Source organism: Plantactinospora sp. B24E8 (assembly GCF_039871735.1).
Classification (GTDB): domain Bacteria; phylum Actinomycetota; class Actinomycetes; order Mycobacteriales; family Micromonosporaceae; genus Plantactinospora.
Genome location: NZ_JBDPMH010000004.1, coordinates 230,687 through 345,535, shown reverse-complemented (window position 1 = coordinate 345,535; position 114,849 = coordinate 230,687). Strand labels below are relative to the sequence as shown.

Here is a 114,849-nt window from a genome sequence, read left to right as displayed (position 1 = left end):
CAAGGAGAAGCCGCAGGAGGGCACCGTCCTCGCTGTCGGCCCGGGCCGCGTCGACGACAAGGGCAACCGGATCCCGGTTGACGTCAAGGTCGGCGACACGGTCATCTACTCGAAGTACGGCGGCACCGAGGTCAAGTACGCCGGCGAGGAGTACCTGGTGCTCTCCGCCCGCGACGTCCTCGCCGTCATCGAGAAGTGATCTGACCGATCCAGTGACGCTGCCCCGGACCGGCCCCGCCGGGCCGGGGCAGCGCTGCGTGAAGGGACTTTGTTAACAGATGGCGAAGATCCTGAGCTTCTCGGACGACGCCCGGCACCTGCTCGAGCACGGTGTCAACACGCTCGCGGACACGGTCAAGGTCACTCTCGGCCCGCGCGGGCGCAACGTCGTCCTGGACAAGAAGTTCGGTGCTCCGACGATCACCAACGACGGCGTGACCATCGCCAAGGAGATCGAACTCAGCAACCCGTACGAGAACCTCGGCGCGCAGCTGGTCAAGGAGGTGGCGACGAAGACCAACGACGTCGCCGGCGACGGGACCACCACCGCGACCGTGCTCGCCCAGGCGCTGGTCCGGGAGGGCCTGCGCAACGTCGCGGCCGGTGCCGGCCCGGCCTCGCTCAAGCGGGGCATCGACGCGGCCGCCGCGAAGGTCTCCGAGGCGCTGCTGGAGAAGGCGGTCGAGGTCGGCGGCCGGGAGTCGGTGGCGAACGTCGCCACCATCTCCGCCCAGGACGCCACCATCGGCAACCTGATCGCCGAGGCGATGGAGAAGGTCGGCCGGGACGGTGTGATCACCGTCGAGGAGGGCTCCACCCTCGCCACCGAGCTGGAGGTCACCGAAGGCCTGCAGTTCGACAAGGGCTTCATCTCGCCGAACTTCGTCACCGACACGGAGGCGCAGGAGGCGGTCCTCGACGAGCCGTACATCCTGATCACCACCCAGAAGATCTCCTCGATCGAAGAGCTGCTGCCGCTGCTGGAGAAGGTCGTCCAGACCGGCAAGCCGCTGCTGATCGTCGCCGAGGACGTCGAGGGCCAGGCGCTCTCCACCCTGGTGGTCAACTCGATCCGCAAGACCCTGAAGGTCTGCGCGGTGAAGGCGCCCGGCTTCGGTGACCGCCGCAAGGCGATGCTGCAGGACATGGCGATCCTCACCGGTGGCGAGGTGGTCGCCCCCGAGCTCGGCTACAAGCTCGAGTCGGTCGGCCTCGAGGTGCTGGGCAGCGCCCGGCGGATCGTGGTCGACAAGGACAACACCACCGTGGTCGACGGCCGTGGCCGGGACACCGAGGTCACCGACCGGATCACCCAGATCCGCAAGGAGATCGAGGCCTCGGACTCCGACTGGGACCGGGAGAAGCTGCAGGAGCGGCTGGCCAAGCTCTCCGGCGGGATCGCCGTGATCAAGGCCGGTGGGGCGACCGAGGTCGAGATGAAGGAGCGCAAGCACCGCATCGAGGACGCGATCTCCGCCACCAAGGCCGCGGTCGAGGAGGGCACCGTGCCCGGCGGCGGCGCCGCGCTGACCCAGATCGTCTCGGTGCTCGACGGTGACCTGGGCCTGACCGGCGACGAGAAGGTCGGGGTGTCGATCGTCCGCAAGGCGCTCGTCGAGCCGCTGCGGTGGATCGCGCAGAACGCCGGACACGACGGCTACGTGGTCGTGCAGAAGGTCGCCGAGAGCGGCTGGGGCACCGGCCTGGACGCCGCCAACGGTGAGTACGTCGACCTGGTCAAGTCCGGCATCATCGACCCGGTCAAGGTGACCCGCAACGCGGTCACCAACGCCGCCTCGATCGCCGGCCTGCTGCTCACCACCGAGAGCCTGGTGGTGGAGAAGCCGGAAAAGGCCGAGCCGGCCGCCGACGGCCACGGGCACGGTCACGGCCACGGCCACCAGCACGGCCCCGGCTTCTGACCTGACGCCCCCGCGGCCCGGCGACCCCCGACGGGGTTGACGACGTCGCGGACCGGCACCGCCGGACAACCGACAAGATCCGCGTGCTCAGGGGTACGGCCCCGGAGCGCCGCCACCCCGGCGGCGTTCCCCGGGACCGCCCTGGCCACGCGGATCTGTCGTCTGTCGGTCACCTCCCGCCCGTGGGGCGGTTGTTCCTCGTGGTGCCCGTCGGCCGGTTGTTCCTCGTGGTGCCCGTCGGCCAGTTGTTACGGAACACTTATCGCCGTTGCGGCCCGCTACCAGGCGGATCGGTCGGCCGGCGACACTGGTGCGGTGAGCACCACCTCGGGGCAGGACCCCGACAGCACCGAGCCGTCGCCTCAGCAGCCGGCAGGCTCCGGGCCGCCGGCGTCGGGACGACCGTCGTCCGGATCGCGGCCATCCGGGGCGGGATGGTTCGCCGCCCTGGCCGGGGTGACCAGCGCCGCCGTGGCGGTCGGCAGCGCCGAGGCGGTGGCGGTACTGACCGGCCCGCGTTCCGCGCCGCTGGTCGCGGTCGGCGGCGCCGTGGTCGACCTCGCCCCCGCACCCCTCAAACAGTTCGCCACCGACGTCTTCTACGTCTACGACAAGATCGCCCTGCTGATCGGCACCGCCGTGCTCCTCGGCGGGTTCGCGGCACTGATCGGGCTGGTCGCGATCCGCTCCCTGCGGCTCGGGTACGCCGGCGTCGGGGCCTTCGCCGTACTCGGTGCGGTGGCGGCGCTGACCCGACCCGGCGCCGGCCCGGCCGCCGTACTGCCCGCACTGATCGGCGCCGCCCTGGCCGCCGGACTGCTCCGACTCCTCCTCGCCGGCCCGCTCGGCGCCCCGCTGCTCCGGACCCCGAACGGCGAGACTCCGCCGGGCCGGGCTCCGACCGACCGGCCTGCCGCGGCCGGCGTGGACCGGGAGGGGCGGCGGCGGTTCCTGACCGGCGTCGGATACGCCCTCGGGGCGGCGGCGGTCGCCGGCTTCGGCGGGCGTTGGGCCGCCACCCGGCGCGGGGTCACCGAGGCCCGCTCGGCGGTACGACTGCCCGCCCCGGCCAGCCCGGCCCCGCCGGTGCCGCCCGGCGCCGAACTGGGCGTGCCGCAACTGTCGTCGTACGTCACGCCGAACCGGGACTTCTACCGGATCGACACCGCGCTGGCCGTACCGCAGGTGGATCCGGAACGGTGGCGGCTGCGGATCCACGGTCGGGTCCGCAACCCGATCACGCTCAGCTACGCCGACCTGCTCGCCCGCCCGATGATCGAACGGCACATCACCCTGGCCTGCGTCTCGAACGAGGTCGGCGGCGACCTGATCGGCAACGCCCGCTGGCTCGGCGTACCGCTCGGTCCGCTGCTCGCCGAGGCGGGACCGCTGGACGGCGCGGACCAGGTGGTGGGGCGCTCCGTCGACGGCTGGACCTGCGGCAGTCCGACCTCGGTGCTCACCGACGGCCGGGACGCGATGCTGGCGGTCGGCATGAACGGCGAGCCGCTGCCGATCGAGCACGGCTTCCCGGTCCGGGTCGTGGTGCCCGGCCTGTACGGCTACGTCTCCGCCTGCAAGTGGGTGGTGGAACTGGAGCTGACCAGCTTCGCCGACTTCGACGCGTACTGGGTGCCCCGGGGCTGGTCGGCGCAGGGACCGATCAAGACCCAGTCCCGGATCGACACCCCCCGTGGCGGCCGGCCGGTGACCGCCGGCCCGGTCACCGTCGCCGGGGTCGCCTGGGCGCAGCACACCGGCATCCAGCGGGTGGAGGTACGGGTCGACGACGGGGACTGGCAGCCGGCGACGCTGGCCACCACGGTCTCCACCGACACCTGGGTGCAGTGGTCGTGGCGCTGGACCGCGACCCCGGGCGACCACACCCTCCAGGTACGGGCCACCGACGCCACCGGCGCGGTGCAGACCGGGCAGCGGCGTCCGGTCGACCCCGACGGGGCCACCGGCTGGCACACCGTCCAGGTGACGGTCCGCTGACCTGATCAGCGGATACGGAAGGGCCCCTTCCACGTCACCGGCTGTCGTCCGGCGACGGGAAGGGGCCCGTCCTGGTGTGCTCAGCGGCCGCCCGGCTGGGTCACGCCGTTCACCGTCAGGGTGTACGGCGCGAACTGCCCGACCTGCTCGGTCGGCTCGTCGTACGAGACGATCGCGACGACCTGCGGGAAGAGCAGCAGCGGGGCCAGTTCGAGCAGGCCCAGCTTGACGCCGTTCTTGGTGCTGTAGTCACGCTGCAGCACGATCGAGTGCTTCGCGTCGATGCCGATCAGCCGCAGGTTCCAGCCCGCCACCGTGGTCGGCTTGACCTCGGTGATCGAGTCGAACGGGGTGAGGCTGGCGCCGTCGCTGAGCGTGGTGCCGCCGACGGCGATGTCGTCGATCTTCCAGCCGCCCTCGTTGACGCCGCCGTCGCTGACGTACTGGAAGCCGAGCAGGATCGACGTGCCGGCGTACGCCGAGAGGTCGAACCGGTGCGTCTCGAACCCGTTGGTGGTGCCGTTGAGGGCGGGACCACGCGGCCCGTCGACGGTCCGGTCACCGGGGATCGCGGTGTACGTGGTGCCGCCGTCGGTGGAGACGATCACGTAGCCGTAGTCGTAGCCCGCCTCGGCGCCGTACTTGGCGGCGAAGGTCAGGGTCGGGTCGGCGGTCGGCACGGTCACCTTCACGACCGCGCTGGCGTCGGTGTTGTTCTCGTTGCCGGAGAAGAGCACCGGGTTGCCGGGCCGGTCCGGGTCGTCGCTGGTGACGGTCCAGGCCAGCGGTACGGGCGGCAGCGTCCTGTCGCCGGTGAACTTCAGCGACCGCAGGTCGGAGCCCTTCAGCACCTGGCCCTTGGCGTCGAACAGCGGCAGGTAGTCGGCGCCGTTCGGGGCCGCGCCGGGGGTGGCGTAGGCGGCCGGGTTGGCCAGGTTCACCGTCGAGTTGAGGCTCGCCGAGGTGACCTTCTTCTTGCTGGTGCCGAGGGTGATCCCGAGCCGGCTGTTGCCGACGATCCGGTCGGTCAGCACCATCGTCTGGTAGTCGTGCAGGAACTCGTCGATGTGCTTCTCGCCCTTGGGCTTGAGCAGCGCGGCCACACTGGCCAGGCCCTGCCGCTCACCGTCGCGGTGCAGCTGGGTGAGGATGTCGGCGCCGAACCGGTCCTTCAGGTAGAGCATGAACTCGTACGCGTTGCCGTAGTCGGCCAGCACCGCGGTCGGGTTCGGCGACTCGCCCCACAGGGTCAGCGAGTTCTCCGGCCCGCCGCAGTCCCGCGGGTTCGGGTTGTACGGCGTCTTCACCGTGCCGAAGCCCTGGAAGCAGGCGAGGTGGCCGTCGTAGCCGTACTCCTCGACCGTCTTGGTGCCGTCGACGTAGCCGACCAGCGTCTGGGCGTAGTCGGAGAGGCCCTCGTTGATCCAGGCGGTCTCGGCCGGGTCGGTGTAGTACTGCAGCAGGTGCTGCCACTCGTGGGCGAAGGTGCCCTCGTAGCTGTGCGGCCGGGCGGGGCGGCTGGTGCACGGGTCGCTCGTCGGCTCGTCGGCCGGCGCGGCACCGGTGCGGTGCGCCCAGTCGAACGCGTCGATCGTCATGATGTTGCGGTCGAAGTACTCGTTCAGCTGGCTGGAGAAGAAGCCGGCGATGTACGAGCTGGCGGCGGGGAAGTCGTAGAAGTTGTCGTCCCGCACGTTGTCGACCAGGGTGACGGTCCGGTCGCCGTACCCGGTGAAGTCGCCGGCGATCAGGGCGTTGGTGCCGTCCCGGTCCGGCGGCGTGCTGAAGGCCGCGGTCTCCTTCGGGTACATGTTCGTGTCGAACTCGGTGACCAGCGACGTGACCTGGGCGTCGGTGACCTCGGTGGTGCCCGGGACGGCGTTGCGGCAGTCGCCCTCGGGGAAGGCGAGGTCCTCCGCGACCCAGACCTCGATCTTCTGGCCGATCGCCCGGAGCGTGTAGTTCTTCAGGTACAGCGAGCCGTCGGTGTCGTCGCGGGCCGGCCACGAGCGGACCGTGCCGACCGGCGGGGTCTCGACGGCGACGCTGGCCCGGCGGGCGTTGCGCTGCGGGGCGTACGCCCGCTGGTCGAGCGTCTTGCCGTCGAAGGTGAACTTGTCGCTGGTCAGCCCCATCCGCGGTTCGCCGGGGGAGGCCGGCCGGACGGTCGCCGCCGGGGTGGGCGCCGCACCGGCCGACGTCGGTACGGCGATCAGGGCGAGACCGGGTACGAGGGTCATCGCACCGGTCGCCGCCAGGACGCGTTGTCGTGTCGTCAAGGGTGTTCCTCCTGGCCATGACCCGGTTCGCGTACCGGGTCGGACAAGTTGATCTTATGGCCAGTTGATCACCATGGCGTTACGACGAAAGGTGCGGAAGATAACCGAACGCCCGTGGCCCCGCCGGTTGACGGGGCCACGAAGACACGGTGAGATGCCGGCGACCGGTCAGGCCGAGCGCTGCTCCGGCACGGTGGACCGGAACGGGCGGCCCAGCCGGGCCTCCAGGCGGCCGACGTCGACCCGGCTGCGCCGGCGGTCGGCCAGATCCTCCCAGCCGACGGCGAGCAACCGGAGCCGCTCGGACTCGCTGAACCCGCCCCAGACGCCGTACGGCTCCCGTACCGTCAGGGCGTGCGCGGCGCACTCGGCGCGGACCGGGCAGGTCCCGCAGACCGCCTTGGCGCCGGCCTCCCGACGGCTGCGCGACGATCCCCGCTCGCCGTCCGGGTGGAAGAACTGGGCGGTGTCGCGTCCCCGGCAGGCGCCGAGGCGCTGCCAGTCCCAGAGATCGACGATCGGCCCAGGCAGCCTGCGTACGTTCGACATCAGCACCCTCCCTCCGCGCGGCACCGCGTGACAACACAGCCGGGTCGGAGTCCGGGCGGCGGGCCGCGCAGGCGCACCGATCCGACCTAGGGCCTCCCGGTACCCCGCCCGTCGACGGCTCACACGTAACTGATCGCGAAGTTCTTCCCCCAGTCGCGCCCCGTGGGGCGAATCGTCCAAAAAGTTTGTGGTTCATCCGTGGAAACTCATCATGATCATTCGTTGCCGTGGTCTCCTCGTTGCGGAGAGGAGGGAAGCAGCGTGCGTACCGTGCTTGTCTGCGTCCGGACCCCGCTCGCCGCGCAGAACGTCGCGGCCGCGGCAGCCCGGCTCGGGGTCGCCTCGGCGGTCCGTACCGCGGTGTCCGATCCCGAGGCGATGCTGCGGCTCGCCGAACGTCCGGTGGACGTGGTGCTCGCCGACACCGCCCTCACCCGCCCGGACAGCGTCGGATTCACCCGGCGGGTCCTGGCCCGCTCACCCGGAGCGGCGATCCTGCTGCTCGGGACGGAGGAGCCGGCCGCGGCCGCGGCGGCGATCGCCGCCGGGGCCCGAGGGCTGATCCAGGGCGGCGACAACGACCTGGTCAGTGTGGTGGCCAAGGCCATCCTGCTGCTCGGCACCACCGGCCGGGCCGGACGGCCCGGCGGGCCACCGGCCGCCGGCGCGGGCGTGGCCGGCGGCGCCCTGCCGGCGGGCAGCGCCGGTGTGCCCGGGGCGGCCGGACCGGGTCGCCCCGGCGAAGCCGGCCAGGGCGGCGGTGCCGCGGCGAGCGGTCACCGGATCGGCAGCGTGCTGCGGGCCCCGGGCACCGCCCCGGATCCGCTCGGCCCGGGTGGGTCCGTTCCGCCGGGCACTGCCGGTCCCGGGAACACCGCCGACCGGCCCGGCACCGACGAGGGACCGCGTGGCGGCCCCGGGGGTATTCCGGGCGAGTCGACCGGGCCGGCGATGGTGCCGGCGCAACGTGGGGACGATCCGGACAGTGCGGCTGATCCGGCCGCTTCCGGGCCGACACTGCCCGGTGGGGTCGCGCCGACCGGCGGCGCCCCGACGGGGGCCGAGCCGGCCGGACGGGCGGCCCCGGATCCCCGGGGACGTGGCGGTCCGGGCGGCGCCGACTCCCGCACCGGGGAGCCCGGCCGTCCCGAACCGGACCGGGTCGCGCCACCCCGGCGCCCGCTGCTCACCGAACGGGAGATGCAGGTGCTGGTCGGGATGGCCGACGGCAAGAGCAACGCGGAGATCGGGCGGGAGCTGTTCGTCTCCGAGGACACCGTCAAGACCCACGCCCGTCGACTGTTCCGCAAGCTCGGCGCCCGGGACCGGGCGCACGCCGTGGCGGCCGGCTTCCGGGCCGGGCTGGTCGCCTGAGCCCCCGGTCGTACCCGGCCGGGTGCGACCGGCGGGGTCGGTCGGCCGGACGGCGGATCGGCCGGGCGGGGTCCGGTCAGCGGACGTCAGGGCCGGCGGCCGGTCACGGCTCGGCGTCGCTCTCGTCGGCGGCCTCGGTCAGGGTGTCGTGCACCCCGTCGGCGTAGCCCCGGGCGTACTCCCAGGTGACATAGTGGTCCGGGTCGGGGTCGTACGCCGGCTCGTGCACCCGGGGCCGGCCCGAGTTGAGCAGGTGGCGCAGGTTGCCCCGGAGCAGGTCCCAGTCGAAGTAGTGCGGCTCGCGGCAGTCCTCACACTCGATCACGAGGCCGCGTACCCCGACCGGACCCAGCAGCGCCTGGTAAATTTCCAGGTCGGCGAGGTCCTCCAGGACGTCCTGGCGCTCGACCTCGGTGAGCGGGTCGAGTTCGGCCTCCTCGGCCGGGTCGCTCAGGCCGGCGGAGGGATCGGCGGGGTCACCGTTGAACGGGTCGATCGGCTCCTCGTGCACCCCTCCACCGTAGTCCCCACACCCGTCGGCGTGGTCACCCGTTGTGGCCTGTACCGCCGCCCCGGCCGCGCCCACGCCGGTCGGACCGGCCAGTGGGTACGATGAACCATCGCGTCGCCAGCCTGGGCGGGGCGCTGACGCGCCCCGCGGTGCCGACGTGACCCGTCCGACGACCCCGCCGGTTCGACCGGTACGACGTCGACGGGTCGCCGGCGCGGATCGCCCACACGACCAGCAGACCGCCCACACCGACAGCCGCAGGGGACACATCGTGGAGAACCGACCCACCAACGACCTTCCGCTGGGTGCCGACGCCGAGCAGCTCACCGGGCACATGCCGGAACTGCCCGCCGGTTCCGCCCGGGTGGTGCCGCTCGGGTTGACCTTCGACGACGTGCTGCTGCAGCCCGGCGAGTCCGAGATCATCCCGAGCCGGGTGAACACCATCACCCGGCTCAGCCGTAACGTCAGCCTCGCCATCCCGCTGGTCTCCAGCCCGATGGACACCGTGACCGAGGCGCGGATGGCGATCGCGATGGCCCGGCAGGGCGGCATCGGCGTCCTGCACCGCAACCTCTCGATCGAGGACCAGGCGCTCCAGGTCGACCTGGTGAAGCGCTCCGAGGCCGGCATGGTCACCCACCCGGTCACCTGCGGCCCGGACGACACCCTGCGGGACGTCGACGCGCTCTGCGGGCGCTACCGCATCTCCGGGGTGCCGGTCACCGACGCCGAGGGCACCCTGGTCGGCATCGTGACCAACCGGGACATGCGGTTCGTCACCGACGTCAACACCCCGGTCCGCGAGATCATGACCCGGATGCCGTTGATCACCGCGCGGGTCGGGGTGACCAAGGAAGAGGCCCTGGACCTGCTGCGTCGGCACAAGGTCGAGAAACTGCCGATCGTCGACGCCGACAACCGGCTGCGCGGTCTGATCACCGTCAAGGACTTCGCCAAGAGCGAGCAGTACCCGCTGGCCACCAAGGACGACGCCGGCCGGCTGCGGGTCGCCGCCGCCGTCGGGGTCGGCGAGGACGCGTACAAGCGGGCCCGGGCCCTGGTCGAGGCCGGGGTGGACGTGCTGATCGTGGACACCGCGCACGGGCACCAGCGGGCCGTGCTGGAGATGGTCGGCCGGCTGAAGAAGGACACCACGGTCGACGTGATCGGCGGCAACGTGGCGACGTACGCCGGGGCGAAGGCCCTGGTCGACGCCGGCGCCGACGCGGTCAAGGTCGGGGTCGGGCCGGGCGCCATCTGCACCACCCGGGTCGTCGCCGGGGTCGGCGTACCGCAGATCACCGCGATCATGGAGGCGGCCCGGGCCGCCCGCCCGGCCGGGGTGCCGGTGATCGGCGACGGCGGCATCCAGTACTCGGGCGACATCGCCAAGGCCCTGGTCGCCGGTGCCGACACGGTGATGCTGGGCAGCCTGCTCGCCGGCTCCGAGGAGAGCCCCGGCGAGCTGATGTTCATCAACGGCAAGCAGTACAAGGCGTACCGGGGGATGGGTTCGCTGGGCGCGATGCAGTCGCGTGGGCAGGCCCGCTCCTACTCCAAGGACCGTTACTTCCAGGACGACGTGACCAGCGAGGAGAAGCTGGTGCCGGAGGGCGTCGAGGGCCAGGTGCCGTACCGGGGGCCGCTCGCCCGGGTCGCCCACCAGCTCATCGGCGGGCTGCGGCTGGCCATGGGGTACGTCGGCGCGGAGACCGTGCCCGAGCTGCACCGCCGTGGCCAGCTGATCCGGATCACCGCCGCCGGTCTCAAGGAGAGCCACCCGCACGACATCCAGATGACGGTCGAGGCGCCGAACTACCACACCCGCTGACCCGCCAACCCCTCCACGGCGCCCCCGCACCGCCTACACCCCCTTCAACCCTGGAGTGACCCATGCGTGACGTGGTCGAGATCGGGCTGGGCAAGACCGCGCAGCGCGGCTACCACCTGGACGACATCGCGATCGTGCCGAGCCGCCGTACCCGGGATGTCGACGACGTCTCCACCGCCTGGCAGCTCGACGCGTACCAGTTCGGGATTCCCTGCGTGGGGCACCCGTCGGACGCGACCATGAGCCCCTCCTCGGCGATCGCCCTCGGCCGGCTCGGCGGCCTCGGCGTGCTGAACGTCGAGGGGCTCTGGACCCGCTACGAGGACCCGACCAAGATCCTCGAGGAGCTGGCGAACCTGGAGGAGGGGCGGGCCGCCACCCGCCGCCTGCAGGAGGTGTACGCCGAGCCGATCCGCCCGGAGCTGATCGCCGAGCGGGTCCGGCAGATGCGGGAGGGCGGCGGTACGGTCGCCGTCCGGGTCTCCCCGCAGCACACCCTCGCGCTCGCCCCGGTCATCCTCGACGCCGGCGTCGACATCCTGGTCATCCAGGGCACCATCGTCTCCGCCGAGCACGTCTCGACCACCGACGAGCCGCTGAACCTCAAGGAGTTCATCGCCGACCTCGACCTGCCGGTTGTCGTCGGCGGCTGCACCGACTACAAGACCGCGCTGCACCTGATGCGGACCGGCGCGGCCGGGGTCATCGTCGGCCTCGGCGGTGACGACTTCTCCACCACCGAGTCGGTGCTCGGCATCCGGGTGCCGATGGCGACCGCGATCGCCGACGCGGCGGCGGCCCGCCGCGACTACCTCGACGAGACCGGTGGCCGGTACGTGCACCTGATCGCCGACGGCGACCTGCAGACCTCCGGCGACATCGCCAAGGCGCTCGGCTGTGGCGCGGACGCGGTGATGCTCGGCGAACCGCTCTCGCTCTGCGACGAGGCGCCGGCCGCCGGAGCCTGGTGGCACCCGGCGGCCAGCCACCCGAAGCTGCCCCGGGGCGCGTACGGGGTGGCCGGCGAGCCGCTCGGCTCGATGGAGCAGCTGCTCTTCGGCCCGGCCGACGACCCGGAGGGGCAGCTCAACCTCTTCGGCGGGCTGCGCCGGGCGATGGCCAAGTGCGGCTACCGGGACCTGAAGGAGTTCCAGAAGGTCGGCCTGGTCCTCGACCGCTGACCACGGTCGTTGAACCGGTGGTGACGACAACCCGACGTACGCTGGCCGGCGCGCTGGTCGCGACGCTGTTGGCGGTCTCGACCGGCGGCTGCACCGGCAGCCGCCGGTCCGGCCCGGACCATGCCGACGCGTACCGTCCCGGGGCGGCCGGCCTCGGTGACCCGTACCTGCCGACGGCCGGTAACGGCGGCTACGACGTGGCCGGCTACCAGCTCAAACTCCGGTACGACCCGGCGACCGACCAGCTCGACGGCGAGGCGACCATCGAGGCGACCGCCACCCAGAACCTGTCCCGGTTCAACCTGGACCTGGCCGGGCTGACCGTGTCGTCGGTACGGGTCGACGACGTCGAGGCCGCCCACAGCCGGGACGGCGCCGAACTCGTGGTCACCCCGGCGGCCGGGCTGCCGACCGGGAAGCGGTTCACCGTCCGGGTCGGCTACGCCGGTCGACCCGCCCTGATCGACAGCTCCGACCTCGGCACCGGCGGCCTGCTGCACACCCGGGACGGGGCGATCGCGCTCGGCCAGCCGGAGGCGGCGAGCACCTGGTTCCCGGTCAACGACCACCCGCTGGACAAGGCGACGTACCAGCTCGAGGTCACCGTCCCGGACGGGCTCGCCGCGCTCAGCAACGGCGTGCCGGGCGAGCGGTCGGCGGCCGACGGCTGGACGACCTGGCGCTGGTCCGAGCGGTCGCCGATGGCGAGCTACCTGACCACGCTGGTGATCGGGCGCTACCGGGTGAACAGCGGCAGCCACGGCGGCCGGCCGCTGGTCACCGCGGTCGCGGCGGGCCTGCCGCGCGGCGGTCCGGCGGAACGTTCGCTTGCCCGGACCGGTGAGATCGCCGACTTTCTCGCCGGCCTGTTCGGGCCGTACCCGTTCGAGGCGTACGGCGGGATCGCCGTCGACGACGACCGGATCGGGTACGCCCTGGAGACCCAGTCCCGACCGGTCTACGGTCCGGCGTTCTTCACCAGCGCGCCGAACCCGACGGTGGTGGCGCACGAGATCGCCCACCAGTGGTTCGGGGACAGTGTCTCGGTCCGGAGCTGGGCCGACCTCTGGCTGAACGAGGGCTTCGCCAGTTATGCCGAGTGGCTCTGGACCGAACACGACGGCGGCGAATCCGTGCGGTCGGCCTTCGAGCAGGAGTACGCCGCCACGGACTGGAGCCAGCCGGCGCTGGACCCGGGACGGGCGGGACTGTTCGGCCGGGCGGTCTACAAACGCGGGGCGCTGACCGTGCACGCGTTGCGGCGTACCGTCGGCGACGAGACGTTCTTCCGGATCCTGCGCGGTTGGACGGAGCACAAGCGGGACGGCAACGCCGACACCGCCGAGTTCGTCGGGTACGCCGAACAGGTCTCCGGGCGGCAGTTGGACGACCTTTTCGACGCCTGGCTGACCGGCACCACCGCGCCGCCGCTGCCCGCCGGATAGCGGCGGTGGTCGGGCCCGTCCGACCTAGCCGGCCGGGTACGCCAGGGTGGTGGTGATCGCCAGCGCACCCGGCAGCCGGGTGTCCTGGCGGCCGAACTGCACCACCACCGGGGTGTTCGACCGCAGCACACAGCCGAACGGCCGGTCCAGCACCAGCGCCTCGGGATCGATCAGGTCGTTGAACCGGACATGCCGGATCCGTCGGGCCGGCACGTCCACCCGGTACGGCCCGACCGGTTCCCGGTCCTCGTAGTAGATGGTCAGGGTGAGGTCGGCGGGCTCGTCCGTCGCGTTCAGCACACAGAGCTCGTCGAAGCTGGTGAAGGCCGGCTCCGGGCCGTTGCTGGGAAACGGGATCCGGCCGGCGGGCACCACCCAGACCCGGTGCCCGGGGTGCGGGCCGGAGGGGGCGGGTGGGCGGCCGTTGGCGGTGGTCACGCCGGCTCCAACAGCCGGGCCAGGTCCGGGGTGAGGAAAACCCCGTCCGGGTCGAGCCGGCGGCGGATCCGGCCGAAGGCGTCCCAGCCCGGATAGAGCGGCCGGAGTTCGGCCGCGGTCAGCGAGTGCTTCTTGCCCCAGTGCGGGCGGCCGCCGTGTCGCCGCAGGACCGTCTCCACGTCGGCGAAGTACTCGTCGTGCGGCAGTGACGTGTTCTGCAGGCAGGCGATGGTGGTGGTGGCCCGGCCGTACGCGTTGCTGAGCGGGATGTCGTCCGCCGCCACGGTCCGGACCAGCACCCGCCAGCCGACGTACCGGCGGTGCCGTTCCCTGATCCGCTGACGGAGTTCGGCGAAGCAGGCCCGGAACTCCGTCGACGGGAGCATGTACTCGATCTCCTCGAACCGCAGGTCCCGGTGTCGGGGAATGTTCCGGTGGCTGGATCCGGTGACGTCCTGCCGGTACGGCCCGGGTGGACGCAGCTGCGGCTCCTCGCCGACCAGGTTCAGGGTCCGGACCTGGGTCAGGTCGCTGCGCGGATACCAGTAGAAGTCCATGTTCCGGTTCTCCCGTTGCAGCTGCGCCAGGTGGTCGAGGGTCCAGTCCAGGTCGGCGCACCAGGTGCGGCGGCGCAGTTCGTAGACCGGGGTGAGCCGCAGCGTGATCCGGGTGAGCACGCCGAGTACGCCGAGGGAGAGCCGGACGGCGGGCAGCAGTTCGGGGTTGCGGTCGGCGGAGATCTCCAGCACCTCGCCGGTGCCGGTGACCAGCCGGGCACCGGCGACCTGGGTGGAGAGGTTGCCGAATTGCAGCCCGGTGCCGTGGGTGCCGGTGGCGGTGGCGCCGGCGATCGTCTGCAGGTCGATGTCGCCGAGGTTGTCCATGGCCAGCCCGGCGTCGTACAGCCGTTCGCCGAGGTCCCGCAGTTGGCTGCCGGCCCCGACGGTTGCCTGCCGGCGGTGGTGGTCCTCGTCGAGGAGGCCGGCGAGCCGGCGCAGGTCGAGCAGGAGGCCGTCGGTACGGACCAGCGGGCTGGAGGAGTGCCCCGACCCGACCGGCCGGATGGTGGTGCCGTCCTCCCGGGCCCGGTGGACCAGCGCCCGGACCTCGTCCTCGCTCTCCGGTACGACGTAGCCGCCGGGAACGAAGCGCAGACTGCCCGACCAGTTGCGCCACTCCCCGGGCATCTCGTCCACCTCCGCCGTCGGCGGCGGTTACCCCGGTCCCCGGAGGCGAAACCGCGCCCTGGCTGTCCGATTGCCGGGGCCGGCTGCCAGGATGTCTCATGCCCGTGACAAACCCCTGGCTGGCCGGCCCGGCACCGAAGCGGCGACTGTCCCGCGAACGCCTCGAGGAACGGATCCTCAACCTGCTGTCGTCACAGAACATGTGTGTGCTGGCGACCGGCGGCCCGGACGGTCCGCTGGCCACCCCGGTCCGCTACTTCCACCTCGACTTCGCGCTGCTGTTCACCGCCGAGGCGTCGTCGCCGAAGATGCGCAACATCGCCGCCGACCCACGGGTGTCGCTGGGGGTCTTCGCCCCGCTGGTCGGCCAGGCGAGCAGCCGCGGTGCCCAGCTCTTCGGCCGGGCCCGGGTGCTGACCGCCGACCACGAGGAGTTCGCGCACTACTGGCCGGCGTACCGCTGGCAGGCCGACCACGTCGAACGCTCCCGCGACCTGGCCGAGCCACCGGCCGGGCCGCTGGTCGTGGTGGACGCCGAACGGATCGTCTACACCGAACACTGGCTCCGTCGCGACGGCTACGCCCCGCGTCAGTTCTGGACCCGTCCCGACGAACCGTAGCCGTGTCACCTGCCGAGGTCGGAGGCGTCAGCCCGGTCGACGATATGACTCTGAGGCATAAAAATGACTCTGCGGCATATCGCCACGCCGACACGTGCTTCCGGTCGGCAGAACACACCGTCGGCCGTCGGCCAGGCGAGACAACGCCCCGGTTTCGGCTCAGCGCAGTTCGACCTTGACGCCGTACTCGTCCAGCAGGCCGAGCAGGTCATCCAGGGTGATCGCCGGATGGTGATCCCGACGGTCGTAGCCGGGGGCCACATGTGTCCGGGCCACCGCCGAGTGGTTCCAGACCAACCGGAACGGCCGCCCGGCGCCCCACCCGCCGCGCAGACAGCCGTCCAGCGCGTCCAGGTTGTAGCCGAAGTATCCGCCGGGGCCGTTGACCGCCTCTCCGATCGCGCAGTAGAAGCCCTCCACGTTGCTGACGTACCGTCCGTCGAGGTGGTACGTCCGCCCAGGGGGACGGTCCAAGTCGTGAGAACGATGGGCACCCGGCGCCGTAGTCCTGACAGTCCGGCGGTGCCGGCCGGTCGGGGTGGTGGATCGGGTCGACCACGATGTTGCCCAGCCAGGCGTCGTCGGTGCCGACCCCGGCCAACGCGGTGCGCACCGGCCCGGCCGGTTCACAGCCGAGCAGGGTGTAGTGCTCGGGCTCCGGTGGCGGCTCCGGCTCGACGAACAGACCATCGATCTGCGCACAGAGGCCCAGGAGCACCGGTGCGTCGTCGCGGTACTCGTCCACCAGCAGGTAACGCGGCGGAACCTCCTGGTCCCAGCTCCACCGCTGGGTCGACGGGTCCGCCAGCCGTCCCTTCTCGAGGCTCACCGTTTGACGACCAGCTTCGGGTTGTCGGCCAGGAACTCGGCGGCCCGGCCGGCGCGCAGCTCCGAGATGAATTTCCGGCTCGTCGTGGTGAGCTGTTCACCCCGGTACGCGCTGCCGGTGCCGAGCCCACCGCCGGGCAGGTCGACCAGGGTGATCGCCTCCGGCCGCAGTCGGCTGAGGGCGTACCCGAACTCGACGATCTCGCGGCCGTTGCCCTGGAAGGTGAGCGCGTCGTCCAGCGCGGTCACCACCTGGGTCAGCCGGGCCTGGTCGCGGGCCAGGTTCTGGTCGAGGATCTTCCCGACCAGGGCCTTGATCAGCTGCTGCTGGTGTCGCTGTCGGGCGTACCCGCCGCCTTCGGTGTAACGCTGCCGGGCGTAGTCCAGCGCCTGCCAGCCGTTCAGCTTCCGGGTGCCCTTCTCGTACACCATCTGCGGGCCGACGTAGCCGCCGCCGCGCAGTTCACGGTGGGTGCCGTCCGGTTCCCGGTGCCGGGACACCACCCGCTGGTCGATGTAGAGCTCGACCCCGCCGAGCGCGTCGACCAGGTTGTCGAAACCGCCGAAGGTCAGCACCGCGCCGGCGTCGAACCGCTTGATGCCGGTGTAGTCGCCGACCGTACGGGCCAACAGTTCGTAACCCTGCTCGGTGCTCGGCTCCTTCTCCTTACCCGGTACCCGACTGCCGTAGCTCATCGCGTGGGTCAGTTTGGTCCGCTCGCCGGGGAAGTTCGCCTTGCGGAACGCCGGGATCTGCACCACCAGGTCACGGGGGAGCGCGAACAGGTACGCCTGGTCCAGGGTCCGGGTGACGTGCAGGATCAGCACCGCGTCGGCGTGCGGTTCCCAACCCGGCACGCTGACCCGGGTGTCCACCCCGACCAGCAGCAGGTTCAGCGGGCCGGTGAGGTCCGCGCCCGGTTCCGGGGTCGGCGTCGGGGTGGGGGTCGGAATCGGTGCGGCACTCGGCGACGGGGTGCCCGGCCCGGCCGTCGGTGCCGTCCCGCCACCCCACTGCCGGGTGGCGGCGTACGCCCCGCCGGCCAGGAGCACCACGACCGCCACGGTCGCCCCCACCCAGACGGTCCGGTGTCGACGGCCCGGTCTGCCGGAAGCCTTCCCGCCGTTGGTTCCCCCGTTGCCCGCCACCCGTCCCACTTCCCTTCGGCACCGGCGGTCTGCCAGGACCGGCCGTGTAACTCAAGACGTTCCGGCACACGTTTGCGTTGCACCGACAAGACGGTGCGGCCGTACGGCCGCAGGAGATGATCACCGACTGGCCTCTGGCGCGACAGGGACCGATCGGCCAATGATGGCCGACATGGGCAACGCCACCGGGTACGACGTGGTGGTCATCGGCTCCGGCTTCGGCGGCGCCGTGGCCGCGCTGCGGCTGGCCGAGAAGGGCTACTCGGTCGCCGTCCTGGAGGCGGGCCGACGGTTCGCCGACCACGAACTGCCGAAGACCTCGTGGCGGCTGCGCCGGTACCTGTGGGCACCCGCGCTCGGCTGCTACGGCATCCAGCGGCTCACCCTGCTCCGGTCGGCCGGTCGTCGGGCGGGTTCGGGTGCCCCGGCCCGGGTACTGGCACTGCACGGTGCCGGGGTCGGCGGCGGGTCACTGGTCTACGCCAACACCCTCTACGAGCCACTGCCCGAGTTCTACGACGATCCCCAGTGGAGGGACATCGCCGACTGGCGGACCGAACTCGCCCCGCACTACGCGACCGCGAAACGGATGCTCGGCGTGACGACGTACCCGATCGACACCGCGGCGGACCGGGCGATGCGGGCGGTGGCGGACCGGATGGGGGTCGGGGACAGCTTCCGGCCCACCCCGGTCGGGATCCACCTCGGTCGACCGGGGGAGCGGGTTCCCGACCCGTACTTCGGCGGCGCCGGACCGGACCGTACCGGCTGCCTGCACTGCGGCGCCTGCCTGACCGGCTGCCGGCACGGCGCCAAGAACAGCCTGGTGAAGAACTACCTCTGGCTGGCCGAACGGCTCGGGGTGCAGATCCTGCCGCTGACCACCGCGGTCGCCGTCCGGCCCGCGCCGTCCGGCGACGGCTACCACGTCGAGACGGTACGCACCGGCGCCTGGCCGGTACGGCGACGGCGGGTGATCGCCGCCGGACAGGTGGTCTTCGCGGCCGGCACGGTCGGCACCCAGCGGCTGCTGCACCGGATGCGGGCGACCGGGGCGCTGCCGAACATCTCGTCCCGGCTCGGCGTGCTCACCCGGACCAACTCGGAGGCGATCGTCGGCGCCGCCGTACCCAACGGGACGGCCCGCCGGGGCGCCGTCGACTTCACCGAGGGGGCGGCGATCACCAGTTCCTTCCACCCCGACCCGCGGACCCACGTCGAACCGGTCCGGTACGGCCCGGGCGCGAACGCGATGGGACTGCTGCTCACCGCGCTGGTCGACGGCGGTCCGGGGCAACGGCGCCGCTGGCTGGCCGCGCTGGCCCGTCGCCCGCTCGGCTACCTGCCGCCGTGGTCGGTCCGGAACTGGTCCCGGCGCAGCGTGATCGCCCTGGTCATGCAGTCGCTCGACAACTCGGTGACGGTGCACTACCGGCGTACCCGGTGGGGCCGGGAACGGCTGGCGACCAGCCAGGGGCACGGCGCGCCGAACCCGAGCTGGCTGCCGGCCGCGAACCGGGCCGCCCGGCTGCTCGCCGAGGAGATCGGCGGGGTTCCGGGCGGGCCGCTGACCCAGCCGTTCGGCGTGGCGATCACCGCCCACCTGCTCGGCGGGGCGGTGCTCGGGGCCACCCCGGACGACGGGGTGGTCGACCCGTACCACCGGGTCTTCGGGCATCCGGGCCTGCACGTGCTGGACGGGTCGGCGGTCTGCGCGAACCTCGGGGCGAACCCGTCGCTGACCATCGCAGCCCTGGCCGAGCGGGCGCTCGCGCACTGGCCGAAACGCGGCGACCCCGATCCCCGCCCACCCCAGCTGTGACGTCCTGCCACACCCGCCACGGCGGTTTCCGCACCCCGACCGACGCTGGGTAGGCTTCGTACACATGAACACGCCGCGCCCGGTCCTGGTGGTGGACTTCGGAGCCCAGTACGCCCAGCTCATCGCCCGTCGGGTACGGGAGGCCAGGGTCTACTCGGAGATCGTCCCGCATTCGATGCCGGTGGCCGAGATGCTCGCGAAGGATCCGGCCGCGATCATCCTCTCCGGCGGTCCGGCCAGCGTCTACGCGCCCGGCGCCCCCCAGGTCGACCCGAAGCTCTTCGACGCCGGCGTGCCGGTCTTCGGGATCTGCTACGGCTTCCAGGCGATGGCCCAGGCGCTCGGCGGCACGGTCGAGCACACCGGCGGCCGGGAGTACGGCGGCACGAACCTCCGCCCCCGTGGCGACGAGACTGTCCTGTTCCGCGAGCTTCCCGACGAGTTGTCCGTCTGGATGAGCCACGGTGACTGTGTGACCGCCGCGCCGGCCGGGTTCACCGTGACCGCCGAGTCGGCGGGTGCGCCGGTCGCCGCGTTCGAGGACCTCGCCGGCCGTCGGGCCGGCACCCAGTTCCACCCGGAGGTCGAGCACACCGCGTACGGCCAGCGGATGCTGGAGCGCTTCCTCTACGACGTCGCCGGCATCGCGCCGACCTGGACGCCGGAGAACATCATCGACGAGCAGGTGGCGCAGATCCGGGCCGCCGTCGGTGACAAGGAGGTCATCTGCGCCCTCTCCGGCGGGGTCGACTCGGCGGTCGCCGCCGCGCTGGTCCACAAGGCGGTCGGTGACCAGCTCACCTGTGTCTTCGTCGACCACGGTCTGCTGCGCGCCGGCGAGGCCGAGCAGGTGGAGCAGGACTACGTCGCGGCCACCGGGATCAAGCTGAAGGTGGTCGACGCCGAGGAGCGCTTCCTCGGCGCGTTGGCCGGGGTGACCGACCCGGAACAGAAGCGCAAGATCATCGGCCGGGAGTTCATCCGGGTCTTCGAGGCGGCGGCCCGTGAGGTCGCCGCCGCCGGGGACGTCGAGTTCCTGGTCCAGGGCACGCTCTACCCGGACGTGGTGGAGTCCGGCGGCGGCACCGGCACCGCCAACATCAAGTCCCACCACAACGTCGGCGGTCTGCCCGAGGACCTGAAGTTCGCCCTGGTGGAGCCGCTGCGCACGCTCTTCAAGGACGAGGTGCGCCAGCTCGGCCTGGCTCTCGGGCTGCCCGAGGCGATGGTCTGGCGGCACCCGTTCCCCGGGCCGGGGCTGGCCATCCGGATCATCGGTGCGGTGGACCGGGAGCGGCTCGACCTGCTCCGGGCCGCCGACCTGATCGCCCGGGAGGAGCTCACCGCGGCCGGCCTGGACCGGGACGTCTGGCAGTTCCCGGTGGTGCTGCTGGCCGACGTGCGCAGCGTCGGGGTGCAGGGCGACGGCCGGACGTACGGCCACCCGGTCGTACTCCGGCCGGTCTCCAGTTCCGACGCGATGACCGCGGACTGGTCCCGGTTGCCGTACGACGTGATCGCCCGGATCTCCACCCGGATCACCAACGAGGTGGCCGAGGTGAACCGGGTGGTGCTCGACGTGACGAGCAAGCCCCCGGGCACCATCGAGTGGGAGTGACGGCGTTCAGCCGGAGTAGGTCGGCCCGTCCGGTGGGGTGGCCGGGGTCGGGTGCGCGCCGCCCGCCGGCTGGTGCGGCCAGGCCGGGTGCGCGCCGCCCGCCGGCGGGTGCGGCCAGGCAGGCGCGCCGGCCGGCTCCTCCGGCATCAGGAACCAGAGGACCGGGTACGCCAGCAGCGCGAAGCCGCCGGTGAAGATGACCAGCGCGGCGAAGATCACCCGGACCAGGGTCGGGTCGACGTTCAGGTAACGGCCGAGGCCGCTGGCGACGCCGGCGACCATCCGGTCCGTGGTCGGTCGACGGAGCTGCCGGTACGGGGGCTGGGTGGGCGGTGTCTGGGTCATGTCTCCACGGTCCGTCCGCCGGCCGTCGCCGTCCTCGGTGACCGCCCGGATCCCGACCCTGAGCGCCCCCTGACCCGCTGGGGCCGTTACTCCGCCGGCGTGTCGGTCTACTGTCAGGAATCCGACTCTTTTCCCCGGGCACTCAGATGATCAAGGGAGAATTCGGATCCGTGACCCCCGCGCTGGAACCGATCCGCAGGATCGCGGCGTACGCGATGTGCGCCGAGTCAACTGGTCGGGTGCTACTGGTCCGGGCCTCGTCCCGGTCCGGAACGCCCGGCGTATGGTCGCTGCCCGGCGGTGCCGTCGACCACGGCGAGGACCCGAACCACACGGTGGTCCGCGAAACAGCCGCGGAGACCGGCCTCTCCGTCGCCGTATCCGGGCTGCACGACGTCCTCGCCGACATGCGGTCGCTGCCGCACCGGGGCGTCACCATCCACACCGACCGGCTGCTGTACCGGGTCTCCGTCCGGGGCGGGACGCTCTGCGACCGGGTCGGCCAGCCGACCGACCTGGCCCGGTGGCACACCCTGGAGGAGGCCGGAAAGCTGCTGTTGCGGCCGTTCACGGCCCGGGCACTGGGCCTGCCGAGCGGACCGGTCGACCTGCACCCGGAGGAGGCACCCGAGTTCCCGTCGTTCCACGCGGTGCCCGGTCCGGACGGACTGCACCGGGCCCAGCGGTTCGCGGCGTACGCGGTCGCCACCGACCCCGACGGCCGGGTGCTGCTGACCCGGGTCGCCGACGGTTATCCCGGGGCGGGCTGCTGGCATCTGCCCGGCGGCGGTACGGACTACGGCGAGCAGCCGGGCGCCGCGCTGATCCGGGAACTCGTCGAGGAGACCGGTCAACGCGGCCGACTGGTCGAACTGATCGGGGTGGCGAGCCACCGGGACGCCGCCTCGCTGGGCCCCGAGGGCTACCCGATCGACTGGCACGGCGTACGCGCCTTCTACCGGGTGGTGGTCGACCGTCCGGCACCGCCGGTCGTCGGTGACGTCGGCGGCTCCACCTCGGAGGCCCGCTGGTTCGGGCCGGAGGAGTTGGAGGCGCTGCCTCCGGAGCGTCTCACCGAGGTCACCGCCGAGGCGGTCCGGGCCGCCCAGGTGCTGCGTCCCCAGCCCGCCCGGGCCGGCTGACCGGCGCCGGCCCGGCCACCGTCCGCCCGGTCGGGGCGGACCCGGGCGTCACCGGTCCCGCCCCGCCCTGCATGATCGATACGGCGGGCGGGAAGGGGGCGCTGTGGACCGGCGACGGAGGATCGGGGCGTACGGGCTGTGCCGGGACGGGGAGCGGGTGCTGCTCGCCCGGGGTTCCGGCGCGTGCCCGTTCCCCGGCTACTGGCAGCTGCCCGGCGGGGGTGTGGAGCACGGTGAGCACCCGACGGCGGCGCTGCTGCGCGAGTTCCGCGAGGAGACCGGACTGACCGTGGAGGTCGTCGCGCTCCGCGCCGCCGTCGCCGACGTGGTCCGGCTGGCCGGCCCCGACGGACCGGTCGCGGAGCACACCGACCGGATCATCTACGACGTCGCGGTGGCCGACGGCGCCGCGGTGGCCGGTGACAGCGGCCCGGCCGCCGACGGTGCGGACCTGGCCGCCGGCGCGGACCCGGTCGGCGCCGGCGGCCTGCCCGACGTCGCCGACCCGGCCGGTGGCACCGACGCCGTCGCCTGGTTCACCCCCGCCGAACTGGTCGGGCTGCCGCTGATGCCGTTCACCGCCGAGCTGCTCGGCCGGCCGGTGAACCCGCTGCCGGAGGGCGGTCCGCCGCCGGTCGATGCCGGGACGTCCCCGGCACCGGTCGACCGTCACCAGCGCTTCGCGGCGTACGGGCTGGCCACCGACCCCGCCGGGCGGGTGCTGCTCACCCTGATCGCCGAGGGATATCCGGGTGCCGGACGCTGGCACCTGCCGGGCGGCGGCACCGACCACGGGGAGCAGCCGGCCTCCGGTCTGCTCCGGGAACTCGTCGAGGAGACCGGTCAGCTGGGCCGGGTCACCGACCTGGTGCACGTGTCACACCGGTACAGCCCGACCGAGTACGGCCCCGAGGGCCGCCCGCTGGACTGGCACGGGGTCCGGGTGGTCTACCGGATCGTGGTCGACGCCCCGACCGAGGCGAAGGTGACCGAGGCGGCGGGCGGATCGACGGCGGACGTCGCGTGGTTCACCCTGGCCGACGCCCGCGCCCTGCCCGCCACCACCGAGGTGGTGGCGGAGGTGTTACCGCTGCTGGCGGGCTGAACCCACGGCCGGTACGGCGTCGGGAGTGCGGGTCAAACGACCCCGATGACTGCTTCGGCTAGAGTTGCGGGAGGACGATTCGGCTCGCGGCGGGCGCGGCGTCCCGGGATGGGAAGGTCTGCGTGTCTGGCGCGGGTTTGGGAAGAATACCCGAACGCGGCTATCGCGAATCCCCTCCTTCTGTGCAATGGTGTAGGCCGCAAATCGGTTGCCGGCGAGCAGTTCCGGCCACCGACGGCCGGGCGACCCGGCACCAGTGGCGGACACAGTCGATCCGGTGATGGAGGAAACGTGCCGAGAGCCCCTTGGCGTCGGCGTCGTACGTCGGACAGCCCGCGCCCGGCCGGGCGCCGCTGGGCGGGGCAGCTGCGCCGCAGTGGTGCGTTCGCCCGCCAGGTCCTGCTGGTCCGGGTGGGGCGCCGTGACCCGCAGGCGGAGAGCACCGACGCCCTGGTCCGGCCCGAACCCCACTACGTGGCCGACCTCCGCCCCGAGGAGCCGTACGGGCTGGGGCCGCTGACCGCTGCGGAGATCGAATCCGTGATGCCGGTCAGCCCGGCGGTCGGATCGACCGGTCCGGTCGTCGCCGACGGTCCGGCGATGTCCATCCCGCTGCTGCCCGGCGAGCGGACCACGGCACGCCGGCTCAAGTTCACGCTGGTGAACGCCTGCACGGTGGCCAGCCTGACCCTCGGCCTGTTGGCGATCTTCCAGGCCATGCACGGCGACGTGCGGATCGCGGCGTACTGCCTGATCGCCTGCGTCGCCTTCGACGGTCTCGACGGTGCCCTGGCCCGCCGGCTGGGCGTGGCGAGCCCGTTCGGCGCCCAGATGGACTCGCTGGCCGACATGTGCTCGTTCGGTCTCGCCGCGCCGGTCGTGGTCTACGCGTCGCTGGTCGGCTCCGTCTCCACCCCGGCCGCCACGGTCGCCTGCGCGCTGGTCGCCACCTGCGCCGCGATCCGGCTGGCCCGGTTCAACGTCTCGCCCAAGGACGGCCGGTTCTTCTGCGGCGTGCCCACCACGATGGCCGCCGCGGTGCTCGCCCTGGCGGTACTGATCGGCCTGCCGGTCTCCGGCACGGTCCAGGTCGCCGGTGTCGCGCTGCTGGCTTTCGCGATGGTCTCCAGCTTCCCGTACGCCAAGCTGGCCCGACTGATCAAGCTGCCGCCGTGGGTGTGGCTGGCCCCGGTGATCGGCGCCCTGATCGACGTCCGGCTCACCTTCACGCTTCTGGTGGTCGGCTACCTGATCAGCGGCCCGCTGCTCTGGCTGCGTCAGCGCCGGGCCGTCTGAGCCCACGCCGACCCGCCGCGACGGGCCCGGCCCCGGCGACGCACCGTACGGAACAGGCCCGGCGGAATCTCCGCCGGGCCTGTCGGCTGTCCGGCTCAGCGCCAGTGGGCGATCACCGACGACCCGCCGACGACCCGGTCACCCGGACCGACCAGCGGCTCGGCCGCGTCGGCGGGCAGGTAGACGTCGGTACGGGAGCCGAACCGGATCAGCCCGAACCGCTCGCCCCGGGCGAGCAGAGAGCCGATCGGGGCCCGCTGCACGATCCGGCGGGCGATCAGACCGGTGCGCTGGGCGACCACCACCGTGCCGTGCCCGGTCTCCAACACGGTGTACGCCGCCACGTTGTGCTCGGCGTCCGGTTTCATCGCGGCGGCGAATCCGCCGTCCGCGACGAAGTAGTCGACCACCCGTCCGGCCACCGGTGCCCGGTTGACGTGCACGTCCAGCACCGAGAGGAAAACCGCGACGCGGAGGAACTCGCCGTCGCCGAAGCGTTCGTCACGCAGCCGTTCCACCGACAGCACCTGCCCGTCGGCGGCGGCCACGATCGCCGACGGGTCCTCCGGGATGTCCCGCTCCGGATCCCGGAAGAAGGCGGCGACCGGGGCGGCGGCCAGCGCGGGCAGCAGCCAGAGCCGGGACTTCGGGCGGGCGACCCAGGTGAGGGCGGCGAGCCCGAGCGCGATCCCGGCCGCGGCGACGCCGTTGGAGTCGATGTGCATGTTCCGGGTCAGCGGCACACTCGACGTGCGGTACGCCGGCGTCAGCTCGGCCGCCGTTTCGACCTCGGCCGGGGTGAACCGGAGCCGGTGCACCCGTACCGGCGGCCGGTTGACCAGGACGAGGTCGGTGCCGACCCCGAAGAGCGCGCTCTGCCGTTCGAGTTCGCCGACGGCTCCGGGACTCTGGCCGGGCAGCGCGGTCACCGCCACGCTGAGTACGCCCCCGCCGGTCAGGTACTTGGCCAGTCCGTCCACCGTGGTCCGGGTCTCGTCGGCGCTGCCGTCCAGCGGTTCGGCGGCGATCACCACCTCCGCCGGTTCGACCTCGGCCAGCGAGTCGGCGACCCGTACCCGGCGGGCGACCCACTGCCCGAGCGTGCCGAGGTGCTGCCGCAACTGCTCCGCAGTGGACGTCTCCGCCGACACCAGGGTGAGCGTGTCGCCGGGCATCAGCGCGTCGATCGCCGCGGTCAGGACGAGCGAGTCGGGCGCGGCACCGACCAGCAGGGCGTGCTTCGCACCCTGGTGACGGGCGAGTTCGGTGGTGAGGACGCGGGCGGCGCGCTCGCCGACGCGGACCGGACGGCCTGGGCCGGTGCTGCGTACGGCGGGGGACTGGGTCATGTCGGGAGGGCTCCTCGCGAGGTCAGGACGGACGGCTGGCGGTATCGGCGCAGGCGCGGCGGACACCTTCCTCCACCGGCTGCGGCGGACGAGGTTCCACCGTCCGCGGCGGGCGACGTTCCGCCGCGCGCGGCGGTACCGGCCGGCGGAGGCGGAAACCTTCGCCGGCCAGTCTAGGCACCGCCTCCCGGAGCCGCACCGATCGTCAACGCCGCTGGTCCCACGGGTCCGGTCCGTCCGGGTCGCCGTCCGGGGGTGCCGGGACGGTCCGCTCCGGCACGGTCGGGTCGTCGAACCCGTCGTCGGCGCGCGGCCCGGTCAGCGGGTCGCGGCGGGCCGGTTCGGCCCGCAGGTCGGTCAGCGTCGACTCGCTCGCGATGTCGAGCCGGACGGGGTCAGTGTCGAGCCGGACGGGGTCAGCGTCGAGCCGGGCGGGGTCGGTGTCGAGCCCGACCGGTTCGGCGGCCGCGTCGGGCCCGACCGGCCCGGTGACCTTCGCCGCCGACCGGCTGGCGCGCAGCGCGCCGATCAGCCCCAGCCCGCCGACCAGGATCAGGGCCAGTGCGACGATCCAGCCGACCGCCGGCAGGGCCAGGTGCAACAGTTGGGCGAGCAGCCACCACGCCGCGAGGGCGAGGAAGATCAGGGCGAACGTCAGGGACACCCCGTCGGTCCGATGCGCCTTCATCGAGTCACCTCCGCGTAACCGGCGTCGACCGACAGGGAGATCGTCAACCTGCCACCACCCGTACCGTCGTCGCCGAGGTCGACAACCTCGCGGGTGGGTCCGCCGAAGTCGCTGTGCCGCCGGCCGAGCACGTCGGCGTCACCCGCCTGTACGTCGACCCGTACGGTCACGTCGACGGTGGGGGGCAGGATCACCCGTACCTCGCCGAGGTTGACGGCGACCCGGACCGTCGCCGCCTGGCCGGTGAAGTCGACCCGGGTCAGGTCGAGCGTGGAACTGCCGAGCCGGGTCTGGTAACTGGGGGCCAGCGCCGAGACGCTGTCCGGCGCCCAGACCACGGAGTCGTTGTGGTGCCGGCCGGCGGAGGACTCGGCGACGGTGGAGATGCCGAGGGCACAGGCCGCGACCAGGCCGAGCGCGATCAGCCAACGGGCCCGGCCGAACCAGGTGCCGACCAGCAGCCCGAGCGCGATGGTCACCAACGCGGCCGCGAAGTAGGCGGAGGGGCCGACCTTGACCACGTCGGTCAGGTCCAGGATGGCGACCAGCCCGAGCGCCACGAAGATCAGCGAGAAGGTGGCGGCACCCAGCGCGGACCGCTCCCGGGGCTTCTTCGGCGGCTTCGGCGGACGGGCCGGCGGCGGAACCGTACCGACCCCGCTGCCGGCGTACGGCCCGTGCGGTGCGAACGGTGGGCGGTAACCGGACGGCGGCACCGGTCTTGTCGGAGGCAGGGCCGCCCCGCGCAACGGCGGGGTGAACGGGGGGTACGGCGGCTGACCGGCCAGCGGTGCCGGCTGCCCGGTGACCGGTGCGCCAGGCACCGGACCCGGGGACCCGACGGGCGCCGGGATCGGACCGGCCGACCAGGGCGCCGTCGGGCCGGGGGCGGCCGGCCAGGTGGGCGCGGGTGGTGCCGAGGCCGGCCATCCGCCCGCCCCGGTGGGCGAGGTGACCCAGCCCGGCTGGCCGGGCCCGGCCGGTGGCACCGGCCCGGTCGGCGGGTGACCCGGGCCGGCGTACGGCGGCTGCGGCGGGTACGGGCCGACCCCACCCGGCGGCGCCGGCTGACCCGGGACGCCACGGTCGGAGTTCCGGTTGAGGAGCAGCGCACCGCCGATCAGCACGGCCAGGCCGAGCAGGACCGCCCGGTACGGGTCGGTGACGATGAAGCCGAACAGGACCGCGACGAGGATGCCGAGGACGAGCACCGTGACCGGGGACATGCTGGACCGGCCCCGACCCAGCATCGACTCGACCGGGGAGGCGTCGTCCCCCTCGGACGGAATGATCAGCCAGGCGGCGACGTACACCAGGATGCCGATCCCGCCGAAGAAGCCGAGCACGGCGAGCAGGACCCGCCAGAGGATCGGGTCACTGTTCGTCGCCCGACCGATCGCGGCGCAGACCCCCGCCAGGTAGCGGCCCTCGGCGGGCCGGACGAGCCCGTACCGGTAGGTGAACCCGGCGCCGGGCGGGGTCCGGCCGGCGCCGGGCGGTGGCGTCTGACCGGGTCCGGGTGGTGGTCCGCCCGGCCAGCCCGGACCGGGGGCCGGGCCGCCTGTGCCGACCGGCCCGCCCGGACCGGACGTCGGACGCGTGCCCGCGCCGGAACCGGACGTCGGGTACGTGTCGGGCTCCGGCGCCGGGGTGGCCGGTGGGGTCAGTGGTGTGGTGTCGGGTTCGTCCGGGTGCTCGGGGCCGCCCTCCGGACGCGGTCCCCCACGGGCGGCAGGGTCGTCGGTCATGCTTCGATCCTGCGCCGTACCGGGACCGCCGGCCTCAGGCGGCAACCCTGAGCCCACCCTGAGATCTTTCCCTGCCGGATGTCCGGGGAGTCCTGATGGCCGACGACCGGCGGGACGTGTGACGATCGGAGCGGCGCCGCCCACGGGTACGCCGGCCAGCCACCGGCCACCCGCGCCCGGCAGCCCCGTACGACAAGGAGTACCTGATCCGTACCGCCGAACCACCCCGCCTCTACCGCGCCCGCCACCATCGCATGGTCGCCGGCGTGGCCTCCGGCATAGCCGGACATCTGGGCCTCCCGGTGGTCCTGGTCCGGGTGGTGTTCGTCCTGCTGCTCGGGTTCAGCGGGCTGGGTCTGCTGCTCTACGCGGCGTTCTGGGCGGTGGTGCCACCCCAGCCCGGTGGTACGGAGCCCCCGCCGCGTCGCAACGTCTTCCAGTTGCTGCCGTTCGTGGCGATCGGCCTCGGGGTGATCCTGATCGAGGTCATGCTGCTGAAGTCCGGCGGCGTCTCCGGAACCGCCGGCTGGCTGGTGTCGATCATCGCGGTCGGGGCCGGGGTGATCTGGCACCAGTCCGCGCCGGAACGCCGGTGGCACTGGCGCGAGTCGCCGGTGCCGTGGCTCGGCGCGGTGGTCGAGGAGAGCGACCGGCGGGCCTTCATCCTCCGGTTCATCGGCGGCGGGCTGCTCGTCGCGATCGGCCTGATCGGGGTCGTGGCGGTCTACCGCCCGCAGGGCAACTTCGACGCGGTGATCAACGGCGTGATCTTCGCCCTGGTCGCGCTTGCCGGAGTCGCGGTGGTGGCCGCGCCCGCGCTGTGGCGGACGTACAACCAGCTGCGGGCCGAGCGGGAGGGGCGGATCCGGGAGCAGGAACGGGCCGAACTCGCCGCCATGGTGCACGACCAGGTGCTGCACACCCTCGCCCTGATCCAGCGCAACGCGGCGGACGTGAAGACCGTGCAGCGGCTGGCCCGGGGACAGGAGCGGTCGCTGCGGAACTGGCTGTACAAACCGACCGCCTCCCCGACGGAGCGGTTCGCGGCCGCGTTGGAGCAGGCCGCCGCCGAGGTGGAGGACACCTTCGCGATCACCGTGGAGACGGTGGTGGTCGGTGACCGGGAGACCGACGAGCGGGTCGGCGCGCTGGTCGCCGCGGCCCGGGAAGCGCTGGTCAACGCGGCCCGGCACGCCAAGGTGCAGACCGTGTCGCTCTACGCCGAGGTCGAGCCGGACCAGCTCAGCGTCTTCGTCCGCGATCGCGGGGCGGGCTTCGACCTGTCTACGGTGGAAGACCACCGGCACGGCGTACGTGGTTCGATCATCGGTCGGATGAAGCGGCACGGTGGGCGGGCCGAGATCCGCAGTACGCCCGGGGACGGTACCGAGGTGCGGCTGTTCCTGCCGCTGCCCCGGGAGAGCGCGACACCAGGAAAGGACAGGTAGCGACCATGGTCGAGATGGGATCGGTCGGGGAGGGCACCCCCGAGCCGCGGCGGCTGCGGGTCTTTCTCGTCGACGACCACGCGATGTTCCGGGCGGGCGTACGAGCCGAGCTGGGTACGCACGTGGAGGTCGTCGGGGAGGCGAGCACGGTGGCCGAGGCGGTCACCCGGATCGGGGTGACCGGACCGGACGTGGTGCTGCTCGACGTGCACATGCCGGACGGCGGTGGCCGGGCGGTGCTGGACGCGGTCCGGCGTACCCACCCCGAGGTGCGGTTCCTGGCGTTGAGCGTCTCGGACGCGGCGGAGGACGTGATCGGGCTGATCCGGGCGGGCGCCCGGGGGTACGTCACCAAGACCATCTCGCCTGAGGAGTTGACCGCCGCGATCCGCCGGGTCGCGGACGGCGACGCGGTCTTCAGCCCCCGACTGGCCGGTTTTGTCCTCGACTCCTTCGCGGCGCGGCCGGACGCGCCGGTCGCCGACCCGGAGCTGGACCAGCTCACCAACCGGGAACGCGAGGTGCTGCGGCTGCTGGCCCGGGGCTACGCCTACAAGGAGATCGCCAAGGAGCTTTTCATCTCCATCAAGACGGTGGAGACCCACGTCTCGAACGTGCTCCGCAAGCTCCAGATGTCGAACCGCTACGAGCTGTCCCGGTGGGCCGCCGACCGGCGACTGGTCTGAGTCGCGGCGGAGGGTCTCCGGGGCGTGTGTCGGGCGGCGACGGACCGTATTCGCTTGACATCGGAGGGCATCGAAGGGGACGCGGGTTAGGTCACAGCGGGCCCGCCACGCATCGGTGGGGATGACCGTGTCGCGGGCGTTTGAGCTGCTCAGTCCGGGATGCCAGGGGAACTGTGGATGACCGTCAACCGGCCTGAAACATAGCCGGCAACTAACGGGTTGATAACGGCACCTTTCCGCGCTAGGCGGCTCAGTGTCACAGTGTCAGTCACCTCACAGTCCCTCGTGAGCGCCCTGAGGAGGCTCTACTCATGCGCGGGCATTTCCCGTTCAAGATGGCGGTCGGAGCGACCGCCATAATGTTGTTGGCGGCAGGTTGTAGCGGAGGCGGTGACGAGGCCGAGGCTCAGGGCCTCACGGTCTCCATCGACATCTCCGAGCCGCAGCACATGATCCCGTCCAACTGCACGGAGTCCAGCTGCGCCGAGGTGCTCGCCGGCCTCTACACCCCGCTGGTCGACTTCGACGCGAACAACAACCCGGTTCTGGTGGCCGCCGAGTCGATCGAGTCGACCGACAACAAGGTCTGGACCGTCAAGCTGAAGAGCGGCTACACCTTCCACAACGGTGAGAAGGTCACCGCCGACAGCTACATCAAGGCCTGGAACCACGGGGCGTACGGCCCGAACGGCAACGGCGGCTCCTACTTCCTGGAGCGGATCGAGGGCTACGAGGCCCTCAACCCGGCGGACCCGGACGGCGCCGACGGCCCGCAGAAGGCCCCCGAGCCGACCACGAAGGCGCTGACCGGTCTGGCGAAGGTCGACGAGTCCACCTTCACCGTGACGCTGAAGGAGCCGTTCTCCGGCTGGCGTTCGGTCATGGGCTACACCACGTTCTACCCGCTGCCGGAGGCGGCGTGGGCGTCCGACGGTGTGCTCAAGGAGGACTTCGAGCAGGCTCCGATCGGTAACGGCCCGTTCAAGATGAAGGGCAAGTGGGAGCACGACTCGAAGATCGAGGTCGAGGCCTTCGACACCTATGCGGGCGAGAAGCCGAAGGTCGGTGGCGTCCTCTTCAAGATCTACCAGGAGCAGACCGCGGCCTATGCCGACCTGCAGAGCGGCCAGCTCGACGTGATGACCCAGATTCCGATCGAGAACCTGGCCAGCGCGCCGGCCGAGCTGGGTGACCGGTTCAAGACCAGCCCGAACTCCACCTTCCAGTTCGTGGGCTTCCCGACCTTCCTCGAGCAGTACTCCAAGGTCGAGGTGCGCAAGGCGATCTCCATGGCGATCAACCGCCAGGAGATCACCGACACCATCTTCCGTGGTTCGCAGACCCCGGCGACCTCGTTCGTCTCCCCGGCCGTCGCCGGCTACCGGGAGAACAGCTGCGGCGAGCCCTGCACCTACGACCCGGCCAAGGCCAAGCAGATGTACGAGGCCGCGGGCGGCCCGAAGCAGATCAAGTTCACCTACAACGCTGACGGTGGTCACAAGGCGTGGGTGGACGCGACCTGCAACCAGCTCAAGGCCAACCTGGGTGTGGACTGCGTCGGCGTGGGTGAGCCGAAGTTCGCCGACCTGCTGACCAAGGTCGAGAACAAGGAAGACGTCGGCCTGATCCGGCTCGGCTGGATCATGGACTACCCGCTGATGGAGAACTACCTCGGCCCGCTGTACGGCACCAACGGTTCGTCGAACTACTACGGCTACAGCAACCCGGAGTTCGACAACCTGGTGAAGCAGGGTTCGGCGGCGGCGACGCCGGAGGAGGCCATCAAGCTCTGGCAGCAGGCCGAGGACATCCTGGCCCGCGACATGCCGGTGGTTCCGCTGCGGCTCGGCCAGAACGTTTTCGGGCACTCCGAGAAGGTGAAGAACGTCGAGCTCGACCGGTTCTCGAAGGTCGACCTGCTGAAGATCGAGCCCGCGGCCTGATCTGACCGCTGAGCGGCGAACGGTCCGGTCCTCCCCCCGGTCAGTCCGGGACGGACCGGACCGTTCGTGCGAGTCTCATCGGCCCGACCCCGGGCCGGTGGGGCCGTGCTCGCCACCGTGGGCATCATGGTCCGGCTGCCGTCCAGGCAGCCGCCGATGCTCGTATCGCAGAGGACTTGGGATATGTTCCGCTACTTCGTGCGGCGCGTGCTGCAGGGGGTCCTGACGTTCTTCGGGGCCACCTTCATCGTGTACGCGCTGATGTTCGCCAACCAGGACGACCCGCTCCAGGCGTTGGCAGGTGAGCGACCACTGCCGGATAACGTCCGTCAGGTGCTCACCGAAAGGTATCACCTGGACGAGCCGTTTATCTTCCAATATGGCCATTACATGCGTGGCCTGCTCACCGGGGACTTCGGCATCTCGCTGACCAACCGGAAGATCTCGGAGATGATGGAGCAGGCGTGGCCGGTGACCTTCCGGCTCGCCGTCTACGCGCTGATCATCGCGGTGCTCGTCGCGGTGACCGCCGGTGTCGTCTCCGGCATCCGCCGGGGCGGCCCCTTCGACACCGTCACGCTCTTCATCACGCTGATCCTGCTCTCCTTGCCGATCGTGGTGCTGGCGCCGCTGGCCCGGCTTCTCTTCGGGGTGCAGTTGGGGTGGTTCCCGCCGACATCCGGGGCCGAACCGGGGTTGTACCAGCTCACACTGCCGGCGTTCGTGCTGGCCAGTCTGGTGGTCGCCACCCAGTTGCGGGTGACCCGCGCCTCGGTGGCGGAGAACCTGCGTTCGGACTACGTCCGGACCGCCCGGGCCAAGGGGCTGTCGAAGCGCCGGGTGATCGGCGTGCACGTGTTGCGGAACTCCCTGATCCCGGTGGTGACGCTGATCGGTCTCGACCTCGGTGGACTGATGGCCGGGGCGATCGTGACCGAGAGTGTGTTCAACATCCCCGGGGTGGGCTTCAACCTGTTCCGGGGCATCCGGACCGAGGACGGTCCGCTGGTGGTGGGCTTCGTCAGCATTCTGGTGATCGTCTTCCTGGTCGTGAACCTGATCGTCGACATGTTGTACGCGGTCCTCGACCCGAGGATCCGTTATGAGTGACCAGACCAATCAGCTCAGTGTGTGTGCGTCACGGCGGCGCCGAGCGGGACAGGGTGGCGACGTGAGTAAGCGAGGCGTCCGATGAGTAACGTGGAATCAGTCGCACAGACCCAGGCTGGGGCCAACGGCGGGGCGGGTGACGAGCGGGCGGAGAAGCCCCGCAGCCTGGCCGGCGACGCCTGGCAGGACCTGCGGCGCAACTGGATCTTCTGGGCCGCCCTGGTGCTGGTCGTCCTGGTCGTCACCATGGCGGCCTTCCCGAGCCTGTTCACCTCCGCCGACCCGCGCCTGTGTCAACTCTCCCGGCAGCACGCCGGCCCGAGCGGCAGCGCCATCTTCGGCTACAACTTCCAGGGCTGTGACGTCTACGCCCGGACCATCTACGGCGCCCGCAACTCGGTGCTGATCGGACTCACCGCGACCATCATCAGCGGGATCATCGGGCTCGTCATCGGGATGGCCGCCGGCTACTTCGGTGGCTGGGTCGACGCCGTGCTGGCCCGGGGCATCGACATCGTGCTGGGCATCCCGACCCTGCTGGGCGCGATCGTGCTGGCCCGGCGACTCACCTCCGACCCGGAGAGCTCGGGCTTCTGGGCGGTGGCGCTGACCCTGGGCGTACTGACCTGGACCACCGCGGCCCGGATCATGCGTTCCTCGGTGATCTCGGCGAAACAGCAGGACTACGTGGCGGCGGCCCGGATGCTCGGCGCCGGCCACGCCCGGCTGATGATCCGGCACATCCTGCCGAACGCGGCCGCGCCGTTCGTGGTGGTGCTGACCATCCTGCTCGGCATCAACATCGCCACCGAGGCAACCCTGACGTTCCTCGGTGTCGGCCTGCGCGGCAACGCCATCAGTTGGGGTATCGACATCGCGGTCGCGTCGCCGTTCGTCCGGGAGACCGCCACCCCGCTGGTCTGGCCGTCGGTCTTCCTGGCCGCGACCGTACTGGCGTTCATCATGCTCGGCGACGCGGTCCGCGACGCCTTCGACCCGAGGCTGCGGTGAGTGGAGCCATGACCGACATCAAGGCTGAGATCGACGTCCTGCCGGGGCTGGACTCCAGCGCCCGGCTGCTGGAGGTCGAGGATCTGCACGTCGAGTTCCGCACCCAGGCCGGGGTGGCCAAGGCGATCAACGGCGTCAACCTCGGGTTGGACCCGGGCGAGACGCTGGCGATTCTCGGCGAGTCCGGCTGCGGAAAGTCCGTCACCGCCCAGGCGATCATGGGGATCCTCGACTCGCCGCCCGGCTTCGTCACCGGTGGCGAGATCCGCTACCGCGGCGTCGACCTGCTGAAGCTCTCGGAGCAGGAGCGGCGCAAGGTACGCGCCAACCACATCGCGATGATCTTCCAGGACGCGCTCTCCGCGCTGAACCCGGTCTTCTCGGTCGGGTTCCAGCTCGGTGAACTGTTCCGGATCCACCGGGGCATGTCCCGGCAGGACGCGAAGCGGCGGTCGATCGAACTGCTCGACATGGTCAAGATCCCGGCCGCCCGGCAGCGGATCAACGACTACCCGCACCAGTTCTCCGGCGGTATGCGGCAGCGCGTGATGATCGCGATGGCGCTGGCGTTGGACCCCCGGGTGCTGATCGCGGACGAGCCGACCACCGCGCTCGACGTGACGGTGCAGGCGCAGATCATGAGCCTGCTCGCCGAGCTGCAGCGGGAACGGAACATGGGCCTGATCCTGATCACCCACGACATGGGGGTGGTCGCGGACGTCGCCGACCGGATCTCGGTGATGTACGCCGGCAAGGTGGTCGAGGAGGCGCCGGTCCTGGACATCTACGCCAAGCCGGCACACCCGTACACCAAGGCTCTGCTGGAGTCGATCCCGCGGCTGGACCTGAAGGGCCAGCAGCTCAACGTGATCAAGGGCCTGCCGCCGAACCTGACCCGTATCCCGGCCGGTTGCCCGTTCCACCCGCGCTGTGCGTACGCCCGCGACGTCTGCCGGGCCGACCCGCCGCCGCCGCAGTACGACGTGGCGGCCGGCCGGACCGCTCGGTGCCATTTCTGGACGGAGGTGGTCGGCGATGAGCCAGCCGTCAAGTGACAAGGACGTCGTACTCGAGACCAAGGGGCTGATCAAGCACTTCCCGATCACCCGGGGCATCGTCTTCCAGACGAAGATCGGCGCGGTCCGGGCGGTCGACGGGGTGGACCTGGAACTGCGTCGGGGCGAGACCCTCGGCGTGGTGGGCGAGTCCGGCTGTGGCAAGTCCACCCTGGCCAAGCTCCTGGTCGGGCTGGAGAAGCCGACCTCGGGCGTGATCAACGTACGCGGCCAGGACATGCCGAAGCTGACCGGTGCGGCCCTGCGTCGGGCCCGGCGCAACATCCAGATGGTGATGCAGGACCCGTACACGTCGCTGAACCCGCGGATGACGGTCGGCGACATCATCGGCGAGCCGTTCGACATCCACCCGGAGGTGGCGCCCCGGGGCGAGCGGAAGCGGCGGGTCCAGGAACTGCTCGATCTGGTCGGGTTGAACCCGGAGCACATCAACCGGTATCCGCACCAGTTCTCGGGTGGTCAGCGGCAGCGGATCGGGATCGCCCGGGCGTTGGCGTTGAAGCCGGAGATCATCGTCTGTGACGAGCCGGTGTCGGCGTTGGACGTGTCGATCCAGGCCCAGGTGATCAACCTGCTGGAGGGGTTGCAGGACGAGCTGGGGTTGTCGTACATCTTCATCGCGCACGACCTGTCGGTGGTGCGGCACATCGCCGACCGGGTGGCGGTGATGTACCTCGGGAAGATCGTGGAGATCGGTACCGAGGACGAGATCTACGAGAAGCCGACGCACCCGTACACCCAGGCGCTGCTGTCGGCGGTGCCGGTGCCGGACCCGACGCTGCGGGGACAGCGGGACCAGATCGTTCTCGAGGGTGACGTGCCGTCGCCGGCGAACCCGCCGTCGGGCTGCCGGTTCCGGACCCGGTGCTGGAAGGCGCAGGAGGTCTGCGCCACCGAGGAACCGGCACTGACCACCCGGGAGCATTCGGCACACCCGAGCGCGTGCCACTTCGCGGAGAAGCGCAACGTGGTGCACGCGGTCGAGTAGGCCGGTCAGGCGCTGGTGGGCAGCCTGACCCGGCTGCGCCACCGGTGAGTAGAAACGCCTCCTCATTTGCCCGGGGCGCGGGCCGCCATCCATGCGGCCGGCGTCCCGGGCTCGCGTCTTCCCGGGCTCGCATTTCTTTCCGGACGAGGGCGCGGCGGTTCAGAGCGGGCCGCGACCCGCCCGCAGCAGCAGCAGGGCGAGCTGGGTGCCGTCCGCGCCCAGTTCCTGGCGGAAACGCTCCAGGATCTCCCGCTCCCGGGACAGCACGAGACGGGTGCCACCGGAGGCCATCCGGGTACGGCCCACCTCCTGTGAGATGGCCGCCCGCTCCTTCCAGAGCGCGATCAGGTCCCGGTCGATCTGGTCGATCCGCTCCCGCAGCCCGAGGATGTGTTCCGCCGCCGCCGGCGCCTTGGTGCCTGTCTCGGGCGGCGCGCCGGTGGTCGGTCCGACGGCCTCGACGGATTCCGCGGCCAGTTCTGTGCTCATGGGGTCCTCCCTGTCGGTCCGGTCCCCGGTGTCTGAATCCCGATGCGAAAAGCCCCGGGCTCCAGGAGCCCGGGGCTTTTCGTAGGTCATAGATCAGGCGCGACCCACGGCTGCCGGACTCCCGGAGCCGTAGTAAAAGTAGAACGCGCGATGGATCACGGGTCGAGTATGCCCAGCCGTCGGTGCTTTGGCAAGCGGTTCGGCCAAGGCCGTGACCAGGGGCGCTGTGGTTCGGTGGGGTGGGGGCCGGGTGACCCGCGACGGGATCAAGCCTGACCGCCCAGAGCGGGGCACCCGGCCCCCACCCCGGATCCCCAGGTGGCCCGGGCGCGCCGCGGCGTCACGGCCGGGCCGGGTCGGGTTCGGCGGCGGGGTTGTCCGCCCGACGGCATAGACTCGCGAGGCGATGCAATCACTCTTCGACTCCCCACCGTTCGGGACGCCGGCGCCCGATGTCCCGTCGGCCCAGGGCGCGCCCCGGCCCCGCCCGGCGGGGCTCGATCCGCAGGCCCTGCTGGACGGGCTCAACGGCCCGCAGCGGGACGCGGTGACCCACTCCGGCTCCCCGCTGCTGATCGTCGCCGGGGCGGGGTCGGGCAAGACCCGGGTCCTCACCCACCGGATCGCCTATCTGCTCGCCGCCCGGGATGTGCATCCGGGCGAGATCATCGCGATCACCTTCACCAACAAGGCGGCCGGGGAGATGAAGGACCGGGTCGCCGCCCTGGTCGGCCCGCGGGCCCGGCTCATGTGGGTCTCCACCTTCCACTCCGCCTGCGTACGCATCCTGCGGGCCGAGCACGAGCACGCCGGGTTGAAGTCGACGTTCTCCATCTACGACGCCGACGACTCGCGTCGGCTGATGCAGTTGGTGGCCCGGGAGCTCGACCTGGACCCGAAGCGGTACCCGGCGCGCGGACTGGCCACCCAGGTGTCGAACCTGAAGAACGAACTGGTCGACCCGGAGACGTTCGCCGCCCGGGCGAGCGGGCCGAACGAGCGGGCCGTCGCCGAGGCGTACACGCTCTACCAGCGGCGGCTGACCGAGGCGCACGCCCTCGACTTCGACGACCTGATCATGACCACGGTGCACCTGCTGCAGTCGCACCCGCACGTCGCGGAGCGCTACCACCGGCGGTTCCGGCACGTCCTGGTGGATGAATACCAGGACACCAACCACGCGCAGTACACCCTGGTCAAGGAACTGGTCGGGCACGGTGGCGACATCGAGCCGGCCGAACTCTGCGTGGTCGGCGACGCCGACCAGTCGATCTACGCGTTCCGGGGCGCGACGATCCGCAACATCCTCGAGTTCGAACGCGACTTCACCGACGCCCGGACGATCCTGCTGGAGCAGAACTACCGCTCGACCCAGACCATTCTCAACGCCGCCAACGCGGTGATCGAGCGCAACTCCTCCCGGAAGCCGAAGCGGCTCTGGAGCGAGCAGGGTCTGGGGGAGCAGATCGTCGGGTACGTCGCCGACACCGAGCACGCCGAGGCGGACTGGGTCGGCCGGGAGATCGACCGACTCTGCGACGCCGGGCACGCCCGCCCCGGTGACGTGGCGGTCTTCTACCGCACCAACGCCCAGTCCCGGGTCTTCGAAGAGGTCTTCATCCGGGTCGGTCTGCCGTACAAGGTGGTCGGTGGGGTCCGGTTCTACGAGCGCAAGGAGGTCCGGGACGCCCTGGCCTACCTGCGGGCGGTGGTCAACGACGACGACACGGTGAGCATCCGGCGCATCCTGAACACCCCGCGCCGGGGGATCGGCGACCGGGCCGAGGCGTGTGTCGAGGCGCTCGCCACCCGGGAGCGGATCTCGTTCGGTGCGGCGCTGCGCCGGGCGGCGGAGGCGCCGGGGATCTCCACCCGGGCGGTCAACGCGATCGCCGAGTTTGTCAGTCTGCTCGACGACGTCCGCGTGCTGGCCGGGACCGCGCTGCCGGAGGAGGTGCTGGAGGCGGTGCTCACCCGCTCCGGTTATCTCGCCGAGCTGGAGGAGAGCATCGACCCGCAGGACGCCGGCCGGGTGGAGAACCTCCAGGAACTGGTGAGCGTCGCCCGGGAGTACACCGAACGGGCCGAGGCGCTGGCTGAGGAGGGTGCCCCGGGTGCCACCCTGGCCGGTTTCCTGGAGCAGGTCGCGTTGGTCGCCGACGCCGACCAACTCCCCTCCGATGATCCCGAGCACCAGGGCGTGGTCACCCTGATGACCCTGCACACCGCCAAGGGCCTGGAGTTCCCGGTGGTGTTCCTGACCGGTCTGGAGGACGGCGTCTTCCCGCACCTGCGGGCCCTGGGCGACAACCGGGAGCTGGAGGAGGAGCGCCGGTTGGCGTACGTCGGGATCACCCGGGCCCGGCAGCGGCTCTACCTGTCCCGGGCGGTGACCCGGTCGGCCTGGGGGCAGCCGGCGTACAACCCGCCGTCGCGGTTCATGGACGAGCTGCCGACCGACCTGGTCCGCTGGGAGCGGACCGAGGGGGCGTACACGTCGTGGTCCGGGTCCGGCGGCGGGGTCGGTGGCCGGTCCGGCGCCGCCGAGCGGTCCGGCAACTTCCGCTCTGCCGGCAACACCTTCGGTACGCCGAAGGCGGCCCAGCTCGCCTCCCGGCTGGGTGTGGACGCCAGTCGACTCAGCACCGCGAGCGAGTTGAAGCAGCCGCCCAAGGTCGCGGTCGGGGACCGGGTCAACCACCAGCGGTACGGCCTCGGCCGGGTGCTGGCGGTGGAGGGGCACGGTCCGGGTGCCCGGGCGCAGATCGACTTCGGCGACCAGACGTTGTGGCTGGTGCTGCGGCACGCGCCGATCGACAAGCTCTGAGCCTCGTCGGGGCGGGACGGCGTCTCCGGTCCCGCCCCGGTCCACTGTCCGGTCCCGCGTACGGTCAGCCTGGGCTGGTTCGCTGCCCGAGCCGTACGGTGAGCCCGTCGAGCAGGGCGCGCAGTCCCAGCTCGAAGAGGCGGTTCAGGTCCAGGTCGTAGCCGGTCCGGCGGAAACTGCCCAGCATCCGGGCGAAGGTGGGGTAGGGGCCGGCGGTGGCCAGGGCGCCCATCGCCGGCGCCTGGGTGTCGAGCCACTGCTCGTCGGTGAGCCCGGTGGCCGCTCTCGCCTGTGTCTCCCGTTCGAGGTGCACGGCGAGTCCCTGCACGTGGCTGTAGATCAGGATGCTCACGTCCAGCATGGTTGTCGGGTCGACGCCGAGGCCGTCGAGGGCGCTGAGCATCCGCTCGTTGTGGACCAGCAGGTTCGGCAGCGGCAGGGGGCGGCTCAGCGGCCCGGTCTGGGCCAGCCAGGGGTGGCGTCGGTGTAGTTGCCAGAGCACCCGGGCGCCGAGTTCGAGCCGGTTGCGCCAGTGCGCCGGTGCCGACTCGGGTGGCCGCAGTTCGCCGTACGCCGCGTCGGCCATCAGCAGCACGAGTTCGTCCTTGCTGCCGACGTACCGGTACGGGGACATGGTGGAGACGCCGAGCCGGGCCGCGACCGCGCGCATCGAGAGCGCGTCGAGTCCCTCGGCGTCGGCGATCTCGATGGCGGCGCGGATCACCCGGTCCCGGTTCAGTTCGGCGTCCGGGCGGGCGGTGATCCGGGGCGTCGGCCGCGGGGTGGGGCGCTGACCGGCCAGCTGGGGCGGCTGTCGGGTGGCCGGCTGGCTCGGCTGTCGGCTGGCCGGGGTTGGCTGTCGGGTTGGCTGTCGGGTTGGCGACGGTGGGGTCGGCGCGTCGGGCGTCCCGGCCACCACCGTGCCGACCCGGGGTCGGGCCTGGACCACACCCTGGTCGCGCAGGGCGTTCAGGGCCCGGGTCGCGGTCGCCAGGGCGACGCCCCACTCCCTGGCGATCTGCCGGGTCGAGGGCACCCGGTCGCCGGGGGCGAGTTCACCGGTCCTGATCCGTCGCCGGATGTCGGCGACGATGCGCCGGTACGGCGGTTCTGCCGGCATCCCACACCTCCACTGTTCTGTCCTAGTACAGATGCTAGTCGCAAGTACCAGCGCCGACGGGCTCCTGTGCTAGGACAGAGCGGAAAAACCTTGCTACTGCCCTTGCGTACGCCGTACATTGCTCGGCGGATACAGCGTACAGGGAGGCACGAGATGACATCCGTACTGATCTCCGGGGCAGGGATCGCCGGACCGGCTCTGGCGTACTGGTTGCGTCGGCACGGCTTCGAACCCACTGTGGTCGAACGGGCCCCCGGGCTGCGTGCCGGCGGCCAGGCGGTCGACGTCCGGGGCGTCGCGCTGGAGGTGGTCGACCGGATGGGCCTGGCGGCGCCGCTGCGCGAGGCGCGTACCCGGATGCGGGGCATGTCGGTGCTCGACGGGGACGGCACCGAGCTGATGCGCTCGACCGAGACGGCGCGCAGCAGCGGCCGACTCGACAGCCCCGACGTCGAGGTGCTGCGCGAGGACCTGGTGGAGTTGCTCTACGCGCGGACCCGCGACGACGTCGAGTACCGGTTCGGGGACTCGGTCAGCGAGCTGACCCAGACCGGGGCCGGCGTCGAGGTCCGCTTCGAGACGGGCGAGCGCCGCGGCTTCGACCTGGTGGTCGGTGCCGACGGCCTGCACTCCACGGTACGCCGGCTGGCCTTCGGCCCGGAGCAGCCGTACGTCCACCACCTCGGCATGTACGTGGCGGTCTTCACCACCGAGAACCTTCTCGAGCTGGACAACTGGCAGGTGTGGTTCCAGGACCCGGCCAGCGGGGTCGGCGGCGCCGTCATGTCGGCCCGGGACAACACCCAACTCCGGGTCTACCTCGGCTTCGGGGCGGCGCCGTTGACGTACGACCGCCGCGATCTCGACCAGCAACGACAACTCCTCGCCGACCGGCTCACCGGGCTGCGGTGGGAGGTGCCGAGGCTGCTGAAGGCCATGTGGTCGGCGCCGGACTTCTACTTCGACCAGGTGGCCCAGGTCCGGATGCCGACCTGGTCCCAGGGGCGGGTGTCGCTGCTCGGCGACGCCGGGTACGCCCCGGCACTGCTCTCCGGCCAGGGCACCAGCCTTGGGCTCGTCGGCGCCTACGTCCTCGCCGAGGAACTGGGCCGGCCCGGTGCCGACCATCTCGCCGCGTTCCACCGGTACGAGCGGCGGATGCGTCCGTTCGTGGACGTCAACCAGGCGCTCGCCACCGAGAACCCGGGTGCCGGGCCGGCCGAGGAGTCGGTCGAACGGGCCAAGAACGCGATCGTCCTCGACGCCTGAGCCGCCTCCCCGGCGGTGGTGGCGTACGGATCAGCAGCCGAGGTCCACGCCCCGGGCCCGCATCCAGGGGGCCGGGTCGACCTGGTTCCACAGCCCCTTGTGCACCTCGAAGTGCAGGTGCGGTCCGGTGGCGTCGCCGGTCGCGCCCTCGTACCCGATCACCTGGCCGGCGGTGACCTTCTGGCCGACGCTGACCGCGACCCGGCTCTGGTGGGCGTAGTGGGTGAGGTAGCCGTTGCCGTGGTCGATGACCACCGAGATGCCGTACCCGGTGTAGGCCGGACCGGCGGTCACCACGGTCCCGGCGCCGGCCGCGTGGATCGGGGTGCCGGACGGCATCGCCAGGTCGATGCCGGCGTGCAGCACTCCCCAGCGCATGCCGTAGCAGGAGGTGACCGGGGCGCCGGGCATCGGGTTGACCCAGGCCGGCCGCTTCGGCTTGGCCGAGGTCTTCGTGCTGGTCTTCGCCGCCTTCTTCGTGGCCCGGGGGGTGGCCGGCGCGGCGGCCGCAGCCGAAGGACTGACGGTCGGGGTCGCGGTCGGTACGCCGGGGGTCTCGCGGGCGGACCGGTCGGCCCGGTCGGCGGCGGCGGCCCGGGCTGCCGCCTCGTCCTGGGCGGCCACCGTCACCCGGGTCGGGGTGTCGCCGCCACCGGCGCCGAGCGCCGTCGCGGTCGACACGCCGGCGATCGCCAACCCGAGTAGCCCGACCAGTCCGGCGACCCGGAACCCGCGCTGCCCGGCGATCCGGAACCCGAGCCGTCCGGCGAGTACGCCGGGGAGCCGACGGACCCTCCGGCCGTCCTCGCGCACCCCGGAGGTTCCGCTCGGGTGCGGCGCGGCGGCCTCGGAGGTTCCGCTCGGGTGCGGCGCGGCGGCCTCGGACGGCTTCGCGTCCGTGTTCGTCTCGGGCAGGATCGGGTCGTTCTCCGGCACTGCGGGTCCCTTCACGGTCGGGCCATGGACTCCGGAATCGTGTCCGGGCCGGTGGCGCGCCGCTGTTGTCGGGTCCGGCGTGCGGGCCGAAAAACCGGCGATGACCTGGGGTTTTGTGCCGCAATCGACAACCCTGACCGATCTCCGGGAAAGATCGACTGTGGTCTCCGCTACACCTGTCGATGTGACCGAGGCAACTTCGCCGACCGGTCCCCGGGGGACCGGACAGAAAAAACCGCCCAACCCCGGAGGGTCGGGCGGGAAGCTGGCGTTACCTGGAGTCAGGAGGCGGCTACGTCCGCGTACAGTTCGTCAACCTGTAGCGCGATGTCCACACCGCGTTCCTTCAGGTAGGGGATCGGGTCCGTCGGCTTGCCGTTGACATGCAGCTCGAGATGCAGTCGTGAGCCGTACGAGTGACCGGTGTTGCCGACCAGGCCAAGTTCGTCGCCGGCCTTGACCTCCTGGCCCTCCGAGACCAGCAGCTTGGACGAGTGCCCGTAGATGGACTCGGTGCCGTCCGGGTGCTCGACGATCACGCAGTAGCCGTACCCGCCGAACCAGCCGGCCTTGGTCACCGTGCCGGAGTGGACGGCGTGGTAGGGCGTGCCTTCGGGGGCGGCCAGGTCGATGCCGGGGTGCAGCTTGTCCCACTGCATGCCGTACGGCGTGTTGAGGTCGTAGCCCTCGAGCGGCAGCCGCCAGACGTCGGGTGCCGCGGCCAGGGTGGACTCCAGGCCGCCCCGGTCGTTGTCCCGGGACGACCGCTCCGCGTCGGTGGCGCGGGAGCTGAGGTCCTCACTTGTGGCGGCGGCCTTCTCCAGGTCCGCCAGCGCGGACGGGCTGACCACCTTGGCGTCCGGCAGGGCGCCCGCGCCGAGCGCGACGACACCGGCGCCGACGAAGGCGGTGGTGACAACCGCCGCGTAACGGCTGCGTGGGGGTGTGGGGACGCGACGTCGCCCTCGGTAGCGATCGGGCTCAGACGACAGGCGCTGGCGCACGCACACCCTCCGTTGTCGGATCAGTGTTGCGACCATCGCCGGGGTTCGGAAGATCGTGGTGAACTCCGGCTGACCGCGTTGTCACCGGACCGTGGACCTGATGACAACCGTGGGCCACGGTAACCAACCCCTAGGCGCGCCACAAGTCGCACCGCCAAAATGTCGGTACGCTGTGCGGCTGTCCGTTGCGGAATGCCATATCTCGTAACCTTTTATCAGTGGCCTCGTTAGTTGCGCTCGGTTACGCTCCGTGCAGCAGAGGGTTATCGGAGTGGTCCGGGTCGTCGGGTCGTCGGGGACGATCCCCTAGGGGGTCCGGGGCCGGTCCCCCCAACCCCGGAGCCGCTCTCCGGGCCACTGTCGGGGCCGGGAGTTTCGGGGTCGCGGGCCGTCGGGTTACCGTTCGTTAAGGAAATCCGGCGGTGTCCTGGAAAGGTGTAACGCTGATGAGTTCTCGGATCCGGGTCGTCGTCGCCAAGCCCGGCCTGGACGGGCACGACCGTGGGGCCAAGGTGGTGGCCCGGGCGTTGCGGGACGCGGGCATGGAGGTCATCTACACCGGGCTGCACCAGACACCGGAGCAGATCGTCGAGACCGCGATCCAGGAGGACGCCGACGCGATCGGCCTGTCGGTGCTCTCCGGCGCGCACATGACCCTGTTCCGGCGGGTGCTGGAGCTGCTCACCGAGCGGGACGCGGCGGACCTGGTGGTCTTCGGCGGCGGCATCATCCCGGACGCCGACATCCCGGAGCTGGAACGACTCGGAGTGGCCCGGATCTTCACGCCCGGCGCGACGACCCGGGCGATCGTCGAGTGGGTACGGGCCAACGTGGGACAGCCGGCGGTCAGCTGACCGCCCCGGCCTGAGACCCGGCCGCGCCGCGCGGAGGGGAACCCGCTCCGGGCGGGAAGGGGAGAGGCCGGACGCACCCCTCACACGTCCGGCCTCTCTATGCACGATGCCCCGCCGCCACCCCTCGACCGACAGGGCATCGGCCGCTCCCGTCGTCGCGCTCAGCGCTCCGACACCAGACTCAACGACCACCCCTACCCGGGGTTACGCCGGTCACCGGAAAGTTTTCCCGAGGCCGGCCGGCGGCTGTGCGATACCACACACCGAGCACCCACGTGGATGCCCCCCGTGGTCGTCTCGCTAGGCTGCGCCAGATGGCCTGTTTGTACCCAAGCAGGCGCCAACTCATCAACACGCTGGCGGCGGTGCGCAGGCGCGCCGCGGAGACGGGACGGGACGCGCAATCGTGGACCTGTACGAATACCAGGGGCGTGAGCTGTTCGAGCGGCACGGTTTGCCCGTGCTCGCCGGCGGTGTCGCGACGACCCCCGACGAGGCCCGCGCGATCGCCGAGCGGCTCGGCGGCCGAGTGGTCGTCAAGGCCCAGGTGAAGGTCGGAGGCCGGGGCAAGGCCCTGTTCCGGCGGGGTCAAGCTCGCCGAGGGCGCCGACGAGGCGGTGGCCCGGTCCACCGACATCCTCGGCATGGACATCAAGGGCCACACGGTCAACAAGGTCATGATCACGGTGACCGCCGACATCGCCGAGGAGTACTACTTCTCGTACCTGCTCGACCGGGCGAACCGCACCTTCCTCTGCATCGCCAGCGTCGCCGGCGGTATGGACATCGAGCAGGTGGCCGCCGAGACCCCGGACCGGGTGGCGAAGATCGCCATCGACGCGAACGCCGGGGTCGACGAGGCGAAGGCGCGGGAGATCGTCACCGCCGCACAGTTCCCGGCCGACGTCGCCGAGCAGGTGGTCCCGATCGCGGTACGCCTGTGGCAGGCGTTCGTCGCCGAGGACGCCACCCTGGTCGAGGTGAACCCGCTGGCGAAGACGAAGAGCGGCGAGGTGCTCTGCCTCGACGCCAAGGTCTCGCTGGACGAGAACGCCGGCTTCCGCCACCCCGACCACGAGGCACTGGTCGACCAGGCCGCGGTGGACCCGCTGGAGCAGCGGGCCAAGGAGAAGGACCTCAACTACGTCAAGCTCGACGGCGAGGTCGGCATCATCGGCAACGGCGCCGGCCTCGTCATGTCGACCCTCGACGTGGTGGCCTACGCCGGTGAGTCGTACGGCGGCGTCAAGCCGGCCAACTTCCTGGACATCGGCGGCGGGGCGAGCGCGGCGGTGATGGCGAACGGGCTGGAGATCGTCCTCTCCGACCCCTCGGTACGCAGCGTCTTCGTCAACGTCTTCGGTGGCATCACCGCCTGCGACGAGGTCGCCAACGGCATCGTGCAGGCACTGGCCCTGCTGACCGAGCGGGGCGAGACGGTCGACAAGCCGCTCGTCGTACGACTCGACGGAAACAACGCCGAGGCGGGGCGGGCGATCCTCGACGCCGCCGCCAACCCGCTGGTCGAGCGGGTGGACACCATGGATGGCGCGGCCCGGCGGGCCGCCGAGCTCGCGGCTGCGGGGGTCTGAGATGGCAATCTGGTTGACCAAGGACTCGAAGGTCATCGTCCAGGGGATGACCGGCTCCGAGGGCATGAAGCACACGAAGCGGATGCTCGCCGCCGGCACCACGGTCGTCGGCGGGGTCAACCCGCGCAAGGCCGGCCAGAAGGTCGCCTTCGACGGCACCGAGCTGCCGGTCTTCGCCAGCGTCGCGGACGCGATGGCGGAAACCGGGGCGGACGTCAGCGTCATCTTCGTACCGCCGCAGTTCACCAAGGGCGCGGTCGTCGAGGCGATCGACGCGGGTATCCCGCTCGCCGTGGTGATCACCGAGGGCGTGCCGGTGCACGACACCGCCGCGTTCTGGGCGTACAACGTGGCGCAGGGGGAGCGGACCCGGATCATCGGGCCGAACTGCCCGGGCATCGCCTCGCCGGGCGCCTCCAACGCGGGCATCATCCCCGCCGACATCACCGGCACCGGCCGGATCGGCCTGGTCAGCAAGAGCGGCACGCTGACCTACCAGATGATGTACGAGTTGCGTGACATCGGCTTCTCCACCTGTGTCGGCATCGGTGGTGACCCGGTCATCGGCACCACCCACATCGACGCGCTCGCGGCGTTCCAGGCGGACCCGGAGACCGACGCCATCGTGATGATCGGCGAGATCGGCGGCGACGCCGAGGAGCGGGCCGCCGAGTTCATCAAGGCCAACGTGACCAAGCCGGTGGTCGGCTACATCGCCGGTTTCACCGCGCCCCCCGGCAAGACGATGGGGCACGCCGGCGCGATCATCTCCGGCTCGGCCGGCACCGCCGAGGCGAAGAAGGCGGCGCTGGAGGCGGTCGGGGTGAAGGTCGGCAAGACGCCGAGCGAGACCGCCCGGCTGATGCGCGAGGTCATGTCCGGCAACTGAGTCGACAGACATGACGGACGGGGTGGTCGGCGCGGGCCGGCCACCCCGTCGTGTCCGCGGCCGTCGGGCCCCCGGCGGGCGTCGCGGCCCGGGTCGGGCCGGGGCGACGGCGGGGATGTGCGGCCGGCCGCTGTCGCCGGCCGGCGGTGGTCCGTACCGTGGTGTCGTGAACCGGCCCGTCCCGCCGCCGTGCCAGAGTAGGCGCTGATGCCACCCACCTCTGCTGACCGGCCCCGCCGTACCGACGCCTCGGGCGGCGTTCCGGACGTCGGACCGGAGACGTCGCCTGGGCCGGTTCCCGACCGGCGGGACGGGCTGGACCGCCCGGACGGGCGTGACCGGGCGGAGCGGCGGCGCCCCACACCCCGCCGGGCAACCCCCGGCGGCGGTCGGGTGCCCGCCCCCCGGCCGGGCGACGCCGCCCGGTCCGGAGAGGCCCGGCGGCCCGGCCGGGCCCCGCTGCCGGTCGCCGCCGCGGTCGCCACGCTCTGGGCGGCCGTCGTCTCCTACCTGCCGGTCGCGGTGGTCCTCGGGGTGGCCCGGTTCGCCGAGGACGCCGGCTCGATCGGCGCCGCCGCCCGACTCGGGCTGGCCGGCTGGCTGCTCGGACACGGCGTACCGCTGCAGACCGCCGCCGGGCCGTTCGGCCTGGCGCCGCTCGCCCTCGCCGTGCTCGCCGCGTGGCGGCTCGCCCAGGCCGGCGTACACGTCAGTCGTGCGGTCGGCGCCCGGCACCATCCGAACCTGGGCCGGGCGCTGATCGTCGCGGGCACGGTCGGGATCGGGTACGGCCTGCTCGGCGCACTCGCCGCGATCGCGCTCGGCGACGACGGGCCCACCGCCGCACCACTGCGGGCGCTGCTCACCCTGGCCACCTTCGGTACGCTCGCCGCCCTCGTCGGCGCGTTGCGGGCCACCGGCGCGCTGGGCCCACTGGCCCGTCGTACCCCGGCGGTGCTGCGGGACGGGGTACGCACCGGTGTCGTCGCGGCCTTCCTGCTGTTCGCGGCCGGTGCCGGCGTCGCCGGGCTGGCGGTGGCGACCGGTGGCGGCGAGGCCGGCGACATGATCGGGGCGTACCGGACCGGGGTGCTGGGCCAGGCGGGAATCACCCTGGTCAGCCTCGGCTACGCGCCGAACGCCGCGATCTGGGCGGCGAGTTTCCTGCTCGGGCCGGGATTCGCGGTCGGCACCGACACGGTGGTCCGGACCACCGAGGTGTCGATCGGGGCGCTGCCGGCCGTGCCCCTGTTCGCCGCGCTTCCCGAAGGGCCGCTCGGCGGGCTCGGCGGGGTGGTGCTCGCCGTACCGGTGCTGGCCGGCATGGGGGCCGGCTGGCTGCTCGCCCGTCGGATGCTGCTGACCGCCGCCGACCGGCACGCGTCGCCACCCGGCTGGTCCACCCTGCTCGGTGCGGCCGCGGTCGGTGGCCCGGTGGCCGGGGTGCTGATGGGCGGGGCGGCCTTCTTCTCCGGCGGCCCGCTCGGCGGCGGACGGCTCGCCGAGATCGGTCCCAGCTACTGGCAGGTGGCGGCCGGGGCGACGGTCGTGGTGCTGGTCGGCACCCTGATCGGCGCGGTGGCCAGCCGGGCGGTCACCCGTCGCTGAGTGTCGCGGCCTGCATCGAGGGCTCGGCGTCCCGGGCCGCCGGGTGTCGGGGCCGGCCGGGCGGGGCCATGCGCTGTCGAGCGCCGGGGCGGTGGCTTCCGGGCGGTGGCCGCGGGGACCGCGATCGACCGGGCGTGTCGCGAAAACGCCGAGGGGCGCCCCGGAGGTGCTCGGGACGCCCCGCTGGCGGAGTCACCGCCGGCTGACCCGCTGGTCAGCCGACCGGCACCGGTGCAGCCTGCTCAGGGCTGCCAGTAGAGACTGGCGTTGGCGACCGCGCCGTAGATCAGCGCCGCCGCGGCGAGCACGACGGCGAGGGAACCACAGATCAGCCCGGCGAGCGCCTGGCCCGAATTGCTGGCCTCACCCCGGCTGACCTTGCCCCGACCGAGGATGCCGAGCACGATCGCGGCGATGCCCCCGATGACCGACAGGGGACCGCAGCAGAACCCCAGGGGCAGCGAGACGATGCCGAGGATCATCGAGATCAGGCCGAGCGTGTTGTCCTGCCTGGTCGGCGTGCCGTACCCCGGACCGGGGTAGCCGGACGTCGAGCCGTACGGCTGCCCCGGCATCGCCTGCTGGCCGTACGGATCCTGGTACTGCGGCGGATACCCGGGCTGCCCCGTCGGCTGCTCGTACGGCTGCCCGGAGGTGGGCTGACCGTAGCTCGGCTGCTCGTACGGCTGTCCCGACGTGGGCTGCCCGTAGCCGGGCTGGCCGGAGGTCGGTGGCGCGTACGGGTCCTGCGGCTGTGGGGCGTACGGATCCGACGGGGGCTGTTGCGGCCCGTACGGGTCCTGGCCCGGGTAACCCGGCTGCATGGTGGAGAACTCCCTGTCCGGGGTGGGTCAGTAGGTCGACGCGGCGCCGGCGCCGCCGCCGACCATGCCCGCTGCGAAGGCGATGATGCAGCAGATCAGCCAGATGCCGATCCAGACGCAACCGATGATGATGGCGAGCTTCGACCACTTCTTCGACTCGGCGGCCGCCGCCTGGGCGCCGGCGAAGTCGCCCTGCTGCAGCAGCGGGTTGACCTTCGAGGCGGCCATGATGGCGGGGATCGCCAGCGGCCAGAAGAGGAAGATCGAGACGATCGACATCGTCATGTTGTTATCGATCTGTTGCGGCGGCTGTGAGGGGTAGCCAGGTTGCATTGGGTCCGAACTCCTCGATAATTGCACGTACCGCAGCGATGCGGTGACTGGGGGTTGAATTGCTCCGGGTGATCAGGCCCGTGAGCGACCGGGAGCGTACCTAATCAACGCAACGTCGGGGGGCGTTTCCCGAGTCCGACATGCCGCGCGCCGCGTGCCGCATGCCGAACGGTCCGCCCGCCCGTCGTCCTGCTCCGGTGTGACCTGTCGGGTCCGCGGCCGCGCCCCGGGGAAGCCGGCCTGAGCTGCCCGATAGGGTGCGGGGGTGACTGAGCCTGTGTCGCCGGCCCGCATCGTCGTCCTCGTCTCCGGTTCCGGAAGCAACCTGCAGGCGCTGCTGGACGCGTGCGCCGACCCCGGCTACGGCGTCCGGGTGGTGGCCGTCGGCGCCGACCGGGACAACATCGCCGGGCTCGACCGGGCCGCCGCCGCCGGCGTACCCACCTTCGTGGAACGTGTCCCGGCGCACCCGAGCCGCGAGGAGTGGGACCGGGCGCTCACCGCCCGGGTCGCCGAACACCGACCCGACCTGGTGGTCTCCGCCGGTTTCCTGAAGCTGGTCGGCCCGCACTTCCTGGCCGCGTTCGGCGACCGCTACGTCAACACCCACAACTCGCTGCTGCCGGCCTTCCCCGGCATCCACGGTCCACGCGACGCACTCGCGTACGGGGTGCGCCTGGCCGGCGCCACGCTCTTCTTCGTCGACGCCGGGGTGGACACCGGGCCGATCATCGCCCAGGTGGCGGTGCCGGTGCTCGACGACGACAACGAGGAATCCCTCACCGAACGGATCAAGGTGGCCGAGCGGCAGCAGCTCGTCACGTACGTCGGCCGGCTGGTCCGGGAGGGCTGGACGATCACTGGAAGGAAGGTCACGATCGGAGTGAGCGACACGAGTTCCGCGGCGGGGGAGCGGCGTCCGGTACGGCGCGCCCTGGTCAGCGTCTACGACAAGACCGGGCTGACCGAGCTGGCCCAGGCGCTGCACGCCGCCGGTGTCGAGATCGTCTCGACCGGCAGCACCGCCACGACCATCGAGAAGGCCGGCATCCCGGTCACCCCGGTCGAGGCGCTGACCGGGTTCCCGGAGACCCTGGACGGCCGGGTCAAGACGCTGCACCCGAAGGTGCACGCCGGCCTCCTGGCCGACCTGCGGTCGCCGCGGCACGCCGCCCAGCTCGACGAACTCGGCATCGCGCCGTTCGACCTGCTGGTGTCGAACCTCTACCCGTTCACCGAGACGGTCGCCTCCGGCGCCGACTTCGACCAGTGCGTCGAGCAGATCGACATCGGCGGGCCGGCGATGGTCCGGGCGGCCGCGAAGAACCACGCCTCGGTGGCGGTGGTGACCTCGGTGTCGGCGTACCCGACGGTGCTGGCGGCGCTGGCCGACGGCGGTTTCACCGCCGCCCAGCGGCGTGCCCTGGCCGCCCGCGCCTTCGCCGACATCGCCGAGTACGACGTGGCGGTGGCGAACTGGTTCGCGGTGCAGGCCGGGCCGACCGACCAGGAGTGGCCGCCGTTCGCCGGAATGGCGTTGACCGTCAGCACCCCGCTGCGGTACGGCGAGAACCCGCACCAGCAGGCGGCGCTCTACGTCGACCCGGCGGCCCCGGTCGGGCTGGCCCAGGCCGAGCAGCTGCACGGCAAGGAGATGTCGTACAACAACTACGTCGACGCGGACGCCGCCTGGCGGGCCGCGAACGACTTCGCCGACCAGCCGGCGGTGGCGATCATCAAGCACGCGAACCCGTGCGGTATCGCGGTCGGGGCCGACGTCGCCGAGGCGCACCGCAAGGCGCACGCCTGTGACCCCGTCTCCGCGTTCGGTGGGGTGATCGCGGTCAACCGGCCGGTCTCGGTGGCCCTCGCCGAGCAGGTCGCGGAGATCTTCACCGAGGTGGTCGTGGCGCCGGACTTCGAGCCGGGCGCGGTCGACGTACTGACCGGGAAGAAGAACATCCGGCTGCTCCGCGCGCCCGCCTGGGCGCCGCCGCCGGCCGAGTGGCGTCAGGTCAGCGGGGGCGTACTCGTGCAGCTGGCCGACCGGGTCGACGCCCCCGGCGACGACCCGGCCAACTGGCGCCTGGCCACCGGTACGCCGGTCGGCGACGACGTGCTGCGGGACCTTGTCTTCGCCTGGCGGGCGGTCCGCGCGGTGAAGAGCAACGCGATCCTGCTCGCCTCCGACGGGGCGACGGTCGGGGTCGGGATGGGACAGGTGAACCGGGTCGACTCGGCGCACCTCGCGGTGAACCGGGCCGGCGCCGACCGGGCCCGGGGTGCGGTGGCCGCCTCGGACGCGTTCTTCCCGTTCCCGGACGGGCTGCAGGTGCTGGCCGACGCCGGGGTACGCGCGGTTGTCCAGCCCGGCGGCTCGCTGCGCGACGAGGAGGTCGTCGCGGCGGCCCGGGACGCCGGCCTGACGATGTACTTCACCGGCACCCGGCACTTCTTCCACTGAGTTCGACGGCCCGGCCGGCGCGGTTGGTACGCGTCGGCCGGCGCCTCGCCCAGGGCCGGTCCGCCCGCCCTCCGGGGACCGCCCTCCCGGCGTCGGGACCTGGCACGGATCAGGTCGTGGCGGGCCGGCGCCGGCTCCGACCCGCCGTCAGAACGCCGAGATCGAGTCGGGGGCCCGTTCCCGGCGGGACAGCGTGCGTACCACGGCCAGCGGACCGTGCCGCCAGGTCGCGACCTGGGCGAGCAGCTGGATGGTCGCCTCCGTCGCCGCCGCCGGCATCGGCGGGGTCGGCAGGTCCAGGCTGACCGCGAGGTCGTCGGCGTGCACCACGAGTTCCATCACCCGGGTGAGCAGGAAGTCGTCGACCCGCAGCCCCCAGCGGCCGAAGTCGACGATCCGCGCGGCGGGTTGGGCGGGCACGGTCCGGCGCAGCTCGGCCAGGGCGGTGTCGACGGTGTCGGCGAGTTCGCCGGGGGTGGTCGTGGCGGCGGCCCGCTCACCTCGGGTCCGGATGTCGACGTTCTCCGGGCTGTCGACGCCCGAGGTGACCCAGGCGTTCCCGGTGTAGTGCGCCAGGATCGGGATGGCGCTGTCACCGGGTGGGGCCGCGAGCAGGTCCACGGTGTGGGTGATCTGGTTGGCGAGGTGGCGGGCCAGCCCGCCGGTGGTGAAGTCGGCCAGGGCGCTCGGGGCGGACCAGCGTTGCGTCAGCGCCGGTTCGCGGAACATCGGGGCGGCGGTCTCGGCGGCGGCGAGGAAGGCGTCTCGGATCACCAGGCGGAGGTTAGTCCGGCTGGCCGCACCGGTGGCCGTACCCCCGCCGCAGGTGTGTCGGTGCCGACAGGCGGCGACCGGGTCGTGGACCCGAGCCGGTGACGGCGAAGCGGCGGCCGCGCCCCGGGGAAGGGGGCGCGACCGCCGCGTGGCCGGGGGATCAGGCGACGACGTGCGTCTTCTGCTCCGCGAAGTGGCAGGCCGACGGGTGCGGGTCGGCGGCGCGCAGTTCCAGCTTCGGCTCCTCGGTGGCGCAGATGTCCTGCGCCTTCCAGCACCGGGTCCGGAACCGGCAGCCCGACGGCGGGTTCGCCGGCGACGGCACGTCGCCGTCCAGCCGGATGATCTCGCGGTGGGCGCGGGCCTTCGGGTCCGGCACCGGCACCGCCGACAGCAGCGCCTGGGTGTACGGGTGCGTCGGCCTCTCGTAGATCTCCTCCTCGGTACCGATCTCCACGATCTTCCCGAGGTACATCACCGCCACCCGGTCGGCGATGTGCCGCACCACCGACAGGTCGTGCGCGATGAAGATGTACGACAACCCCAGCTCGTCCTGCAACCCCTCCAGCAGGTTGATCACCTGGGCCTGGATCGACACGTCCAACGCCGACACCGGCTCGTCACAGACGATGATCTCCGGCTTCAACGCCAACGCCCGGGCGATCCCGATCCGCTGCCGCTGACCACCCGAGAACTGGTGCGGATACCGGTTGATGTGCTCCGGGTTCAGACCGACCAGTTCGAGCAGTTCCTGGACCCGCTGCCGGCGGGTGCCGCGCGGTGCCGCGTCGGGGTGGATGTCGAACGGCTCGCCGATGATGTCGCCGACCGTCATCCGTGGGTTCAGCGAGGTGTACGGGTCCTGCATCACCATCTGCACGTTGCGCCGCATCCGACGCAGCGCGGAGCCGGAGAGCGAGAACATGTCCCGCCCCTCCAGCAGGGCCTTGCCCGAGGTCGGGGTCTCCAGCCGCATCAGCAGCTTGGCGAGGGTGGACTTGCCGCAGCCGGACTCGCCGACGATGCCGAGGGTCTCGCCCCGCTTCAGGTCGAAGCTGACGCCGTCGACCGCCTTCACCGCGCCGATCTGCCGCTTGAAGACGATGCCCTGGGTGATCGGGAAGTGCTTGACGACGTTCTCGACCTGCAGCACGGTCTCGCCACGCTGCTTGGTGGCGGTGCCGGCGGCCGGTGTGGACGTGGTCCGGTCAGATGCGGCCATCGAGGACCTCCTCGGCGAAGTGGCAGGCGCTGGTCCGGTCGTTGCCGAGCTGGTGGACGGTCGGCACGACGTCGACGCACTCCTGCCGGGCGAACGGGCAGCGCGGGTGGAACGGGCAGCCGCTGGGGATCCGCATCAGGTTCGGCGGAAGCCCCTTGATGGTGGTGAGCTGCTGGCCCTTCAGGTCCAGCCGCGGAATCGACTCCAGCAGCCCCTTGGTGTACGGGTGCGCGGGCGCCTCGTACAGCGCGTGCACGTCGGCGTGTTCGACGATCCGGCCGGCGTACATGACGGCGATCCGGTCGGCCACGTCGGCGACCACCCCGAGGTCGTGGGTGATCAGGATCATCGCCATGTTGAGTTCCCGGCGCAGTTCACCGAGCAGGTCCATGATCTGGGCCTGCACGGTCACGTCGAGCGCGGTGGTCGGCTCGTCGGCGATCAGCACCGACGGGTCCTGGGCCAGCGCCATCGCGATCATGACGCGCTGCCGCATACCGCCGGAGAACTGGTGCGGGTAGTCGCGTACCCGCTCCCTCGCCGCGGGGATCTTGACCAGTTCCATCAGTTCGATGGCCCGGCGCCGGGCGTCGGCCCGGGAGAGCCCATCGCGCAGCCGCAGTGTCTCGCCGATCTGCCAGCCGACCGGGAAGACCGGGTTGAGCGCGGAGAGCGCGTCCTGGAAGATCATCGCGATCTGCTTGCCGCGTACCTTGCGCCGCTCGTCCTCGGGGAGGGTGAGCAGGTCGGTGCCGCGGTAGAGGATCTGGCCGTTCGGGATGACCGCCGGCGGCATGTCCAGGATGCCCATGATCGCCTGGGCGGTGACGGACTTGCCGGAGCCGGACTCGCCGAGCACGGCCAGGGTCTCCCCGGCGTCCAGGTGGTACGAGACGCCGTTGATCACCTTGGCCACGCCGTCCCGGGTGTGGAACTCGACGAACAGGTCGCGGACCTCGAGCAGGTGGCCGCCGTCGGCGCCGGTGGTGTCCCGGTCGGCGCGCGCGGTCCACTCGTCGCGGGTGACGGCCGCGCCGGCACTGTGCTTGCTCATGTGATCACCGCAGCTTCGGGTCGAAGGCGTCGCGGATCGCGTCGCCCAGCATGATGAAGGCCAGTACGGTCAGCGCGAGGAAGGTCGAGGGGACGATCAGCGGGACCGCCGACTCGCGCATGTGGGTCCGGCCGCTGTCGATGTCGATGCCCCACGAGATGGTCGGGGCCTTGAGGCCGATGCCGAGGAAGGAGAGGGTCGCCTCGGCGGCGATGAACGAGCCGAGCCCGATGGTGAGGACCACGATGACCGGGGCCAGCGAGTTCGGCAGGATGTGCCGCCACATGGTGCGGCCGTTGCCGGCGCCGAGCATCCGGGCCGCCGCCACGTAGTCCTGCTGCTTGGCGCTGATCACCGAGGAGCGGATGACCCGGGCGGCGGTGGTCCAGCCGAGGATCGCCAGGACGAAGACCACGGCCGCGATCCGGACGCTCGGGCTGTCGCTGCTGATCCGCTTGAGCAGCACGATCGCGGCGAGCAGCAGCGGGATGCCGAGAACGATGTCGATCACCCGGGACAGCGCGGCGTCGATCCAGCGGCCGAAGTAGCCGGCGAGCATGCCGACCACGATCGCGATGATCCCGGTGAGTACCGCGGAGAGCGCGCCGACCAGCAGGGAGGCGCGGGCGCCGTAGACGGACCGGGCGTAGACGTCGCAGCCCTGGAAGTCGTAGCCGAAGAGGGCGCCGCCGCCGGGTCCGGCGTGCTGGCGGCTCAGCGAGCAGTCCAGCGGGTCGTTCGAGGTGAACAGGCCGGGCACGATGGCCATCGCGGTCACCGCGAGGACCAGGATCAGCGACGCCCAGAAGATCGGGTTACGGCGAAGGTCGCGCCAGGCGTCGCCGGCCAGGCTGCGCGGCCGGGTGCTCGGGTCGGTGGTCTTGGTGACCTCGGCCGCACCCACGGTTTGTGCCTCGCTCATTTCAGTTCTTCCCTCACTCGTACCGGATGCGGGGGTCGAGGACCGCGTAGAGGACGTCCACCACGAGGTTCGACACCAGGTAGACCACGACCAGGACGCTGACCAGGCCGACCACCAGCGGGCCGTCCTCGGTGCGGATGCCGCGGAAGAGGTTGAAGCCGATGCCGGGGATGTTGAAGACACCCTCGGTGATGATCGCGCCGCTCATCAGGTTGCCCAGTTCGACGCCGAGGAACGTGATCACCGGGATCAGTGAGTTCCGCAGCACGTGCACGCTGACGATCCGCCGGGTCGGCAGGCCCTTGGCCCGCGCGGTCCGGACGTAGTCGGAGCGGAGGTTCTCGGCGATCGAGGTACGGGTCAGCCGCAGCGCCGTGGCCAGTGACAGGGAGCCGAGGACGAGCCCGGGTAGCAGCAGCGCGTAGAGGCTGGGCTGGGCGCCGGCGGTCGGCGGGAAGAGCGACAGCTTGACGCCGAGGAAGTACTGGGCGATCGGGGCCAGCACGATGGTGGGGATGCCAAGCACCAGCAGGGTCAGGCCCAGGGTGGCGTTGTCGAAGATGCCGCCCCGGCGCAGCCCGGCGATGACGCCGCAGGTGACGCCGAAGATGATCGCGACGAGCAGGGCGATGACCGCGAGCTTGGCGGTGACCGGCCAGGCCTGCGCCAGCATGTCGCTGATCTTGCGGCCGGTGAGCGACTCGCCGAGGTCGCCACGGAGCAGGTTGCCGATGTAGTCGAAGTAGCGGTAGAAGAAGCCGCCGATCCCGGTCTTGTCGAGGTGGAACTTCTCGGTCAGGTATGCCCGCTGCGCGTCGCTGACCGGGCGCTCACCGGCGAGGGCCTGGATGGGGTCGCCCTGTCCGGCGAACATCAGCGCGTAGACGATCAGTGTGGTCCCGAAGAAGGCCAGGACCATCTGGAGCAGGCGCCGCACGATGTAGCGGAACATACTTGCTTACTCTCCGTGGGGATGGCGATGCGGGGAGTGGTGCGCGGAGTTGTGGAACGGTCCGGGCCACCCAGGGGTCACCGGGTGGCCCGGACCGGGCCTTCGGGTCAGCTCAGCTGACAACCTCGATCTTGGTCATGTCGACGACCTGGAAGAGGTCGACCTCGACGTTCTTGACCTTGGTCGAGTGCGCGAAGACGTTCTGGCCGAAGCGCAGCGGGATCACCGGCATGTCCTTGGCCAGGATGTCCTCCGCCTGCTGGTACTTGGTGATCGCGGCCTCCGGCGTCGCGGCGGCGGCGCCCTCGGCAACCAGCTGGTCGAAGGTGGGGTTGCTGTAGCCGTAGTAGTTCGAGGAACCGTTGGTGGTGTACAGCGGCCCCAGGTAGTTCTCCATGGACGGGTAGTCCATCAGCCAGCCGAGCCGGATCAGGCCGACCGGCTGCTTGTTGTCGACCTTGGTGAGCAGGTCGGAGAACTTCGGCTCGGCGGTGCCGACGCAGTCCACGCCCAGGTTGGCCTTGAGCTGGTTGCAGGTCGCGTCCACCCAGTCCTTGTGCCCACCGTCACCGTTGTAGGTGATCTTGATCTGGGCCGGGCCGCCGGCGGCCTGGTACGCCGCCTTGGCCTTGGCCGGGTCGAACTCGCACGCCTCGCCGCAGGTGTTGTCGCGGTAGCCGGCGACCACCGGCGAGACGAACGAGCGGGCCGACACCTGCGAGTCCTTGAAGACCGACTTGATGATCTCGTCGCGGTCGATCGCCATCGAGATGGCCTTGCGGACCTCAGGCTTGCTGAATTCGTCCTGGTACGTCGGGAACCCGATGAACTGGAACGACGAGGCCGGGCTCTTCTGGAGCCGGTCGCCGAGGTCAGCCGCGGCGGTGCTCAGGTTCTCGGTCGGCACCGTGACGATCACATCGAGGTTGTCCGACTGCACGTCCGCGTACGCGGCGCTGAGCTGCTGGTAGATCCGGAACTCGGCGCCCTGGATCTTCGGCTTGTCGCCCGGGTACGCGTCGTACCGCTCGACCTCGATCTTGGCGTCGTGCTGCCAGGTGCCCTTCATCTTGAACGGGCCGTCGCCGATCGGGGCGTCCTCGAAGCCCTCCTTGATGACGCCGGGAGCGGAGAAGGCGGCCTGCGGCAGCGGGTAGAACGCGGTGTAACCGAGGATGGTCTTGAACTCGGTGTACGGCTTCGACAGCGTCACGGTGAAGGTCAGGTCGTCGACCTTCTTGAGACCGGTGAGGGTCTTGGCGGTCGGCTCCGGAGCCTTCTGCGGGCCCTCGCCGTCCGGGTCGGCCGGGTTGAGGGCGTCGTAGCCCTCGATCTTCTCGAAGAAGTACCCGTTGCCCTGGCCGTTCGGGCCGTACGCGCCGTAGTTCCAGGCGTTGATGTAGCTGTCCGCGGTCACCTTCTCGCCGTTGTGGAAGGTGAACCCGTCCTTCAGCTTGACCGTCCAGACCTTGTTGTCGCCGGAGGTGACCGACTCCGCGGCGACCTCGTACGGCTTGTTCTGGGCGTCGTACTTGACCAGCGGGGTGAACAGGGCCGAGAGGACCTGGTTGCCGCTCGACTCGTTCGTGTTGGTCGGAATCAGGTGCTGGGGTTCGCCGATCTGCACCGACACCACAGCATTCGCGTCGCTCTCCCCTGAACCGCCGCCGCCACAGGCCGCGAGGCCGAGGGTCGCGGCAAGGGGGAGGGCGGTCCAGGCAGCGAGCCTACGAACCTGCATTGAGCCTCCTCATCTCCTTACGTTGAGCAGTCGCTCCCATGGATGGGTGACGCTGAGCAACGCTCGGCAAAAGTAGGCCGCCCCTGGACTTCGGGCCAAACTGGATGATTACGAGTAAGTAACACAGCGGGCTTGCAGCGCTTGCACATACTGGCGCTGAGCTGCTATAGCGTCCGGCCTGCTGATCATGTGCGTATTTGGTCATCCAGCCCATAACGCTCTGAAAGTGGATCACTTTCCAGGTCGGCTCGGGCGTCCGTACGCCTGTCGCTTTGTCCGGTATACCCCCTACCACCGGATGCGCAGTGTGCAATTTTCCACAAATTCTTACCGAGAGTGACTAACAACACGGTTACGTTGAGTTATCGTCTGGTGCTGGTCGGCCGGATGACCCGGGGCTGACCGACCGGCCGACCCGCCCGCCGACCAGCCGGGTGGCGGCTCGGTCCGCGGGTCGGCCGTGAGACGATCTGGGGCGTGACGGCCACCCTTCTCGACGGAAAAGCCACTGCGGCACAGATCAAGGACGAACTGCGCAACCGGGTCAAGACGCTGGCCGACCGGGGTGTCGTACCCGGCCTCGGCACGGTGCTGGTCGGCAACGACCCCGGCTCCGAGGCGTACGTCAACGGCAAGCACCGGGACTGTGCCGAGGTCGGCATCGCCTCCATCCGGCGGGAACTGCCGACCGACACCGGCCAGGAGGAGCTGGAGGCGGTCCTCGCCGAGCTCAACGCCGACCCGGCCTGCCACGGCTACATCGTGCAGCTGCCGCTGCCGGCACACCTGGACACCCAGCGGGTGCTGGAACTGATCGACCCGGAGAAGGACGCGGACGGACTGCACCCGGTCAACCTCGGCCGGCTCGTGCTCGGCTACCCCGGTCCGCTGCCCTGCACCCCGCGCGGCATCGTCGAGCTGCTGCGCCGGCACGACGTACCGCTGCGCGGCGCCGAGGTGGCGGTGGTCGGCCGGGGCAACACCGTCGGCCGGCCGCTGGGCCTGCTGCTGACCCGGCGCAGCGAGAACGCCACGGTGACCCTCTGCCACACCGGCACCCTGGACCTCTCGGCGCACACCCGGGCGGCCGACATCGTCATCGTCGCGGCGGGGGTTCCGGGGCTGCTCACCGCCGACATGGTCCGGCCGGGCGCGGCGGTGGTCGACGTCGGCATCACCCGGGTGATCGGCCCGGACGGCAAGGGCCGGTACACCGGCGACGTCGACCCCGAGGTCGCCGAGGTGGCCGGCAGCATCGCGCCGATGCCCGGCGGGGTGGGTCCGATGACCCGGGCGATGCTGCTGACCAACGTCGTCGAACGCGCCGAGGCGATCGTGGCGGCGGCCGGCGCGGCATAACCCGCCCGGTCGACCCCGCCCGCCAATGGCCCGGGCGTCCGGCCGGCCCCGCCTGCCCGGCGGCGCGGGCGTCCGGGTAGGGGTGGACGCGAACGGAATCCGCCCCTGGCCGGAACTGGGCCGCCGTGGCTGATACCGTCCGGAAATAACCCGACCGGTATCAGAGAGTGGGACGACCATGGGCAAAAAGGTCACCGTCGTCGGCGCCGGCTTCTACGGCTCCACGACCGCGCAGCGCCTCGCGGAGTACGACGTCTTCGACACGGTCGTGATCACCGACATCATCGAGGGCAAGCCCGAGGGCCTCGCGCTCGACCTCAACCAGTCCCGGCCGATCGAGGGCTTCGAGACCAGGGTCGTCGGTGTGACGACCGGCAAGGGCGGCGAGGGTTACGAGGCCATCGAGGGCTCCGACGTGGTGGTGATCACCGCAGGGCTGCCGCGCAAGCCGGGGATGAGCCGGATGGACCTGCTGGAGACCAACGCCAAGATCGTGCGGCAGGTCGCCGAGAACGTCGCCAAGTACGCCCCGAACGCCGTCGTCATCGTCGTCTCCAACCCGCTGGACGAGATGACCGCGCTCGCGCAGATCGCCACCCAGTTCCCGAAGAACCGGGTGCTCGGCCAGGCCGGCATGCTCGACACCGCCCGGTTCAGCAACTTCGTGGCCGAGGCGCTCTCGGTGCCGGTGGCCTCGGTGAAGACCCTGACCCTCGGCTCGCACGGCGACACCATGGTGCCGGTGCCGTCCCGCAGCACCGTCGACGGCAAGCCGCTGCGCGAGGTGATGCCGGCCGAGCAGATCGAGGAGCTGGTCGTCCGGACCCGCAACGGCGGCGCCGAGGTGGTCGCGCTGCTCAAGACCGGTTCGGCGTACTACGCCCCGTCGGCCGCCGCCGCGCGGATGGCCCGGGCCGTCGCCACCGACTCCGGCGAGGTCATGCCGGTCTGCGCCTGGGTCGACGGCGAGTTCGGCATCTCCGGCGTCTACCTCGGGGTCGAGGCTGAGATCGGGCGCGACGGCGTACGCCGGATCGTGGAGACCCCGCTGGACGCCGACGAGATCGCGAGCCTGAAGGCCGCGGCCGAGGCGGTACGCGCGAAGCAGGGCGACATCGCGAACATGTGAGCCGTCCCGCACCCGACAGGTGTGCACGAGGGCCCCTTCCTGCGCGGTGGTTTCTAGGGTTGCCGCGACAGGAAGGGGCCCTCGCCCTACATCTGGTCGTTGTCGACGGGGTAGGTGGGACCGGTGGCGATCCGGGCCCGGGTCGCGGCGGTGACCGCGGGCGACTCCTGGCTGGCGACCGAGACGCCCGGGGCACCGGCGAGGACGACAAACTCGGCGGCGGTCCGGACCGTGGCGGTGGGCGCCCAGACGGTGTCCACCAGTCGGAGCGAGCTGAGCATCCGCTCCGGCGTCACGTCGCAGACGACGTACCCGCGCTGGTTGTCGATGTACTTCCAGTGCGGGCTCTCCGCCATGATCGGGTCGTACGTCCGGTGGAAGCCTGCGGTGTCCGGGTTGCCGCCGGAGGTGATCGACGTACCGGTGATCTCGGCGGCGACCACCGGCGAGGCCGGGTCGTCGAAGTCCGGCCGCAGGTCGCAGACCCAGGTGCAGTGCCGGTCCCCGGTGAGGACCACCGGGTTGTCGACCTGCCCGGAGCCGAAGAACTCCAGCAGGCGGCGGCGCTGCACCCGGTAGCCGTCCCAGTTGTCGAGGTCGTAGGTCCGCTCCGGCCCGGCCTGGCGGTCGTTGGAGGCCCACATCACCTGGTTGGCCAGCAGGTTCCACCGGCTGCCGGACGAGCGCAGCCCCTGCACCAGCCAGTGTTCCTGTTCCGGCCCGGTCATCGACAGCTCCGGGTTCATCGCCTCGGCCAGCGTCGCCGGCTGGTCGCTGCGGTACTGCCGGGTGTCCAGCACGTGCACGCTGGCCAGGTCGCCGAAGCGCAGCCGCCGGTAGAGGCGGATGTCCAGCCCGCGCGGCAGGGCCGAGCGGCGCAGCGGCATGTTCTCGTAGTACGCCTGGAAGGCCGCCCGACGGCGGGCCCGGAACGCCTCCGGGGTCTGCTGGGCCGGATCCTGCGGGATCTCGTCGGCCCAGTTGTTGTCCAGTTCGTGGTCGTCGAAGGTGACGATCCACGGGAACGCGGCGTGCGACGCCTGCAGGTCCGGGTCGGTCTTGTACTGGGCGTGCCGGTTGCGGTAGTCGACCAGCGAGTACGGCTCGTCGGTCCCCTCGTGCACCCGGTAGGCGGCGGTGTTCGGCCGGTTCTCGTAGATGTAGTCGCCGAGGAAGGCGACGAACGCCAGGTCCTCGCCGGCCAGGTGCCGGTGCGCGGTGTACGCCCCGGCCTGGAAGTCCTGGCAGCTGGCGAAGGCGAAGCGGAGGTGCCGGGTGTGGGCGTGGTCGGCGGGGGCGGTGCGGGTCCGACCGACCGGGGAGATCTCCTGGCCGGCCCGGAACCGGTAGAAGTACTCCCGGTCCGGGTCGAGCCCGGCGACCTCGACGTGCACCGAGTGCCCGAGGTCGGGATGGGCGGTCGCGGCGCCCCGGTGCCGGATCCGCCGGAAGCGGCTGTCCTCGGCGACCTCCCACCGCACCCGCACCGGGCGGTCCGGCATGCCGCCGCCGGCCAGCGGCTGCGGGGCGAGCCGGGTCCAGAGCACCACGCCGTCCGGCAGCGGGTCACCGGAGGCGACGCCGAGGGTGAAGAGGTTGGCCGGCAGCGGGGCGCCGGCGGTGGACGGGATGTGCGCGGCGGCACCGTCGGGGGTCAGCAGCATCGGTCCGACCACAAGACCGGCGGTCGCGGCACCGGCGGCCGAGACGAAACGTCGACGGCTGAACGGGTACGGAGAAGTCATGCATCGACGATCATGGCTGGCGGGCGAACGGGGCCACCCACGACAATTGGCCTGAAGTGGTATTACAGCAGAACGAACGGTGTACTCAGGTGCGGCGTGCCGAGGAAGGCCGCCGGCCGGCCGGCCAACCGGGTCAGCAGGGTCCGCCGGGACCGCCGGGCGACGTCCGGGTCCTCCTCGTGGGCGTACGTCAGCTCCGGCGCGACCAGCTGCACGGCGTGCACCAGCAGGTCGCCGGTGATCAGCAGGTCCTCGTCGGCGGTCTCCACCAGCACCGACTGGTGGCCGGGGGTGTGCCCCGGGGTGGCGAGCAGTCGTACCCCGGGGGTGAGCTGGTGGTCGCCGTCGACGGCGTGCAGCTGCCCGGTGGCGGTCAGCGGGTCGAGCAGGTAGCCGGCCAGCCCGGCCGCCCCCTGTCCCCGGATGCTCTCGATCTCGGCCCGTTGCAGCAGGTAACGGGCGTTGCGGAAGCACGGCGCCGGCGCCTCTCCGGCCCCGTCCGGCCCGCCGGTGACCGCCCCGCCGACGTGGTCACTGTGCTTGTGGGTGAGGACCACGGTGTCGACCTCGTCCGGGCTGATCCCGGCGGCGGCCAGTGACTCCGGAAGCCGGCCCGGCACCGGTGCCCAGCTGCCCGCCGGCGCGTCCGCCGGGCCGATGCCGGCGTCGACCAGGATGACCCGGCCGGCGTCCGGGCCGTCGTCGTACCGGATCGCGAAGCAGCGGAACGAGAGCCGCCAGCGACCGTCCGGGGTGATCGCCGCCGGGTCGCGCTCGTCGGCCTGCCGCCAGTGTGCGGCGGTCGCGTCCGGGAACGCCTCCTCCCGGGGCTGGAAGAAGACCCCCTCGGCGTCCGGCAGTGCGATGACGGTCACGGATCCGAGCGCCCGGCTGATCATCATGCCGGGCAGTGTAAGGGCCTTCGGAGCGGGCCAGTACGCTCGTACTGCTAGAGCATGTGTCCCGGAGAGGAGCGCCGGCCGATGGCGAAGATCAAGGTTACGAACCCGGTGGTGGAAATCGACGGCGACGAGATGACCCGGATCATCTGGAAGCAGATCCGCGAGCAGTTGATCCTGCCGTACCTCGACGTCGACCTGCACTACTACGACCTCGGCATCCAGCACCGCGACGACACCGACGACCAGGTGACGATCGACGCGGCGAACGCGATCAAGCAGCACGGTGTGGGCGTGAAGTGCGCCACCATCACCCCGGACGAGGCCCGGGTCGAGGAGTTCGGCCTCAAGAAGATGTGGCGTTCGCCGAACGGCACCATCCGGAACATCCTCGGCGGCGTGGTCTTCCGCGAGCCGATCATCATGTCGAACGTGCCGCGGCTCGTACCGGGCTGGACCAAGCCGATCATCATCGGCCGGCACGCGCACGGTGACCAGTACAAGGCCACCGACTTCGTGGTGCCGGGACCGGGCACGGTGACCATCACCTACACCCCGACCGACGGCGGTGCCCCGGTCGAGATGGAGGTCGCCAACTTCCCCGGCGGCGGCGTCACCATGGGGATGTACAACTTCGACGACTCGATTCGGGACTTCGCCCGGGCCTCGTTCCGGTACGGACTGGACCGTGGCTACCCGGTCTACCTGTCGACGAAGAACACCATCCTCAAGGCGTACGACGGCCGCTTCAAGGACATCTTCGCGGAGGTCTTCGAGGCCGAGTTCAAGGCCGACTTCGACGCCGCCGGGATCACCTACGAGCACCGGCTGATCGACGACATGGTCGCCGCCGCGCTGAAGTGGGAGGGCGGCTTCGTCTGGGCCTGCAAGAACTACGACGGTGACGTGCAGTCCGACACCGTGGCGCAGGGCTTCGGCTCGCTGGGCCTGATGACGTCGGTGCTGATGACCCCGGACGGCCGTACGGTCGAGGCCGAGGCGGCGCACGGCACGGTCACCCGGCACTACCGGCAGTGGCAGAAGGGCGAGAAGACCTCGACCAACCCGATCGCCTCGATCTACGCCTGGACCCGGGGCCTGGCCCACCGGGGCAAGCTGGACAACACCCCGGCGGTCACCGAGTTCGCCAACACCCTCGAGCAGGTGGTCGTCGAGACCGTCGAGGGTGGCCAGATGACCAAGGACCTGGCGCTGCTCATCTCCCGGGACGCCCCGTGGCTGACCACCGACGAGTTCATGGCCACCCTGGACAGCAACCTGGCCCGGAGGCTTGCCGCCTGAGTTGAACGGCAGAAAAGGGGCCCTTTGGATATGAAGGGCCCCTTTTTGTCGTCCCGTCGCCGTCACCGGCCCGCGACCTGGGTCGTTGGACAGGCTGGACGTGATGCCAGTCGCGTCCAGGAAGACCGGCCCGGTCGAGGCCGCCGCGAGAGGCCCGTACCGGTAGGAACGGTCTTCCCGGCTGTTGCGCACAGCCGGCCGTCCCTTCCCTGCGGGGGGCCCTGTCCCGGGCCCCCCGCGCCCTCATGTCCGGCCATCGCCCACTCCCGCTGTCGGTCTCACTCCGCCTCGACGGGGTCGAGGCGTACCCGACCGTCCTCGGTGACCTGCCAGCCGGGATTGAAGGCGACCTCCCAGAGCAGGTCGTTCGGATCGGCGAAGTAGCCGTGGTAACCGCCGAAGGCGGCCCGCCGGGCCGGCTTGACGATCGTCGCGCCGGCCTCGGCCGCCCGGCCCAGCACCCGGTCGACCTCCTCGGTGCTCGCCACGTTGTGCGACAGGGTGAAACCGGTCGGCGCGGTCGCCACCGCCGACCCCGAACCGAGATCGTTGGCGAGGTCGGCGGCGAACGCGTCCGCCTCGAAAAAGCCGAGCACCACCCCGGGCGCCACCTGGAAGAAGAGGATCTCGTCCGGTACGTCGAGGGTCGGTGTCCAGCCGAGCGCGTCGACGTAGAACCGCCGGGCCCGGTCGAGATCCCGGGTAGCGACCGTCATGAAATGTACGCGTTGCTCCATGGACGACTATTTTGTCAGGTTGGCTCGCCCGCCTGGTGCTGTCGCGCCAACCCGGCAACCGACGGTCAGGCCAGCTTCCGGACCTCGTTCCAGCCGCCGTCGAAGATGAACGTGTCGGTCTGGGTCAACACGATCGTGATCAGCTCTCGGCCCGGATCGGTGAACCAGCCGGTGCCGTAACCGCCGGTCCAGCCGTACGCGGGTGGCGCCGCCCGGTCCGGCCCGATGTCGACCGCCAGACCGTAGCCCCAGCCGCGGCCGTCGAGCACCGGAACCGCCGCCGCGGTGATCTGCTCCGGGGTCAGGTGATTGGTGGTCATCCGGGCGACCGACTCCTCGGAGAGCAGTCGTACCCCACCGTGCACACCCCGGTTGCGGAGCAGGCGGGCGAAGGCCAGGTAGTCCACGGCGGTGGAGACCAGCCCGGACGCGCCGGCCGGGAACGTCGGCGGAATCCCCCACCGCTGCGGCCCGGAGATCGTCCGCGCCACCAGCCCGCCGGTCTCCGGGTCTTTTGTGTAGTGGCCCGCCAACCGGTCCAACTGGGCCGCCGGCACGGAGAACCCGGTGTCGACCATGCCCAGCGGGGCGAAGATCCGGTCCCGGAGGAGATCCGGCAGCGGCTGCCCGGCGGCCCGGGCGACCAGGACGCCGAGCACCTGCCCGGCCGTGTCGTACTGCCAGTGGAGGCCGGGCTGGTGCATCAGCGGCAGTGTGCCGAATCTGCGGAGCCACTCGTCGGGTGTCAGCGCGGCCGGCGGGTCGGGCGGCCCGATCGCCAGCCCCAACTTCTCGGTGGCGGTGACGATCGGGAACGCGGGCTGGAACTCCGGCTCGAAGATCATCCCGTGCCCGATCCGGTACGTCAGCACGTCCTCGACGGTTGTCGGACGGTCCGCCGCCACCGTGTCGTCGAGCGGACCGTCGAGCCGGCGCAACACCCGGCGGCCGGCCAACTCCGGCAACAACCTGTCGACCGGTTCGGTCAGGTCGAGCCGGCCCTCCTCGACAAGCATCATCGCGACCGTGGCGACCACCGGTTTGGTCATCGAGGTGATCCGGAAGAGAGTGTCGGGCCGCATCGGCGCCGTACCGTCCACGGTCAGCGTGCCGATCGGCTGGACCCGTACCTCGTCGGCGCGGGCGGTCAGCAGCACCAGGCCGGGCAGCTCACCCCGGGCCACCCGGAGCGCCAACGTCTCGGAGAGCCGGTCCGACCCGGCGGAGGCAACGGTTCCAGTCATCCGGGCAATCTACGGCCCACCTCCGACAGCGCCGGCCCGGCGGCCGGGCTCAGCCGGCGTCGCGGAGCATCGCCGCCGCCCGCTCCGGCGCCACGTCGTTGATGAACACCCCCATCGCCGACTCCGAACCGGCCAGGTACTTCAGCTTGTCCGCCGCCCGCCGGATGCTGAACAGCTGCAGGTGCAGGTGGCTCAGGCCCGGCTCGGCGTGCACCGGCGCCTGGTGCCAGGCCGAGACGTACGGCATCGGCCGGTCGAAGAGCCGGTCGAGGCGGCGCAGCACGTCCAGGTAGAGCGGGCCGAAGGCGTCCCGTTCGGCGTCGTCCAGGGCCGGGATGTCCGGCACCGCCCGGTGCGGCGCCACGTGCACCTCGAACGGCCAGCGGGCGGCCGCCGGCACGTACGCCGTCCAGTGCTCGTTCTCGGCGACCACCCGCTCCCCGGCGGCCCGCTCGGCGGCCAGCACGTCGGCGTAGAGGTTCCGGCCACCGGTACGCTCCGCGTGCCGGCGCGCCGCGGCCAGCATCGCCTGCGTCCGGGGCGGCAGGAACGGGTACGCGTAGATCTGGCCGTGCGGGTGGTGCAGGGTCACCCCGATCTCCACCCCCCGGTTCTCGAAGCAGAAGACCTGCTCCACCCCGGGCAGCCCGGACAACGCGGCGGTCCGGTCGGCGAGCGCGTCCAGCACGGTCCGGACCCGCGACGGCGGCAGGGTGCCGAACGAGGCGTGGTGGTCGGCGGTGAAGCAGACCACCTCGCACCGCCCGGTCCCCGGCCGGACCGGGGTGTACGGGGTCAGCTGTCCCGGCGGGTCGCCGGGCCGGTCGCTGAACGACGGGAACCGGTTCTCGAAGACCGCCACGTCGTAGTCGTACGCCGGGATCTCGCTGGACCGTTCCGGGGTCGACGGACAGAGTGGACACTGGTCGCTCGGCGGCAGGAAGATCCGGCCCTGCCGGTGCGCCGCCACCGCCACCCACTCGTCGACCAGCGGGTCGTAGCGGAGTTGGGAGGCGGGCGGCGGGAGCGGCAGGTCCCGCCGGTCCGGACCCTCCCGGACGGCGTCGTCCCGCTCGTCGAAGTAGATCAGCTCGCGTCCGTCGGCGAGCTTCACACTTGTGCGTTTCATCGTCCCACCTCAGCCAGGACCAGTTGGGTCACGTGTTCGCGCAGCGTCCGCCGGGCCGCCTCGGGCAGCCCGTCGTCGCAGACCACGGTGTGCGCGTCGGTCAGCGGGGCGATCGAGGAGATCCCGACGGTGCCCCACTTGGTGTGGTCGGCGAGCACCACCAGCCGCTCCGCCGCGTCGACCAGGGCCCGGTCGGTCTCCGCCTCCAGCAGGTTCGGGGTGCTGAAGCCGGCCCGCTCGGTCATCCCGTGCACGCCGAGGAAGACCAGGTCCAGGTGCAGTGACCGGATCGCGGCGACCGCCACCGGTCCGACCAGCGCGTCCGACGGGGTGCGTACCCCGCCGGTGAGGATCACCGTCTGGTCCGAGCGGCCGGACCGGTGCAGGATCTCGGCGACCGGGATCGAGTTGGTCACCACGGTCAGCCCGGCGATCCCGGCCAGCCGGTGGGCGAGTTCGGCGGTGGTCGTACCGGCGGAGAGCGCGACCGCCATCCCCGGGGTGACCAGACCGGCGGCCAGCCGCGCGATGGCGGCCTTCTCCGCCCGCTGCCGGACCGACTTGGCCGCGAAGCCCGGCTCGTCGGTCGCGCCGGGCGGGGCGGTGGTCGCCCCGCCGTGCACCTTTTCCAGCAGCCCTCGTTCGGCGAGCACGTCCAGGTCACGGCGGATGGTCATGTCGGAGACCCCGAACTCGGCGGCGAGTTCGCTGACCCGGACCCCGCCGGTGGCCCGGACCCGCTGCAGGATCGCCTCCTGGCGCTGCTGGGCCAGCATCAGCCCACCTCCCCGGTGGTGGTCGGCACGGCCCGCCGGTGCCCGGCGGTGGCGCCTCGTCCGGCGGTCACGCCGGTCCCTCGGCGAGCACCACGGCCCCACCGGCCCCGACCGGGGTCGGCCCGGCGTGCCGCAGGCCGGTGAGCAGGTCGACCCCGCCCGCGTCGACCTCCGTCGGCCGATCGCCGTGGTTGAACAGGAAGAGGTACGACCGTCCGTCGGCGTGCCGGCGCCGGACCGCCTCCACGTCCGGCGGCACGGACACCGGCGGGCGGACCCCCGCCTCGGCGGCGATCCGGGCGAGCAGTCGACCCAGGGTGGGGTCGTCGGGTCGGGTGCCCAGGTACCAGGCCGGGCCGCCGGCGGTGTCCCGCCGGGTCACCGCCGGCGCACCGGAGACCGGGCCGTCGGCGTACCGGGCCCGCACCTCGGCGTCCGGCGCGGCCAGCAGTTCGGTCCAGACGGCACCGGTGGCGCCGTCGTCGGGCCCGACCGTGCCGTCGGCCACTTCGGGGCGCAGCGTGCCGGCGGCGGCTTCGAGCCGCACCGTGGTGCCGGCCGGCAGCGGGAAGAACTCCTCGACCCGGATGCCGAGCAGGTCGGCGAAGGCACCGGGCAGCGGTGCCGGCCGGACCCGGTCGTACTCGTCCACCAGACCGCTGTACGCGCCGACGACGAGGGTGCCGCCGCCGGCGACGTACCCGGTCAGGTTGGTCACGGCGGCGTCGGGTACCGCGTACAGCGCGGGGGCGACCACCAGCCGGTAGCGGTCCAGGTCGGCGTCGGGCGCGGCGAGGTCGGCGGTGATCCCGGCCCGCCACAGCGCGCTGTGCCAGCGGCGGATCTCGTCGAAGGCGACCATGTCCACGCTCGGCTGGTTCGGCGCCTCCTGGGCCCAGACGCTGCCGTAGTCGAGCAGTACCGCCACCTCGGCCTCGGTCCGGGACCCCTCGATCCGGGCCAGCGCCCGCAGGTGCCCGCCGAGCGCCACCACCTCGCGCCAGATCTTCGAGTCGGTGCCGGCGTGCGGCAGCATCGCCGAGTGCCACTTCTCGGAGCCGGCCCGGCTGGCCCGCCACTGGAAGTAGAGCGCGCCCTCCGAGCCCCGGGCGACGTGCGCCAGCGCGTCCCGGACCAGCTGGCCGGCCGGCTTGGCCAGGTTGCGCGGCTGCCAGTTGACCGCGCTCGTGGAGTGCTCCATCAGCAGCCACGGCCCGCCGGCCAGCGACCGGCTCAGGTCGGCGGCGAAGGCGATCTGGGCCGGCGCCTCCAGCGGGTGCTCGCCGAGCAGGTAGTGGTCGTTGGAGAGCAGTCGGTCCGGGCCGGTCATCTCCCGCCCCCAGGCCCAGTAGTCCAGGTTGACGCAGCTGCCGGTCATCAGGTTGGTGGTCACCGGTACGCCGGGGGAGAGCCGGTGCAGGACGTCCCGTTCGGCGACGAAGTTGGCCAGGTGCTCGTCCGAGCTGAACCGCTTGAAGTCCAGCAGCTGCCCCGGGTTTGACGAGGTCGGGGTGGCCCGGGGTGGCTGCACCTGGGCCCAGTCGGTGTACGTCTGCGACCAGAACGCCGTACCCCAGGCCGCGTTGAGCCCGTCGAGGTCGCCGTAGCGGGCCCGCAGCCAGCTCCGGAAGGCGGCGGCGGAGGTGTCGCACCAGCAGTGCGGGTTGTGGCAGGCGTACTCGTTGTGCACGTGCCAGACGGCGAGCGCCGGATGGTCGGCGTACCGCCGGGCGAGCTGCTCGGTCAGGTCCAGGGCGGCCCGCCGGTACGTCGGCGAACTCGGGCAGATCGCCTGCCGGCTGCCGTACGTCAACCGGCGTCCGTCGGCGTCGACCGGCAGCGTCTCCGGGTGGGCGTACGAGAACCAGGGCGGCGGGGAGGCGGTGGCGGTGGCCAGGCAGACCCGGATTCCGCCCTCGTGCAGCCCGTCCATGATCCGGTCGAGCCGGTCGAAGGTGTAGGCGCCCGGCGCCGGTTCCAGCCAGGCCCAGCCGAAGACGGCGACGGTGACCAGGTTGACCCCGGCCTCGCGCATCAGCGCCACGTCCTGCGGCCAGATCTCCTCCGGCCACTGCTCCGGGTTGTAGTCGCCGCCGTAGCTGAGGCCGGAGACCCTTGGCACCAGACGTCCCACGCCCTACCCCCGCACTCGCTCGCACGAAATCCAACAGATCTGCACACTATCGCTCAGCGTCGGGTGCGAGAAAGAGCCCCTTCCGGTCGGACCGGGCGGCAGCCGGTGGACAGGAAGAACCCTTCCTGGGAACAGGGTGATGGCCGAGCAGGTCGGCTGGGTGAAGGGCGCGGCCGCTCAGGCCGGCTGCAGTCGCGGCTCGACCCAACCGGTCTCGGTCAGGTGCACGAGCACCGCCCGGACACACTCCTCGACGGTCGTATCGCTGGTGTCCAGCACCAGGTCGGCGTCGGTCGGCGGCTCGTACGGGTCGTCGATGCCGGTCATCCCGGTGAGCTGGCCGGCCCGCGCCCGCGCGTACAGGCCCTTGCGGTCACGCCGCTCGCAGACCGACAGCGGGGTGGCGACGTGGACCAGCACGAACCCGGCCCCGGCGGACCGGGCCATCTCCCGGGCGGTCGCCCGGGCCCGGGCGTACGGCGCGATCGGGCAGCAGATCGCCAACCCCCGGTGCCGGGCCACCTCGGCGGCGACCCAGCCGATCCGCCGGATGTTCAGGTCCCGGTCGGCGGCGCTGAAGCCGAGACCGGCGGAGAGTTCCCGGCGGACCACGTCACCGTCGAGCAGGGTGACCGTCCGGTCCCCGCTCTCCCGCAGCGCGTCCGCCAGTCCCCGGGCGATGGTCGACTTACCGGAACCGGACAGGCCGGTGAAGAAGAGCACCAGGCCCCGGTGCCGGCGCGGCGGCCGGGCCCGGCCCAACTCCTTGGCCACCGCCGGCGGGGTGTGCCACTCCGGCAGCGGGAAACCCCGGTCCAGCAGGTCGTCGACCTCCTCCTGGGTCAGCGCCAGCCGCCGGTTCCGGGGTGGGACGTCGTCCTGCCACCGCCACTGGCCGTCCCGGTTGTCGTACGCCAGCTCGCGCGGGACCAGCATCCGCAGCCCGCCGCCGGTGAGCATCTCGGTGGTGGAGAGGACGTGGGTCACCCCGTACGCCCGGGCCACCCGGGCGCGCAGCAGGGCATCCCAGATCTCGTCGCCGCGCCGGGCCATCGGCACCGCGACGATGGTGGCCGGCGGCATCCGGTCCCGGGCGCCGAAGACGCTGCGGACCAGCACCTCCGGGGCGAGGCCGTCCGGGCTGCTCTCCGCCACCGGGATGAGGACCAGCAGGTGCGCGGCGAGGGTACGGACGGCGTGCGCGATCTGCGCCAGCTGGGGACGGTGCAGTGGCCGGTCGGCGATCACCCCGAGCACCCGGCCCGGGGGCAGCAGTTCCCGGACCTCGGCCGGGGTCCGGCGCAGCCGCTGGAACGGGCCGTGCCCGCCGTCGCCGATCCGGCGTACCGGGCCGCCGACGCCGTACCACGGTTGCCGGGTCGGCCAGATGTCGGTCACCTCGAGCAGCGCGGTCGGCGCCCCCTCGGGGTCGGTGAGGATCAGGCCGCGTTCCATCGGGTTGTTCGGGTCGAGTCCGCTGACCACCTCGGCCGGGACCTGCAGGGTCACCGGCACCGGCCACGGGGTGGCGTCGGCGAGTCGCCCGCGTCGGGCCACCGAGGCCAGGTCGGCGCGGCCCATGAAGCCGGCGAGCGGGGCGTACGCTCCGGAGAGCAGCAGCTCCAGATCGGCCAGCTCATACGGGCGGGGCGTGTACGCCGGAGCGTCACGCAGCAACTCATCGGGCAGCACCCACCCGTTGCTCATCGCACCCCCAACTCCTGGCCGGCACACAGTTTCGCAGCCGTTCGTCGATCGGTCGAGACCGGCCACTCCCGATTGGACGCTTCCCGGGCACCGGGGCGTCGTTGATCGGCAACTATGAGAGGTTACCCAACGGTGTGGAGTTCGGCCGCGCCGAATGACACCGAAAAGCGTTTGCACCAGATGGAGACGCTACGGAATTCGTGAAGGTCGGTACCGGTCGGGATGGGGTACGCCTGGTCACCGCGGTTGCCCTTCAGACGGCCCAGCTCGACCCACCGGCCGTCGTCGAAGACGCGCCAGCCGGCGGTGCCCTCCCGTACCGGCTGATCGGTCAGCCAGACCCGGAGGTCCGGCCCGTCGGAGGTGTCCAGACCGACCAGTTCGAGACGGTGCCGGCCGTCCGGGTCGCGGACGATCCGGGCCGTTCCGGTGGTCCGGTGCTCGTGGGTGACGAACTCGCCACTGCCGACCAGGACCGGCCGGGTGGACCCGGGAGCGGGCGGGCCGGAGGTGACCGTCCCCGACGGCGACCCGGCGGGGACGGGGCCCGTGGTCCCGGGCGACCCGGAGGGTTCGGGGGCGGTCGCCGGGACGGGCTCGCTGAGCGGCTCCGCCACGGTCCGGTCGACGACGATCTTCCACGGTTGGAACCAGTACCCGCCGACAACGGCGACGGCCCCGAGCACGGCGACGGCGACCCAGGTCAACGGTGCGCGGAGCAGGCGACGCGACATGGGGGCCAGTCAACCAGCCCGCCGGTCCGGCGCGCGGCCCCCACTTCTTACCGTTCTCTTACCCGTGCGGGTCCCGCCGAAATGGAATCGGGGTTCTCCCAGGGTCTGTCCCGGACCCCGGAAGGAGACTCCGGCACCTACGCTGACGGCGTGACACTGATCGCGACCCAGTCGCTGACCAAGACGTACGGCAACGGGGTGACCGCGCTGGCCGACCTGACCGTCGGCATCGAGCCGGGCATCGTCGGGCTGGTCGGGGCCAACGGGGCGGGCAAGTCGACCTTCATCAAGATCATGCTCGGCCTGCTGGAGCCGACCGCCGGTCAGGTCCGGGTGCTCGACCTCGACCCCACGGTCGACGGACACCAGGTCCGGTCCCGGGTCGGGTACATGCCCGAGCACGACTGCCTGCCGCCGGACCTGTCGGCCGCCGAGTTCGTCACCCACATGGCCCGGATGAGCGGACTGCCGAAGACCGCCGCCCGGGAACGCGCCTCCGAGACCCTGCGACACGTCGGCCTCTACGAGGAGCGCTACCGCCAGGTCGGCGGCTACTCGACCGGCATGAAACAGCGGGTCAAACTTGCCCAGGCGCTGGTCCACGACCCGGACCTGCTGCTGCTCGACGAGCCGACGAACGGGCTCGACCCGGCCGGCCGGGACGCCATGCTCGGGCTGATCGACCGGATCGGCAGCGAGTTCGGCATCTCCGTACTGGTCTGCTCGCACCTGCTCGGCGAGGTCGAGCGGATCTGCGACGCGCTGGTCGCGATCGACGGCGGCCGGCTGCTGCGCTCCGCCCAGCTCTCCGACATGACCACCGCGACCGAGGTGCTCTCCGTCGAGGTCAGCGAGGGCACCGACGAACTCGCCGCCCGGCTGGCCGCGGCCGACCTTCCGGTACGGCGGGAGGGCCGGCTGCTGCTCGTGCCGCTCGCCGACGACACGACGTACGACCTGATCCTGACCGCGGTGGCCGAACTGGACCTGCCGTTGCACCGGCTCGACCAGCGTCGCCACCGGGTCGCCGAACTCTTCGCCACCGGGCCGACGGTCTCGCCGCCGACACCACCGGGTGAGCTGACCGGCGCCGGCACCAGCGGAGGGGGTACCCAGTGAGCCAGCCGACCGGAGTCATCCACGACATCGGCTACCAGCGTTACACCGGGGTGCGGCTCGGCCGCCGCCACCTGGTCGGCACGCTCTACCTGCACGGACTGCGGGCCGCCTTCGGACTCGGCCGCAGCGCCAAGGCGAAGATCTTCCCCTGGATGATCGTCGGGGTGGTCGGCGCGATCGCCGCCGTGCTGACCGCGTTCCGGGCCCAGACCGGCGAGCCGGTGATGAGTTACGCCGAGTTCCCGCAGACGCTCACCATCCTGATCATCTTCTTCTGTGCCATCGTCGCGCCGGAACTCGCCTCCCGTGACCTGCACAGCGGAGTGCTGCCGCTCTACTTCGCCCGACCGCTGCGTCGCGGCGACTACGCGCTGGCCCGGCTGGCCGCCCTGGTCAGCGCGACGTTCCTGCTGCTGGCCGGCCCGCTGACGGTGATGTTCGCCGGAGCCGCGTTCGGCGCCCCCCGGATCGGCGCGGTCTGGGACGAGTTCGTCGACTACCTGGCCGCGCTCGGCTACGTCGCGGTGCACGCGGTGGTCTTCTCCGTACTGGCCCTGCTGGTCGCCGCCCTGTTGCGGCGCCGGGCGGTCGCCGCCGGGGCGATCGTCGGCGCGTTCCTGCTCACCACCCCGCTGTACGGGGTGCTGATGGTGCTGCCGTACGAGCGGGCCACCCAGCTCGCCGGCCTGGCCAGCCCGGTCACCCTGGTCGGCGGGATCGGCGACTGGGCGTTCGAGTCCGGCGGCGACGTCGGCATCGGCGGCTACGGCCCGCTGTACGCCCTCGTCGCGCTGCTCTTCGTCGCCCTCGGGATTCTGCTGCTGGCCCGCTACCGGAAGGTCGCCGCAAAGTGACAATGGTGGAGCTCACCGGGGTCTCCCGGTGGTACGGCAACGTGGTCGCGGTCAACGACGTCACGATGGGTCTCGGCGCCGGGGTGACCGGGCTGCTCGGTCCGAACGGCGCCGGCAAGACCACCCTGCTGCACATGATGGCCGGGTTCCTCGCCCCGTCCCGGGGCACCGTCACCCTCGGCGGCGAACCCACCTGGCGCAACCCCGGCGTCTACCGCAGACTCGGCCTGGTCACCGAACGCGAGGCGGCGTACGACTTCCTCTCCGCGTACGAGTTCGCGCTGGCCAGTGCCCGGCTGCACCGGCTGCCCGATGCCGAGGCGGCGGCCCGGCGGGCGATCGAGACGGTCGAGCTGACCGAGGCGCAGGACCGCCGGATCGGCACGTACTCCAAGGGCATGCGGCAGCGGGCCCGGGTCGCCGCGGCGCTGGTCCACGACCCGGAGGTGCTGCTGCTCGACGAGCCGTTCAACGGGATGGACCCGCGGCAGCGGATGCACATGATGGAACTGCTGCACTCACTCGGCGACGCCGGCCGGACCATCCTGTTCAGCTCACACATCCTGGAGGAGGTCGAGCAGGTCTCCGGCACCGTCCAGGTGATCGTCTCGGGTCGGCTGGCCGCCTCCGGCGACTTCCGTACCATCCGCCGGCTGATGACCAACCGGCCGCACGTCTTCGCGGTCCGCTCCACCGACGACCGGCGGCTGGCGGTGGCGTTGATGGGCGAGCCGTCGGTGAACGGGGTCGAGATCGACCGCGAGGGCCTGACGGTACGGGCCGGCGACTACGGCAGCTTCACCCGGGCACTGCCGAAGATCGCCCTGGCCTCGGGGATCCGGGTACGCCGGCTGCTCCCCTCGGACGAGTCCCTGGAGAGCGTGTTCTCCTACCTGGTGGAGGCCTGACCAGTCATGTCTACCGTTTCCTGGATCACCGCGCGCGGGCTCTTCGGCCGCCGTCGGTTCCTGCTGCTCTTTCCGCTGCCGCTGCTGGTGATCGGGCTGGCGGTGCTGGTCCGTTGGGCCGGGGTCGCCGCCGGCGAGTGGGCTCCGCCGATCGTCTTCGGCCTGGGGCTCGGGGTGATGCTGCCGGTGACCGCGCTGATCGTCGGCACCGGTGTACTCGGCTCCGAGATCGACGACGGGACCCTGCTGCACATTCTCACCAAGCCGCTGCCGCGCTGGCAGATCATCCTGCCGAAGCTCGTGGTGGCGGCCGGGGTGACCGCCCTGGCCACCGCCATCCCGCTGTACGTCGTCGGGGTGCTCGCCGACTCCGTACGTTTCGGGTTGGGGCTGGCCGCCGCGAGTGCGGTCGGCGCCCTCGTCTATTCGGCGATCTTCCTGCTGCTCAGCCTGGTCACCCGTCGGCCGGTGCTGCTCGGCCTGGTCTACGTGCTGATCTGGGAGGGGCTGCTGACCAACGTGATCAGCGGGACCCGGGTGCTCTCGGTCCAGCAGTACGTGCTGACCCTGACCGACCGGATCGCGCCGACGGCGCTGCTGGACAGCACGGTCTCCGTGCCGGTGGCGTTGGTGATGGGGGCGATTTTCACGGTCGGCTGCACCGCGCTGGCGATCGACCGGCTCCGCTCGTTCAGCGCCGCCGGCGAGACGAGCTGACCGGGCGGCTTGGCCTGGCCGGGCTGACCGGACCCGTCAATCGGCTTCCGGGACCCAGTCCAGCCAGGTCGGGGCGTCCCGGAAGCCCTGCCGAATCTTGCGATCAAGACGCGTCCTGCTCCTGTGAACCCGGCCGCACCCTCCTAACGATCATGACCGGAGGGCCCCTGGCAGGTTACCGGCGCCTACCCTGGACCGGTGCGGGCGATTCTGATCTCGGGTGTGCCGGGCGCCGGGAAGACCCGGACCCGGCCGTTCGCCGTGGTGCAACTCGTGCCCGACCTGGCGGTCGTGGCCCGCCGGGACGCCGGCCGCGACAAGCAGGTCTTCGCGCTCTGGCAGCACCTGGACGCCGAACTGCGGACGCGGATGCCGCGGGTCGGCCTCTGGCTGGACAGCACCGACCTGTTGGCGGTCGAGACCGTCGACCGGATCGAGGCGTCCCTCGACGAGGCTGTCGTCGCCTGAGTCGTCGGCGGCCCCCGCCGATGACCCGGCGCCGCCGTAGCGCGCCGGCTCAGCCGGTGTTGCGCATCCCGGCGGCGATGCCGTTGACGGTGGTGAGCAGGGCCCGCTCCAACGCCGTACCGTCACCGGGGGCGCGCCGGCCGCCCGGCGCGGTGGCGATCGCCCGACCCGCCGCGCCCGAGTCGCGGTACTGCCGCAGCAGCGCCACCTGCAGGTGGTGCAACGGTTCCAGGTAGGTGTCCCGGACCGCGAGGGTGCGCTGCAGCACCGGCGAGTTCTCCAGCAGCGCCGGCGAGTTCGTGATCGCCAGCACCTCACGCTTGGTCAGCTCGTACTCCGTCTCGATCATCTGGAAGATCGGGTGCAGCTTCTTCGGGACCAGCGTCTCGACGTACCGCCGGGCGATGTTCAGGTCGGTCTTGGTCAACATCATTTCGACGTTCGACAGGAACGTGCCGAAGAAGTGCCAGGCCCGGTGCATCTCGCAGAGGATGTCGCCGTGCCCCGCCTCCCGGGCGGCGGCCAGCCCCGAGCCGACCCCGAACCAGCCCGGCACGATCTGCCGGGTCTGGGTCCAGCCGAAGACCCACGGGATCGCCCGCAGCCCGGCCAGCCCGGCGCCGGTGTTCGGCCGCTTCGCCGGCCGGGAGCCGATGTTCAACGCGCCGAGCAGCTCGGTCGGGGTGGAGGCCCAGAAGTACGCGGGGAGGTCCGGGTTCTCCACCAGCGACCGGTACGACCGGTACGCCGCGTCCGAGACCACGTCCATCGTCGAGTTCCACCGCTGGAGCGCCTCGGCCGGCTGACGCGGCTCGGTGTGCAGCAGGGTGCTCTGCAGCACCGCGGCCAGGGTCAGTTCCAGGTTCTCCCGGGCCAGCGACGGCAGGGTGTACTTGTCGGAGATGACCTCGCCCTGCTCGGTCACCTTGATCTCGCCGTCCAGGGTGCCGTACGGCTGGGCCAGGATCGCCTCGTGCGTCGGCCCGCCGCCCCGGCCGACCGTGCCGCCCCGGCCGTGGAAGAGCCGCAGCCGTACGTTGTGCCGGGCCGCCACGTCCCGCAGCGCGCGCTGGGCCCGGTGGATCGACCACTGCGAGGTGGTGATCCCGGCCATCTTGTTGGAGTCGGAGTAGCCGAGCATCACCTCCTGCACGTCACCGCGGGCCGCCACGATCGCCCGGTACGCCGGCAGCGAGAGCATCTCGTCCAGCAGGTCACCGCCGGCCTCGAGCTCGTCCGGGGTCTCCAGCAGCGGGACGAAGCCGATCCGGGCCCGACCGGTGTGCACGTCGACCAGACCGGCCTCCCGGGCCAGCACCACGGCGGCCAGTACGTCGTCGACGCCGAGCGTCATCGAGATGATGTACGACTCGATCACCTCGACGCCGAACCGTTCCTGGATCTCCCGGACGGTGCCGAAGACGTCGAAGGTCTTGCGGGCCGGCTCGGTCAACGGGGTGTCCATCGTGGACAGCGGCCGACGGCCGGTCAGCTCCTCGGCGAGCAGCTTGGTCCGGTCGGTGCGGCTGAGCGCCGAGTAGTCGGGCACCTCGCCGACCTGGGCGTAGAACTGGGCCAGCACCGCGTGGTGCGCCTCGGCGTGCTCCCGGATGTCCATCGTCGCCAGCTGCGGCCCGAACGCGGCGACGGTACGGATCACCGAGGCGAGCCGGCCGACGGCGGTGAGCTGCCCGGAGTTGCGGGCCAGCGAGGCGCGCATCAGCTCCAGGTCGCTGAGCAGGTCGGCGGTGCCCCGGTAGTCCCGACCCGGCACGTGCGGGGTGGCCTGGTTGAGTCGGCGCCGGGTGTTGGCCAGCTTCGCCTTGATGCACCGGGCCTTGAGCCGGTACGGCTCCTCGGCGTTGACCCGGCGGAACCGGGCCGCCACCTCGGGCAGCGCGTCGAGGTCCTTGGCGAGGCTGGCGGAGAGGTCCAGTGAGACGCCACGCAGTCGGCGGGAGACCGAGACCTCGTTGATCACCGACTCCATCGCCGCCTCGGTGGCCTGGATGCCGTGCTCGTACTGGATCAGCAGCACGTCCCGGGTGACCTGCGGGGTGACGAACGGGTTGCCGTCCCGGTCGCCGCCGATCCAGGTGCCGAAGGTGAGCGGCCGGGCGGTCGGGGCGGTCTCCACACCGAGGCCGCGCAGCGTGTCGGCGAGGTCGTCGAGGACCTGCGGGGCGGCTTCGGCGTACAGGTCGCGCAGGTAGTAGATGGCGTTGCGGGCCTCGTCGGTCGGGTCCGGCCGGTCCAGCCGCAGCTCGTCGGTCTGCCAGAGCAGGTCGAGCAGTTCGGCGAGGCGCCGGCTGGCCGGGCCCTCGTCGGTGGCGCCGTACAGGACGGCGGCGGACGCCTCCGCGTCGAGCTGGTCGGCGACGGCGCGCAGCTTGGAGAGGATGGACCGGCGGGCCGCCTCGGTGGGGTGGGCGGTGAAGACCGGCCGGACGGCGAGCCGGCGGGCGGCCGCGGCGATCTCCTCCGGCGGCACCCCGCGCTCGCGGATCAGCCGGGCGGCCTGGTCCAGCCAGCCGCCGTGGGTGGCCCGCTGCCGGCGCAGGTCCCGGGAGCGGTGCACCTGCTCGGTGATGTTGGCCAGGTGGAAGTAGGTGGAGAAGGCCCGGGCCAGCTTGGTGCCGGTGGTCACGTCCATCGCGGAGAGCCGCTGGGCCGCGGCCTCGGCGTCGTGCCGGACCAGGGCGCGGATCTCCTCGACCAGGTCGAGCAGCGGGGGCCCCTCCTGGCGCGCGAGGGTCTGGCCGAGCAGGCGGCCGAGGCGGCGGATGTCGGCGCGGAGGGCGGCGTCGGGGCCGTCGTGATCATGCTGGTCGGTCACCGTGCGCTCCTTGATCGAGTACGGAGGACAGCGTTGTCCGACACCGTGGATCGTATCCGCGTCGGGCCGCTTTCGGCGCCTGGACCCTACGCCGATCCGGTCATGCCCGTCCCGCTGACCACCCGGATGAGCTGGAATTCACCGTTCCCCGCCCGGCTGCGCCGTTCTCCGGTGGCAGATAAGTGATCACGCTCACTCGCCTTCGGCCTCTCCCTCCGGCGGGGAGACGGTCGTCGGCCGGGCCGCTGATGATCTGAGCACCATGGACCTCAAACAGGGCTCGTAAGGTATCTGGTGCGCAGATCATCTGCGCGGACTCCGCCGTTCGCTGAGGGCCTGGGCGACCTGCCGGACCACCCGGCCCGGAGACCGGAGTACGTCGTCGGCGGTGAACCGGAGCACCAGCCATCCGGCCGCCCGCAGGGCGTTCAGCCGGGCGACGTCCCGCCGGAAGTGAGCCCGTTCCCGGTGGTGGTCACCCTCGTACTCGAGCGCGATGCGTAACCGCGGGTAGGCCAGGTCAACCCGGGCGAGGAAGCGGCCCCGGGCGTCGTACACCTCGTGCTGGGCCGTTGGTGACGGGAGCCCGGCGTCGTACAGGACGAGCCGGAGTCGGGTCTCCATCGGTGACTCGCTGAGCGGCTCGGCGAGCGGCAGCAGTTCCCGCAACTGGGCGGTGCCCGGTCGGCGGGGATGGGCCGCGAGGTAGGCGGCGAGATCCGACAGCCGCACCACCCGTCGGTTGAGCAGCGCGTCGACCGCGACCAGCGCCCGGGTACGACCCTCGGACCGGTCGGCGTCCCAGTCGGTGGCGACGCCGTCGGTACGGCGGACGGAGCCCGCGAAGGCGGACCGGCCGAGATCGAACGCGGTCCGTACCCCGGTGGTGACCGGGAGCCCGGCGAACCGGGTCACATCGTCGGGCGCCAACCTGTGGTGAGCCACGACGATCCGGTCGCGGTGCCGTGGTCGGGCCGCTTCGGGCAGTACCACGAAGACCGGACTCTGCCGGGGCAGCAGGTCGACGCCCCAGAGGTAGGCCGCGCTCGGCCCGGCGAGCGCGGCGCCCGGTGGCAGGGTGAGCGCGACCGCGTCACACCACATCCGATGGTCGTCCGGCCGGTAGCCGTCCTCGTGCACGTAGACGTCCGGTAGCAGACGCCGCCAGCACGAACTGCGGAGCATCCGCCGGGTCAGCAGCCCGGCGGTGATCGCCCGGTCGGCCGAGAAGGGCAGGAATGCCAGCTCCCTGGGCACGTGTGGGGCTCGGGGCATCCGCACAGCGTGCCGGAGCCGGGCCGTATCCGCAGCCCCGTGTCGGCCCGGCGCCCATGGCGGACCCGGCGCGGCACCGCGGCTGGGTATGACCGGCCTGCCCGCCCCATTGACCAGGCCGGGCAGGAACCGGCCCGGCCCTCGCGCCGTGCGGTTCCTCCGGGTCGGCGCCGGGGGCAGAGGTGGTGTGGAAGCTGCGGGCCTCCCCGAGCAGGTCCGCGCACCTCCGCACCACCTCCGGTGACGTCCGTGTGACGTCCGACGGACCGACCTCGACCGGTGGTCGGGGGCAGTACCTGGACCCATGCTCCCGGGTCGGTCGACCAGGTGCGTTGAACATCTGTGCTCGGTTCGCCGGGTGGGTGTGGCGTGGGGAGTGGTCCGTCTAGGGTGCGGTGGCGAGGAGTTCCCGCAGCTGGGCCGGTGAGTGACCGAGCTGACGGCGGAGCGTACGGGTCAGGTGTGGCTGGTCGGCGAAGCCGTGTTCGGCGGCGAGCGTGCGCAACGTGTCGAGGTCGTCGCCGGCCAGCGCGGTCAGCACCGCCCGGGTCCGGATCTGGCTGCGGTACGTGGTGAGACTCTGTCCGGTGACCCGGTGAAAGACCCGGCTCAGGTGGTGTGGTGAGCAGTTGACCTGTCGCGCCAGTTCGGTGAGGCCGAGAGCGTAACCCCCACCGGTGATCACCTCACGGGTCCGGTTCACCAGCCGCCGGTGCGCGGCGAGCGTCGCCGGTCTGCGACCGACCGTTCGGGACAGTTCGTCGTCAGGTCGGTCCGTCGCGCCGTCGGAGGCGCCGGTGGCCAGTAGTCCATCGAGCAGCCGGTGCAGCCGTTCGGTGAGTGCGAAGCTGTCGACACCGCGTACGCAGTCCGTGATCAGGGTCCGGTGGGCGAGGTCGAGCCGGTCGGAGACCCGGCCGTCCCAGCCGGCCCCGGTCAGCCACCGCTCGCCGTCCGACCGTTCGGCGAGCACCCCACTCTCGATCTCGATCGCGGTGTAGGTGTCACCACAGGTCAGGGGATGGGAGACGACGAGGTCGTCGGCCGGGCCGGTGAGCAGTGCCGAGGTCGGGTCGGCGAACCGCTCGTGTCCGTTGAGTCGACGCAGGTAGCCGCCGGAGCGGGCCAGGTTGATGGTGAAGGCGCCGGTCGACCGGGCAGCCCGCCAGGCGCTTTCGACGTTGGCGCACCGGACCTCGTAGAAGAGCATGCCGTCCGGACGTCCGAGTCCACGCCACCGGGCCTGGACCCGGTCGTTGTCGGCATCCAGGTAGTCGTGCCAGTCGGGCATTTTCGCCTCCCGAGGTAGGAACACTCCGGCCAGCATGACGGGTTGTCGTCGACCAACTTTTGGCCCGTTGTATCGGGATCGCGCAACCTGCCGGACGTTGCGGTGTTTCGCGAACCGCGACGGCCGAGCGGCGAGAAGGACGCAACCGCCACGGGTGCGCGATCCCGGAGGCGGACAGACAAGGCTCGGCGACGACCCAACCGAGTACGGCGAACGACGACTCAACCGAGTACGGCGAACGACGACTCAACCGAGTACGGCGAACGACGACTCAACTCAACCGAGTATCGCGAAGGCGCGGACCGGGAAGCTACCCATTCCCGCCACCAGCGGCGGAACGGCGGTGAACCGGAAACCCTCCGGAGGGAGTGCCGCCAGCCCGCGCAGGTGCTCCACGATCGGGACCCCAGCCGCGAGCAGCACGCTGTGCGCCGGGCGGATGCCGCCGGCGGCCGGCGAGCTGTCGTCGATGTTCACCGAGTCGATGCCCACCAGGACCGCCCCGGCCGACGCCAGCCACTCCGCTCCGTCGGCGGTCAGGTACGGGTGCTCGGGAGCGCCGTACCGCTCCGTGCCGAAATGGGCGTCCCAGCCGCTGTGCAGCAGTACCGCCCGCCCGGCAACGTCGTACGGGGCCAGCAGCAACCGGTCGACCGCGCGTACCCCGACCGGTACCCGTACCAGGACGCCGGGCAGGTCGGCGAGCCGATCCAGGGGTACGCCGGCCAGGTCGGCGCCGTCCGGCCAGCGGTGCGACGGCACGTCGACGTACGTCCCGGTGTTGCCGACCATCGTGATCGCGGCGATGTGGAACTCGGTGTCGGGGCCGTACCGCTCTCGGGACGCCTCCCTGGTCAACCAGTCCGTGATTTGGGGGCCGGGCAGACCCGGATAGGTCATCATGCCGTCCCGGACGACGTGACTCAGCTCGACCAGCCGTGCGCCGGGAGCCGGTGCCGGGACGACGTGCCGGCCGCCCCTGTGCGGCTCGCGGATCAGCTCCTTCGCGGTGATCCGCACCTCGCCGACCATCAGCAGGCCGAGATGCCGGACGAAGAGGGACGCCAACTCGGTGTCGCTGATCTCGGTGCCCGGGATGTCGAGCCGGAAGTCATCCACCCGCAGCCCGCCACCGTTGACGAAGTCGACCTCCGCGTCGAACCGGACCCGCCACTGGTCAGCCATGCCGCCAAGCTGACCATGGGCCCTCGACCCCGTCAACGGCGGCTCAGGCCGGTGGTCTGACGAACACACCGGCGCCGGGCGCGCCGTCGACCAGGCCCCGCGCCTTTAGCCAGTCGATCGCGGAGCGGACCACCTGACGGGACACGTCGAACTCCGCGCACAGTTCGGTACCGGAGGGCAGCTTCGACCCCGGTGGGTACTCGCCCGACTCGATTCGTTGGGTCAGCGTGTCGATCAGCTGTTGCTTCTTCGTGTACGCAGGCATGAGCGGCTGGGTCCGCGGTCAGGCCTGGTCTCGTACGAATACTCCCGAGCCCGGGCGACCCTCGGTGAGGCCTTCTGTCTTCAGGATCAACATCGCGTTACGGATGACGGTCTCCGATACCCCGTGTTGAGCCTTGAGTTGGCTGATCGATGGCAACTTGTCGCCCGGCTTGAGCTGACCAGCGGTAATGCGCTCGCGTAGCTCACGGGCGATTCGTTCGTAGGCGGCCTCGTACGGCATGGCTTCTCCCTGGGTGGCCTGCCTATGAGATCACGCTTCCTCCTACTACCTCAAGTAGGCATTGACCGGGGGTAGGATCCTGTCCTAGGTTGTCTTCATGCTGGCTCGCCTGGGTGGCACCGATCGGGCCGGTCGAGGAAGAGAAGAAGAATGGGCGGCCCGGAGTGGAGGTGGCACTCCTGTCTCCGGGCCTTGACCGGGAAGGAGCCCCGGCCCATGAGTAACGTACCCAACCCTGCTCATCCACCATGGTGTCGGCACGGGCCCGACTGTGCATCCGGTGGCGATCTTCATGTGTCGACGCTGGTCCGGGTCGCCCCTCGCGGCGACGAGGTGATTCAGGTGGCCGCCGGGTTGTGGCGGATGGACGTCGGGCCTTGTCAGCCCGGCGGGGTGTTGCTGGAGTTTTCCGTTGGTGAGGACGCCGATCGCTGGCCGATCGACTCGGCTCAGGCGCGCGTCCTCGTAGCGGTGCTCGTCGATCTGTTACGGCGGGCCGACGTCGAGTTTCCGCAGGCAGCCTGACCGGTAGCCCGGGGCGGTCGATTCTCGGTTGCCCGCGCCCGGGCCGGCCCGGATCATCTGATCATTCGCCAGTGGTCGGTCGGTGGCAGCCATGGCAGTCGATCCGGCCCGCTGAGGGGGTGGCGCATGAGCAACTCGTACGCCCATCCGATCCTGCGTACGACGGACCTGGAGCGGGCGCACGCACTGGCCCGACGACTGGTGGCGCTGGCCGGCCGGGACTACTTCGTGCCACGGGTACGGATGCATGCGGAAACCCGGACCCATCAACTCGGCCGCTACCTCGCGGCGATCCCGGACGGCCGGTTTGATCTGGCGGTTCCGGGGGAGCTGGCTGACCTTGCCCGCCGGATCCTCGGCCCGTACGTCAAGCCGCAAGATCTTCAAGCGCGGCTTCGTGACGGGACGCTGTGGCTGTACCCGGTGTTCAACGCCGAGTCGGTGGCGGCCCTCGGCCGACTGCCAGAGCTGCCGTGCGAGGTCGAACTCACTCATCAGCCGGTGGGGACGGTCGAGGAGCGTTTCCTTGCCGTGATCGGCCCGGACCCGGCCGAGGTGGTGTGGGAGGACGTCACCTGGCCGCCGGTCGAGGAGCTCGAGTTGTGCACCTGGGAGGTGAAGCACGGCAATATCCAGCTCACCCTCAACGCCGCCGGGGTCTTCCAGGAGAGGCCAGCGGACGACCACACGCTGTACGTGCACGTTCGCTGGGGTGACGAGCGGCGTGCCCAGTGGCTGGCCGAGCAGGTCGGGTTGAAAGTGATTGGACCTCCGGAAACCGGCTTCTAGATCACCCCATCGCCCGATGCCCCGGCTCGCCTTCCGGCTGGAAGCATCCACCCGGTTGCTGCGGCCAGTGGCCGGGGTCTGTCGGGCGCAGGGGATAGGCTTGGTCCGGGTGTGAGGAGGGGACCCTGCCTCCGGCGAGATGCGCTGAGAGGGGACCTTTCCGCACACCTCAGACCCCCCGTCCGGATCGGGCGCGGGGCTCGTTCTGCGTGCCCAGGTGTTGTGGCAAGAGGGTGTGATCATGGCCGTGCTTACCGGGTTGTTGGCTGCCGCGCTCCGGGACCGGGGGTTGGCGAGGGCGCGCGACCTGGCCCGGGCCGGCGGGCCGGACGCGGACGGGGTGGATCTGACCGCGCCGGCGGCGTTGCGGCCGTTTGTCGTCGCCGCCGTCGCCGCGACCGAGGACGCCGAGGACGCCGGGGGCGCGGGGCGGCCGGTCCTGGCGGTCACCGCGACCAGCCGGGAGGCGGACGATCTCGCCGCCGCGCTGCGCAGCCTGCTGCCGCCGGAGCAGGTGGTGGTCTTCCCGGCCTGGGAGACGCTGCCGCACGAGCGGCTCTCGCCCCGCTCCGACACGGTCGGGCGGCGGCTGGCGGTGCTGCGCCGACTGGCGCACCCGGAGTTGGACGAGCACGCCGGGCCGGTACGGGTCGTCGTCGCGCCCGTCCGGTCGGTGCTGCAGCCGCAGCTCAAGGGGCTGGGCGACCTGGAACCGGTCCGGTTGGCGGTCGGCGCCGAGGCGGAGCTGGAGCAGGTCGCCCGCCGGCTGACCGACCTGGCGTACGCCCGGGTCGACCTGGTCACCAAGCGCGGCGAGTACGCCGTCCGGGGCGGCATCCTGGACGTCTTCCCGCCGACCGACGAGCACCCGTCCCGGGTCGAGTTCTGGGGCGACGAGGTGGAGGAGATCCGTACCTTCGCCGTCGCCGACCAGCGGACCATCGAGGCGGTACCCGCGATGTGGGCGCCACCGTGCCGGGAACTGCTGCTCACCGAGGAGGTGCGGCAGCGGGCGTTCGCGCTGTCGGTGGAGCATCCGGAGCTGGCCGAGATCCTGGACAAGCTGGCCGAGGGGATTCCGGTCGAGGGGATGGAGTCGCTCGCCCCGGCGCTGGTCGGCGCCGACTCCCTCGAACTGCTGCCGCACTGCATGCCGGCCGGCACCCACGTCCTGCTCTGTGACCCGGAGCGGATCCGGACCCGGGCACACGACCTGGTCCGTACCTCGGCGGAGTTCCTGGAGGCGAGCTGGGCCGCGGCCGCCGTCGGTGGCCAGGCCCCGGTCGACCTCGGCGCCGCCGCGTTCAAGACCCTGGCCGAGGTACGCGCCACCGTCGCCGCCCTCGGCCAGCCCTGGTGGTCGGTGTCGCCGTTCGGGTTGGCGGAGGCCACCCACGGGCCGGCGGCCACCGTCGCGCCGTGGGAGGTGGAGCCGGAGCCGGAGGTGACGGTAACCCCGGACACCGGGGAGGCGTTCGCGCTCGCCGCCCAGCCGACCCCGCTCTACCACGGCGAGACCGCCCGGGTGGTCGAGGACCTGAAGCGCTGGGCCGGCGACGGCTGGGCGGTGACCCTGGTCTTCGAGGGGCACGGTCCGGCGCAGCGGGCGGTCGAGGTGCTCCGGGACGCCGGCCTCGGCGCCGCCACCGTCGAGGAGATCACCAGCGCCCCGGCTGACGGGGAACTGGTCGTCACCTGCGGCTCGCTCAACCACGGCTTCCTCGACCCGGCGGCCCGGTTTGTCGTACTGACCGGGCACGACATCACCGGCGGGCGGGGCTCGTCGACCCGGGACATGCGCAAGATGCCGAGCCGGCGGCGCAACACCATCGACCCGCTGGAGCTGCGGGCCGGCGACTACGTGGTGCACGAGCAGCACGGCATCGGCCGGTACGTCGAACTGGTGCAACGCGCGGTGAACGGCGCCGAGCGGGAGTACCTGGTCATCGAGTACGCCGCCAGCAAGCGCGGCCAGCCCGGTGACCGGCTCTTCGTCCCCACCGACCAGCTCGACCAGCTCTCCCGGTACGTCGGCGGCGAGACCCCGACGCTGCACAAGATGGGCGGCTCGGACTGGCAGAAGGCCAAGGCCCGGGCCCGTAAGGCGGTCAAGGAGATCGCCGCCCAGCTCGTCCAGCTCTACGCCGCCCGGCGGGCGTCCAAGGGGCACGCGTTCGCCCCGGACACCCCGTGGCAGCGGGAGCTGGAGGACGCCTTCCCGTACACCGAGACACCGGACCAGCTGGCGGCGATCGAGGAGGTCAAGCGGGACATGGAGCAGACGGTCCCGATGGACCGGCTGATCTGCGGCGACGTCGGCTACGGCAAGACCGAGATCGCGGTCCGGGCCGCGTTCAAGGCGGTGCAGGACGGCAAGCAGGTGGCGGTGCTGGTGCCGACCACGCTGCTGGCCCAGCAGCACTACAACACGTTCAGCGAGCGGATGGGACAGTTCCCGGTGGCGATCCGGCAGCTGTCCCGGTTCCAGACGCCGAAGGAGGCCGAGGCGACCCTGGAGGCCGCCGCCGACGGCAGCGCCGACATCGTGATCGGCACCCACCGGCTGCTCCAGGCGGCGACCCGGTTCAAGTCTCTCGGCATGGTGATCGTCGACGAGGAGCAGCGGTTCGGGGTCGAGCACAAGGAGCACCTGAAGTCGCTGCGTACCTCGGTCGACGTACTGACCATGTCGGCGACCCCGATCCCGCGGACCCTGGAGATGGCGATCACCGGCATCCGGGAGATGTCGACGATCGCCACCCCGCCGGAGGAACGGCACCCGGTGTTGACCTTCGTCGGGGCGTACGACGACAAGCAGGTCGCCGCCGCGGTCCACCGTGAGCTGCTCCGCGACGGTCAGGTCTTCTACCTGCACAACCGGGTCGAGTCGATCGACCGGGCGGCGCGACGGATCCGGGAACTGGTGCCGGAGGCCCGGGTCGCGGTCGCGCACGGCCAGATGGGCGAGGACGCCCTGGAGAAGGTGATGGTCGGCTTTTGGGAGAAGGAGTACGACGTCCTGGTCTGCACCACGATCGTGGAGTCCGGCATCGACATCCCGAACGCCAACACGCTGATCGTGGAGCGGGCCGACCTGCTCGGCCTGGCCCAGTTGCACCAGATCCGGGGCCGGGTCGGCCGGGGCCGGGAGCGGGCGTACGCGTACTTCCTCTACCCGGCGGACAAGCCGCTGACCGAGCACGCCCACGAGCGGCTGGCCACCATCGCCCAGCACACCGAGCTCGGCGCCGGCATGTACGTGGCGATGAAGGACCTGGAGATCCGGGGCGCCGGCAACCTGCTCGGCGGTGAGCAGTCCGGGCACATCGAGGGGGTCGGCTTCGACCTCTACGTGCGGATGGTCGGCGAGGCGGTGCAGGCGTTCAAGGGCGAGCGGCCGGAGGAGGAGGTCGACATGAAGGTCGACCTGCCGATCGACGCGCACCTGCCGCACGACTACATCGGGGTGGAGCGGCTGCGCCTGGAGATGTACCGCAAGCTCGCCGAGGCCCGCGACGAGGCGCGGTTGACCGAGGTGGTCGCCGAGATGACCGACCGGTACGGCGAGCCGCCGGAGCAGGTGGTCAACCTGGTCGCGGTGGCCCGGTTCCGGCTGCTCGTCCGGGCGTACGGGCTGACCGACGTGTCGATGCAGGGCAAACACGTACGGTTCTCGCCGCTGCCGCTGCCCGACTCGAAGCAGCTGCGGCTCAAGCGCTACCACCCGGACGCGGTCTACAAGGCGGCGACCGACCAGGTGAGCGTGCCCCGGCCGACGACCCGGCGGATCGGCGGCGAGCCGCTGCGGGACCAGGCACTGCTGGACTGGTGCGCGCAGCTGCTCCGCGACGTGCTCGGCGAGGTGGCAACGGCACCGGCCGGTACGTCGGGCCGCTGACCACGCGGGCCCCGACGCTCATCCGGCGTCGGGGCCCGGTCCCGGGCGGATCGTCAGCCGAGGATGCCGGCCTCGTCGAACTGGAACGCGGCGCGGACCGCCTGCAGGAAGTCCCGGGTGGACATCACCAGGTTGCGGACCGGCAGCCCGCCGACGACCCCGAGGTAGTGGTCGAAGCAGAACCCGTCGTGCCCGGTCGCGGCCGCCCGGAGCACCGCCATCTCGTCGTTGATCCGGTTGGCGAGTTGGAGCCTGGACTCCATGCTGGACGCCTGGTCGACCCGGATCAGGGTCATCAGCTGGATCCGGCGGCCGTCCGAACTGGCCCGCACCCAGCAGCTGATCCCGTCGGTGACCTCCAGGTCGCCGTCCTCGTCGATCGACGTCTCCAGGTACGCCTGGTCGAAGATCTGCCGCAGCCGTTCGGTCGACACGTTCTCCGGCGTGAGGATCTCGTCCGCCATCTGTTCTCCCGCTCTGTTCGAGTCCCGTTTTCCGCCCTGGCCCGACGCGTCACCCCGTACCGTCCGGGCACGGGGGAGGCGGGCCACCCACACTGGGTGCCGCACGATTGATCATCGTAGGGTCGGGCTCCGACAGGCCGGGCACGGAAGCGGGGTGGCCCGGCTGCGGCGGCTCGGCGACGCGTGAGAGAGTGTCGGGCATGCAGCGTGCCCGTCGTCTGGCTTCGATCGCGGTCATCGCCGTGCTCGGCACCACCGCCCTCTCCGCCTGCCGCTCCGACTCCAGCGTTGCCGCGTACGTCGGTGATCGGAAGATCACCGAGAACGAGGTGACCTCGGTGCTCGACGACGCGAAGAGCAAGGTGCCGCCGGACGCCACCGTGACGCCACCGGATCGGCCGACGGTGCCGGGCCAGGCCCGGGTGCCCAGCCGGCCCGAGGTGGTCGGCACCCTCCTGATGGCGGAGGTCTGCCGGCAGCTCGCGGCCGAGAAGGGCTTCCAGCCGGTGCCGCAGTCGTCGATGGACGCCAGCGTCCAGCAGCTCGCCCTCCCGGCGACCGCCCGGTACGTGCAGCTCTACACCGAGGTCAAGGCGTGCGAGGCCGGCATACCGGTACAGCCGGTCACGCCGACCCCGGAGCAGCTCGCCGACCTCGTGGCCCGGGGCCGGGCAGCCGATGTCATCCCGTTGGAGGCGAAGGACGAGGAGGCCGCCCAACAGCTCAACCAGGAGATCGTGCACCGGGCACTCGCCACCCGGGCCGCGCTGGTCGAGGCGCTGGCGGCGCGCGACATCACGGTCAACCCGCGGTACCAGCCGCTGGAGTACAGCGTGCTCCCGTTCGCCAACAACATGCCGGCGGTTGCCATGACGGTCGGTCCGACCGGCCCGGACACCATGGTCGACCCGCGCTGACCGGACCTGTCCGTTCACGGTACGAGTGATGAACGCCCCGCCTGCCCGGATCATCCTGCTGGTCACCTCGCCCCGGCTGCCGGCCGGGCTGCTGACCGCCGCCGCCTGGGACGTCGTACGCGCGCACCCGGTGCTGGCGGCGGCGGAGAGTGAGCTGACCACGGCCGTACGCGCGGCGGGCGCCGAGGTCACCGTCACCGACGATCCACTGTCGGCGCTGCTGGCCACCGCGACGGCGCACGGTGCGGTGGTCTGGCTGGCCGGACCGGCCGGCGACGAGGACCTGGCCCGGCGCCTGGGGCTGCGGCTGGCCCGCGAGCCGGGCCTGGCCGAGCTGGAACTGATGTACGGCTCCTGGGATCCGCCCGGCGCCCGGCTGCTCGACGCGGTGGCGGTGATGGACCGGCTGCAGTCGCCCGGCGGTGACCCGTGGAAGCGGGCCCAGACGCACAGCTCCCTGGCCCGGTATCTGCTCGAGGAGTGCTACGAGGCGTACGACGCGATCGTCGCCGGTGACCTCGACGCGCTCCGCGACGAACTCGGTGACGTCCTGCTGCAGGTGGTGCTGCACGCCCGGCTCGCCGAGGAACTCCCCGAGGGGAAACGCTGGAACGTCGACGACGTGGCCGGTGGCCTGGTGGCGAAGATGATCCGACGCAACCCGCACGTCTTCGCCGGGGCGTCGGTGGAGACGATCGAGGAGATCACCGAGAACTGGGAGCGGATCAAGCGGACCGAGAAGCCCCGGGGTTCGGTGCTGGACGGCATCGCGCTCTCCCAGCCGGCCCTGGCCCTGGCCGCGAAGGTGCTGCACCGGGTCGACCGGGCAGGGCTGGCGGTGCCGCTGCCGCCGCCGACGGCGGAGTCGGAGCCCGCCGGGCGGCTCGGTGCCGAACTGCTGGCGACGGTGGCCCGCTCCCGGGCCGCCGGGCTCGACGCCGAGGCGGCGCTGCGGCAGGCGACCCTGGACTACGTCGAGACGGTCCGGGCCGCCGAACAGGCGTGAGGACGCGGTTCACCCCTTCGGGCGCAGCGCGTCGACCCGGGCCACCGACTCGTTGATCCGGGCCTCGGTGAGCCGTCCCGACCGGACCAGCTTCAGCACACCGTTGACCGTCTCGGTGACGATGTTCGGGTCGTACACCTGCTGGTTGCCGAAGACGAGCAGGTCGACGCCCGCCTCCAGGGCGAGCGCGACGGCCTCGTCCCGGCCGAACCGGCTGGTGATCGCCACCGCCTGCATGTCGTCGCTGACCACCGGGCCACGGAAACCCATCCGGTTGCGGAGCAGGTCGGTGACGACCGGCCGGGACAGCGAGGCCGGCCGGTTCGGGTCGAGCTGACGGTTGAGGACGTGGCCGACCAGTACGGAGTCGGCGGTACCGGCGCTGATCAACTGCTGGAACGGTTCGAGTTCGACCGGCCGCCACGAGTCGGTGACGTCGGCGACGGCGAAGTCGGTGTTGGCGGTCGCGCTGCCGAGGCCGGGGAAGTGCTTGAGCGAGGTGCGGATTCCGGCGGCCCGGTGCACCTGGATCTCCTCCGTCGCGTTCTTCACCACCACGTCGGGCTTGGCGGAGAAGCTGCGGTCGAGTCGGCCGATCGCCGGATTGTTCGGGTTCACGTTGAGGTCGACCACGGGTGCGTAGTTGAACGTGAACCCGACCGAGGAGAGTTCGTGCACCAGCCCCTGCGCCCAGCTACGGGTCGCCGGGGTGGAGTTCTCCGCGCCGATCTGGGCCTGCGACTTCGTCGCCGGGAAACCGTTGCCGGGATTGAGCCGGGCGACCCGGCCGCCCTCCTGGTCGACCGAGACGATGAGCCGGGGAGCCGCCTGCCGCAGGCTCTTCACCAGTGCGGTGACCTGCTGTCGGGAGCGGATGTTGCGGACGGCGTCCGTACTCAGGTCGCGGTCGAAGAGGATGACTCCGCCGAGTCCGTCGCGGATCGCCGTGCTGACCCAGGGCACCTGGCGCAGCTGTTCGCCACGGAAACCGACCACGAGCAGGCTCGCGATCCGGCGGCGCAGCGACGCCTCGTCGGTCCGTCCGGGGGTGGTCCGGTGTGGTGACGGCGAGCGCGGGGTGGCCACCGCCTCCGGCGGCGGCGTCCGGCCGGGGCGTGATCCGCAGCCGGCCGTACCCGTCGCCACCGCGGCCGAGCCGATGGCGCCGAGCAGCAGTCGACGGGTCAGGTGAGGGTTCTTCACCTGACCCACGCTACGACCGCTGATCGGGCGAGACGGGCAGATCGGGACCTTTCGCTGGTCTCCCGCCCGGTCCGGCAGGGTGACGCGGCCGTTCCGCGACCGAATCCGGTACCAGGGGCCGTCTGCTCACCGGCGGCGTCGGAGGCGGAGCGCCGCTCCGGTCGCCGTCGCGGCGAGCAGTAGTACGGCGACGGCGACCACGACCGGTCCCGGGCCGAGACCGTCCAGCCAGCCGGCGACCCTGGACTGGACGGCCGTCGCGGCCTCGACGAGCGGGTCGCCGTCACCGTCGAGGTCACCCCGGAACACCCGGATCTCGTACCAGCCGTACCAGGCGACGTAGCCGCCGGCCAGGACCAGCAGTCCGCCGGCGACCCGTCCGACGACCGGTGCCGCCCGGCGCAGACCACGGACCAGCGAGACCCTGGCCAGGGCCACCGCCAGCGCCGCGAGGCCGACGACCAGGGCCATGCCGGCGGCGTACGCGACGAAGAGCCCGACCCCGGCGGCGAGCGAGCCGGCGCGGAAACCCGCGACCACCACGGCGAGGAACGGGCCGACGGTGCAGCCGAGCGACGCGACCGCGTAGGAGGCGCCGAACAGGGCCATGGAGCCGAACCGGCGGGTCAGTTCCGGGCCGGAGCCGAGTTTCGGGGTGACCGTCGGCAGTTCCCGGCCGGTCAGCAGCCAGACCCCGAGCCCGGCCAGGACCAGGCCGATCACGATGCCCAGCCACGGCAGGTGCCGGGCGAGCGCGTCGGCCACCGGGGCGGCGAGCAGCCCGAAGACGCCGAACACGGCGACGAATCCGACGGTCATCGCCAGGGTGGACCACAGGGCGCGGCCGACCGCCCGAGACCGCCCGGCGTCACCGTCGTCCAACACCAGGAAGGAGAGGTACGCGGGCAGCAACGCGAATCCGCACGGGTTGACCGCGGCCAGCAGCCCGGCGGCGAGCGCCAGCGCGTACGGGGCATCGAACACCGGTCGGCCCCGTCAGCCGGCCAGTGCGGCGACCCGCTCGCGTAACGCCTGCGGTGTCAGCGCCCCCTTGTGGACGACCGTGCCGGCGGCATCCAGCAGCACGTAGTACTCCTGACTGGTGACCCCGAACCGCCGCCACACCTGGCCCTCGTCGTCGGCGAGGTTGACGAAGCCGGTGATGCCCTGGCCGGCGACGAACTTCCGCATCGCGTCGTCGCCGCTGTTGAGCCCGGCGACTCCGATCACCTGCACCCGGTCGGCGAAGTCCCGGTGCAGTCCGGCGACGTCGTCGGCGGCGGCGCGGCATCGGGGGCACCAGGACGCCCAGAACCAGAAGACGACCGGACGGCCACGCAGGGTGGCGGCATCGAACGGCTTCCCGTCCACCGTGGTGGCCGCGAAGCGGAACGCCTCCGGCACCGTTCCGTCGTCCGGTGCCGCCGTACCGGTGGTGGGTGCCGAACCGCCGGCGGAGGCTGTCGGGTCGGCCGCCGGTGAGGCGGTCGCCGGTGGTCGGGTTTCCGAAACGGCCCCGCCGTCGGGTTTCGACGCGCATCCCGTCATCGCGAGCGCGACGGCCGCGACGAGTGCTCCCGCTCGGCCTGCCCGTGTCATCGACCCCTCCCGGATGTTCTGCCGCCAGGTCCGCGTCAATCTATCGGCTACGGCGTCGGGCGGACCCTTACCGGTTCATTACGGCTCGGCCCGGCGGCCCGGTCGGGGTGCGGAAGGGGCCCTTTGGCTACCGAATCCGATAACAAGGGCCCCTTCCTCGCACTCAGGCCGGCGGCGATGCCGAGCGCGACGACGAGGACGCCGACGCCGGCGCCGAGCTGCGGCGGTCGGCCGTCCTGGATGGCGGCGGTGAGCAGGGTGGCGATCGGCATCAGCCCGACCAGCGGGGCGGCCCGCTCGACCCCGATCTGCCGCAACCCGGTGAACCAGGCCAGGAACGCGACCACGGTCATGAACGCGGCCAGGTAGCCGAGGGTGGCCGCCTCGGTCGCGGTGGGCAGACGCAGTCGGTGGTACTCGCCGGCGGGCAGCGCGGCCAGCAGGAGCAGCGGTACGGAGAGCGCGCAGCCGTACGCCGAGACGAGTACCGGCCCGAGCCGGGGCAGGACGACGGCGGCGAGCAGGGTGAACGCGATCTCCCCACCGAACGCGCCGAGGGAGGCGAGCACCCCGATCGTGTCGGTCCGTCCACTGCCCTGGACCAGCGCGGTCCCGGCGACGACAAGCGCGGCGGCGGCCACCAGCCGGGCGGCCGGGCGCTGCCGCCGGGAGAGCGGGCCGAGCAGGGCGAGACCGAGCGGCGCCGCGCCGATGACGGTACCGACCACGGCCGGGTCGGCGTGCGGCAACGCGAGCAGGATGCAGGCGTTGAACCCGGCCATGCCGGTGGCCGCCAGCGCGGTGAGGAGAACCAGCTCCCGTCGGGTGGGCCGGCCTGGCGGGGGACCGCCGCCGGTCAGCAGGGTGGGGAAGCGGCGGGCCAGGGCGAAGAGTACGGCGGCGGCCAGCGCGTACCGGATCGCCTGGCCGGTGAGGTGCGGGTAGTCGAGGATCAGCTGGCTGATCGACACGGAGCTGCCGACGATGGTCATTCCGGTGACGCAGAGCAGGAGGGCGGCCGGGTTCGAGAGGGTCACGAGGGCGAGGCTAGGGTGCGGGTGGTCCAGCCCACAGATCCACTGGTGCGCTGTTTTGGAGGACCAATTGGCGTTGCTGGAGGCGCTGGTCGAGTTCGACCGGACCGGCCCCGGGCTGGCTGACCGGCTCACCGGGGCACTACGGGAGGCGATCGTCGCCGGTCGGCTCGTCCCCGGTGCCCGGCTGCCGTCCAGCCGGGACCTCGCCGCCGACCTGCGGCTCTCCCGGGGTGTGGTGGTGGAGGCGTACGAGCGGCTGGTCGCCGAGGGCCGGCTCGTCTCCCGGCGCGGCTCCGGCACCACCGTGGCACCAGGCGAGCCGGACCGTCGGGACTCCGGACGGGCGGGGCCGGGGCGGCGGGAGTCGGAGCGGGCCGAACCGGGATGGGTGGAGCCGGTGAACCAGGTCCGCCCGTTGCGGCCGGGCGTACCGGACCTGGGGATGTTCCCCCGGACGGCCTGGCGTCGGGCGTACGAGCGGGCGCTGCGCCAGGCCCGGACCGCCGACCTCGACTACGGTGACCCGGCCGGCGCGCCCCGGCTCCGGGCCGAACTCGCCGGTTACCTCGGCCGGGTCCGGGCCGCCCGGGTGCGTCCCGGCGACCTGATCGCCACCACCGGCGCGGGACAGGCGTTCGGGCTGGTCGCCGGGGCTCTGCGGGCCGCCGGTGTCGACGCGGTCGGCATGGAGGACCCGGGCAGCGCGTCGATCCGCGAGCACCTGGTCGCGCACGGGCTGCGGCTGGTCCCGGTACCGGTCGACGCCGGCGGCCTGGACGTGGCCGCGCTGGACCGCTCCGGGGTACGGGCGGTGCTGGTCACCCCGGCACACCAGTTCCCGACCGGGGTGGTGCTGGCGCCCGACCGGCGGACGGCACTGCTCGACTGGGCGCGGCGGGTCGACGGGTTGGTCGTGGAGGACGACTACGACGCCGAGTTCCGGTACGACCGCGACCCGGTCGGCTGCCTGCAGGGGGTCGCTCCGGACCTGGTCGCACACATCGGTTCGGCCAGCAAGGCGCTCGCCCCGGCGCTGCGACTCGGGTGGCTGGTGGTACCCGCCCGGTGGCGGGCGGCGGTGCGGGCCGGGAAACTCGCCGCCGACGTCTGCGGTCCGGTACTGGAACAGCTGGCCTTCGCCGAGCTGCTCAGCACCGGGGGTTACGACCGGCATCTGCGCCGGCTGCGCCGGGTCTACCGGATCCGTCGGGACGCGGTGGTGGCGGCGGTCCGCCGTCATCTGCCGTCCGCCCGGGTCTCCGGCATCGCGGCCGGGATGCACCTGGTGGTGGAGCTGCCGGACGGGACCGACGACGTGGCGCTGGCCCGGGCGGCCGGGCCGGCCGGCCTCGGCGCGTTGCCACTGTCCCGGCTCCGAGTTGACCCGGGCGGCCCGCCCGGACTGGTCCTCGGCTACGCCACGCACCCGCCGGACGTACTGACGCAGGCGGTGGTGACCCTCGCCGCGCTTGTCGCGCCGGCCGCGGGCGGCGGTCAGGAGGCGCTGAGCTGGTCGAGCAGCCCGGTGTAGTGGTGTCGTCGGTCCGGGCGGGCCCGACCGGCCGCGTGTCGGAGGGCGGGCACCGCCGACACCCCGAACAGTCGGAGCCCGTCGGCGGCGGTTCGGCGGACCGTCGGGTCGGAGTGGGTGAGCAGGTCGACGACGGCGGGGATCGCCGGCCGGTACGTCGCGTGGCAGAGCGCCCGAATCGCGGTACGGACGATCTCCGGCTCGCGGTCGCGGAGCAGCACCAGACTGTGTTCGAGGTACGTCGTACGGTCCAGGACCCGCCGGCCGATCCGGTGCGCGTACGCGCGGAGCCGGCGCTCCGGATGATTGAGCAGTTCAGCCAGCAGGTCGGCGGGCTCGGGATCCGGCCCTCGGCCGGGCCGCCGTTCCGTCCGACCGGCCTCCTCCCACGCCTCGGCGAGCCGCCCGAGGGCACGGCGGGCCTGTTCCGGCTGACCGGTCCGGACCAGGCTCACCAACTCCGGCCGGGCGGGGCCGGCCGGGTGTTCCACCGGAGTCCGGTCGGCCGGTCCGGTGCTGGCGGTGTCCGATCCGCCGGCGAGCGGGCCGGGTACCAGGACCAGCCGGTCCGCCGCCTCCGGACCCCGTTCGACCCGCAGCCGCCGACGCAACTCGGTCAGGGCCGGGGTGCGCAGCAGCGGCTGCCCGGCGAGCAGATCGACCAGGCCCCAAGCACCGGCGGCCAGCCGGTCACCGAGATACTCCGCGACCCGGTCGGCGTTCCCGGGACGGCGGTGCAGCGCCTGCGCGACCGACATCCGGAGGGCCGGCCCGCCCTGTTCCCACCAGGTCACCAACAGCGGGAGGAGGCGGTGCAGGTCGGCCGGCGCGAGGTGCGCGGCGACCTGGGCGACCCGCTCCCGGACAGCGTCGGTGGTCGCCGGGTCTGCTGCCGCGTCGTTCCGGTCGCCCGACGGTAGGTCGTTCGGATCCATGGTGGCCAGCGCCTCCGCGAGGTCGGCGACGGTCGGCACCTCGACCCGTCCGGCCAGGAACGCCCGGAGCACGGCCTGTCTGGTCTCCGGCTCGGGCCAGCCGAGCAGTTGGCGCGCCGCGCTGTCGCGCCGGGCGGCGTCGGCGGAGTCGAGCAGCGCGAACAGACGCTCCCGTTGCGCGGTCGAACGCGGCTGGTCGAGGTCGGCGAGCCGCGGGGCGCGGGGCGGTGGGCCGGCGGACCGCCCCGGTTCGCCCCGGTTCCAGGGCGGGGCGTCGATCGGCTGCAGCGCCTCCAGCCAGTCCAGCAGCGCACCACGTACCGCCGGCGGGGCCGAGGAGAAGACCCCGATCAGGCCGGCCAGACGTTCCCGCGACGGGAGAGGGGACGTGTCCCCGGCCCGGAAGGTGGCCAGCGTCCCGGGGTCGCGTACCGCCGCCGTGAGGTCACGGCGCCAGTCGGCGACCCGGCCCGCGGCCGTCGGATCGCCGGACAGGACCGGGGTGGCGTCGTCGACCGGGAACGCGGTACGGAGGATGGCCGGCTCCGCCCGCCACGGGTCGGGGCCGGACCGAGCCGCCCCGAGCGCCCGCTCGACGTCGAGCCGGGTCAGCACCGCGCCACAGCGGCGGAGCAGGACGAGCCACCCGACCCCGTTGGTCGGCGGCGGCAGCGTACGGAGCCGCAGGGCGACACCGAGCGCCTCGGCCGGACGCAGGGTCGGCGCCACCGCGTCGAGTACCGCGAGGATCACGTCCCACTCCGGTACGCCGCCGGCCTCGCCCGGCTCAGCTGCGCCGTTGTCATCCGGACCGGACACGGCCGCCGGGCCCGTCCCGCTCTCGGTGGGCGGCGGGACGGCCTCGGCCAGGGCGGTGAGCAGTACCCCGGTCGCGCCGGCGAAGACCCCGACCTCGTCGGCCGACCACGGCGCGGGGCAGACGGCCAGGGCGAGCCGGACGATCCGCCGCAGCTCGGCCGGCCGCCGTCCGGCCAGCCGTAACCAGTCCGCCAGCATCGGACGCAGCCGGCCGCGGTCCGGGGCGATCAGGCCGCCCGGCCGGTGGCCGTGCCGGGCCACGATCCGTACCGCGGTCGCCGCCCGCCAGCCGTCCCGGGCCAGGGTCTGCACGTCGGGATCGGGCGGGTCGACGGGGGCCGGTGGCGGCTCGGCCGGTACGACGATCCGGTAGGCCGCGAACTGCCCGGCCAGCTCGGCGGGGCTGCCGGCGCCCAGGGCCAGCCGGCCGGTGGCGATCCGGGTGAGCAACTCCGCCGCGACCGGGGAGCGCTGTTCGGCGACCGCCTCGACCGCGCGGACCGACAGCGACCGGTCGAGCCCGTCCAGCAGGAGCGCGCGGGACCGGTCGTCCCGGGCCTGTTCCGCGGCGGCGAGGACGGTGGCCGGGTACGTGTCGCCGAGTACCGCCCGGAGCGCCGCCACCAGGGCCGTACGGAAACCGGGGTTGTCGTGGTGCCCGAGCCAGAACACGAGTTTCGGTACGGCGGCCGGCGTACCGGCGTGGACCAGCACCGCGGCGGCGGTCTTCTTCACGCTCATCGCGGGATGGTCGAGCCCGGCGGCGATCGCCGGTGCGGCCCAGCTGGCCCGGGCCTGGCCGAGTGCGGCCAACGCCTGCCGTACGGTCTCCGGGTCACGGTCCCTGGTCAGCGCGATCAGGGTGGCGGAGAGCGCCTCGGCGTCGGCACCGGACCTGTCGGTGACCAGCAACGGGATCGCGTGTCGGCGTACCTGTCGGTCCGGGTGGCGGAGTAGCCGCAGGATCCCGGCCCGACTGCCGGGGTGGTGGGTGCCGCCCAGCATGGTGAGCAGGATGGCCTGCTCGGCGGCGGTGAGCCCGGGACGGTGGAGCAGGTCCAGCGCGACGGTCGCGACGAGCGCGTGGCCGGCCTGGTCCGAGGTCGCCGCGTCGAGCAGGCAGACCGGTCGGATCCTGCCCCGGTCGTGCAGCCGGCGGCCGAGCGTGTGGATGGCCCTGACCACCTCGTGGGGGATTTCGGGTTCGGCGGGTGACCAGCCGTCGGCCCGTCGTACCGGTGGATCCTCCCCGCAGGTCCGGTGGTCGGGGCCGGGCCGGATCGGGGCGTCCGGTCGGGCCGACGCGGCGAGTTCCCCGACGATCCGCAGCAGAAGCTCGGCGATGGCCGGTACGGCGTCCGCGTCGCCGTTCGCGGCGAGCCGCAGCAGCATCTCGACGGGCCGGGCGGGGTCGGCGTCGGCGGCCAGCAGTGCCAGCTCGCGCCGGTCGGGTCCGCCGAGGTCCCGGACGATCCGTCCGGGTACGTCCCGGGGGTTGAGCCGGGCCAGCAGGGCCGCTCGCTGTCGGGGCTCCGTGACCAGGTGCCACAGGAGTTCGAGGGCCCGGTGTCGGACCGGACGCAGGTACGCCACGACGCTGTCGCCGGTGTCCGGTCGGTCGGCGATTGCGGAGCCGATGGTGTCCGGTCGGTCGGCGACCACCGGGCCGACGGCGGGATCCGATCCGCTGGCTCCGGCGGCGCCGGTGGTGACGGTGCCGGCCAGGCCCAGTTGTTCGGCCAGGCCCAGTTGTTCGGCCAGGGCGGCCACGGTCCGGGGCCCGCCGATGGCGGCGAGGGTCTCCAGCGCGGCCTCGGGCGCGCGGGGCAACGTGCTGATGACCGCTGGCTCGGCGGCGGTGTACCGCAGCGCGCGGATCGCGGCGAGGAAGGGCTCCGGCCGTCGTACGGCGCCCAGGGCGGCGGTGACGGCCTCGCCGATCGGAAGGCTGCCGTCGCCCTGTCCGGCGAGGGCGACCAGCAGGTCCAGTCGGCGTGGCCAGGACGGATCGTCGGGGTTCGCGGCGAGCAGGGCGGCAGCCGCCGCGTGGCGACACGGGAAGACGACGGTGGCGAACCCGGCCGCCGGGACGGTGTGGTCGGCGAGCGCCACCTCCACGATGGACGGAGCGGCGGCGTCGTCGGGAAAGACCCCGCGTCGGTGCATCGCCCGGAGGCAGCGGAACACCGCCTCGCCGAAGAGCAGCGGGTCGGTTCCGGCGGTACCGGTCAGGTCGGGGATCTCCCCGGCGGCGGCGAGGTCGCCGAGCATCGCCAGGGCGGACCGTCGGGACTCCGGCGGCATGACGGGCTCGGTGACCACCTCCCACAGCAGATCACCGTGTCCGTGCCGGGCCGCCGCCAACAGCACCGCGTCGATCAGCGCCGGTTCCGGCGCCGGTGCGCCGGTGTCGACCAGCGCTGCCTCCGGTGCCGCCGGCGCGCCGGCCGGCGCGGGTGGGGCGACGGCGAGGAAACGACGGAACCGTTCCCGGGGGAGCGGACCGGCGGTGGCCCACGGCTCGGCGAGTTCGCGCAGCGTACCGGTGGCGACCGTGACGTCCGGGGTGTCGAGCAGCCCGACGAGGTACTTCCGGGCGCGGGCCGGCGTGAGCAGGGCGTCCCGCAACCCGTCCCGGATCAGTCGTAACGCCGTCGCGTGCAGCACACCGCGACCGCTGTCCACCAGTTCCCGGACCAGATCTCCGGGCCGGTACGCGTCGGCGAGGTCGAGCCGCTCCACCGCCTGGTACAGCAGTTCGCCCGGTGGTTCCCGACGCAGCACCTCGGGATGCTGGAGGATCTCGGCCTGGAGCCAGGCGATCCGTACCGGGACCGGCAGGTTGGCGGTACGCCACGGCGGTCGGCGGTCCCGGGGCAGATGCCGGCCCAGCCGCTGGTACAACCGGGCCAGGACGAGTGCGCTCTCCGGCGGCCCGGCCACCGCCGCCGGCATCAGGGTGGCGAGTCGCGCCAGCTCCGCCCCGTGCCGGCCGGCCCGGCGGGCCCGTCCGTCGAGATGGTCCAGGGCCAGGTGACGCAGACCCGGATCGTCGTGCCGGAGCAGGGCTGTGACCAGGGCGGAGGGCAGTTCCTCCGTCGCGTCGAGCTGGCTGGCCAGCCACCCGAGGTCCGCCTGCCGCACCGCGTCGGATTCCCGTTGCGTCAACCGCGTCGGTCGGGCCGGTCGCGTCACGGCGTCCGATGGTAGTCCGCGCCCCCGCCATCCGCGCCCGCGTTTCCGAGCCGACGTTTTCCGGGGCCACGATTTCCGGGCGGCACACCGGCTGCCCCGCCGGCCCGCCGGCTGCCGGACCCCCGGTCGGTCTTCGCTGCCCGGGCCGCGCTACCCGGGCCGCGCTACCCGGGCCGCGCTACCCGGTCCGCCGGGGAGGTCCGGTCCTTCCCTTTCCGTCCGCCCGATCGGTTAGGTTCTGCGCATGCCACCATTTGTCCCGCTGGTCGAGCGGATCGTCGACGCCCTGCTGGCCAGTGACCCGGCCCTGGCCTCCTCGGTCGGCGAGCACGGCTCCGACGACCGGCTTCCGGACTGGTCCGCCGACGCGGTCACCGGCCGGGTGACGATGCTGCGGGAGGCCGCCCACGCGCTCTCCGAGGTGGAGGCCGAGGAACTGCCGACGCCGGAACGGGTGGACCACGCGGTGCTCTCGGCACTGGTCGACCGGGGGATCTTCGAGTTGACCGAGGTCCGCTCGCACGAGTGGAACCCGCTGGTACACAATCCCGCGCACCTGCTGAACGAGCTGCTGATCCGGCCGTTCGCGCCGGCCGACGTACGGCTGACCAGCCTGGCCGGCCGACTGTCCGCCGTACCGGACGGGCTGGCCACCGCCAGGGCGCTGCTGGGCGACATGCCCCGGATCCACGTCGAGACGGCGGCCGGTCAGTACGACGGCGCGGCGGCGCTGCTGCGCAACCAGCTGCCGACGCTGCTCGACGAGGAGCCGGGGCTGCGCGGCACGGTGGGACCGGTGGCCGAGGTGGCGGTACGCGAACTGACCGGATTCGCCGACTGGCTGCGCACCGGCCTGCGCGACGACGCCGGACCGGGCCGGGACCCGAGGCTGGGCCGGCGGCTGTGGGAGGCGCGGCTCTGGCACACCCTGGACACCGAGCTGTCCGCCCGTGAGGTGCTGGACCGGGCCTGGGCCAACCTGGAGCGGGTGACCGAGGAGATCCGCGCCGCCGCCGTCGAGCTGGTCGGCGGCCCGGCCTCCGACGACGCGGTACGCCAGGCGCTGCGGCTGCTCGCCGACGAGCACCCGGACGAGACCTCGATCGTGTCGTTGGCGAAGGCGACCCTGGGCGAGGCGACGGACTTCGTGGCCGACACCGAGCTCGTCTCCCTTGTGGACGATCCGTGCGTGATCAAGGAGATGCCGGAACACGACCGGGGGGTGGCGGTCGCCTACTGCGACTCGCCCGGCCCGTTGGAGACCGCCGACGTGCCGACGTACTACTGCATCGCGCCGGCCCCGGCGGACTGGCCGGCGGCCCGGATCGAGTCCTTTTACCGCGAGTACAACAACCACATGATCCGGAACCTGACCGTGCACGAGGCGATGCCGGGGCACTTCCTCCAGCTGGCGCACGCCCGGCGTTACCGGGGCAGCAGCCGGGTCCGGGCGCTCGGCCACTCCGGCCCGTTCGTCGAGGGGTGGGCGGTCTACGCCGAGCAGTTGATGGCCGAGCGTGGTTTCGGCGGGCTCGCGGTCCGGTTGCAGCAGCTCAAGATGCAACTCCGGATGACCATCAACGCGATTCTCGACCAACTCACACACTGCGAGGGGATGGCCGAGGCCGACGCGATGGAGCTGATGACGGGCCGGGGCTTCCAGGAGGAGGGCGAGGCGGCCGGGAAGTGGCGGCGGGCGCTGCTCACCTCGACGCAACTGTCGACGTACTTCGTCGGTTACACCCAGGTCGCCGAGGTTGCCGCGAGCCGGCCGTCCGGCGTACCGGTCCGCGAGTGGCACGACGCGATGCTGGCGCACGGCTCTCCGCCGCCGCGGCATCTCCCCGCCCTGCTCGGACTGGACGGCGCCGACCACAACGCCTGGTGACACCCCGGCGGGCACTGACCCCGCGCCGTCCGGGTGACAACGGTCGGCGGCGACCGGTGGGACAGCCGGACCGACCGGGGCCGGAAGGACGGAACCCGACATGCTTCGGCGCTTTTGCCCCCGATCGGGTAAACGCCACGCACCGGGCCAAGCGCCCACCTAGGCTGCGAACAAGAAGGAACCTGGTCGACGTCGGCCCCGGTGTGATCACACCGGGGCCGACGCCCGGGTCACTCCGGCTGGGCGGGCCGTCGGTCGACCACCCCGGCGCCGGTCGGCATCTCGAACGCGGCGCTCTCCACCGCCTCCCGGTAGCGACTCATCGTCACCTCCAGGTCGGCGCCGTCGACGGTGCCGGTGAAGCTGCCCAGGGTCCCCTCGCTGGTGATGCAGGCGTGGAACGTGCTGGCCGCCGCGTCGCTGAGCCCCTGCACGCGTACGCAGGTGGCGTGCCGGCCGGCGACCGTGGTGTCGTTCTGTTTGATCACCGCGGCCGGGTCGAGGGCGGCGGCGGTGAGCAGCCCCACCACCACCGGCGGGGTGACCAGGCCGTGCTTGTTCATCTCCGAGTAGACCGTGATCGCCGGCTTGCTGTTGGGCGCCGGTGGCGCGGTCAACGTGCAGGTCGGCTTCTTTCCGCCGGTGTCGCACTCCATCGTCGCGTCGGCGGTGACGGTCAGCTTGCCACCGGGATAGACGTACGCGGCTCGCAGCGGATCCTGGGACTGCGAGATCGACGCGGTTCGGCCACCCGGCAGTTGGTAGTCGGCCGAGTAGGTGAGCTCGGTCGACCGGTCCAGCCGGGCGGCGAGGTCGTTGACCAGGTCGGCCCGGCCGATCACCCGACCCGCGTCGTCCAGGGTCTGACACCCTGAGATGGTCAGTACGGTGATGATGGCCCCCGTGAGTACCCGGAGTGAGGTTGACACAGCCGGCATGGGCAACAGCCTTGTCGATCGGGTCAAGCTCGCGCAAACCGACTCCCACCTGTCGCACAGGACGTGCGGAAATGTCGGTGGTGGGTCAGCGGTGCGGTCGGGTCGGGCCGTCGGGTCACCGGCCAGCGCACGCGGGCGGTACCCGGCCCGATAGGCTTTCCCGACGGGGCCTGCGCCGCACCGTCGCGACGGGGACACCACCACCATCGACAACCGATGGACCGTTATCGACTACTGAGGAGCAGGACAGTGGCCACCATCGAGGTGATTGTCGCCCGGGAGATTCTGGACTCGCGGGGCAACCCGACCGTCGAGGTCGAGGTCGGGCTGGACGACGGCACCGTCGGCCGGGCCGCGGTGCCGTCCGGCGCGTCCACCGGTGCCTTCGAGGCGCTGGAGCTGCGCGACGGCGACAAGGACCGGTACGGCGGCAAGGGCGTGGAGAAGGCGGTCGCCAACATCGAGGACCGCATCGTCGACCAGCTCATCGGGTACGAGGCCAGCGAGCAGCGGCTGATCGACCAGAAGATGCTCGACATCGACGGCACCGACGACAAGTCGGAGCTGGGCGCGAACGCCATCCTCGGCGTCTCGCTGGCGGTGGCGAAGGCGGCGGCGAAGAGCAGCGGGCTGAGCCTCTTCCGCTACCTGGGCGGCCCGCACGCCCACCTGCTGCCGGTGCCGATGATGAACATCCTCAACGGTGGCGCGCACGCCGACTCCAACGTCGACGTGCAGGAGTTCATGATCGCCCCGATCGGTGCCCCGACCTTCCGGGACGCGCTGCGCTCCGGCGCCGAGGTCTACCAGGCGCTCAAGTCCGTGCTGAAGAAGCAGGGCCTGAGCACCGGGCTCGGCGACGAGGGCGGCTTCGCCCCGAACCTGCCGACCAACTCCACCGCGCTCGACCTGATCGGCGAGGCGGTCGAGAAGGCCGGCTACCGGGTCGGCACCGACATCGTCTTCGCGCTCGACGTCGCCGCCACCGAGTTCTTCTCCGACGGCGTCTACACCTTCGAGGGCGGCACCAAGACGGCGGACGAGATGACCGCCTACTACCACAAGCTGCTCGACGACTACCCGATCGTCTCGATCGAGGACCCGCTGGCCGAGGACGACTGGTCCGGCTGGACCGCCATGACCGCCTCGGTCGGCGAGCGGATCCAGATCGTCGGCGACGACCTGTTCGTCACCAACCCGCAGCGGATCGCCCGGGGCATCGCCGAGAAGGCCGCGAACGCCGTACTGGTGAAGGTGAACCAGATCGGGTCGTTGACCGAGACCTTCGAGGCGGTCGACCTGGCGCACCGCGCCGGGTTCACGTGCATGATGAGCCACCGGTCCGGCGAGACCGAGGACACCACGATCGCCGACCTGGCGGTGGCGATGGGCACCGGGCAGATCAAGACCGGCGCCCCGGCCCGCTCCGACCGGGTGGCGAAGTACAACCAGCTGCTCCGGATCGAGGAGGAGTTGGCCGACGCGGCGCGGTACGCGGGCGCGAGCGCCTTCCCGCGTTACCGTTCGGCCTGACGACGTAGGACTCGGGGAGGGGTGCGACGGCGATGACGCAACGCCGTACGCCGAGCGGGCAGGGCCCGGCCCGACGGCCGGGTCGGCCCGGCCGTCCGGTCTCCCGCGAGTCCGGCGGGCGGGCCGAGCCACGATCGGGTGCTACCCGGTCGACCGGCTCGACCCGCTCGTCCACCGGCCGTGCCGCCGGCGCGGCCCGGAGCACGGAGGGCGCCCGGTCCGGCAACCGGCCCGGGGCGGCCCGCCGCACCGGCGTCTCCCGGGTGGTGAAACGCACCTCCGCCACCCATCCCCGCCGGTACACCGGTCGGGCCGGGGTCCTGATCGGTGTCCTGGTCGCCCTCGCCCTCGCCTACACCTATCCGGTCCGGGTCTATCTCGACCAGCAGTCCGACATTGCCCGGATGGAGGCGGACCTGCGGGCCCAGCGCGAGCTCATCGGTGACCTGGAGGTCGAGGCCGCGCTCTGGGACGACCCCGAGTACGTCAAGATCCAGGCGAGGGAGCGGTTCTACATGGTGCTGCCCGGGGAGACTCCCCTCGTGGTGCTGCGTAACCGTGACGACGCCGCCCGGGAAGCCGCCCGGGTCGACCCGAAGGCGGCTGAACAGACCGCCGCCGAGCCCTGGTACGACACCCTCTGGTCCAGTGTGCGGGCGGCCAACGAAGCGGAGCAGGCCGGACAGTGAGCAGATCGGAGACCCCGGGTTCGCCGGTGGAGCAGCAGGCTGGCGTACCGGTGGAACCCGTGGCCCAACCGGTGGCGGCCGAGGTGCCGCCACCGGTACGCGAGCCGGCGACCGAGCAGGATCTGGCGGTGGTGGCCGCCCAGCTCGGCCGTACCCCGCGCGGCACCCGGGCGGTGGCGCACCGCTGCCCGTGCGGGCTGCCGGACGTGGTGGAGACGACGCCGAGGCTGGCCGACGGCACCCCGTTCCCGACCCTGTTCTACCTGACCTGCCCCCGGGCCACCGCCGGCTGCAGCCGGCTGGAGTCCGCCGGGGTGATGCGGGAGATGGCCGAACGGCTCGCCGCCGATCCTGAGCTGGCCGACCGCTACCTGGCGGCGCACCGGGACTACCTGGCCCGCCGGGAGGCGATCGGTCAGGTGCCGGAGATCGAGGGGATCTCGGCTGGCGGCATGCCGGGCCGGGTGAAGTGCCTGCACGTGCACCTCGGGCACGCGCTCGCCGCCGGGCCCGGGGTGAACCCGTTCGGTGACGAGGTGTTGGAGCTGCTGGAGCCGTGGTGGCGCGACGGCCCCTGCGTGGAGCCGACGGAATGACCGACGCCGCGGCGGGCCCGACCGGAGCGGCGGGGCCGGGAGCAGCGGGGCCGACCGGGACGGCCCCGGAGAACGGCCGGGCCGGTGCGGCACCGCCGGAACCGGTCGTCCGACGCGCCCGGTCCGGCGACGTACGGCAGATCCGGGACCTGATCGAGACCTACCGGGGCGGTCGGCGGATGCTGAGCAAACCGCTGGTCACCCTCTACGAGGACGTGCAGGAGTTCCGGGTCGCGGTGCATCCGGTCGACGGCACGGTGCTCGGCTGCGGCGCGCTGCACGTGATGTGGGAGGACCTGGCCGAGATCCGTTCCGTCGCGGTACACCCCGACTGGCGCGGCCACCGGATCGGTCACCGTATCGTCGCCGAACTGCTCGACACCGCCCGCGAGATCGGCGTATCCCGGGTCTTCGTCCTCACCTTCGAGACCCGGTTCTTCGGCAATTTCGGCTTCGTCGAGATCGACGGGGCGCCGGTCCCGCACGCCGTGTACGAGCAGTTGCTGCGCTCGTACGACGAGGGTGTCGCCGAGTTCCTCGACCTGGAACGGGTCAAGCCGAACACCCTCGGCAACGTCCGCATGCTGCTCCGCCTGTGACGACGGCCCGCTCAGCAACCTCGGGTCGGGCCGTCACCGCGAGTAAGGGCACGTCGGCCGATCGGTAGGCTGGCGGTCGTGACGACGGAATCCGTGCCCGACCGGGTCGCCGCGATCGACTGCGGTACGAACTCGATCCGGCTGCTGGTGGCCGACCTGCCCGACCCGTCCGCCGGGCCGCAGGCCGAGCTGGTCGACGTGGTCCGCCGGATGGAGATCGTCCGACTGGGCCAGGACATCGACCGGACCGGCCGGCTGGCGCCGGAGGCGATCGAGCGGACCCGGGTCGCGCTCGCCGACTACGCCGGGCAGATCGCCGAGTTGGGCGCCTCCCGGGTACGGATGTGCGCCACCTCCGCCTCCCGGGACGCGTCGAACGCCGACGAGTTCCGGGCGATGGTGCTGGCCACCCTCGGTGTCGAGCCGGAGGTGGTGACCGGCGACGAGGAGGCCCGGCTCTCCTTCACCGGGGCGGTACGCGGCCTCGGCGCCGACGTGCCGGCGCCGTACCTGGTGGTGGACATCGGGGGTGGCTCGACCGAGTTTGTTGTCGGCGGCCGCCCGACCGGCGCTGGTCCGGCCTCGGGCAAGGTGTCGGCGGTGGCGGTGGAGTTGCCGCCGGGCGGGGTGTCGGTGGAGGCGGCGCTGTCGGTCGACGTCGGCTGTGTCCGGATGACCGAGCGGCACCTGTCCGCCGATCCGCCGACCGCCGCGCAGGTCGCCGCTGCCGAGGCGGACATCACCGCGATCGTCGACCGGGCGCTCTCGGTGGTGCCGGGGCGGTCGGCGGCCACGCTGATCGGACTGGCCGGTTCGGTCACCACCGTCGCCGGGATCGCGCTCGGCCTGCCGGAGTACCGGTCCGACCGGATCCACCACGCCCGGATCTCGTACGACGAGGTGGCGAAGGTGAGCACCGACCTGCTGGCCCGGTCGACCGCCGAACGGTTGACCATTCCGGTGATGCATCCCGGCCGGGCCGACGTGATCGGGGCGGGCGCCCTGGTGCTGAAGGTGATCATGGAGCGGGCCGGGATGGACTCGGTGATCGCCTCCGAGCACGACATCCTCGACGGGATCGCCTGGTCTCTGCAGGAGCCCGGGCGCCGCGACCTCCACCGCTGATCCCGGCCGGCGCCCGCGATGGCGCCGGCTCGCGATGGCGCCGGCTCGCGATGGCGCCGGCTCGCGATGGCGCCGGCTGACGATGGCGCCGGCCCGCGCCGGCGAGCGGCCGGATGATCAGGGGGTATCTCACCGGTGACGAAGGGTCGATGTGAGGGATTGATAGCCTTCCCGTTGTCGACCGCCAATGATCGTGCAATGGACCGGACCTAGCGTCCGCTGTATCGTCACGCTCTGGGTGAATGCCCCTGATTTGTCGGCCACCATCTGTCCAGAAAGGCCACCCCTCACATGAGCATCTACGACTCCATCGGCGGCGCACCGGCTGTCCAGGCTGCGGTTGACGACTTCTACGTACGGGTGCTCGGCGACCCGCAGTTGGCGCCGTACTTCGTCGGTGTCGACATCCAGAAGTTGAAGGCGCACCAGCGGTCCTTCATCGCGGCCGCGATCGGCGGGTCGGAGATCTACAGTGGCCGGGACATGGCCGCCGCGCACGCCGACCTGAAGATCAAGGACGAGGACTTCGACGCGGTGGTCGGGCACCTGGTCGCCACGCTGTCCGGCCTCGGTGTGCCGGAGGAGACGATCGGTCAGATCGGTGGCGCGCTCGCGCCGCTGCGCGGCGAGGTTGTCACCGCCTGAATCGTTCCGTTGCCACCGGACGGTGTCACATCGCTGTCGCCCCGGGATCGTCCTCCTCGGACACCCAGGTCAGGTGGTGCGGACGCCGTCCGGTGGTGACGTACTCCACGACCGCGGCCCGGGCGGTGGCCGGGCGTACCCGGGCCAGCCGGGCCGGCACGGTGACCAGGCCCGAGTCAGGGGACTCCAGGACGGTAATCGGAGACCCGGGCTCGAGCTCGACGGCGTACGTCCCGTCGACGGTCCAGCGCAGCGCCGCTCGGCCGGCCTCGACATCCACGTCGACCCGCAACTCGGCCGGTCCGCTTGCCGGCCCGAACCAGATCACCTGCCCCGACCCGCCGTGCGGCATGACCATGTCAGCCTGCTCGTCGAACCACTCGCCCGCGTCGGCGGGGCCGGACAGCTCCTCGCGGTGGCCATGGTAGTCCGACATCACGAACGTCACCGTCTGATCCTTTCGCCGGTGCCGAGGTAGGTGGTGCGCCACCACGTCCTGCCGCTGTCCCGGGTCACCCAGACGGTCAGCCGCGAGCCGTGGGGCAGGATTGACGGGAGCACGGCCGCGCAGGACCACTCCTGGTCGTGGTCGCGTTGATTCGTGCCACACACAGTGTTGTCAACGACCAGGTCGGCCTCGGTGACGTTGTCGCGTCGCATGGTTGCCGCCGCCTTCGACTCCACGTGCTGGTAGAAGGTGACCGGCGGCCCGCGCAGAGGCTCGTGGACGAGGTCGGCGGCGATGCTCCGGTCCCGCCCACCCGATTGGAGAGGGCTGCCTCGGAAGACGCCGGCGCTGGGCCGGTTGGTCCCGGCCGGCCGGGAACGGAACCCTCCGCCGATCTTCCGCACCCGGTCGGGCACGACGGTCGCGCGTACCCATCCCGGACCGACCGGTGTGGGGATGTCGGTGGCGTCGGCTGTCGTGGCGGCCGGGGCCGGCGAGTCGGGCGCCGCTACTGCGGTGCCGGCACCGGTGATGGTCGTCAGGTAGCTGTCCAGCCGTCGGCCGGCGGTGCGGAGCCGGTCGACGGCGTCGTCCAGGTGTTTCCGCCCCCGCTCGGCGGCGGCGACCGAGCCGACGACGCCGGCGTGCCGAGAGCCCCTGATGGCGGCCCCGAGTTCCCGACTCAATGCGACAAGCGTGTTCCGGGCGTGCGCGAGATCCGGGATCGGGAGGCGCGTCCGGGCCGAGCGGAGGGAATTGACGATCTCGTCGAGTGCCATCTCAGGCACCGAGTCTCGACAGGTATTCGCGGCAGCCGCCGGCTGCGGCGACGAGTTCGGCATGGGCGTCCCGCAGGACGCGCCGGGCGGCCCGGAGTTCGGTCAGGACGGCGACCGCGTCCGGATCGCGGGTTCCGGCCAGGGTGGTGGCCAGTTCCGCGATGATCTCGGCGAGGGCGGTCTCGGCGGTGACGACCTCGGTGACGGGCAGTTCGTCGCTGAAGCGACGGAGTATGACGGCGATCTCTGCTATCGACACCCACGGTCCTCTCTGCGAGAGGGCAACCGTGGACAGCTAACCATCCGTCACACAGTCAACGGTGGAAAGTCGACGATTTTTGTCCTGATCCGAAATTGTCCTACGTCGATACTTGGATGGATCTCGAATCGAGTGGGCGAGGCGGCGGATCGCCATCGCTGCCAGAGCGGTGGTCAGGTGGGGTAGCGGACGCCGGTGAGCTGCTCGGAGACCTCCCAGAGTCGGGCCGCCCCGGCCGGATCCGGCAGGCTGCCGGGCAGTCTCGCCGGGGTGGGCGGACCGCCGAGTTCGGCGAACCCGGCCGGGCCGTAGTAGCCGCCGCCTTCAGCGTCCGGGCTCGTGGCGGCGTACAGGGCGGGCAGGATGCCGGTCGACACCTGCTGCCAGATCGGTACGGCGTACATCAGTCGGTTGCGCAGCGCGATGAGGCGGACCCGGCGTCCGCCGTGGGTGGCCCCGGTGAGCTGGAGGTTGGTCACCGTCGCGCCCGGATGGGCGGCATAACCGCGTACGCCCCAACCGCCCGCCGTGGCCCGTCGGTCGAACTCCCGGGCGAAGACCAGGAGGGCGAGCTTGGAGAGCCCGTACGCCTGCCACGACCGGTACCGCCGTTCACCCCGCAGGTTGTCGAAGTCGAGCCGGCCGACCCGGCTCATCAGGCTGCTCATCGACACCACCCGGGAGGCGGTCGCCGCACGCAGCAGCGGCAGCAGGTGACCGGTCAGCGCGAAGTGGCCGAGATAGTTGGTGCCGAACTGGAGTTCGCAGCCGTCCTCGGTGAGCTCCCGTCTCGGCGGGGCCAGCACGCCGGCGTTGTTGACCAGGATGTCGACCGGTCGGCCGTCGGCTACCCGTTCGGCGCCGAAGCTGGCGACGCTGGCCAGCGAGGAGAGGTCGAGGTGGCCGACTGTGAGTCGGGCGTCGGGCAGTTCGGCGCGGATCCGCGCGATGGCGGCGGCGCCCTTGTCCGGGTTGCGGACCGCGAGGACCACCTCCGCGCCGGCCCGGGCCAGCCGTTCGGCCAGCCCGAGGCCGAGTCCGCTGTTCGCGCCGGTGACGACCGCGAGTCGGCCGGTCAGGTCCGGTACGTCGATGTCCACCATCCGCCGTGTCATGGGTCACATTCTGCGCCCCGACGGTCCCGTTCGGCCCCTCCCGGAGATCGTGTTGCGCGCACGGGGTCGCCGGGCCGACCCGCGATCGTCCTCCACTGTGGAGGATTAGTGGCGATGACCCCGGGGTAACCTGGCCAGGGTGAGCCAGCAGAGTGGTGACGGAGCGAGGTCGGGCGGTGACCTTCCGTGGGCTCGGTGTATCCGTCGGAAGCTTGCCCTGGTCGCTGGCGTTGCCGCGCTCGTCGCCCTGGTCGTCGGGTTGGGGCTCACGGTCTTCGGACGCGACCGGGAGATCCGGATGGAGGTCGTCTCGGACGCGGGAGCGGTTGCCGGCATCAGTTGGCGTGGCCCGGACGACAGCAGTGACTCCGACAGCCGTGCCGACCGGCGGGACGGCGCCGGCCCGGACGGCGGCAGCGGCGCGTCGGGCTCCCTCGGTGACCCGTACGACCAGGGTGGGATCAGGACGCCGTGGAGCGAAACGGTCGAGGTGTCCGCCCCGACCGGCGCGCTGGTACTGGACGCCCGGGCGCTGCCGGGGCACCCGGTGACCTGCCGCCTGATCGTCGGTGATCAGGTGGTCGACGAGCAGACCGGTACGGTCGGCGTCACCTGCACGGTCACCGTGGAACACGCGTTCCCGGACGCCTGAGCCGAGCGCGTCTTGCCTGCGGCGGGCGGGCGGTTGACCGTGGCTCCG

Annotated in this window: 96 protein-coding genes and 2 pseudogenes (1 of these 98 running past the window's edge); 49 read left to right on the top strand and 49 right to left on the bottom strand. The window is 72.0% G+C overall.

What is annotated here, in order from left to right; all coding sequences use genetic code 11:
* The 3 genes from groES to ABGB21_RS09710 form a co-directional block, all read left to right on the top strand.
* Window positions 1–199, top strand: partial view of a co-chaperone GroES gene (gene groES, locus ABGB21_RS09720; RefSeq protein WP_089012574.1) — the 3' portion only. Its footprint begins 116 nt before the window's first position; the window shows 199 of its 315 coding nt (coding positions 117–315); its start codon lies off the left edge, out of view; its stop codon occupies window positions 197–199.
* Between the two features lie 79 nt (window positions 200–278).
* Window positions 279–1,922, top strand: a complete 1,644-nt coding sequence (gene groL / locus ABGB21_RS09715) for a chaperonin GroEL (protein ID WP_347653375.1) — start codon at window positions 279–281, stop codon at window positions 1,920–1,922.
* Between the two features lie 456 nt (window positions 1,923–2,378).
* Window positions 2,379–3,920, top strand: coding sequence for a molybdopterin-dependent oxidoreductase (locus tag ABGB21_RS09710; protein ID WP_347677448.1), 1,542 nt, complete (start codon window positions 2,379–2,381; stop codon window positions 3,918–3,920).
* An 80-nt stretch (window positions 3,921–4,000) separates the two neighbouring features.
* Here ABGB21_RS09710 and ABGB21_RS09705 read toward each other — a convergent pair whose 3' ends face one another.
* Together ABGB21_RS09705 and ABGB21_RS09700 are read right to left on the bottom strand one after the other, a co-directional pair.
* Window positions 4,001–6,199, bottom strand: a complete 2,199-nt coding sequence (locus ABGB21_RS09705) for a choice-of-anchor J domain-containing protein (RefSeq protein WP_347653376.1) — start codon at window positions 6,197–6,199, stop codon at window positions 4,001–4,003.
* A 168-nt stretch (window positions 6,200–6,367) separates the two neighbouring features.
* Window positions 6,368–6,748: a WhiB family transcriptional regulator gene (locus ABGB21_RS09700; RefSeq protein ID WP_347653377.1), complete on the bottom strand. Its 381-nt coding sequence runs from the start codon at window positions 6,746–6,748 to the stop codon at window positions 6,368–6,370.
* Window positions 6,749–7,009: 261 nt separating this feature from the next.
* Here ABGB21_RS09700 and ABGB21_RS09695 point away from each other — a divergent pair, with 261 nt between their 5' ends.
* The gene (locus ABGB21_RS09695) at window positions 7,010–8,122 is read left to right on the top strand and encodes a LuxR C-terminal-related transcriptional regulator (protein ID WP_347653378.1); all 1,113 of its coding nucleotides are present in this window, start codon (window positions 7,010–7,012) and stop codon (window positions 8,120–8,122) included.
* A gap of 103 nt (window positions 8,123–8,225) precedes the next feature.
* Here ABGB21_RS09695 and ABGB21_RS09690 read toward each other — a convergent pair whose 3' ends face one another.
* Window positions 8,226–8,633 (bottom strand): DUF5319 domain-containing protein, encoded by a 408-nt coding sequence (locus ABGB21_RS09690; RefSeq protein ID WP_347653379.1) that lies wholly within the window; start codon window positions 8,631–8,633, stop codon window positions 8,226–8,228.
* Window positions 8,634–8,904: 271 nt separating this feature from the next.
* On the opposite strand from ABGB21_RS09690, the gene guaB reads away from it, so the two are divergent.
* The 3 genes from guaB (at window position 8,905) to ABGB21_RS09675 (ending at window position 13,093) form a co-directional block, all read left to right on the top strand.
* A complete protein-coding gene (gene guaB / locus ABGB21_RS09685; RefSeq protein WP_347653421.1) occupies window positions 8,905–10,467 on the top strand; it encodes an IMP dehydrogenase in 1,563 nt (520 codons plus the stop codon).
* A gap of 62 nt (window positions 10,468–10,529) precedes the next feature.
* The gene (locus tag ABGB21_RS09680) at window positions 10,530–11,648 is read left to right on the top strand and encodes a GuaB3 family IMP dehydrogenase-related protein (protein WP_347653380.1); all 1,119 of its coding nucleotides are present in this window, start codon (window positions 10,530–10,532) and stop codon (window positions 11,646–11,648) included.
* A gap of 167 nt (window positions 11,649–11,815) precedes the next feature.
* Window positions 11,816–13,093 carry a M1 family metallopeptidase gene (locus ABGB21_RS09675; protein ID WP_347653422.1) on the top strand — a complete coding sequence of 426 codons (1,278 nt, stop codon included), beginning with the start codon at window positions 11,816–11,818 and terminating at the stop codon, window positions 13,091–13,093.
* Window positions 13,094–13,117: 24 nt separating this feature from the next.
* On the opposite strand, the gene ABGB21_RS09670 is transcribed toward ABGB21_RS09675, so the two are convergent.
* Complete coding sequence (locus ABGB21_RS09670) at window positions 13,118–13,531, bottom strand: sensory rhodopsin transducer (protein WP_347653381.1); 414 nt, start codon at window positions 13,529–13,531, stop codon at window positions 13,118–13,120.
* Window positions 13,528–14,718, bottom strand: a complete 1,191-nt coding sequence (locus ABGB21_RS09665) for a D-arabinono-1,4-lactone oxidase (protein ID WP_347653382.1) — start codon at window positions 14,716–14,718, stop codon at window positions 13,528–13,530. The genes ABGB21_RS09670 and ABGB21_RS09665 overlap by 4 nt, the downstream gene beginning before the upstream one ends.
* Before the next feature lie 98 nt (window positions 14,719–14,816).
* Here ABGB21_RS09665 and ABGB21_RS09660 point away from each other — a divergent pair, with 98 nt between their 5' ends.
* Window positions 14,817–15,338: a pyridoxamine 5'-phosphate oxidase family protein gene (locus tag ABGB21_RS09660; RefSeq protein WP_347653383.1), complete on the top strand. Its 522-nt coding sequence runs from the start codon at window positions 14,817–14,819 to the stop codon at window positions 15,336–15,338.
* 159 nt (window positions 15,339–15,497) lie between these two features.
* On the opposite strand, the gene ABGB21_RS09655 is transcribed toward ABGB21_RS09660, so the two are convergent.
* Both ABGB21_RS09655 and ABGB21_RS09650 read right to left on the bottom strand, forming a co-directional pair.
* On the bottom strand, window positions 15,498–15,812 hold the full coding sequence (locus ABGB21_RS09655) for a barstar family protein (RefSeq protein ID WP_347653384.1): 315 nt from the start codon (window positions 15,810–15,812) through the stop codon (window positions 15,498–15,500).
* Window positions 15,813–16,163: 351 nt separating this feature from the next.
* Entirely contained in the window at window positions 16,164–17,243 is a 1,080-nt protein-coding gene (locus ABGB21_RS09650; RefSeq protein ID WP_347653385.1) for an LCP family protein, read from the bottom strand.
* A 244-nt stretch (window positions 17,244–17,487) separates the two neighbouring features.
* Here ABGB21_RS09650 and ABGB21_RS09645 point away from each other — a divergent pair, with 244 nt between their 5' ends.
* The gene (locus tag ABGB21_RS09645) at window positions 17,488–19,137 is read left to right on the top strand and encodes a GMC family oxidoreductase (RefSeq protein ID WP_347653386.1); all 1,650 of its coding nucleotides are present in this window, start codon (window positions 17,488–17,490) and stop codon (window positions 19,135–19,137) included.
* 64 nt (window positions 19,138–19,201) lie between these two features.
* Window positions 19,202–20,755, top strand: coding sequence for a glutamine-hydrolyzing GMP synthase (gene guaA, locus ABGB21_RS09640; RefSeq protein ID WP_347653387.1), 1,554 nt, complete (start codon window positions 19,202–19,204; stop codon window positions 20,753–20,755).
* Between the two features lie 6 nt (window positions 20,756–20,761).
* Here guaA and ABGB21_RS09635 read toward each other — a convergent pair whose 3' ends face one another.
* Window positions 20,762–21,100 carry a PspC domain-containing protein gene (locus ABGB21_RS09635; protein ID WP_347653388.1) on the bottom strand — a complete coding sequence of 113 codons (339 nt, stop codon included), beginning with the start codon at window positions 21,098–21,100 and terminating at the stop codon, window positions 20,762–20,764.
* A 170-nt stretch (window positions 21,101–21,270) separates the two neighbouring features.
* Here ABGB21_RS09635 and ABGB21_RS09630 point away from each other — a divergent pair, with 170 nt between their 5' ends.
* The 3 genes from ABGB21_RS09630 to ABGB21_RS09620 all read left to right on the top strand — a co-directional run bounded on the left by ABGB21_RS09630 (window position 21,271) and on the right by ABGB21_RS09620 (window position 24,643).
* On the top strand, window positions 21,271–22,242 hold the full coding sequence (locus tag ABGB21_RS09630) for an NUDIX domain-containing protein (protein ID WP_347677375.1): 972 nt from the start codon (window positions 21,271–21,273) through the stop codon (window positions 22,240–22,242).
* A 103-nt stretch (window positions 22,243–22,345) separates the two neighbouring features.
* Window positions 22,346–23,347: an NUDIX domain-containing protein gene (locus ABGB21_RS09625; protein WP_347677373.1), complete on the top strand. Its 1,002-nt coding sequence runs from the start codon at window positions 22,346–22,348 to the stop codon at window positions 23,345–23,347.
* Window positions 23,348–23,713: 366 nt separating this feature from the next.
* Window positions 23,714–24,643 carry a phosphatidylcholine/phosphatidylserine synthase gene (locus ABGB21_RS09620; protein ID WP_347653423.1) on the top strand — a complete coding sequence of 310 codons (930 nt, stop codon included), beginning with the start codon at window positions 23,714–23,716 and terminating at the stop codon, window positions 24,641–24,643.
* 95 nt (window positions 24,644–24,738) lie between these two features.
* Here ABGB21_RS09620 and ABGB21_RS09615 read toward each other — a convergent pair whose 3' ends face one another.
* The 3 genes and pseudogenes from ABGB21_RS09615 to ABGB21_RS09605 form a co-directional block, all read right to left on the bottom strand.
* Window positions 24,739–25,992, bottom strand: a complete 1,254-nt coding sequence (locus tag ABGB21_RS09615; protein ID WP_347677371.1) for a phosphatidylserine decarboxylase — start codon at window positions 25,990–25,992, stop codon at window positions 24,739–24,741.
* A gap of 499 nt (window positions 25,993–26,491) precedes the next feature.
* Window positions 26,492–26,680, bottom strand: a pseudogene (locus tag ABGB21_RS09610) (hypothetical protein); the annotation flags it as partial.
* Window positions 26,677–28,428, bottom strand: a complete 1,752-nt coding sequence (locus tag ABGB21_RS09605; protein ID WP_347653392.1) for a PspC domain-containing protein — start codon at window positions 28,426–28,428, stop codon at window positions 26,677–26,679. The pseudogene ABGB21_RS09610 and the gene ABGB21_RS09605, both read right to left, overlap by 4 nt.
* A gap of 203 nt (window positions 28,429–28,631) precedes the next feature.
* Here ABGB21_RS09605 and ABGB21_RS09600 point away from each other — a divergent pair, with 203 nt between their 5' ends.
* From ABGB21_RS09600 to ABGB21_RS09570, 7 genes are all read left to right on the top strand, one after another.
* Window positions 28,632–29,876: a PspC domain-containing protein gene (locus ABGB21_RS09600; RefSeq protein ID WP_347653424.1), complete on the top strand. Its 1,245-nt coding sequence runs from the start codon at window positions 28,632–28,634 to the stop codon at window positions 29,874–29,876.
* Window positions 29,877–29,881: 5 nt separating this feature from the next.
* Entirely contained in the window at window positions 29,882–30,562 is a 681-nt protein-coding gene (locus ABGB21_RS09595) for a response regulator transcription factor (RefSeq protein WP_347653393.1), read from the top strand.
* Between the two features lie 359 nt (window positions 30,563–30,921).
* Window positions 30,922–32,505, top strand: a complete 1,584-nt coding sequence (locus ABGB21_RS09590; protein WP_347653425.1) for an ABC transporter substrate-binding protein — start codon at window positions 30,922–30,924, stop codon at window positions 32,503–32,505.
* A gap of 183 nt (window positions 32,506–32,688) precedes the next feature.
* A complete protein-coding gene (locus tag ABGB21_RS09585) occupies window positions 32,689–33,615 on the top strand; it encodes an ABC transporter permease (RefSeq protein WP_347653394.1) in 927 nt (308 codons plus the stop codon).
* A gap of 81 nt (window positions 33,616–33,696) precedes the next feature.
* The gene (locus ABGB21_RS09580) at window positions 33,697–34,626 is read left to right on the top strand and encodes an ABC transporter permease (protein WP_347653395.1); all 930 of its coding nucleotides are present in this window, start codon (window positions 33,697–33,699) and stop codon (window positions 34,624–34,626) included.
* 8 nt (window positions 34,627–34,634) lie between these two features.
* Window positions 34,635–35,681 (top strand): ABC transporter ATP-binding protein, encoded by a 1,047-nt coding sequence (locus ABGB21_RS09575; protein ID WP_347653396.1) that lies wholly within the window; start codon window positions 34,635–34,637, stop codon window positions 35,679–35,681.
* Window positions 35,662–36,690 (top strand): dipeptide ABC transporter ATP-binding protein, encoded by a 1,029-nt coding sequence (locus tag ABGB21_RS09570; protein WP_347653397.1) that lies wholly within the window; start codon window positions 35,662–35,664, stop codon window positions 36,688–36,690. The genes ABGB21_RS09575 and ABGB21_RS09570 overlap by 20 nt, the downstream gene beginning before the upstream one ends.
* Before the next feature lie 159 nt (window positions 36,691–36,849).
* Here ABGB21_RS09570 and ABGB21_RS09565 read toward each other — a convergent pair whose 3' ends face one another.
* Window positions 36,850–37,179 carry a chorismate mutase gene (locus tag ABGB21_RS09565; protein WP_347653398.1) on the bottom strand — a complete coding sequence of 110 codons (330 nt, stop codon included), beginning with the start codon at window positions 37,177–37,179 and terminating at the stop codon, window positions 36,850–36,852.
* Window positions 37,180–37,585: 406 nt separating this feature from the next.
* On the opposite strand from ABGB21_RS09565, the gene pcrA reads away from it, so the two are divergent.
* Window positions 37,586–40,006, top strand: coding sequence for a DNA helicase PcrA (gene pcrA, locus ABGB21_RS09560; RefSeq protein ID WP_347653399.1), 2,421 nt, complete (start codon window positions 37,586–37,588; stop codon window positions 40,004–40,006).
* A 64-nt stretch (window positions 40,007–40,070) separates the two neighbouring features.
* Here the strand turns inward: pcrA and ABGB21_RS09555 are convergent, their stop codons facing one another.
* Window positions 40,071–41,126, bottom strand: coding sequence for a GntR family transcriptional regulator (locus ABGB21_RS09555; RefSeq protein ID WP_347677368.1), 1,056 nt, complete (start codon window positions 41,124–41,126; stop codon window positions 40,071–40,073).
* 153 nt (window positions 41,127–41,279) lie between these two features.
* Here ABGB21_RS09555 and ABGB21_RS09550 point away from each other — a divergent pair, with 153 nt between their 5' ends.
* Window positions 41,280–42,395 carry an FAD-dependent monooxygenase gene (locus tag ABGB21_RS09550; protein WP_347677366.1) on the top strand — a complete coding sequence of 372 codons (1,116 nt, stop codon included), beginning with the start codon at window positions 41,280–41,282 and terminating at the stop codon, window positions 42,393–42,395.
* Window positions 42,396–42,425: 30 nt separating this feature from the next.
* Here the strand turns inward: ABGB21_RS09550 and ABGB21_RS09545 are convergent, their stop codons facing one another.
* Together ABGB21_RS09545 and ABGB21_RS09540 are read right to left on the bottom strand one after the other, a co-directional pair.
* Window positions 42,426–43,142: a M23 family metallopeptidase gene (locus ABGB21_RS09545; RefSeq protein ID WP_347653426.1), complete on the bottom strand. Its 717-nt coding sequence runs from the start codon at window positions 43,140–43,142 to the stop codon at window positions 42,426–42,428.
* 470 nt (window positions 43,143–43,612) lie between these two features.
* The gene (locus tag ABGB21_RS09540) at window positions 43,613–44,335 is read right to left on the bottom strand and encodes a M23 family metallopeptidase (RefSeq protein ID WP_347653402.1); all 723 of its coding nucleotides are present in this window, start codon (window positions 44,333–44,335) and stop codon (window positions 43,613–43,615) included.
* Window positions 44,336–44,781: 446 nt separating this feature from the next.
* Between ABGB21_RS09540 and ABGB21_RS09535 the strand changes: the two genes are divergently transcribed.
* The 4 genes and pseudogenes from ABGB21_RS09535 (at window position 44,782) to ABGB21_RS09520 (ending at window position 49,278) form a co-directional block, all read left to right on the top strand.
* Entirely contained in the window at window positions 44,782–45,189 is a 408-nt protein-coding gene (locus tag ABGB21_RS09535; protein WP_347653403.1) for a cobalamin B12-binding domain-containing protein, read from the top strand.
* Window positions 45,190–45,595: 406 nt separating this feature from the next.
* Window positions 45,596–46,781 (top strand): annotated as a pseudogene (gene sucC / locus ABGB21_RS09530) (ADP-forming succinate--CoA ligase subunit beta).
* A gap of 1 nt (window position 46,782) precedes the next feature.
* Complete coding sequence (gene sucD, locus ABGB21_RS09525) at window positions 46,783–47,670, top strand: succinate--CoA ligase subunit alpha (RefSeq protein ID WP_347653405.1); 888 nt, start codon at window positions 46,783–46,785, stop codon at window positions 47,668–47,670.
* A 207-nt stretch (window positions 47,671–47,877) separates the two neighbouring features.
* A complete protein-coding gene (locus ABGB21_RS09520; protein ID WP_347677364.1) occupies window positions 47,878–49,278 on the top strand; it encodes a DUF6350 family protein in 1,401 nt (466 codons plus the stop codon).
* A 242-nt stretch (window positions 49,279–49,520) separates the two neighbouring features.
* Here the strand turns inward: ABGB21_RS09520 and ABGB21_RS09515 are convergent, their stop codons facing one another.
* Window positions 49,521–50,102, bottom strand: coding sequence for a DUF4190 domain-containing protein (locus ABGB21_RS09515; protein WP_347653407.1), 582 nt, complete (start codon window positions 50,100–50,102; stop codon window positions 49,521–49,523).
* A gap of 27 nt (window positions 50,103–50,129) precedes the next feature.
* Entirely contained in the window at window positions 50,130–50,387 is a 258-nt protein-coding gene (locus ABGB21_RS09510; RefSeq protein WP_347677362.1) for a CD225/dispanin family protein, read from the bottom strand.
* Between the two features lie 313 nt (window positions 50,388–50,700).
* Here ABGB21_RS09510 and purH point away from each other — a divergent pair, with 313 nt between their 5' ends.
* The gene (purH, locus tag ABGB21_RS09505) at window positions 50,701–52,899 is read left to right on the top strand and encodes a bifunctional phosphoribosylaminoimidazolecarboxamide formyltransferase/IMP cyclohydrolase (protein WP_347653409.1); all 2,199 of its coding nucleotides are present in this window, start codon (window positions 50,701–50,703) and stop codon (window positions 52,897–52,899) included.
* Window positions 52,900–53,046: 147 nt separating this feature from the next.
* On the opposite strand, the gene ABGB21_RS09500 is transcribed toward purH, so the two are convergent.
* The 6 genes from ABGB21_RS09500 to ABGB21_RS09475 form a co-directional block, all read right to left on the bottom strand.
* Window positions 53,047–53,673, bottom strand: a complete 627-nt coding sequence (locus tag ABGB21_RS09500; protein WP_347653410.1) for a maleylpyruvate isomerase N-terminal domain-containing protein — start codon at window positions 53,671–53,673, stop codon at window positions 53,047–53,049.
* A 160-nt stretch (window positions 53,674–53,833) separates the two neighbouring features.
* Complete coding sequence (locus ABGB21_RS09495; RefSeq protein WP_347677360.1) at window positions 53,834–54,895, bottom strand: dipeptide ABC transporter ATP-binding protein; 1,062 nt, start codon at window positions 54,893–54,895, stop codon at window positions 53,834–53,836.
* On the bottom strand, window positions 54,882–55,949 hold the full coding sequence (locus tag ABGB21_RS09490) for an ABC transporter ATP-binding protein (RefSeq protein ID WP_347651333.1): 1,068 nt from the start codon (window positions 55,947–55,949) through the stop codon (window positions 54,882–54,884). The genes ABGB21_RS09495 and ABGB21_RS09490 overlap by 14 nt, the downstream gene beginning before the upstream one ends.
* Window positions 55,950–55,953: 4 nt before the next feature.
* On the bottom strand, window positions 55,954–56,871 hold the full coding sequence (locus ABGB21_RS09485) for an ABC transporter permease (RefSeq protein ID WP_347651332.1): 918 nt from the start codon (window positions 56,869–56,871) through the stop codon (window positions 55,954–55,956).
* A gap of 13 nt (window positions 56,872–56,884) precedes the next feature.
* Entirely contained in the window at window positions 56,885–57,823 is a 939-nt protein-coding gene (locus ABGB21_RS09480; protein WP_347651331.1) for an ABC transporter permease, read from the bottom strand.
* A gap of 112 nt (window positions 57,824–57,935) precedes the next feature.
* Window positions 57,936–59,564 (bottom strand): ABC transporter substrate-binding protein, encoded by a 1,629-nt coding sequence (locus ABGB21_RS09475; protein ID WP_347651330.1) that lies wholly within the window; start codon window positions 59,562–59,564, stop codon window positions 57,936–57,938.
* Window positions 59,565–60,041: 477 nt separating this feature from the next.
* On the opposite strand from ABGB21_RS09475, the gene ABGB21_RS09470 reads away from it, so the two are divergent.
* Both ABGB21_RS09470 and mdh read left to right on the top strand, forming a co-directional pair.
* A complete protein-coding gene (locus tag ABGB21_RS09470) occupies window positions 60,042–60,923 on the top strand; it encodes a bifunctional methylenetetrahydrofolate dehydrogenase/methenyltetrahydrofolate cyclohydrolase (protein WP_347677358.1) in 882 nt (293 codons plus the stop codon).
* A gap of 178 nt (window positions 60,924–61,101) precedes the next feature.
* Window positions 61,102–62,052, top strand: coding sequence for a malate dehydrogenase (gene mdh, locus ABGB21_RS09465; protein ID WP_347677356.1), 951 nt, complete (start codon window positions 61,102–61,104; stop codon window positions 62,050–62,052).
* Window positions 62,053–62,138: 86 nt separating this feature from the next.
* Here the strand turns inward: mdh and ABGB21_RS09460 are convergent, their stop codons facing one another.
* Together ABGB21_RS09460 and ABGB21_RS09455 are read right to left on the bottom strand one after the other, a co-directional pair.
* A complete protein-coding gene (locus tag ABGB21_RS09460) occupies window positions 62,139–63,797 on the bottom strand; it encodes an alkaline phosphatase D family protein (protein ID WP_347677354.1) in 1,659 nt (552 codons plus the stop codon).
* 62 nt (window positions 63,798–63,859) lie between these two features.
* A complete protein-coding gene (locus ABGB21_RS09455; RefSeq protein WP_347651326.1) occupies window positions 63,860–64,699 on the bottom strand; it encodes an MBL fold metallo-hydrolase in 840 nt (279 codons plus the stop codon).
* 81 nt (window positions 64,700–64,780) lie between these two features.
* Between ABGB21_RS09455 and ABGB21_RS09450 the strand changes: the two genes are divergently transcribed.
* Complete coding sequence (locus tag ABGB21_RS09450; protein WP_347651325.1) at window positions 64,781–65,998, top strand: NADP-dependent isocitrate dehydrogenase; 1,218 nt, start codon at window positions 64,781–64,783, stop codon at window positions 65,996–65,998.
* Between the two features lie 278 nt (window positions 65,999–66,276).
* Here ABGB21_RS09450 and ABGB21_RS09445 read toward each other — a convergent pair whose 3' ends face one another.
* From ABGB21_RS09445 to ABGB21_RS09415, 7 genes are all read right to left on the bottom strand, one after another.
* A complete protein-coding gene (locus ABGB21_RS09445; RefSeq protein ID WP_347651324.1) occupies window positions 66,277–66,735 on the bottom strand; it encodes a VOC family protein in 459 nt (152 codons plus the stop codon).
* Window positions 66,736–66,800: 65 nt separating this feature from the next.
* Window positions 66,801–67,979 carry a serine hydrolase domain-containing protein gene (locus ABGB21_RS09440; RefSeq protein ID WP_347651323.1) on the bottom strand — a complete coding sequence of 393 codons (1,179 nt, stop codon included), beginning with the start codon at window positions 67,977–67,979 and terminating at the stop codon, window positions 66,801–66,803.
* A gap of 49 nt (window positions 67,980–68,028) precedes the next feature.
* The gene (gene galT, locus ABGB21_RS09435) at window positions 68,029–69,108 is read right to left on the bottom strand and encodes a galactose-1-phosphate uridylyltransferase (protein ID WP_347651322.1); all 1,080 of its coding nucleotides are present in this window, start codon (window positions 69,106–69,108) and stop codon (window positions 68,029–68,031) included.
* Window positions 69,105–69,884 (bottom strand): DeoR/GlpR family DNA-binding transcription regulator, encoded by a 780-nt coding sequence (locus ABGB21_RS09430; RefSeq protein ID WP_347651321.1) that lies wholly within the window; start codon window positions 69,882–69,884, stop codon window positions 69,105–69,107. Before ABGB21_RS09430 ends, galT begins: the two co-directional genes overlap by 4 nt.
* 67 nt (window positions 69,885–69,951) lie before the next feature.
* Window positions 69,952–72,006: a beta-galactosidase gene (locus ABGB21_RS09425; protein ID WP_347677352.1), complete on the bottom strand. Its 2,055-nt coding sequence runs from the start codon at window positions 72,004–72,006 to the stop codon at window positions 69,952–69,954.
* A 189-nt stretch (window positions 72,007–72,195) separates the two neighbouring features.
* On the bottom strand, window positions 72,196–73,725 hold the full coding sequence (gene cysC, locus ABGB21_RS09420) for an adenylyl-sulfate kinase (protein WP_347651319.1): 1,530 nt from the start codon (window positions 73,723–73,725) through the stop codon (window positions 72,196–72,198).
* Window positions 73,726–73,847: 122 nt separating this feature from the next.
* Complete coding sequence (locus ABGB21_RS09415; protein ID WP_347677350.1) at window positions 73,848–74,459, bottom strand: DM13 domain-containing protein; 612 nt, start codon at window positions 74,457–74,459, stop codon at window positions 73,848–73,850.
* A 150-nt stretch (window positions 74,460–74,609) separates the two neighbouring features.
* On the opposite strand from ABGB21_RS09415, the gene ABGB21_RS09410 reads away from it, so the two are divergent.
* The 5 genes from ABGB21_RS09410 to ABGB21_RS09390 all read left to right on the top strand — a co-directional run bounded on the left by ABGB21_RS09410 (window position 74,610) and on the right by ABGB21_RS09390 (window position 78,525).
* Window positions 74,610–75,578 carry an ABC transporter ATP-binding protein gene (locus ABGB21_RS09410; protein WP_347651315.1) on the top strand — a complete coding sequence of 323 codons (969 nt, stop codon included), beginning with the start codon at window positions 74,610–74,612 and terminating at the stop codon, window positions 75,576–75,578.
* Window positions 75,575–76,432, top strand: coding sequence for an ABC transporter permease (locus tag ABGB21_RS09405; RefSeq protein WP_347677348.1), 858 nt, complete (start codon window positions 75,575–75,577; stop codon window positions 76,430–76,432). Before ABGB21_RS09410 ends, ABGB21_RS09405 begins: the two co-directional genes overlap by 4 nt.
* 2 nt (window positions 76,433–76,434) lie before the next feature.
* On the top strand, window positions 76,435–77,340 hold the full coding sequence (locus tag ABGB21_RS09400; RefSeq protein WP_347651355.1) for an ABC transporter ATP-binding protein: 906 nt from the start codon (window positions 76,435–76,437) through the stop codon (window positions 77,338–77,340).
* Window positions 77,341–77,346: 6 nt separating this feature from the next.
* Entirely contained in the window at window positions 77,347–78,057 is a 711-nt protein-coding gene (locus ABGB21_RS09395; protein WP_347651311.1) for an ABC transporter permease subunit, read from the top strand.
* Window positions 78,058–78,255: 198 nt separating this feature from the next.
* Window positions 78,256–78,525, top strand: coding sequence for a hypothetical protein (locus ABGB21_RS09390; protein WP_347677346.1), 270 nt, complete (start codon window positions 78,256–78,258; stop codon window positions 78,523–78,525).
* Window positions 78,526–78,574: 49 nt separating this feature from the next.
* Here ABGB21_RS09390 and ppc read toward each other — a convergent pair whose 3' ends face one another.
* From ppc to ABGB21_RS09360, 6 genes are all read right to left on the bottom strand, one after another.
* Window positions 78,575–81,361 (bottom strand): phosphoenolpyruvate carboxylase, encoded by a 2,787-nt coding sequence (gene ppc / locus ABGB21_RS09385; protein ID WP_347651309.1) that lies wholly within the window; start codon window positions 81,359–81,361, stop codon window positions 78,575–78,577.
* A gap of 303 nt (window positions 81,362–81,664) precedes the next feature.
* Window positions 81,665–82,636, bottom strand: coding sequence for a DUF559 domain-containing protein (locus ABGB21_RS09380; RefSeq protein ID WP_347677344.1), 972 nt, complete (start codon window positions 82,634–82,636; stop codon window positions 81,665–81,667).
* A gap of 385 nt (window positions 82,637–83,021) precedes the next feature.
* Window positions 83,022–83,927 (bottom strand): AraC family transcriptional regulator, encoded by a 906-nt coding sequence (locus tag ABGB21_RS09375; RefSeq protein WP_347651307.1) that lies wholly within the window; start codon window positions 83,925–83,927, stop codon window positions 83,022–83,024.
* Window positions 83,928–84,203: 276 nt separating this feature from the next.
* Complete coding sequence (locus ABGB21_RS09370) at window positions 84,204–85,112, bottom strand: cyclase family protein (RefSeq protein WP_347651305.1); 909 nt, start codon at window positions 85,110–85,112, stop codon at window positions 84,204–84,206.
* A gap of 43 nt (window positions 85,113–85,155) precedes the next feature.
* Window positions 85,156–85,377, bottom strand: coding sequence for a winged helix-turn-helix domain-containing protein (locus ABGB21_RS09365; protein ID WP_347651303.1), 222 nt, complete (start codon window positions 85,375–85,377; stop codon window positions 85,156–85,158).
* Between the two features lie 18 nt (window positions 85,378–85,395).
* Window positions 85,396–85,617: a winged helix-turn-helix domain-containing protein gene (locus ABGB21_RS09360; protein ID WP_347651302.1), complete on the bottom strand. Its 222-nt coding sequence runs from the start codon at window positions 85,615–85,617 to the stop codon at window positions 85,396–85,398.
* Between the two features lie 216 nt (window positions 85,618–85,833).
* Between ABGB21_RS09360 and ABGB21_RS09355 the strand changes: the two genes are divergently transcribed.
* From ABGB21_RS09355 to mfd, 3 genes are all read left to right on the top strand, one after another.
* On the top strand, window positions 85,834–86,142 hold the full coding sequence (locus ABGB21_RS09355; protein ID WP_347677342.1) for a hypothetical protein: 309 nt from the start codon (window positions 85,834–85,836) through the stop codon (window positions 86,140–86,142).
* A gap of 126 nt (window positions 86,143–86,268) precedes the next feature.
* Window positions 86,269–86,931, top strand: coding sequence for a hypothetical protein (locus ABGB21_RS09350; RefSeq protein ID WP_347651300.1), 663 nt, complete (start codon window positions 86,269–86,271; stop codon window positions 86,929–86,931).
* Window positions 86,932–87,178: 247 nt separating this feature from the next.
* The gene (gene mfd / locus ABGB21_RS09345; RefSeq protein ID WP_347651354.1) at window positions 87,179–90,829 is read left to right on the top strand and encodes a transcription-repair coupling factor; all 3,651 of its coding nucleotides are present in this window, start codon (window positions 87,179–87,181) and stop codon (window positions 90,827–90,829) included.
* Between the two features lie 53 nt (window positions 90,830–90,882).
* Here mfd and ABGB21_RS09340 read toward each other — a convergent pair whose 3' ends face one another.
* Window positions 90,883–91,293 (bottom strand): YbjN domain-containing protein, encoded by a 411-nt coding sequence (locus ABGB21_RS09340; protein ID WP_347651299.1) that lies wholly within the window; start codon window positions 91,291–91,293, stop codon window positions 90,883–90,885.
* Window positions 91,294–91,493: 200 nt separating this feature from the next.
* Here ABGB21_RS09340 and ABGB21_RS09335 point away from each other — a divergent pair, with 200 nt between their 5' ends.
* Both ABGB21_RS09335 and ABGB21_RS09330 read left to right on the top strand, forming a co-directional pair.
* Window positions 91,494–92,210, top strand: coding sequence for a hypothetical protein (locus ABGB21_RS09335; protein ID WP_347651297.1), 717 nt, complete (start codon window positions 91,494–91,496; stop codon window positions 92,208–92,210).
* A gap of 28 nt (window positions 92,211–92,238) precedes the next feature.
* Complete coding sequence (locus ABGB21_RS09330; RefSeq protein ID WP_347677340.1) at window positions 92,239–93,216, top strand: nucleoside triphosphate pyrophosphohydrolase; 978 nt, start codon at window positions 92,239–92,241, stop codon at window positions 93,214–93,216.
* Between the two features lie 9 nt (window positions 93,217–93,225).
* Here the strand turns inward: ABGB21_RS09330 and ABGB21_RS09325 are convergent, their stop codons facing one another.
* The 4 genes from ABGB21_RS09325 to ABGB21_RS09310 all read right to left on the bottom strand — a co-directional run bounded on the left by ABGB21_RS09325 (window position 93,226) and on the right by ABGB21_RS09310 (window position 97,055).
* A complete protein-coding gene (locus tag ABGB21_RS09325) occupies window positions 93,226–94,419 on the bottom strand; it encodes a glycoside hydrolase family 3 N-terminal domain-containing protein (protein WP_347677338.1) in 1,194 nt (397 codons plus the stop codon).
* 126 nt (window positions 94,420–94,545) lie between these two features.
* Entirely contained in the window at window positions 94,546–95,403 is an 858-nt protein-coding gene (locus ABGB21_RS09320) for a cytochrome c biogenesis protein CcdA (RefSeq protein ID WP_347651293.1), read from the bottom strand.
* 12 nt (window positions 95,404–95,415) lie between these two features.
* Entirely contained in the window at window positions 95,416–96,018 is a 603-nt protein-coding gene (locus ABGB21_RS09315; RefSeq protein ID WP_347651292.1) for a redoxin domain-containing protein, read from the bottom strand.
* 47 nt (window positions 96,019–96,065) lie between these two features.
* Window positions 96,066–97,055 carry a DMT family transporter gene (locus ABGB21_RS09310; RefSeq protein ID WP_347651291.1) on the bottom strand — a complete coding sequence of 330 codons (990 nt, stop codon included), beginning with the start codon at window positions 97,053–97,055 and terminating at the stop codon, window positions 96,066–96,068.
* Between the two features lie 55 nt (window positions 97,056–97,110).
* On the opposite strand from ABGB21_RS09310, the gene ABGB21_RS09305 reads away from it, so the two are divergent.
* On the top strand, window positions 97,111–98,586 hold the full coding sequence (locus tag ABGB21_RS09305) for a PLP-dependent aminotransferase family protein (RefSeq protein WP_347651290.1): 1,476 nt from the start codon (window positions 97,111–97,113) through the stop codon (window positions 98,584–98,586).
* On the opposite strand, the gene ABGB21_RS09300 is transcribed toward ABGB21_RS09305, so the two are convergent.
* Window positions 98,550–103,535, bottom strand: coding sequence for a HEAT repeat domain-containing protein (locus ABGB21_RS09300; RefSeq protein WP_347677336.1), 4,986 nt, complete (start codon window positions 103,533–103,535; stop codon window positions 98,550–98,552). The genes ABGB21_RS09305 and ABGB21_RS09300 overlap by 37 nt on opposite strands.
* A 244-nt stretch (window positions 103,536–103,779) precedes the next feature.
* On the opposite strand from ABGB21_RS09300, the gene ABGB21_RS09295 reads away from it, so the two are divergent.
* Window positions 103,780–105,423, top strand: coding sequence for a DUF885 domain-containing protein (locus ABGB21_RS09295; protein WP_347651288.1), 1,644 nt, complete (start codon window positions 103,780–103,782; stop codon window positions 105,421–105,423).
* 230 nt (window positions 105,424–105,653) lie between these two features.
* On the opposite strand, the gene ABGB21_RS09290 is transcribed toward ABGB21_RS09295, so the two are convergent.
* Window positions 105,654–106,361 (bottom strand): hypothetical protein, encoded by a 708-nt coding sequence (locus tag ABGB21_RS09290; protein ID WP_347651287.1) that lies wholly within the window; start codon window positions 106,359–106,361, stop codon window positions 105,654–105,656.
* Window positions 106,362–106,610: 249 nt separating this feature from the next.
* Here ABGB21_RS09290 and eno point away from each other — a divergent pair, with 249 nt between their 5' ends.
* The 6 genes from eno (at window position 106,611) to ABGB21_RS09260 (ending at window position 111,548) form a co-directional block, all read left to right on the top strand.
* Window positions 106,611–107,894 (top strand): phosphopyruvate hydratase, encoded by a 1,284-nt coding sequence (eno, locus tag ABGB21_RS09285; RefSeq protein WP_347651286.1) that lies wholly within the window; start codon window positions 106,611–106,613, stop codon window positions 107,892–107,894.
* Window positions 107,895–107,926: 32 nt separating this feature from the next.
* Window positions 107,927–108,583, top strand: a complete 657-nt coding sequence (locus tag ABGB21_RS09280) for a septum formation initiator family protein (protein WP_347677334.1) — start codon at window positions 107,927–107,929, stop codon at window positions 108,581–108,583.
* Between the two features lie 50 nt (window positions 108,584–108,633).
* Window positions 108,634–109,179 (top strand): DUF501 domain-containing protein, encoded by a 546-nt coding sequence (locus ABGB21_RS09275; protein ID WP_347677446.1) that lies wholly within the window; start codon window positions 108,634–108,636, stop codon window positions 109,177–109,179.
* Entirely contained in the window at window positions 109,176–109,778 is a 603-nt protein-coding gene (locus ABGB21_RS09270) for an amino-acid N-acetyltransferase (RefSeq protein ID WP_347651284.1), read from the top strand. Before ABGB21_RS09275 ends, ABGB21_RS09270 begins: the two co-directional genes overlap by 4 nt.
* Before the next feature lie 93 nt (window positions 109,779–109,871).
* Window positions 109,872–110,903, top strand: coding sequence for a Ppx/GppA phosphatase family protein (locus tag ABGB21_RS09265; protein ID WP_347651352.1), 1,032 nt, complete (start codon window positions 109,872–109,874; stop codon window positions 110,901–110,903).
* Between the two features lie 291 nt (window positions 110,904–111,194).
* Complete coding sequence (locus ABGB21_RS09260) at window positions 111,195–111,548, top strand: group 1 truncated hemoglobin (protein ID WP_347651282.1); 354 nt, start codon at window positions 111,195–111,197, stop codon at window positions 111,546–111,548.
* 25 nt (window positions 111,549–111,573) lie between these two features.
* Here the strand turns inward: ABGB21_RS09260 and ABGB21_RS09255 are convergent, their stop codons facing one another.
* The 4 genes from ABGB21_RS09255 to ABGB21_RS09240 all read right to left on the bottom strand — a co-directional run bounded on the left by ABGB21_RS09255 (window position 111,574) and on the right by ABGB21_RS09240 (window position 114,149).
* Complete coding sequence (locus tag ABGB21_RS09255; protein ID WP_347651281.1) at window positions 111,574–111,996, bottom strand: Imm1 family immunity protein; 423 nt, start codon at window positions 111,994–111,996, stop codon at window positions 111,574–111,576.
* Window positions 111,993–112,775, bottom strand: a complete 783-nt coding sequence (locus ABGB21_RS09250; RefSeq protein WP_347651351.1) for a DddA-like double-stranded DNA deaminase toxin — start codon at window positions 112,773–112,775, stop codon at window positions 111,993–111,995. Before ABGB21_RS09250 ends, ABGB21_RS09255 begins: the two co-directional genes overlap by 4 nt.
* 1 nt (window position 112,776) lies before the next feature.
* Window positions 112,777–113,034, bottom strand: a complete 258-nt coding sequence (locus ABGB21_RS09245) for a hypothetical protein (RefSeq protein ID WP_347651280.1) — start codon at window positions 113,032–113,034, stop codon at window positions 112,777–112,779.
* Between the two features lie 173 nt (window positions 113,035–113,207).
* Complete coding sequence (locus ABGB21_RS09240) at window positions 113,208–114,149, bottom strand: SDR family oxidoreductase (protein WP_347677332.1); 942 nt, start codon at window positions 114,147–114,149, stop codon at window positions 113,208–113,210.
* A 139-nt stretch (window positions 114,150–114,288) separates the two neighbouring features.
* Here ABGB21_RS09240 and ABGB21_RS09235 point away from each other — a divergent pair, with 139 nt between their 5' ends.
* Window positions 114,289–114,801 carry a hypothetical protein gene (locus ABGB21_RS09235; protein WP_347651278.1) on the top strand — a complete coding sequence of 171 codons (513 nt, stop codon included), beginning with the start codon at window positions 114,289–114,291 and terminating at the stop codon, window positions 114,799–114,801.
* The last annotated feature ends 48 nt before the right edge of the window (window positions 114,802–114,849 follow it).

What these genes read in the sequence shown, in the direction of transcription:
- groL (WP_347653375.1), top strand. Translation starts at nt 279, where the DNA reads ATGGCGAAGATCCTGAGCTTCTCGGACGACGCCCGGCACCTGCTCGAG.
- ABGB21_RS09700 (WP_347653377.1), bottom strand. Translation starts at nt 6,748, where the DNA reads ATGTCGAACGTACGCAGGCTGCCTGGGCCGATCGTCGATCTCTGGGAC.
- ABGB21_RS09680 (WP_347653380.1), top strand. Translation starts at nt 10,530, where the DNA reads ATGCGTGACGTGGTCGAGATCGGGCTGGGCAAGACCGCGCAGCGCGGC.
- ABGB21_RS09665 (WP_347653382.1), bottom strand. Translation starts at nt 14,718, where the DNA reads ATGCCCGGGGAGTGGCGCAACTGGTCGGGCAGTCTGCGCTTCGTTCCC.
- ABGB21_RS09660 (WP_347653383.1), top strand. Translation starts at nt 14,817, where the DNA reads ATGCCCGTGACAAACCCCTGGCTGGCCGGCCCGGCACCGAAGCGGCGA.
- ABGB21_RS09645 (WP_347653386.1), top strand. Translation starts at nt 17,488, where the DNA reads ATGGGCAACGCCACCGGGTACGACGTGGTGGTCATCGGCTCCGGCTTC.
- guaA (WP_347653387.1), top strand. Translation starts at nt 19,202, where the DNA reads ATGAACACGCCGCGCCCGGTCCTGGTGGTGGACTTCGGAGCCCAGTAC.
- ABGB21_RS09635 (WP_347653388.1), bottom strand. Translation starts at nt 21,100, where the DNA reads ATGACCCAGACACCGCCCACCCAGCCCCCGTACCGGCAGCTCCGTCGA.
- ABGB21_RS09615 (WP_347677371.1), bottom strand. Translation starts at nt 25,992, where the DNA reads ATGACCCAGTCCCCCGCCGTACGCAGCACCGGCCCAGGCCGTCCGGTC.
- ABGB21_RS09605 (WP_347653392.1), bottom strand. Translation starts at nt 28,428, where the DNA reads ATGACCGACGACCCTGCCGCCCGTGGGGGACCGCGTCCGGAGGGCGGC.
- ABGB21_RS09595 (WP_347653393.1), top strand. Translation starts at nt 29,882, where the DNA reads ATGGTCGAGATGGGATCGGTCGGGGAGGGCACCCCCGAGCCGCGGCGG.
- ABGB21_RS09590 (WP_347653425.1), top strand. Translation starts at nt 30,922, where the DNA reads ATGTTGTTGGCGGCAGGTTGTAGCGGAGGCGGTGACGAGGCCGAGGCT.
- ABGB21_RS09585 (WP_347653394.1), top strand. Translation starts at nt 32,689, where the DNA reads ATGTTCCGCTACTTCGTGCGGCGCGTGCTGCAGGGGGTCCTGACGTTC.
- ABGB21_RS09580 (WP_347653395.1), top strand. Translation starts at nt 33,697, where the DNA reads ATGAGTAACGTGGAATCAGTCGCACAGACCCAGGCTGGGGCCAACGGC.
- ABGB21_RS09575 (WP_347653396.1), top strand. Translation starts at nt 34,635, where the DNA reads ATGACCGACATCAAGGCTGAGATCGACGTCCTGCCGGGGCTGGACTCC.
- ABGB21_RS09570 (WP_347653397.1), top strand. Translation starts at nt 35,662, where the DNA reads ATGAGCCAGCCGTCAAGTGACAAGGACGTCGTACTCGAGACCAAGGGG.
- ABGB21_RS09565 (WP_347653398.1), bottom strand. Translation starts at nt 37,179, where the DNA reads ATGAGCACAGAACTGGCCGCGGAATCCGTCGAGGCCGTCGGACCGACC.
- pcrA (WP_347653399.1), top strand. Translation starts at nt 37,586, where the DNA reads ATGCAATCACTCTTCGACTCCCCACCGTTCGGGACGCCGGCGCCCGAT.
- ABGB21_RS09555 (WP_347677368.1), bottom strand. Translation starts at nt 41,126, where the DNA reads ATGCCGGCAGAACCGCCGTACCGGCGCATCGTCGCCGACATCCGGCGA.
- ABGB21_RS09550 (WP_347677366.1), top strand. Translation starts at nt 41,280, where the DNA reads ATGACATCCGTACTGATCTCCGGGGCAGGGATCGCCGGACCGGCTCTG.
- ABGB21_RS09535 (WP_347653403.1), top strand. Translation starts at nt 44,782, where the DNA reads ATGAGTTCTCGGATCCGGGTCGTCGTCGCCAAGCCCGGCCTGGACGGG.
- sucD (WP_347653405.1), top strand. Translation starts at nt 46,783, where the DNA reads ATGGCAATCTGGTTGACCAAGGACTCGAAGGTCATCGTCCAGGGGATG.
- ABGB21_RS09520 (WP_347677364.1), top strand. Translation starts at nt 47,878, where the DNA reads ATGCCACCCACCTCTGCTGACCGGCCCCGCCGTACCGACGCCTCGGGC.
- ABGB21_RS09515 (WP_347653407.1), bottom strand. Translation starts at nt 50,102, where the DNA reads ATGCAGCCGGGTTACCCGGGCCAGGACCCGTACGGGCCGCAACAGCCC.
- ABGB21_RS09510 (WP_347677362.1), bottom strand. Translation starts at nt 50,387, where the DNA reads ATGACGATGTCGATCGTCTCGATCTTCCTCTTCTGGCCGCTGGCGATC.
- ABGB21_RS09495 (WP_347677360.1), bottom strand. Translation starts at nt 54,895, where the DNA reads ATGGCCGCATCTGACCGGACCACGTCCACACCGGCCGCCGGCACCGCC.
- ABGB21_RS09490 (WP_347651333.1), bottom strand. Translation starts at nt 55,949, where the DNA reads ATGAGCAAGCACAGTGCCGGCGCGGCCGTCACCCGCGACGAGTGGACC.
- ABGB21_RS09485 (WP_347651332.1), bottom strand. Translation starts at nt 56,871, where the DNA reads ATGAGCGAGGCACAAACCGTGGGTGCGGCCGAGGTCACCAAGACCACC.
- ABGB21_RS09480 (WP_347651331.1), bottom strand. Translation starts at nt 57,823, where the DNA reads ATGTTCCGCTACATCGTGCGGCGCCTGCTCCAGATGGTCCTGGCCTTC.
- ABGB21_RS09475 (WP_347651330.1), bottom strand. Translation starts at nt 59,564, where the DNA reads ATGCAGGTTCGTAGGCTCGCTGCCTGGACCGCCCTCCCCCTTGCCGCG.
- mdh (WP_347677356.1), top strand. Translation starts at nt 61,102, where the DNA reads ATGGGCAAAAAGGTCACCGTCGTCGGCGCCGGCTTCTACGGCTCCACG.
- ABGB21_RS09460 (WP_347677354.1), bottom strand. Translation starts at nt 63,797, where the DNA reads ATGACTTCTCCGTACCCGTTCAGCCGTCGACGTTTCGTCTCGGCCGCC.
- ABGB21_RS09455 (WP_347651326.1), bottom strand. Translation starts at nt 64,699, where the DNA reads ATGATGATCAGCCGGGCGCTCGGATCCGTGACCGTCATCGCACTGCCG.
- ABGB21_RS09450 (WP_347651325.1), top strand. Translation starts at nt 64,781, where the DNA reads ATGGCGAAGATCAAGGTTACGAACCCGGTGGTGGAAATCGACGGCGAC.
- ABGB21_RS09445 (WP_347651324.1), bottom strand. Translation starts at nt 66,735, where the DNA reads ATGGAGCAACGCGTACATTTCATGACGGTCGCTACCCGGGATCTCGAC.
- ABGB21_RS09440 (WP_347651323.1), bottom strand. Translation starts at nt 67,979, where the DNA reads ATGACTGGAACCGTTGCCTCCGCCGGGTCGGACCGGCTCTCCGAGACG.
- galT (WP_347651322.1), bottom strand. Translation starts at nt 69,108, where the DNA reads ATGAAACGCACAAGTGTGAAGCTCGCCGACGGACGCGAGCTGATCTAC.
- ABGB21_RS09430 (WP_347651321.1), bottom strand. Translation starts at nt 69,884, where the DNA reads ATGCTGGCCCAGCAGCGCCAGGAGGCGATCCTGCAGCGGGTCCGGGCC.
- cysC (WP_347651319.1), bottom strand. Translation starts at nt 73,725, where the DNA reads ATGAGCAACGGGTGGGTGCTGCCCGATGAGTTGCTGCGTGACGCTCCG.
- ABGB21_RS09415 (WP_347677350.1), bottom strand. Translation starts at nt 74,459, where the DNA reads ATGTCGCGTCGCCTGCTCCGCGCACCGTTGACCTGGGTCGCCGTCGCC.
- ABGB21_RS09400 (WP_347651355.1), top strand. Translation starts at nt 76,435, where the DNA reads ATGGTGGAGCTCACCGGGGTCTCCCGGTGGTACGGCAACGTGGTCGCG.
- ABGB21_RS09395 (WP_347651311.1), top strand. Translation starts at nt 77,347, where the DNA reads ATGTCTACCGTTTCCTGGATCACCGCGCGCGGGCTCTTCGGCCGCCGT.
- ABGB21_RS09380 (WP_347677344.1), bottom strand. Translation starts at nt 82,636, where the DNA reads ATGCCCCGAGCCCCACACGTGCCCAGGGAGCTGGCATTCCTGCCCTTC.
- ABGB21_RS09375 (WP_347651307.1), bottom strand. Translation starts at nt 83,927, where the DNA reads ATGCCCGACTGGCACGACTACCTGGATGCCGACAACGACCGGGTCCAG.
- ABGB21_RS09370 (WP_347651305.1), bottom strand. Translation starts at nt 85,112, where the DNA reads ATGGCTGACCAGTGGCGGGTCCGGTTCGACGCGGAGGTCGACTTCGTC.
- ABGB21_RS09365 (WP_347651303.1), bottom strand. Translation starts at nt 85,377, where the DNA reads ATGCCTGCGTACACGAAGAAGCAACAGCTGATCGACACGCTGACCCAA.
- ABGB21_RS09360 (WP_347651302.1), bottom strand. Translation starts at nt 85,617, where the DNA reads ATGCCGTACGAGGCCGCCTACGAACGAATCGCCCGTGAGCTACGCGAG.
- ABGB21_RS09355 (WP_347677342.1), top strand. Translation starts at nt 85,834, where the DNA reads ATGAGTAACGTACCCAACCCTGCTCATCCACCATGGTGTCGGCACGGG.
- ABGB21_RS09350 (WP_347651300.1), top strand. Translation starts at nt 86,269, where the DNA reads ATGAGCAACTCGTACGCCCATCCGATCCTGCGTACGACGGACCTGGAG.
- ABGB21_RS09340 (WP_347651299.1), bottom strand. Translation starts at nt 91,293, where the DNA reads ATGGCGGACGAGATCCTCACGCCGGAGAACGTGTCGACCGAACGGCTG.
- ABGB21_RS09335 (WP_347651297.1), top strand. Translation starts at nt 91,494, where the DNA reads ATGCAGCGTGCCCGTCGTCTGGCTTCGATCGCGGTCATCGCCGTGCTC.
- ABGB21_RS09330 (WP_347677340.1), top strand. Translation starts at nt 92,239, where the DNA reads ATGAACGCCCCGCCTGCCCGGATCATCCTGCTGGTCACCTCGCCCCGG.
- ABGB21_RS09315 (WP_347651292.1), bottom strand. Translation starts at nt 96,018, where the DNA reads ATGACACGGGCAGGCCGAGCGGGAGCACTCGTCGCGGCCGTCGCGCTC.
- ABGB21_RS09295 (WP_347651288.1), top strand. Translation starts at nt 103,780, where the DNA reads ATGCCACCATTTGTCCCGCTGGTCGAGCGGATCGTCGACGCCCTGCTG.
- ABGB21_RS09290 (WP_347651287.1), bottom strand. Translation starts at nt 106,361, where the DNA reads ATGCCGGCTGTGTCAACCTCACTCCGGGTACTCACGGGGGCCATCATC.
- ABGB21_RS09280 (WP_347677334.1), top strand. Translation starts at nt 107,927, where the DNA reads ATGACGCAACGCCGTACGCCGAGCGGGCAGGGCCCGGCCCGACGGCCG.
- ABGB21_RS09270 (WP_347651284.1), top strand. Translation starts at nt 109,176, where the DNA reads ATGACCGACGCCGCGGCGGGCCCGACCGGAGCGGCGGGGCCGGGAGCA.
- ABGB21_RS09260 (WP_347651282.1), top strand. Translation starts at nt 111,195, where the DNA reads ATGAGCATCTACGACTCCATCGGCGGCGCACCGGCTGTCCAGGCTGCG.
- ABGB21_RS09250 (WP_347651351.1), bottom strand. Translation starts at nt 112,775, where the DNA reads ATGGCACTCGACGAGATCGTCAATTCCCTCCGCTCGGCCCGGACGCGC.
- ABGB21_RS09240 (WP_347677332.1), bottom strand. Translation starts at nt 114,149, where the DNA reads ATGACACGGCGGATGGTGGACATCGACGTACCGGACCTGACCGGCCGA.